94 protein-coding genes, 1 tRNA gene and 2 rRNA genes (2 of these 97 running past the window's edge) are annotated in these 115,343 nt (G+C 65.3%); 54 read left to right on the forward strand and 43 right to left on the reverse strand.

Annotated elements, in window-relative coordinates; genetic code table 11:
- From J3A66_RS17405 to J3A66_RS17425, 5 genes are all read left to right on the forward strand, one after another.
- Nucleotides 1-2,048, forward strand: a 23S ribosomal RNA gene (locus J3A66_RS17405) (it extends 749 nt beyond the left edge of the window).
- A gap of 183 nt (nucleotides 2,049-2,231) precedes the next feature.
- Nucleotides 2,232-2,346, forward strand: a 5S ribosomal RNA gene (rrf, locus tag J3A66_RS17410).
- A gap of 82 nt (nucleotides 2,347-2,428) precedes the next feature.
- A tRNA-Met gene (locus J3A66_RS17415) sits at nucleotides 2,429-2,505 on the forward strand.
- An 886-nt stretch (nucleotides 2,506-3,391) separates the two neighbouring features.
- Nucleotides 3,392-4,501: a hypothetical protein gene (locus J3A66_RS19365; RefSeq protein WP_245336859.1), complete on the forward strand. Its 1,110-nt coding sequence runs from the start codon at nucleotides 3,392-3,394 to the stop codon at nucleotides 4,499-4,501.
- A gap of 6 nt (nucleotides 4,502-4,507) precedes the next feature.
- Nucleotides 4,508-4,792: a hypothetical protein gene (locus J3A66_RS17425; RefSeq protein ID WP_192142124.1), complete on the forward strand. Its 285-nt coding sequence runs from the start codon at nucleotides 4,508-4,510 to the stop codon at nucleotides 4,790-4,792.
- Nucleotides 4,793-4,843: 51 nt separating this feature from the next.
- Here J3A66_RS17425 and J3A66_RS17430 read toward each other — a convergent pair whose 3' ends face one another.
- Nucleotides 4,844-5,056 (reverse strand): hypothetical protein, encoded by a 213-nt coding sequence (locus J3A66_RS17430; RefSeq protein WP_192142126.1) that lies wholly within the window; start codon nucleotides 5,054-5,056, stop codon nucleotides 4,844-4,846.
- 280 nt (nucleotides 5,057-5,336) lie between these two features.
- Here J3A66_RS17430 and J3A66_RS17435 point away from each other — a divergent pair, with 280 nt between their 5' ends.
- Nucleotides 5,337-5,840 (forward strand): YcxB family protein, encoded by a 504-nt coding sequence (locus tag J3A66_RS17435; RefSeq protein ID WP_209570208.1) that lies wholly within the window; start codon nucleotides 5,337-5,339, stop codon nucleotides 5,838-5,840.
- A 263-nt stretch (nucleotides 5,841-6,103) separates the two neighbouring features.
- Here J3A66_RS17435 and J3A66_RS17440 read toward each other — a convergent pair whose 3' ends face one another.
- Nucleotides 6,104-6,769, reverse strand: a complete 666-nt coding sequence (locus J3A66_RS17440) for a hypothetical protein (RefSeq protein ID WP_245336860.1) — start codon at nucleotides 6,767-6,769, stop codon at nucleotides 6,104-6,106.
- A 481-nt stretch (nucleotides 6,770-7,250) separates the two neighbouring features.
- Between J3A66_RS17440 and J3A66_RS17445 the strand changes: the two genes are divergently transcribed.
- The 6 genes from J3A66_RS17445 to J3A66_RS17470 all read left to right on the forward strand — a co-directional run bounded on the left by J3A66_RS17445 (nucleotide 7,251) and on the right by J3A66_RS17470 (nucleotide 13,081).
- Nucleotides 7,251-8,078: a DUF5694 domain-containing protein gene (locus J3A66_RS17445; protein ID WP_209570210.1), complete on the forward strand. Its 828-nt coding sequence runs from the start codon at nucleotides 7,251-7,253 to the stop codon at nucleotides 8,076-8,078.
- An 823-nt stretch (nucleotides 8,079-8,901) separates the two neighbouring features.
- Nucleotides 8,902-9,627 (forward strand): YafY family protein, encoded by a 726-nt coding sequence (locus J3A66_RS17450; RefSeq protein WP_192142133.1) that lies wholly within the window; start codon nucleotides 8,902-8,904, stop codon nucleotides 9,625-9,627.
- 109 nt (nucleotides 9,628-9,736) lie between these two features.
- Nucleotides 9,737-10,126 carry a VOC family protein gene (locus J3A66_RS17455; RefSeq protein WP_209570212.1) on the forward strand — a complete coding sequence of 130 codons (390 nt, stop codon included), beginning with the start codon at nucleotides 9,737-9,739 and terminating at the stop codon, nucleotides 10,124-10,126.
- Between the two features lie 206 nt (nucleotides 10,127-10,332).
- Entirely contained in the window at nucleotides 10,333-11,160 is an 828-nt protein-coding gene (locus tag J3A66_RS17460; RefSeq protein ID WP_209570564.1) for an alpha/beta hydrolase, read from the forward strand.
- Nucleotides 11,161-11,254: 94 nt separating this feature from the next.
- Nucleotides 11,255-11,917, forward strand: coding sequence for an HD domain-containing protein (locus J3A66_RS17465; protein WP_209570214.1), 663 nt, complete (start codon nucleotides 11,255-11,257; stop codon nucleotides 11,915-11,917).
- A gap of 93 nt (nucleotides 11,918-12,010) precedes the next feature.
- Nucleotides 12,011-13,081 carry a glycosyltransferase family 4 protein gene (locus tag J3A66_RS17470; protein WP_209570216.1) on the forward strand — a complete coding sequence of 357 codons (1,071 nt, stop codon included), beginning with the start codon at nucleotides 12,011-12,013 and terminating at the stop codon, nucleotides 13,079-13,081.
- Between the two features lie 803 nt (nucleotides 13,082-13,884).
- Here the strand turns inward: J3A66_RS17470 and J3A66_RS17475 are convergent.
- The 6 genes from J3A66_RS17475 to J3A66_RS17500 form a co-directional block, all read right to left on the reverse strand.
- The gene (locus tag J3A66_RS17475; protein ID WP_209570218.1) at nucleotides 13,885-15,342 is read right to left on the reverse strand and encodes a serine hydrolase domain-containing protein; all 1,458 of its coding nucleotides are present in this window, start codon (nucleotides 15,340-15,342) and stop codon (nucleotides 13,885-13,887) included.
- Between the two features lie 416 nt (nucleotides 15,343-15,758).
- The gene (locus J3A66_RS17480; protein ID WP_192142143.1) at nucleotides 15,759-16,565 is read right to left on the reverse strand and encodes a hypothetical protein; all 807 of its coding nucleotides are present in this window, start codon (nucleotides 16,563-16,565) and stop codon (nucleotides 15,759-15,761) included.
- A gap of 458 nt (nucleotides 16,566-17,023) precedes the next feature.
- Nucleotides 17,024-18,190: a hypothetical protein gene (locus J3A66_RS17485; RefSeq protein WP_209570220.1), complete on the reverse strand. Its 1,167-nt coding sequence runs from the start codon at nucleotides 18,188-18,190 to the stop codon at nucleotides 17,024-17,026.
- A 289-nt stretch (nucleotides 18,191-18,479) separates the two neighbouring features.
- Nucleotides 18,480-18,800, reverse strand: a complete 321-nt coding sequence (locus J3A66_RS17490) for a recombinase family protein (RefSeq protein WP_245336861.1) — start codon at nucleotides 18,798-18,800, stop codon at nucleotides 18,480-18,482.
- 274 nt (nucleotides 18,801-19,074) lie between these two features.
- The gene (locus tag J3A66_RS17495; RefSeq protein ID WP_209570222.1) at nucleotides 19,075-19,365 is read right to left on the reverse strand and encodes a hypothetical protein; all 291 of its coding nucleotides are present in this window, start codon (nucleotides 19,363-19,365) and stop codon (nucleotides 19,075-19,077) included.
- Between the two features lie 867 nt (nucleotides 19,366-20,232).
- Nucleotides 20,233-20,478 carry a hypothetical protein gene (locus J3A66_RS17500; protein ID WP_209570224.1) on the reverse strand — a complete coding sequence of 82 codons (246 nt, stop codon included), beginning with the start codon at nucleotides 20,476-20,478 and terminating at the stop codon, nucleotides 20,233-20,235.
- Nucleotides 20,479-20,697: 219 nt separating this feature from the next.
- Here J3A66_RS17500 and J3A66_RS17505 point away from each other — a divergent pair, with 219 nt between their 5' ends.
- From J3A66_RS17505 to J3A66_RS17520, 4 genes are read left to right on the forward strand one after another with little or no spacing between them, the layout of a single operon-like run.
- Nucleotides 20,698-21,192, forward strand: a complete 495-nt coding sequence (locus J3A66_RS17505) for a periplasmic heavy metal sensor (RefSeq protein ID WP_209570226.1) — start codon at nucleotides 20,698-20,700, stop codon at nucleotides 21,190-21,192.
- Entirely contained in the window at nucleotides 21,189-21,527 is a 339-nt protein-coding gene (locus J3A66_RS17510; RefSeq protein WP_209570227.1) for a UrcA family protein, read from the forward strand. The genes J3A66_RS17505 and J3A66_RS17510 overlap by 4 nt, the downstream gene beginning before the upstream one ends.
- Nucleotides 21,528-21,567: 40 nt before the next feature.
- Nucleotides 21,568-22,344, forward strand: a complete 777-nt coding sequence (locus J3A66_RS17515) for a response regulator transcription factor (protein ID WP_243845904.1) — start codon at nucleotides 21,568-21,570, stop codon at nucleotides 22,342-22,344.
- The gene (locus J3A66_RS17520) at nucleotides 22,337-23,359 is read left to right on the forward strand and encodes a HAMP domain-containing sensor histidine kinase (protein ID WP_209570228.1); all 1,023 of its coding nucleotides are present in this window, start codon (nucleotides 22,337-22,339) and stop codon (nucleotides 23,357-23,359) included. The genes J3A66_RS17515 and J3A66_RS17520 overlap by 8 nt, the downstream gene beginning before the upstream one ends.
- A gap of 100 nt (nucleotides 23,360-23,459) precedes the next feature.
- Here J3A66_RS17520 and J3A66_RS17525 read toward each other — a convergent pair whose 3' ends face one another.
- From J3A66_RS17525 to J3A66_RS17535, 3 genes are all read right to left on the reverse strand, one after another.
- The gene (locus tag J3A66_RS17525; RefSeq protein WP_209570229.1) at nucleotides 23,460-24,272 is read right to left on the reverse strand and encodes an NIPSNAP family protein; all 813 of its coding nucleotides are present in this window, start codon (nucleotides 24,270-24,272) and stop codon (nucleotides 23,460-23,462) included.
- A 351-nt stretch (nucleotides 24,273-24,623) separates the two neighbouring features.
- Nucleotides 24,624-25,955: a Gfo/Idh/MocA family oxidoreductase gene (locus J3A66_RS17530; RefSeq protein ID WP_209570230.1), complete on the reverse strand. Its 1,332-nt coding sequence runs from the start codon at nucleotides 25,953-25,955 to the stop codon at nucleotides 24,624-24,626.
- Between the two features lie 510 nt (nucleotides 25,956-26,465).
- On the reverse strand, nucleotides 26,466-28,748 hold the full coding sequence (locus J3A66_RS17535) for a TonB-dependent receptor (RefSeq protein WP_245336862.1): 2,283 nt from the start codon (nucleotides 28,746-28,748) through the stop codon (nucleotides 26,466-26,468).
- A gap of 252 nt (nucleotides 28,749-29,000) precedes the next feature.
- On the opposite strand from J3A66_RS17535, the gene J3A66_RS17540 reads away from it, so the two are divergent.
- Nucleotides 29,001-29,894: a Gfo/Idh/MocA family oxidoreductase gene (locus tag J3A66_RS17540; protein ID WP_209570231.1), complete on the forward strand. Its 894-nt coding sequence runs from the start codon at nucleotides 29,001-29,003 to the stop codon at nucleotides 29,892-29,894.
- 136 nt (nucleotides 29,895-30,030) lie between these two features.
- Here J3A66_RS17540 and J3A66_RS17545 read toward each other — a convergent pair whose 3' ends face one another.
- A complete protein-coding gene (locus tag J3A66_RS17545) occupies nucleotides 30,031-30,468 on the reverse strand; it encodes a DUF938 domain-containing protein (RefSeq protein WP_348634090.1) in 438 nt (145 codons plus the stop codon).
- 158 nt (nucleotides 30,469-30,626) lie between these two features.
- Here J3A66_RS17545 and J3A66_RS17550 point away from each other — a divergent pair, with 158 nt between their 5' ends.
- From J3A66_RS17550 to J3A66_RS17560, 3 genes are all read left to right on the forward strand, one after another.
- The gene (locus J3A66_RS17550) at nucleotides 30,627-31,367 is read left to right on the forward strand and encodes a hypothetical protein (RefSeq protein WP_209570233.1); all 741 of its coding nucleotides are present in this window, start codon (nucleotides 30,627-30,629) and stop codon (nucleotides 31,365-31,367) included.
- Between the two features lie 405 nt (nucleotides 31,368-31,772).
- The gene (locus J3A66_RS17555) at nucleotides 31,773-32,870 is read left to right on the forward strand and encodes an AraC family transcriptional regulator (protein WP_209570234.1); all 1,098 of its coding nucleotides are present in this window, start codon (nucleotides 31,773-31,775) and stop codon (nucleotides 32,868-32,870) included.
- Between the two features lie 82 nt (nucleotides 32,871-32,952).
- On the forward strand, nucleotides 32,953-34,419 hold the full coding sequence (locus tag J3A66_RS17560; protein ID WP_209570235.1) for a S41 family peptidase: 1,467 nt from the start codon (nucleotides 32,953-32,955) through the stop codon (nucleotides 34,417-34,419).
- An 869-nt stretch (nucleotides 34,420-35,288) separates the two neighbouring features.
- Here J3A66_RS17560 and J3A66_RS17565 read toward each other — a convergent pair.
- Nucleotides 35,289-37,091, reverse strand: coding sequence for a sensor domain-containing diguanylate cyclase (locus J3A66_RS17565; RefSeq protein WP_209570236.1), 1,803 nt, complete (start codon nucleotides 37,089-37,091; stop codon nucleotides 35,289-35,291).
- A 663-nt stretch (nucleotides 37,092-37,754) separates the two neighbouring features.
- Complete coding sequence (locus J3A66_RS17570; protein WP_209570237.1) at nucleotides 37,755-39,680, reverse strand: alpha/beta fold hydrolase; 1,926 nt, start codon at nucleotides 39,678-39,680, stop codon at nucleotides 37,755-37,757.
- Nucleotides 39,681-40,272: 592 nt separating this feature from the next.
- On the opposite strand from J3A66_RS17570, the gene J3A66_RS17575 reads away from it, so the two are divergent.
- The 3 genes from J3A66_RS17575 (at nucleotide 40,273) to J3A66_RS17585 (ending at nucleotide 42,074) form a co-directional block, all read left to right on the forward strand.
- A complete protein-coding gene (locus J3A66_RS17575) occupies nucleotides 40,273-40,845 on the forward strand; it encodes a hypothetical protein (protein ID WP_209570238.1) in 573 nt (190 codons plus the stop codon).
- A 161-nt stretch (nucleotides 40,846-41,006) separates the two neighbouring features.
- On the forward strand, nucleotides 41,007-41,525 hold the full coding sequence (locus tag J3A66_RS17580) for a general stress protein (protein ID WP_052149332.1): 519 nt from the start codon (nucleotides 41,007-41,009) through the stop codon (nucleotides 41,523-41,525).
- A gap of 186 nt (nucleotides 41,526-41,711) precedes the next feature.
- Nucleotides 41,712-42,074 carry a hypothetical protein gene (locus tag J3A66_RS17585; RefSeq protein WP_209570239.1) on the forward strand — a complete coding sequence of 121 codons (363 nt, stop codon included), beginning with the start codon at nucleotides 41,712-41,714 and terminating at the stop codon, nucleotides 42,072-42,074.
- An 83-nt stretch (nucleotides 42,075-42,157) separates the two neighbouring features.
- Here the strand turns inward: J3A66_RS17585 and J3A66_RS17590 are convergent, their stop codons facing one another.
- On the reverse strand, nucleotides 42,158-42,967 hold the full coding sequence (locus J3A66_RS17590) for a transglutaminase-like domain-containing protein (protein ID WP_209570240.1): 810 nt from the start codon (nucleotides 42,965-42,967) through the stop codon (nucleotides 42,158-42,160).
- 224 nt (nucleotides 42,968-43,191) lie between these two features.
- Between J3A66_RS17590 and J3A66_RS17595 the strand changes: the two genes are divergently transcribed.
- On the forward strand, nucleotides 43,192-43,707 hold the full coding sequence (locus J3A66_RS17595) for a ferritin-like domain-containing protein (RefSeq protein WP_209570241.1): 516 nt from the start codon (nucleotides 43,192-43,194) through the stop codon (nucleotides 43,705-43,707).
- A gap of 62 nt (nucleotides 43,708-43,769) precedes the next feature.
- On the forward strand, nucleotides 43,770-44,036 hold the full coding sequence (locus J3A66_RS17600; RefSeq protein ID WP_031439200.1) for a hypothetical protein: 267 nt from the start codon (nucleotides 43,770-43,772) through the stop codon (nucleotides 44,034-44,036).
- A gap of 98 nt (nucleotides 44,037-44,134) precedes the next feature.
- Here J3A66_RS17600 and J3A66_RS17605 read toward each other — a convergent pair whose 3' ends face one another.
- From J3A66_RS17605 to J3A66_RS17630, 6 genes are all read right to left on the reverse strand, one after another.
- Complete coding sequence (locus J3A66_RS17605; protein WP_209570242.1) at nucleotides 44,135-44,692, reverse strand: hypothetical protein; 558 nt, start codon at nucleotides 44,690-44,692, stop codon at nucleotides 44,135-44,137.
- Nucleotides 44,693-44,806: 114 nt separating this feature from the next.
- Nucleotides 44,807-46,732 (reverse strand): alpha-L-fucosidase, encoded by a 1,926-nt coding sequence (locus J3A66_RS17610; protein WP_209570243.1) that lies wholly within the window; start codon nucleotides 46,730-46,732, stop codon nucleotides 44,807-44,809.
- Nucleotides 46,733-46,755: 23 nt separating this feature from the next.
- Entirely contained in the window at nucleotides 46,756-49,317 is a 2,562-nt protein-coding gene (locus tag J3A66_RS17615; protein WP_209570244.1) for a glycoside hydrolase family 95 protein, read from the reverse strand.
- A 57-nt stretch (nucleotides 49,318-49,374) separates the two neighbouring features.
- Complete coding sequence (locus tag J3A66_RS17620; RefSeq protein WP_209570245.1) at nucleotides 49,375-52,593, reverse strand: TonB-dependent receptor; 3,219 nt, start codon at nucleotides 52,591-52,593, stop codon at nucleotides 49,375-49,377.
- A 139-nt stretch (nucleotides 52,594-52,732) separates the two neighbouring features.
- Nucleotides 52,733-53,755, reverse strand: coding sequence for a FecR domain-containing protein (locus J3A66_RS17625; protein WP_209570246.1), 1,023 nt, complete (start codon nucleotides 53,753-53,755; stop codon nucleotides 52,733-52,735).
- The gene (locus tag J3A66_RS17630) at nucleotides 53,755-54,282 is read right to left on the reverse strand and encodes a sigma-70 family RNA polymerase sigma factor (RefSeq protein WP_197984740.1); all 528 of its coding nucleotides are present in this window, start codon (nucleotides 54,280-54,282) and stop codon (nucleotides 53,755-53,757) included. The genes J3A66_RS17625 and J3A66_RS17630 overlap by 1 nt, the downstream gene beginning before the upstream one ends.
- 217 nt (nucleotides 54,283-54,499) lie before the next feature.
- Here J3A66_RS17630 and J3A66_RS17635 point away from each other — a divergent pair, with 217 nt between their 5' ends.
- The 3 genes from J3A66_RS17635 (at nucleotide 54,500) to rsgA (ending at nucleotide 56,919) form a co-directional block, all read left to right on the forward strand.
- The gene (locus tag J3A66_RS17635) at nucleotides 54,500-55,036 is read left to right on the forward strand and encodes a DUF3833 family protein (protein ID WP_052149385.1); all 537 of its coding nucleotides are present in this window, start codon (nucleotides 54,500-54,502) and stop codon (nucleotides 55,034-55,036) included.
- A complete protein-coding gene (locus tag J3A66_RS17640; protein WP_209570247.1) occupies nucleotides 55,033-55,725 on the forward strand; it encodes a VIT family protein in 693 nt (230 codons plus the stop codon). Before J3A66_RS17635 ends, J3A66_RS17640 begins: the two co-directional genes overlap by 4 nt.
- Nucleotides 55,726-55,920: 195 nt before the next feature.
- A complete protein-coding gene (gene rsgA / locus J3A66_RS17645; protein WP_209570248.1) occupies nucleotides 55,921-56,919 on the forward strand; it encodes a ribosome small subunit-dependent GTPase A in 999 nt (332 codons plus the stop codon).
- On the opposite strand, the gene J3A66_RS17650 is transcribed toward rsgA, so the two are convergent.
- The gene (locus tag J3A66_RS17650) at nucleotides 56,916-59,270 is read right to left on the reverse strand and encodes a GH92 family glycosyl hydrolase (protein ID WP_245336863.1); all 2,355 of its coding nucleotides are present in this window, start codon (nucleotides 59,268-59,270) and stop codon (nucleotides 56,916-56,918) included. The two genes, rsgA and J3A66_RS17650, sit on opposite strands and share 4 nt — an antisense overlap.
- A 403-nt stretch (nucleotides 59,271-59,673) precedes the next feature.
- On the opposite strand from J3A66_RS17650, the gene J3A66_RS17655 reads away from it, so the two are divergent.
- The 5 genes from J3A66_RS17655 (at nucleotide 59,674) to J3A66_RS17675 (ending at nucleotide 70,078) form a co-directional block, all read left to right on the forward strand.
- Nucleotides 59,674-62,757, forward strand: a complete 3,084-nt coding sequence (locus tag J3A66_RS17655) for a TonB-dependent receptor (protein ID WP_209570249.1) — start codon at nucleotides 59,674-59,676, stop codon at nucleotides 62,755-62,757.
- Between the two features lie 29 nt (nucleotides 62,758-62,786).
- Nucleotides 62,787-63,917, forward strand: a complete 1,131-nt coding sequence (locus tag J3A66_RS17660; RefSeq protein ID WP_348634074.1) for a glycoside hydrolase family 43 protein — start codon at nucleotides 62,787-62,789, stop codon at nucleotides 63,915-63,917.
- Nucleotides 63,918-63,985: 68 nt separating this feature from the next.
- On the forward strand, nucleotides 63,986-66,271 hold the full coding sequence (locus J3A66_RS17665) for a GH92 family glycosyl hydrolase (RefSeq protein ID WP_348634091.1): 2,286 nt from the start codon (nucleotides 63,986-63,988) through the stop codon (nucleotides 66,269-66,271).
- A complete protein-coding gene (locus J3A66_RS17670; protein WP_245336864.1) occupies nucleotides 66,268-67,713 on the forward strand; it encodes a glycoside hydrolase family 125 protein in 1,446 nt (481 codons plus the stop codon). The genes J3A66_RS17665 and J3A66_RS17670 overlap by 4 nt, the downstream gene beginning before the upstream one ends.
- 22 nt (nucleotides 67,714-67,735) lie before the next feature.
- Nucleotides 67,736-70,078, forward strand: a complete 2,343-nt coding sequence (locus tag J3A66_RS17675; protein WP_209570252.1) for a GH92 family glycosyl hydrolase — start codon at nucleotides 67,736-67,738, stop codon at nucleotides 70,076-70,078.
- A 47-nt stretch (nucleotides 70,079-70,125) separates the two neighbouring features.
- On the opposite strand, the gene J3A66_RS17680 is transcribed toward J3A66_RS17675, so the two are convergent.
- Together J3A66_RS17680 and J3A66_RS17685 are read right to left on the reverse strand one after the other, a co-directional pair.
- Entirely contained in the window at nucleotides 70,126-70,917 is a 792-nt protein-coding gene (locus J3A66_RS17680) for a DUF2189 domain-containing protein (protein WP_209570253.1), read from the reverse strand.
- A gap of 37 nt (nucleotides 70,918-70,954) precedes the next feature.
- A complete protein-coding gene (locus J3A66_RS17685) occupies nucleotides 70,955-71,449 on the reverse strand; it encodes a TspO/MBR family protein (protein ID WP_209570254.1) in 495 nt (164 codons plus the stop codon).
- 47 nt (nucleotides 71,450-71,496) lie between these two features.
- Here J3A66_RS17685 and J3A66_RS17690 point away from each other — a divergent pair, with 47 nt between their 5' ends.
- From J3A66_RS17690 to J3A66_RS17705, 4 genes are read left to right on the forward strand one after another with little or no spacing between them, the layout of a single operon-like run.
- Nucleotides 71,497-72,462, forward strand: a complete 966-nt coding sequence (locus J3A66_RS17690) for an ATP-binding protein (RefSeq protein ID WP_209570255.1) — start codon at nucleotides 71,497-71,499, stop codon at nucleotides 72,460-72,462.
- Nucleotides 72,459-74,156, forward strand: coding sequence for a magnesium chelatase subunit D (locus tag J3A66_RS17695; protein WP_348634075.1), 1,698 nt, complete (start codon nucleotides 72,459-72,461; stop codon nucleotides 74,154-74,156). The genes J3A66_RS17690 and J3A66_RS17695 overlap by 4 nt, the downstream gene beginning before the upstream one ends.
- Nucleotides 74,153-75,052, forward strand: a complete 900-nt coding sequence (bchO, locus tag J3A66_RS17700; protein WP_209570256.1) for an alpha/beta fold hydrolase BchO — start codon at nucleotides 74,153-74,155, stop codon at nucleotides 75,050-75,052. Before J3A66_RS17695 ends, bchO begins: the two co-directional genes overlap by 4 nt.
- Nucleotides 75,049-75,246 carry a hypothetical protein gene (locus J3A66_RS17705; protein ID WP_209570257.1) on the forward strand — a complete coding sequence of 66 codons (198 nt, stop codon included), beginning with the start codon at nucleotides 75,049-75,051 and terminating at the stop codon, nucleotides 75,244-75,246. The genes bchO and J3A66_RS17705 overlap by 4 nt, the downstream gene beginning before the upstream one ends.
- Here J3A66_RS17705 and J3A66_RS17710 read toward each other — a convergent pair.
- Both J3A66_RS17710 and crtD read right to left on the reverse strand, forming a co-directional pair.
- Nucleotides 75,193-76,125: a hydratase gene (locus J3A66_RS17710; protein ID WP_348634092.1), complete on the reverse strand. Its 933-nt coding sequence runs from the start codon at nucleotides 76,123-76,125 to the stop codon at nucleotides 75,193-75,195. The two genes, J3A66_RS17705 and J3A66_RS17710, sit on opposite strands and share 54 nt — an antisense overlap.
- Nucleotides 76,026-77,600, reverse strand: a complete 1,575-nt coding sequence (crtD, locus tag J3A66_RS17715; protein WP_348634076.1) for a 1-hydroxycarotenoid 3,4-desaturase CrtD — start codon at nucleotides 77,598-77,600, stop codon at nucleotides 76,026-76,028. The genes J3A66_RS17710 and crtD overlap by 100 nt, the downstream gene beginning before the upstream one ends.
- A 51-nt stretch (nucleotides 77,601-77,651) precedes the next feature.
- On the opposite strand from crtD, the gene J3A66_RS17720 reads away from it, so the two are divergent.
- The 11 genes from J3A66_RS17720 (at nucleotide 77,652) to J3A66_RS17770 (ending at nucleotide 88,770) form a co-directional block, all read left to right on the forward strand.
- Nucleotides 77,652-78,776 carry a methyltransferase gene (locus J3A66_RS17720; RefSeq protein WP_209570260.1) on the forward strand — a complete coding sequence of 375 codons (1,125 nt, stop codon included), beginning with the start codon at nucleotides 77,652-77,654 and terminating at the stop codon, nucleotides 78,774-78,776.
- 87 nt (nucleotides 78,777-78,863) lie between these two features.
- Nucleotides 78,864-79,790: a chlorophyll synthesis pathway protein BchC gene (gene bchC, locus J3A66_RS17725; protein ID WP_031439809.1), complete on the forward strand. Its 927-nt coding sequence runs from the start codon at nucleotides 78,864-78,866 to the stop codon at nucleotides 79,788-79,790.
- Entirely contained in the window at nucleotides 79,787-80,770 is a 984-nt protein-coding gene (locus J3A66_RS17730) for a chlorophyllide a reductase iron protein subunit X (RefSeq protein ID WP_031439810.1), read from the forward strand. Before bchC ends, J3A66_RS17730 begins: the two co-directional genes overlap by 4 nt.
- A 91-nt stretch (nucleotides 80,771-80,861) precedes the next feature.
- A complete protein-coding gene (gene bchY, locus J3A66_RS17735) occupies nucleotides 80,862-82,364 on the forward strand; it encodes a chlorophyllide a reductase subunit Y (RefSeq protein ID WP_209570261.1) in 1,503 nt (500 codons plus the stop codon).
- Entirely contained in the window at nucleotides 82,361-83,806 is a 1,446-nt protein-coding gene (bchZ, locus tag J3A66_RS17740) for a chlorophyllide a reductase subunit Z (RefSeq protein ID WP_209570262.1), read from the forward strand. The genes bchY and bchZ overlap by 4 nt, the downstream gene beginning before the upstream one ends.
- Nucleotides 83,807-83,942: 136 nt before the next feature.
- Nucleotides 83,943-84,107, forward strand: a complete 165-nt coding sequence (gene pufB, locus J3A66_RS17745; RefSeq protein WP_081874172.1) for a light-harvesting antenna LH1, beta subunit — start codon at nucleotides 83,943-83,945, stop codon at nucleotides 84,105-84,107.
- A 41-nt stretch (nucleotides 84,108-84,148) separates the two neighbouring features.
- Nucleotides 84,149-84,319, forward strand: coding sequence for a light-harvesting antenna LH1, alpha subunit (gene pufA / locus J3A66_RS17750; protein ID WP_081874173.1), 171 nt, complete (start codon nucleotides 84,149-84,151; stop codon nucleotides 84,317-84,319).
- Nucleotides 84,320-84,473: 154 nt separating this feature from the next.
- Nucleotides 84,474-85,298, forward strand: coding sequence for a photosynthetic reaction center subunit L (pufL, locus tag J3A66_RS17755; protein ID WP_031439813.1), 825 nt, complete (start codon nucleotides 84,474-84,476; stop codon nucleotides 85,296-85,298).
- Between the two features lie 13 nt (nucleotides 85,299-85,311).
- Nucleotides 85,312-86,286 (forward strand): photosynthetic reaction center subunit M, encoded by a 975-nt coding sequence (pufM, locus tag J3A66_RS17760; protein WP_209570263.1) that lies wholly within the window; start codon nucleotides 85,312-85,314, stop codon nucleotides 86,284-86,286.
- Nucleotides 86,283-87,401: a photosynthetic reaction center cytochrome PufC gene (pufC, locus tag J3A66_RS17765; protein ID WP_245336867.1), complete on the forward strand. Its 1,119-nt coding sequence runs from the start codon at nucleotides 86,283-86,285 to the stop codon at nucleotides 87,399-87,401. Before pufM ends, pufC begins: the two co-directional genes overlap by 4 nt.
- A 58-nt stretch (nucleotides 87,402-87,459) precedes the next feature.
- Nucleotides 87,460-88,770, forward strand: coding sequence for a DUF3422 domain-containing protein (locus J3A66_RS17770; RefSeq protein ID WP_209570264.1), 1,311 nt, complete (start codon nucleotides 87,460-87,462; stop codon nucleotides 88,768-88,770).
- Between the two features lie 63 nt (nucleotides 88,771-88,833).
- On the opposite strand, the gene hemA is transcribed toward J3A66_RS17770, so the two are convergent.
- Genes hemA through bchF form a run of 14 tightly spaced genes read right to left on the reverse strand, consistent with a single transcriptional unit; the run spans nucleotide 88,834 to nucleotide 104,146 of the window.
- The gene (gene hemA / locus J3A66_RS17775) at nucleotides 88,834-90,054 is read right to left on the reverse strand and encodes a 5-aminolevulinate synthase (RefSeq protein WP_209570265.1); all 1,221 of its coding nucleotides are present in this window, start codon (nucleotides 90,052-90,054) and stop codon (nucleotides 88,834-88,836) included.
- Nucleotides 90,044-90,847: a putative photosynthetic complex assembly protein PuhE gene (gene puhE / locus J3A66_RS17780; protein ID WP_209570266.1), complete on the reverse strand. Its 804-nt coding sequence runs from the start codon at nucleotides 90,845-90,847 to the stop codon at nucleotides 90,044-90,046. Before puhE ends, hemA begins: the two co-directional genes overlap by 11 nt.
- The gene (gene acsF / locus J3A66_RS17785) at nucleotides 90,844-91,950 is read right to left on the reverse strand and encodes a magnesium-protoporphyrin IX monomethyl ester (oxidative) cyclase (protein ID WP_209570267.1); all 1,107 of its coding nucleotides are present in this window, start codon (nucleotides 91,948-91,950) and stop codon (nucleotides 90,844-90,846) included. The genes puhE and acsF overlap by 4 nt, the downstream gene beginning before the upstream one ends.
- Nucleotides 91,947-92,243 carry a hypothetical protein gene (locus J3A66_RS17790; protein WP_031439820.1) on the reverse strand — a complete coding sequence of 99 codons (297 nt, stop codon included), beginning with the start codon at nucleotides 92,241-92,243 and terminating at the stop codon, nucleotides 91,947-91,949. Before J3A66_RS17790 ends, acsF begins: the two co-directional genes overlap by 4 nt.
- A complete protein-coding gene (gene puhC, locus J3A66_RS17795; RefSeq protein WP_209570268.1) occupies nucleotides 92,240-92,722 on the reverse strand; it encodes a photosynthetic complex assembly protein PuhC in 483 nt (160 codons plus the stop codon). Before puhC ends, J3A66_RS17790 begins: the two co-directional genes overlap by 4 nt.
- Complete coding sequence (puhB, locus tag J3A66_RS19490) at nucleotides 92,719-93,375, reverse strand: photosynthetic complex putative assembly protein PuhB (protein ID WP_209570269.1); 657 nt, start codon at nucleotides 93,373-93,375, stop codon at nucleotides 92,719-92,721. The genes puhC and puhB overlap by 4 nt, the downstream gene beginning before the upstream one ends.
- The gene (gene puhA / locus J3A66_RS17805; RefSeq protein ID WP_209570270.1) at nucleotides 93,372-94,139 is read right to left on the reverse strand and encodes a photosynthetic reaction center subunit H; all 768 of its coding nucleotides are present in this window, start codon (nucleotides 94,137-94,139) and stop codon (nucleotides 93,372-93,374) included. The genes puhB and puhA overlap by 4 nt, the downstream gene beginning before the upstream one ends.
- A gap of 10 nt (nucleotides 94,140-94,149) precedes the next feature.
- Nucleotides 94,150-95,610, reverse strand: coding sequence for a BCD family MFS transporter (locus tag J3A66_RS17810; protein WP_209570271.1), 1,461 nt, complete (start codon nucleotides 95,608-95,610; stop codon nucleotides 94,150-94,152).
- The gene (gene bchM / locus J3A66_RS17815; protein WP_209570272.1) at nucleotides 95,607-96,305 is read right to left on the reverse strand and encodes a magnesium protoporphyrin IX methyltransferase; all 699 of its coding nucleotides are present in this window, start codon (nucleotides 96,303-96,305) and stop codon (nucleotides 95,607-95,609) included. The genes J3A66_RS17810 and bchM overlap by 4 nt, the downstream gene beginning before the upstream one ends.
- On the reverse strand, nucleotides 96,305-97,207 hold the full coding sequence (bchL, locus tag J3A66_RS17820) for a ferredoxin:protochlorophyllide reductase (ATP-dependent) iron-sulfur ATP-binding protein (RefSeq protein ID WP_031439826.1): 903 nt from the start codon (nucleotides 97,205-97,207) through the stop codon (nucleotides 96,305-96,307). The genes bchM and bchL overlap by 1 nt, the downstream gene beginning before the upstream one ends.
- 10 nt (nucleotides 97,208-97,217) lie before the next feature.
- The gene (locus tag J3A66_RS17825) at nucleotides 97,218-100,766 is read right to left on the reverse strand and encodes a magnesium chelatase subunit H (RefSeq protein ID WP_209570273.1); all 3,549 of its coding nucleotides are present in this window, start codon (nucleotides 100,764-100,766) and stop codon (nucleotides 97,218-97,220) included.
- Complete coding sequence (bchB, locus tag J3A66_RS17830; RefSeq protein ID WP_209570274.1) at nucleotides 100,756-102,309, reverse strand: ferredoxin:protochlorophyllide reductase (ATP-dependent) subunit B; 1,554 nt, start codon at nucleotides 102,307-102,309, stop codon at nucleotides 100,756-100,758. Before bchB ends, J3A66_RS17825 begins: the two co-directional genes overlap by 11 nt.
- Complete coding sequence (locus J3A66_RS17835; protein WP_209570275.1) at nucleotides 102,309-103,610, reverse strand: ferredoxin:protochlorophyllide reductase (ATP-dependent) subunit N; 1,302 nt, start codon at nucleotides 103,608-103,610, stop codon at nucleotides 102,309-102,311. Before J3A66_RS17835 ends, bchB begins: the two co-directional genes overlap by 1 nt.
- Entirely contained in the window at nucleotides 103,607-104,146 is a 540-nt protein-coding gene (gene bchF, locus J3A66_RS17840; protein WP_209570276.1) for a 2-vinyl bacteriochlorophyllide hydratase, read from the reverse strand. The genes J3A66_RS17835 and bchF overlap by 4 nt, the downstream gene beginning before the upstream one ends.
- A 223-nt stretch (nucleotides 104,147-104,369) precedes the next feature.
- Here bchF and J3A66_RS17845 point away from each other — a divergent pair, with 223 nt between their 5' ends.
- From J3A66_RS17845 to J3A66_RS17875, 6 genes are all read left to right on the forward strand, one after another.
- On the forward strand, nucleotides 104,370-105,275 hold the full coding sequence (locus J3A66_RS17845; protein ID WP_209570277.1) for a cobalamin B12-binding domain-containing protein: 906 nt from the start codon (nucleotides 104,370-104,372) through the stop codon (nucleotides 105,273-105,275).
- Nucleotides 105,276-105,305: 30 nt separating this feature from the next.
- The gene (ppsR, locus tag J3A66_RS17850) at nucleotides 105,306-106,736 is read left to right on the forward strand and encodes a transcriptional regulator PpsR (protein ID WP_209570278.1); all 1,431 of its coding nucleotides are present in this window, start codon (nucleotides 105,306-105,308) and stop codon (nucleotides 106,734-106,736) included.
- Nucleotides 106,737-106,806: 70 nt separating this feature from the next.
- Nucleotides 106,807-107,715 carry a chlorophyll synthase ChlG gene (gene chlG / locus J3A66_RS17855; protein WP_209570279.1) on the forward strand — a complete coding sequence of 303 codons (909 nt, stop codon included), beginning with the start codon at nucleotides 106,807-106,809 and terminating at the stop codon, nucleotides 107,713-107,715.
- Complete coding sequence (locus J3A66_RS19560; protein WP_348634077.1) at nucleotides 107,712-110,258, forward strand: geranylgeranyl diphosphate reductase; 2,547 nt, start codon at nucleotides 107,712-107,714, stop codon at nucleotides 110,256-110,258. Before chlG ends, J3A66_RS19560 begins: the two co-directional genes overlap by 4 nt.
- A 6-nt stretch (nucleotides 110,259-110,264) precedes the next feature.
- Entirely contained in the window at nucleotides 110,265-110,747 is a 483-nt protein-coding gene (locus tag J3A66_RS17870; RefSeq protein WP_031439272.1) for a TspO/MBR family protein, read from the forward strand.
- Between the two features lie 89 nt (nucleotides 110,748-110,836).
- Nucleotides 110,837-110,992: a hypothetical protein gene (locus J3A66_RS17875; protein WP_200874006.1), complete on the forward strand. Its 156-nt coding sequence runs from the start codon at nucleotides 110,837-110,839 to the stop codon at nucleotides 110,990-110,992.
- 159 nt (nucleotides 110,993-111,151) lie between these two features.
- Here J3A66_RS17875 and J3A66_RS17880 read toward each other — a convergent pair whose 3' ends face one another.
- The 3 genes from J3A66_RS17880 to J3A66_RS17890 all read right to left on the reverse strand — a co-directional run.
- The gene (locus J3A66_RS17880) at nucleotides 111,152-111,712 is read right to left on the reverse strand and encodes a cytochrome c family protein (RefSeq protein WP_209570280.1); all 561 of its coding nucleotides are present in this window, start codon (nucleotides 111,710-111,712) and stop codon (nucleotides 111,152-111,154) included.
- A gap of 226 nt (nucleotides 111,713-111,938) precedes the next feature.
- The gene (locus J3A66_RS17885; protein ID WP_209570281.1) at nucleotides 111,939-113,312 is read right to left on the reverse strand and encodes an MFS transporter; all 1,374 of its coding nucleotides are present in this window, start codon (nucleotides 113,310-113,312) and stop codon (nucleotides 111,939-111,941) included.
- Nucleotides 113,290-115,343, reverse strand: the 3' portion of a protein-coding gene (locus J3A66_RS17890; RefSeq protein WP_209570282.1) for a glycoside hydrolase domain-containing protein. The gene runs 22 nt beyond the window's last position; 2,054 of the gene's 2,076 nt are visible here — the last part of the coding sequence; its start codon lies beyond the right edge, outside the window — the gene reads right to left on this strand; the stop codon is at nucleotides 113,290-113,292. Before J3A66_RS17890 ends, J3A66_RS17885 begins: the two co-directional genes overlap by 23 nt.

Raw genomic sequence — 115,343 nt, forward strand, 5'->3', positions numbered from 1 at the left:
ACATGCACTGGAGGTCCGAACCGATTAACGTTGAAAAGTTACCGGATGAGTTGTGTTTAGGGGTGAAAGGCCAATCAAGCCGGGAAATAGCTGGTTCTCCGCGAAAACTATTGAGGTAGTGCCTCGCACGAACACCTTAGGGGGTAGAGCACTGGATGGGCTAGGGGGTCGCGAGATCTACCAAACCTAACCAAACTCCGAATACCTAAGAGTGATATGCGGGAGACAGACGGCGGGTGCTAAGGTCCGTCGTCAAAAGGGAAACAGCCCTGACCTACAGCTAAGGCCCCCAAATCGTATCTAAGTGGGAAAGCATGTGGGACTTCCAAAACAACCAGGAGGTTGGCTTAGAAGCAGCCATCCTTTAAAGAAAGCGTAACAGCTCACTGGTCTAAACAAGAGGTCCTGCGGCGAAGATGTAACGGGGCTCAAGATACGTGCCGAAGCTTAGGGTGTGCCACTTATGTGGTACGCGGTAGCGGAGCGTTCCGTAAGCCTGTGAAGCGATCTGGTAATGGGTCGTGGAGGTATCGGAAGTGCGAATGCAGACATGAGTAGCGATAAAGAGGGTGAGATGCCCTCTCGCCGAAAGACCAAGGGTTCCTGCGCAAGGCTAATCCGCGCAGGGTGAGCCGGCCCCTAAGACGAGCCCGAAGGGGGTAGTCGATGGGAACCACGTTAATATTCGTGGGCCTGGTGGTGTGTGACGGATCATGTGTGTTGTCATCCCTTATCGGATTGGGATGGCTTCGAAATGGTTCCAGGAAATAGCCCCACCGTATAGACCGTACCCGAAACCGACACAGGTGGTCAGGTAGAGTATACCAAGGCGCTTGAGAGAAGTGTCCTGAAGGAACTCGGCAAATTGCCTCCGTACCTTCGGAAGAAGGAGGCCCTCACTATGCGCAAGCACTTTGAGGGGGCACAGGCCAGGGGGTAGCGACTGTTTAGCAAAAACACAGGGCTCTGCTAAGTCGGCTTCAAGACGACGTATAGGGCCTGACGCCTGCCCGGTGCCTGAAGGTTAAGTGGAGGGGTGCAAGCTCTGAAATGAAGCCCAGGTAAACGGCGGCCGTAACTATAACGGTCCTAAGGTAGCGAAATTCCTTGTCGGGTAAGTTCCGACCTGCACGAATGGCGTAACGACTTCCCCACTGTCTCCAGGACATGCTCAGCGAAATTGAATTCTCCGTGAAGATGCGGAGTACCCGCGGTTAGACGGAAAGACCCCGTGCACCTTTACTGCAGCTTCAGAGTGGCATTAGGAAGAAACTGTGTAGCATAGGTGGGAGGCTTTGAAGCATCGGCGCCAGCTGATGTGGAGCCATAGGTGAAATACCACCCTGTTTGTTTCTGATGTCTAACCTCGTTCCGTAAGCCGGAACAGGGACCCTCTGTGGCGGGTAGTTTGACTGGGGCGGTCGCCTCCTAAAGAGTAACGGAGGCGCGCAATGGTGGGCTCAGGACGGTCGGAAACCGTCTGTTAGAGTGCAATGGCATAAGCCCGCCTGACTGCGAGACTGACAAGTCGAGCAGAGACGAAAGTCGGTCATAGTGATCCGGTGGTCCCTCGTGGAAGGGCCATCGCTCAACGGATAAAAGGTACGCCGGGGATAACAGGCTGATAACCCCCAAGAGCTCATATCGACGGGGTTGTTTGGCACCTCGATGTCGGCTCATCACATCCTGGGGCTGGAGCAGGTCCCAAGGGTTTGGCTGTTCGCCAATTAAAGTGGTACGTGAGCTGGGTTCAGAACGTCGCGAGACAGTTTGGTCCCTATCTGCCGTGGGCGTCGAAATTTGAGAGGAGTTGACCCTAGTACGAGAGGACCGGGTTGAACATACCTCTGGTGTACCAGTCGTTCTGCCAAGAGCGCAGCTGGGTAGCTATGTATGGACGGGATAACCGCTGAAAGCATCTAAGCGGGAAGCCTCCCTCGAGATAAGATTTCATAGAGCCGTCGGAGACCACGACGTTGATAGATCGGATGTAGAAGTGCGGTAACGCATGGAGCTAACCGATACTAATTGCTCTATTCGCGCTTGAGAGTCTCACACCATCAATGACAACACTGGGTAACCCAGCGTCAGAGACGGTGCGGATGATTAAGACGACGCCAGATCGCCAATCCCCTCGCCGTCGAGGGATTGGTCACCACAATACAAACCTTGCACGGTATCGATTTTAAAACCCAGATATCACAGTGACGTATGTCGCACCGGCTCCATTGCCTGGTGGCTATAGCGTCGGTGTCCCACCCGATCCCATTCCGAACTCGGCCGTGAAACCCGCCTGCGCCAATGGTACTATCGCTCAAGCGATGGAAGAGTAGGTCGTCGCCAGGCATTGAAGCCCGTGCGACATGCATCACACGATATCAAAACCCATTCACAATCTCATCTACCCTTACGTCCCTAACCGGACCGTCGCGGGGTGGAGCAGCCCGGTAGCTCGTCAGGCTCATAACCTGAAGGTCACAGGTTCAAATCCTGTCCCCGCAACCATCTTCATTTGCAACGCCTTTGAGGGAATCCCCGCGGAGGCTTTTTGCGTTTCTGGCTCAGCGCACAGCGACAGCATCGACGCCAGCTCGCCGCGTAAGTCGATGGCGAGATCTCCGTCTTTCGGAGTCAGCACCTCAGCCTCGATGAGCGCGCGCAACCGTTCGAACGCCTGCGCCTTCAGCGCGTCGTCCTCGAAGGCAGCGGTGAGCTGTTCGACCTTCTCGCGGTACAAGCGGCCCAGGTCCGGGTTAAGCAGCTCGGGTTCCGGGGAAACCATCTGTGCGGTCTCCTGTTCGGTAAGTTCCAGTTCGGCGAGCAGGGCCTTGCGTCGCTCGGTCCATATCCTCATCTCGTCGACGAACACCGTCGCGTCCACGCCTTTGAGGATAGCCGCCTTGGCGTACCCGAGCTGGTGATCGAGATTGGCCAGTTCGGCTTCCCGCTCGGGGCGGGCGCTGACCGTTTCCGCCGTCAGTCGACGGGTCTCTGCCTCATATTCCAAGAGGAACGCTGCAACCACGTCGTCACGTAGCATCTCGCTCGACAAGCCCGCCAGCACGCGTGCGTCGAGTTCGTCCTGGCGGATCGTCAGCCGGTTGTTGCACCAGGTGGGGCCCTTCTTGGCGGCGCCCTGGCAGCCGAACCGGGTCTTGCCAGATTTCGCATAGCTCGCACCGCAGCTGCCGCCGGTCATCTTGCCGGTCAGCAGATATCGCGGGCGCTGTTGCGCGAAGAAGGGCAGGCCAGCCATCTCGGTACGCTGTTTCGGCCCGCGCGATAGCGTAGCCTGGCGGAATTTGACCCGATCCCATAGCTCGATGGGCACGATGCCGAGGGCCGGGGACTCGACGTCATCGGATCGTTTGTCCTCCGTGTTGACAAAGGCATGGCGTTTGCCCGTTTCCGGGTTCTTGCGATACGTCTGTTTGCCGTACGGCCGTCGGCCGACATACAGCGGGTTGTTGAGGATGCCGGTGCCGCGTGCGGCATTGCCGGTCAGCGTGTTCGGCGTCCAGGCCGCGGCCTTGCCGAGCGGATGTCTGCTGGCTTTGCCGCTACGCGGGGGAGGTACGCCGTCGGCATTGAGGCGCCGCGTGATGGCGATGGGCGACAGGCCGGCCGCATAGTCCTCGAAGATCCGGACCACCACCGCGGCCTCGGCGGGCACGATCTGCTGCAGGCCGCGGATGCGTTCGCCATTGCCGTCGTGCTCGATGCGCTTCTCATAGCCGTACGCAGAACCACCGGGGTTCTTTCCCATCGCGTGACGACGCACCAGCGCATCGCGGGTCTTGTCGCTGGTGGCGCTCAGCTGCTCGGCGTTGATCGTACCGATCATGCCGATGTGCAGCGGCGTGACTATGCCTTCCTTGCGCGTCGCCAGGACTATGCCGCGAAAGTTGAGAAGGTCGAACAGCGTCGCGATATCGGCCTGACTGCGCGACAGCCGGTGCATGGCGTCGGCGTAGACGATGTCGACGCCGCCTGCGGCAACGGCCGCCAGCAGCGCCTTCATACCGGGGCGGTGCATCGTAGCCGCCGACTCCGCTGCGTCTGTGAAGCACAACACCTCATGCCAGCCCGCACGCGCGACCTCACGCCGACACATCATCAGCTGCGTCTCGATCGACTGCACGTCCTGTTTGTCCGTCGAATACCGCGCATATATCGCACACCGCTTCATCTTTCCTCCATTCGTGCTTCCTGCATTCGCAAGGAAGGTCGTCATGATGGTCGCTTACCCGATTTCAGGGCGACCTGTTTTTTCGGTGACGTCTGCTGCCGCGCCAGCAGACGCGCGAGGTCCAGCGCGAGATCGTGGAGCGGGGAGGGCGGCTGCGACGGCATCCACGCCATCTGGGGCGCGCGGCGTCACTCCGACTCCGACCTTCCCACATGGTTGCCAGGCCGCATCGCTAAAGCTGGTATTGGCCGGTCTGTCGCTGCTCATATTGGTGGAAAACGGACATACAGCCGCAAGCGGACAGGCTTATGATGCCTTATGAGGCTTATTGATCATTCCACGGCCGAGGCAGATCTCGTTCGCATGCTGCTTTCTCGCAACGGCAGCAGAACGTGTATCACTACCGTTGATGGCGAGCCCATGAGGGTGCGGCGGGTTGAGATCGCCGATCTTCCCTCTGCGGTTGAGTGGGATCACTACGCGACAGTCGGAGGCGTTGGCTTGAGCGCTGACGCCGGAAAATACTCCTTCTTTTCAACCGAAATTGGCACGGTCGAGGATAGCGACAGCGGTGCCATCATCTACGCTCGGGCAGCACAATAAGCAGCTTCCGTGCCGGTTACGGGGATCATCGCGAACGTCCTAAATTGGGCGTCAGCAGACAAAGCCGTCGCGCCAGTGATCCTCGTCTATCGGATAGGGATCGATTGTGAAGCCAGCGGGGTGGTCACAATACCCCGGCGCTTGCCGCAGCCTTTTCGCCGCCGCCTCCGCTCGGGACGGCGAACTATAAACGCCGATCAGCTTGGCGTCGTCGCCGTGCTCATCGTCAGAGCGGACGTGGTGCAAGACATAAGCGGTTTCCATGGCCGCAGTTTACGCGCCGATCCGGATGGGCGCTAGCGTGCGGGTCAGGACCTGGCTGGAACGTCCGCTATTGGGCGACTGCGGACCAGCCGCTTTCAGGGTCCGCCTTGCTGATCGCGATTGTCGCGACCTGGTGGCAAGCGGACGTTGTCATGAAGCGACTTTGATGCAAATTTAGGTCGACGTGGCAAACGGCTTATCGCGTTCGCTGCAGAGCCGCGTTGGGGAGAGCAGGGTGGAAACTACGGGCGTTTTGGCTGCCGGGGAAAGCTCCGCCGCAATGGCCTATATCAAGGCTCGGCGAGGCTTGTCGCCACGACAGACCATGTTAATCCTCGTAATCTGGATGTGCGCCTTAGGCGTCTCGGTGGGGGCATGGACGTCCGGTTCATGGCTGGTCGCCGTGTTGCCGGTGGAATTCGCCATCGTCGGTCTCATGGTAGGAGGGCTCATAGTCCGCCTCGCGTCGGCGCCTTTAATGCGCAGAGCGCTCACCGAGCGGGGTCAGACCTACGAACAGCAACTCACCCTCCGGCTCACGCCCGAAGCCATAGTCTATGATTTGGCAGACCTTACAACGATTGCGCGCTGGTCCTGCGTCACGGACCTCTATCTGACGCGGAAATATTGGGTGTTCCTAGTTCAGAGCAGCGCGATGGTGCTGCCGCGTCGCTTCTTCGCTACTCGCGAGCACGAGCGAAATTTCATCGCCCAAGCCATGTCTCTGATGCCCTCAGCCGCACAAGACCGCAGCCCAGACGCAGCCAAAGTTCTGAAGACTTGATACGAGCCGTTCGATGACCGCTATTGGGCGCTTGCGGACTGGCAGCTTTCCCGCCCGATAGCTGCCGGTCGGCTTTTAGGCACGATGGACGCCCACGAAGGGTCTGAACGGCAATAGGTGGTGGTTAGCAGACTGTCCGCTTCTCCCCCTCGCGAGCTTGAAGCAGACGGGCCGCTCAAATCTCCTATCGGGGCGAGATCGCGTTCAGGATTGCCTGTTCCACTGGAGAATAGTTTCCGTCGAGCCGACATAGGGAGATGGGCTCACGCGGCATCAGGGGCGGTTGAGCCATGAATCGCGGTTCTGTTCCACGATGCTGTTGCGCGGCGTGCACGAGAAACGGGTGGCCCAGATATACCGTGCCAGCCTTGCCCACAGCTAATGCTTCCCGCCGATTCGCCGACCCGGCAAACCCATCGGCGGCGCTCGCGAAGGGTCAGGCCAGCCTCGCCTGCCGGCGCGAGTTGCCTTGCAACGTCGGCATGCGAGCCGAGACGAATACGGGTTGGGGCATCATCGACACCAACGTCCGAAAATAGGAACAGCATCAGCAGAGTTCGTCCCTTGCTGCTTATATTGGCGCGCCACTCCATAAAGTCGGGGTGTTCGTCCCCGAAACTGACGTCAATGTGCCAGCCATCGTCGCCGGGTGAGCCCTCGGAGGGGAAGCGGACCGGAAAGGTTCCAAGGCGGTCACGAGGAAACCAGCGGCCAGTGCCGACAAGCTGATCGAACGCCGTGCGCAGCTTTGGCGTATTCGCTGCCTCCTGGAACGGAGCTTGACTGAACTGGTTTAGGCGCACGACCGGTCGGGTCCATGATGAACGATCATCTGGGTCGCAACCGGTGGCTTCCCACAGGATCGCGCGGGCCTGCTCTGCGATATGCTCGCTAAAGGCCTCATCGATACGGACCAAGCCGTCGCGCATGAAAGAGGTGATATCATCTGCGCTAAGCACAGGATCTGAATGTTTTCACATAACTTCTCACAAAAAGGCGTGGGTCATCGGGCAGCGAAAGCCGCCAAGTGAGCCGAAACCGGCCCGCTTAAATGAGCGGGAAGGCGCACGCGCGATTGAGAGTGATGAACTTCATGTACTCGACATAATATGATGAGCGCTTAGGCAACACGAATGGCGGCTTCCAGGAAGTCGGGAAATCAAGCCGTATGTCAAAGATTGGGCGCAAGCGGAATGGCCGTTTCTGGTGGAAAGCGGACCTTCCGTTTTGGAAGCCGGACCCCAGGAAACCGGCCGAACGGGTATCCCGGATGCATCAGTGTTTTGCATCGCCGGATCCCGCGGTTTGCTGCAGTTCTTCGGCTGATGCGCAATCCATGAGTTTTGCATCAATCGCCGTTGCACCTTGTGTATTGCTGATATAGCACAGCGATGCACGAGAAGACTTGCCATGTTGGTCCGCTGGCTTCTTACCACCATGCTATCTTCGGCAACTGCGACATCGGCCCAGCCGTACCTACTAGTGTTAGGAGTCCCGCATTTCGCGAACCATCACCGCGATATTGTGAACGCCAATGTAGAGGACGTGCTCACGCCCGCGCGGCAGCGCGAGATAGAGCGACTGGTTACCGCACTGGCGGCAACACGACCGAACCATGTCGCGGTTGAGTGGTCCACCACCAAACAAGCTTCCCTCGACGAGCGCTACGCCGCCTATCGCGCTGGCCGATACGTCCTCAGTTCCGACGAGGTAGACCAGATAGGATTGCGACTTGCCGTGATGTTGAACCTACCTCGGGTTGATGCAGTCAACTGGCTGGAAGAGGCGCCAGGCACGGACGACGACTATGATTTCGGCAAATGGCTTACCGCGCACGGCCGGTCCGACGAGTTAGCCAAGCTCACCGCCGACGGACAGCAACGCACAGATGCGCGGGACGCGCTGAACCGCTGCCGACCAATCGCAGACTGGCTGCGCGACCTAAATTCGCCGGCATATGTCGCATGGGACGACAGCCTTTACTTTCGTATTGCGAATTTTGGCGACGCTGTGAACAATCCCGGCGCAGCGTGGGTCGGTGCGTGGCATGCGCGTAATCTCCGGATCGCTGGTAACCTACGGCGCATCGCAGGTGAACCGGGCGATCGCACAGTTGCGGTGTTCGGGGCGGGCCATGCAGACCTATTGCGACGCTACGGGACCGGTATGGGCTTTGAGGTCGCTAATACAAATGCTGCGTTGCCCCCACCCACTCGCTCGCGCTGCTTGGCCAAGTAGGGATTGGTGGGACTTAATTTATAGAACACGAACCTGAACGAGGACAGTGATGCCGTTCAAAGATCTTAATGGGCCCGCTACACGTGCGACGACTCAAAGGGCGCTCGGGAAAGAGATCGCTCAACGTCTACGGAATTTGCTGCGTCGACGCCCACGTCGTCCCGATGATGACGGGTTATTGCTCGTCTCACCTCCACCCGGCCCTCAACCTATGCCGCTCGCTGGTGCAGCTGAGATTGAAAATGATTGATCTTTACCCAAGCCGGCTGATGCAAAACTTTTGATTTTCGCATCACGAACGGCGGCTTTCGGGATCGGCGGGACAAGCCTCGAATGACCGACTTTGGTCGTTAGCGGTCATTCGTTGATCCGGCTCGCTGAATGTCGGACATTGGTGGACTTCTGCCTGACCTCCTTCGGTTAGGCAGAAGCGATAACTGCCGTTCATCAACGGAGACGGGGTGGTGGCTAGCGAACAGAACCGGTCGTACATGTTAGTATGGGCTGACGTCCGGCCGTGCCGAAGACGGCCAATCAGGTTGCACGCAGGAGGCCATCGGCGGCATGGTCGCTTCATGACGTTCATGCTAATCAGGAGCGACCCCGAAAGCGGGCAACTGTTCAAAGCCATGCAGTGACCAGAGTCGACACTTTCGAGCGCCGTTAGGTGGTGCCGGTCAACCTTCGCTTCGAACCGCATTGCGTACCCCGATTGCGAAGGCAGTATCCGCGGCTCGACGCTCCTGCCGCATTCTGTCACGAGCCGTCTTTATCCATCATGATTGTCTCGGCATTCTCGAGCACAATGAAGGGGGCTGCGATCTTGGCGAGAACCGGCCGACTCTTCGAACTGTTGCAAATTCTTCGTAGCAAGAAACAGCCCGTCACCGCGCTGTCTCTTTCGCAGGAAATGGGGGTATCGGAACGTACCCTCTATCGTGATCTTGCAGAGCTTACCGCTCAAGGAGCCCCAATATTTGGCGAGGCGGGCGTCGGATATGTCCTGCGAGAAGGGATGTTTCTCCCGCCGCTCATGTTCAGCAACGAAGAGACCGAGGCGGTGGTGCTCGGTCTGAAGTATGTGAATCAATTCGGCGACGAAGTGCTGAAGGCGGCGGCGCGCGATGCAGCGGCCAAGATCGCGTCCGTGCTCTCGGTCGCTGCGCGGGAGACGCTGCAAGAGCCGATTTCGCTGCCAGGGCCGGTTGGTCCGGCATTTCCCGAGAATCTCGTGGATTATGCCGTGCTTCGGTCGAGCATCGACAAGCGGCTGAAACTGCGCATCGCCTATCGCGACGCACAGGGTGCGGAGAGCAATCGGATCGTCTGGCCGATCGCGCTGGGGTTCATGCAGGAAGCGCGCGTCGTCGTGGCCTGGTGCGAAACACGCCAGGCCTTTCGCACCTTCCGCACCGATCGCATCTCCGCGGCCGAGCCGTTGCAGGAACGCTATCCGGAACGCCGCAATGCCCTGCTGCGCAGGTGGCGAAGCCAGATCGATGACGATGCCGCACGCCAATTCGCCGACGGTGGCGATGATAGTCACTGATAGCTGAATTCTTGGAAAGCAGCGCCCCGCGCACGTCGCTCCTGACACAATCTGTCAGGGGGTGCGACTATCTGGAGGTCACCCGATACCGCTTCCGGAGTGACCCGCGATGATTGACCATGTGATCCTGACCGTTTCCAGTTTCGAACGGTCCGTGCCGTTCTACGAGGCAGCACTGAAGCCGCTCGGCCTCACCGATGTGACCGATTTCCCAGCCCAGGAAGGCCACCCGCAGCTGAAGGGTTTCGGCACCAACGGATCGTGGTTCCTGTGGCTGAAGGAGGGCGCGGCGCAGCCGGACGCCGTGCACGTCGGCCTGGTCGCCTCCAGTCAGGACAAAGTCCGCGCATTCCACGCTGCCGCCGTCGCGGCGGGTGCTGGGGTGAGGACGGCGCCGGGCCCGCAGCTCCACTATTTCCCCGGCTATTTCGCCACCTGGATCCTCGATCCGGACGGCCACGACATCGAAGTCGTCAACAAGACCGGTCAGGTCGAATAGCCGTGACCAAACCGCGCTAGCGCGCGCTCGACCAAGGGGGGGCACCCATGACAATCTCTGAAGCCAACACGAACGGCCTGACCTTTGCGGTGCCGACGCGGCGCGCGCTTCTCGTCGGTGGCGCGGTTGCCGCCGGCGTGGCGCTCGCCGCTTCGAGTGACGGCGCCGTTCGCCGCGCAACCCTGAACACTGACGGAGAAAAGACGATGGGCACGATTACGGTCAAGGACGGCACGAGCATCTTCTACAAGAGCTGGGGCGAGGGGCAGCCAATCATGTTCCATCACGGCTGGCCGTTGAGCGGCGACGATTGGGACACGCAGATGATGTTCTTCGCGGCTGAGGGCTTCCGCGTCGTCGCGCACGACCGTCGTGGCCACGGTCGGTCGAGCCCCAGCGCGACCGGCAATGACATGGATAGCTATGCCGCCGATGTTGCCGCGGTCGCCGCGCAGCTAGGCCTGGAGAACGCGGTCCATGTTGGTCATTCGACCGGCGGCGGCGAAGTGGCGCGCTATGTTGCGCGATACGGCGGCAACGGTCGCGTGGCGAAGGCGGTGCTGATCGGCGCGATCCCGCCGGTGCTGATGAAGACCGCGGCCAATCCCGACGGCGTCCCGGCCGCGGTGATCGACGGCATCCGTGCCGCGGTCGCGGGCAATCGCGCGCAATTCTACCGCGATTTTCCGAGCGGCCCTTTCTATGGCTACAACCGGCCTGGCGCGGTGCCGTCGCAGGCGGTGATCGACAACTGGTTCCGCCAGGGAATGACGGGCGACATCAAGGCGCAGTATGACTGCATCACCGCCTTCTCGGAAACCGACTTCACCGCCGACCTGAAAGCGATCGAGCAGCCTGTGCTGGTGCTGCACGGCGAGGACGACCAGATCGCGCCGATCGCCGGCACTGCGGCACGCGCGGTCAAACTGCTGCGCCGTGGCACGCTCAAGAGCTATCCGGGCTATCCGCATGGCATGGCGACGACGCACGCCGACGTCATCAACGCCGATATTCTGGCGTTCATCCGGCAGTGAGCTTTGGCGGCGGGCGGGAGTCGTATCCCGCCCGCTTTCCGACGACCGTCCTTTCCACCACGGCGCCGCCTCTTGCGCGCGCGGGAGACCTGTCATGTCCACCGTCATCACCCTGTCGCACGGGCAATTGCGCGAGCGCTTCGCCGAGCTTGCCGAGACCCCGGCCATCCTCAAGGCGTTCGACTTTGCCCGCGCGCGCATGTCCCCGGTCCTGTTCAACCACGCCACACGTTCCTGGATCTTCGCGGCCAAGATCGGTGCGCGGCGCGCCGAACCCTTCGATGCGGAGATCGTGGCGGTCACGACCCTGCTGCACGACATGGGTTTCACGCCGCACGGCGAGGGCCCGCATCGCTTCGAGGTCAACGGCGCCAACCTCGCTCGCGCCTTCGTCCGCGACCTGGGGTTCGACGATCGCCGTGCGCAATTGGTGTGGGACGGCATCGCGCTGCACGCCACCCACTCGATCAGCCTGTTCAAGGAGACCGAGGTTGCGCTGTCGTCGCGCGGGATCGGCGTCGATTTCGGCACCGCCGATTACGCGATACTTGGCCCGACCGAGATCGCCGCGGTCGTCTCGGCGGTCCCACGGCTCGACATGAAACGCGCCTTCGCCGCTTGCGCGCTGCATCTGGCAGAAACCAAACCGGAAACCACTTACGACACCTTTATCCGCGATTTCGGAGAGCGGTACGTGCCGGGCTATGCTGCGCCCTCCTGGGTCGATGCCATAGCCGCAGGTCCCTACGCTGAGTGATGCGAGCCCCTCGCCTTGGACTGTGCTCGGAATCGCAGTTCAGATCAGAATTTGTCAGGGCGCTCGCTTATCAAAATTATATACTTAGTTACAATGCTTGATGGGTTTGGAGCTGCGCTGCCAATTGCGGAGGTTGTAAAGGCAATGCAAGACTTAGGTCATATTGTCGAGGTGGTAGCGGTCATTGGTAAAGGCATTGCGGCTTGCAATCGGCTTAGCGAAGCTGGCATCCGTTACCGTTTCATCGGTGACCGGTTACATCAGCATGCTAAGCCAATGCGTGGACTGCTCAGTCTGTGCCGGCAGGAAAAGCCTGACGTGATCTGGACTTCCATGATCCAAGCTACTGTTTACGGGAAAATTGCCGGCGTAATCACGGGAACACCAGTTGTCGCCTGGCAGCACAACGCTTTTTTGAAACCGTCTAATCGACGTATTCTACGTGTTACAAAACGGTTTACGAAGCGGTGGGTCGCGGACTCAACGGCCGCTGCTGACTTTGCGGTATCGTCGCTGAGCCTGGAGCCAAGAGACGTTGACATATGGCCACTGTTCTACGCTGATTCTGAGCAACCTCGCGCTAGAATGTGGGACGGGAACGGTATATTTCGTTTTGGGAGCCTGGGACGGCTCCATAAGAATAAGAGGTACGACGTATTAATCGAAGCGTTGGCGATATTGTCTGAGCGCTATCCCGAGGTGGCATCGCGAGTCTCATTCGAAATTGCCGGCAATGGAAAACAACGAGCTTCGCTAGAAAAGCTGGCGAAGGACCGTGGCGTCGCCAACATGAAATTCTCCGGGTATCGTAGCGACCCATTTGAATTCCTTGCACAGTTGCACGGCTACATTCAGCCCTCGCGAAACGAGGGACTTTGCATAGCTGCCCACGAAGCGATGCACGCTGGACTGCCGGTTCTTACTACGCCCGTCGGTGAACTAAAAAATAGTGTTATCCCCGATAAGACGGGTTGGATAGCCGAGAAAAATAATCCTAGCTCGCTTGCTGAGCGCATATTCGAGATATTCAGCAATCCGGAAAAGGCCGCACGGATAGGAAGCGCTGCGCATGATTTTGTGGCTGAAAGGTTTAGCTACCAAAACTTTCTGATTAGAGGGGAGCAGGCCCTGGAGAATGTACGCACCTCGTTAAGTCTAGACTAGAATTATTGTCATATTCCCCTACCCCCCCGAGGGAGCTGCGGGTCTACATTATCGATAAGGGCACATGTTGGCCTGTCACCATCTACACTCGAGCGTATCAAGCCACTGACCTACATTATTGAACGAATACAGCGTTCGGGTAGCAGCCCGAGCTACGGCGAGATCGGGTGGGCATTGTGTCCTGGGGCTTAAAATCGCGTGCGCGTTTGTTGGTCGACCAGCCGGCTGTGCTGGGCGTGATCGAACTACCGTCCGCATCGCGCCGTGGCCTTCGTATCGCGATCGGTAGCGCTGCCGTGAGATGACCGATGACGCCTTCGGCTAGAAGGGGCGGCAATATCATCGTGTCTTGCTGAGCGAACGTCCGCAATAAGTAAGCGCGCTGGCGGCCGGGAATGGCAAGGAATGGGCGTGAGCGGCCGGGCAGCTTTTGGCCTGCACCCTGTCGAAAAACACAACCTTTCCGACAAAGCTACTGAGCAGCGGCAGGGACCTCGGGGTAAAGCAAGAACTCTGGTGATCTGCAGGGTGTCGGAAAACGGTAAGTTTGCGGCACTCCGGAATGGTCGGAGTGCTTGGTACGCTGTCCGAAATCACCTGTTTGTCGCATAGTCGTGATTACGACCGGGTTTTCCGCACACCCAAACGATGAATGACGATAAATGGTGGTCAACGGACCGGCTGCTTTCGGGAGGGCGGGTAGCGATAGCCGACCTTAGGCAGCTGCCGCCCTTCCCAAAAAGGGGCGGATTTCGGGAATGTCCGGGTTGACTGGAATCAGACGCTCCTTGCGGTTCGGCGGCTTAATTAGCGGGCAAGCGGTGCGCCGTAAAATTAGAGATGCTTTTGGCAGTGCCGGGATCGCGGTTGGCCAGTACGACGATCGTGTAGCCGTTCTGCAAGAAGTGGAATAACGAACCGCTCATGCCGGGTGCTCCGCCACCGTGACCAATATACGGGCCGATCCCTGCCACTGATCCACCGAAATCAAAATGGGTAAAATGCCCGCCGCTAGTTTTCAATCCACCGTCTTTTAACCTCTGAAACGTTTCACGTCGCAGTAGCTGGTAGGAAGTCAGACCGTTAACAAACCTATTGAAATCACCTACTGTCGAATAGCCTCCTCCAGCGGACGTACCACTGAACGGAAGGGTATCATCCGCTCGCGAGATTTTAGTACCAGACCCCATATAACTCATGGCCCGACGAGGTAAGATTGAACGCTCAGGATCATTACCCGTCGACGTCATTCCGGCTGGCGCGAATACATATCGTCGGGTGTAGTCATCGTAGCTCAGCCCAGAAACGGTCTCAACGATTCGGCCCAGCAGGATGAAGCCATAGTTGCTATACGAGGAGCGACTGCCGGGATCGAACTCTAATGCACGCGAACCATACAGCGCGACGTAATCCTTCAGATTGCGCAGTGAACCTTTTCGTCTATCAAATTCCGGCCCAAAGATGTCACCGGTTCCGCCCGTGTGTGTAAGGAGGTGAGCAACAGTGACCTTCGTGGCAACGTTCCGGTTTAGATAACCGGTCAAGTAGCGACCAATGGGAGCATCCAAGTCAATCTTATTGTCTTGAACCAGTTGCATTATGGCTACGGCCGTGAACATCTTACCCATCGAACCGAAGCGGAACTGCGTATCGAGAGTGTTTGGTTTGTGGTTCGTTTTATCCGCTAAACCATACGCCATTTGAAAAAGTATGCGTCCCGAATGAGAAATCAGCACTGCGCCCGAAAAATGGTCTTTAGCCGCTTTGCCGCCCACACGCTCTTCCACAGCTTTGACAAGCATACGAGACGTGAGCGGTTCTGGTCTCACGTAGCCAAGTGGTGCTTCGTCAGTTAGAAATACGCCGACGAATTCAGGGTTTTCCGAGATAGTTGCATTAATTCTGAACTGTGTAACTGCGAATGAATCTGCGTTCTTATCAAAGACCCAATTGTATAGGTTGTTGCTATCAACGGACTTTACACCGCAGAGTTGAAGGTTGCCGAGAAAACTCCTCATTTCCAACCACTCGGCCGGGCCGCCAGGAATCTTTGGTCCTCGATCATTGATTAAGGCGATGTAATCGGCGTCATTCGCCGTTTTAGAAGCTTGGAACCAAGCTTCAGACATCCGTAGCGCGGAAACAATTGAGGGAGGTTGAGTTCCAGCAGTCGGTTCAACTCCGTTGCAGATTGGCAACGACGAAGATGGCTCCGAAGGGCTCGTAGAAGCTAACATCATCGCGAGAATAGGAAGGAGCATCCACCAGCCTTTTTGTTGTGGTTGGGTGTATCCTGATTGGTTTGAAGCTTCTGTGCCAGCGATTCTGACGATCGACGATCTATTGATCGGCCGGTTTTAGCGATAGCGGTCGAGCCGGCTTTCCCGAAAGCGAACGTAGATCGGGGAGTCTCGCCGCCTCGATCGCGCTGACGAACGCCTGCGGGTTTCGCTTTCCCAAAATCTGTTCCCAATTTCTCTTTCCCGAAATAGCCAATCGGAGACGGAGAAACGGGAAAGATCGCGCTGAACGAATGGCCGTTATTATTGGGCGCCCGGATCGCCAGCCTGAACGTCCGGGTTTGGGCGAAAGTCGAATGCCCGGAATCGGCGGGAAGCGGCCCGGCCCCTTGCAGAAGGACCGAGACGTTAGGGGAGCAACCTGACGGTCAAGACCGTCATGAAGGGTCGGCGCGCTCGACTAGCGCACCCCACCTACGACGGCCCCATCGACGCCACAACAGGAATACAAGCGCTAGCACGAGGAATGGCGGCCCAAGTCCGGCTACGACCCAGAGCAGAGCGGCGAGCGTCAGGCCGATCGAGCCCAGCGCGGTATCGCCGGCATCGCGGAACCGGTCGATCAACCCCGTTCCCCGGCCGGTCCGATACGCGAAGGTCATCGGCGTGTTGGCCAGGCTCTCGCGCTGCGTCGCCGCTTGGGCCGCGGCGGCACGAACGGGTTCTGCAAGCGCCGCCTGCTGACGGAGAAGTTCGGTGCGCTCGCGTGGCGAGAGGTCAAGGCGGGCGAGTTCCCGCATGATGCGCGCACGGTCGCTGTCCAGATCGGCCTGTTGAAGGGTCGTGACGGCCGCCTCGGAGGCAACGTCGGTACCGCTGATGTCGGCGCCGGTTAGTGTCGCGCCCATGCTCTCGGCACGCTTGACGCCGTCGCGGCCAAAGGTCCGGGCGATCGACGCCGCGACCTTGACCGCCAAGCTGGCGTTCACGTCGCCTTGGCGGTCAACGCTATAACGTAACCCTGTTATGCGACAGCGCGCGGTACCGAGGCTTTCGCACGCGCGGGCATGGTCCTCCTGCAGATCCCCTATGCGCGTCGAGGGCAAGACCAAGGAATAGCTGTAGTCGAATGCCACGCCAGCGATCGCGTTGCCGGCGACGTCGGGCTCACCTGCGCTGCCCTCCGGGGCGCGGCTGCATCCGGCGAGCACGATCAGGGCAATGCCCGTAACAAGCAGCTTCATCGGTGCGCTCTCCCTGCAATTTCAATCACCATCGGATGCATGGGGATTTGCGTCAAGCATTGTTCTATCAAGTTAAGGCGCTCTGAAACCGATAACCTTGGCAGGGGCTCACGCTTGAGGACGTCTTGGCGACGCGTTGTTCGTGCTAGCGGCTGAGGCTGCCGAGCATGCTTGTCAGACGTCGGATCGCAGTCGGTCGACTTCGGAGTGAGTGGGTCGGCCCAGGAGCCTCAGAACGGCACGACTTGGTGGATTGCGGACCTTCGAACGGCCGTCGGCCGCTGCTACCAGAGGATATGGTCAGTAATCACGTCGAGCCTGACAAGGAAGCCTAGCGCCGCGCCAACGCAAAGAAGGGCCACGTATAGGGGGCGGTCCCGGCTAAGGGCAAAATGACACCCTAAGCCGAATGGTAGGCCGGTCGAGCCCGTCTAGACACGTGAATGGATCCGTCGCTGTCATGGTTGGTTGACGAAACGGACCGGCCCCCGGGGGGCAATTAGCATGGCGGGGGGCGATCCGGCGCGGACGACAAACTGATCTAGCGGAACCGCATCGGTAGGTGCGGTTGCAGCAAAAACTTGGACGAGCCGGTGTCCATCGGTTGGAATAAGCGTCTTGGGAATGGACAACGGTTCGCCACCAAGATCGCCTAACCAGGAAGGACGGCCATAGCGATAGGTGCGTCGAGGGTGGACGACTTGCAGGTCAACCGCCCCGGCATATTGCCCGAGCACCAACGGCCGGTCGCCCTCGAACAGGATACCGTCGCTATTTTTCACGCGCGCGGCTGCCATATAATAAGACTGGCGAGTAGAGGCTTGCACCTCGGTCACGGTGGTCTGGTCGATTGTCAGCGGGTTAATGCCGGTCATTCGCTTTAGCCGTGCGGCCATCCACTCGATCTTGCCACCGTTATCTTCATCAAGCGCTGCCTCGGCAACGTGGCTGTGGCCTACATAGATCAGAAGCTTGGCTGTAGGCAGGCGCCGGTGGATTGCGGTTAGATTATCCGCCTCGGCCTGTTCTCGCGCTTCGATGCTTTGGCGTCGTGGGAGACGTCCCTTGGGCCGCTGTAGGCTGTTCTGTTCATATGACACCGGCTCGTAACCGATAGCGAGTGCGTTGCGCAGAAACGCGGCATATACCGGGTCACGGGTATAGAAGCCGGTGCTGATCCGGACGAAGCGATCGTTGGCGAGCCGTTCCACAAGGGTCGGCTTACCAGCATAAGGGGGTTCGTTGTCGAACGTCTCCGCCGCAAGCACCGAATAGCCCAACGGGCGCAGCGCCTGCGCGACCCGCCAGGCAAAGGCACGATCGCGCGGGTGGCTATGCGCTTCATTGAGGATCACGATGCCCGTGTCTCGCGCGCGGCGAACAATCTCCGCGATCGCGTCACGCCCGACTGAACCCGCGATTGCCTTGTCCCAATCGGTGTCAGCGGGTCTAGGCGGCCGAGACTTGTCGAGCGTTGCCAGATCAAGCTCGTTGGTGACCGCCGAGCTGACCTGCTCCCACATCTGGAACGCGTATTCGTCAGTAGCTTTACCGTCCGTATCGAACGCGGCAGCGGCGAGTTTGTCGGTTGCTTCTAAATAGCGACCATTGTCGTACGCAGCCATTGCAGTAACCACCGGGCCACCGGGCTGGGGCACTTGCGCCCAAAGCGGCGTAGCAAAGACGATTGCCAGCCCTATAGCCACTCTCATTCGGCTGCTCCTCATAATCCCGATGCCGAAGATGGATCGTCTTCCAACGCACGTCTAGTCGGCATCAGTTTGTCTCGACCGGCCCCTGCTCGAAGCCCCTGCTGATAGGTCAATCAAAGGACTCCTTTGGCCAAGCTTCGGGTCAGTTCAAAGAGCGAGAAGTGTCTTAATGCCGCTCTCAATGATATCCGGAGGGTACCGCTTATTCCGCCGTTTCGATATCGGGAGCCGTCTCCATCCGCGCCCGCCCGACGATCGCAGCGACGGCGTTCTTGCTGAGACTGAGATCGCGGGCGATCCAGCGATAACCGCGGCTCTCGGGAATGAGCGCCAGCACCTTGGGTGCCAAGCGATCGGACTTAGGGCGGTAGCCAACCTGCCACCCAAGCTTCCGGCCCCGCGCCCGTGCCGCGGCGAGTCCCGAGCGAACTCGCTCGCTCAGCATGTCGCGCTTGAACTGCGCGATGCCAGCCAGCATCGTTGCCATCATCCGGCCGTGCGGCGTATCGACCTCGAAGGTCATGCCGCACATCGCGACTACCGACAGGCAGCCCGACAGCGGGTTGGGCGCACATTCTGTTCACCGGCGAATACCTCTGGCCCAAGAGCACCACCGCTTAGGGTGTCATTTCGCCCCTAGCCAAACCGATCCCGTATACGGTGATGGCTCGTGTTCGGCTTCGACGGTCGGTCTGGTAGCTCATGTCTGATCGCTTCGTAGCAGCATCTGCGTAAAGGTGGACGATCAAACCGATGTCCGCGATTGGTGGAAAGCTGCCGTCCACACCCTCTGCCGCTTAGACGCCACCACCCCAAAACATTAAAACAGGAAAAATCAGGAACGCGACTAAACCCACTGTAAATGGATAGAGATCATAAAACCAGCGTGCCTTACGGGAAAGGACGACTGCTCCCATTAAAAAAAGGAGCGCCAGCACCGGCACGCCAGCATATAAGATCATTTGACCGGAAGCTGGATAGCCGGGAACATGCTGCGCTTTAATATCGCACAAGCCGCCGATGCCCGCATACAATAGGTAGCCCCATAACGAAATTACTAGGGCAGTAGGCAGGTCGGTCCATCGCATGCACCACTGTCTCGTAACGATTGAATGACTGCAAGTGGGCGTGAGCGGCCGGGCAGCTTTTACCCCACGCCCTGTCGGAAAACACATGATTGTCGTCAGGCGGAAGGTCAGGCGCCCAGGATTGCCCAAGCCTACGCGTGGCACATGCGACAAACCCTGTCGCTTCGTTCGACTGTGCGGAAACCAAAATCTTGAGGTTTTCCGTCACCTACCAAAAGGGCGGGAAGTCACGCCTATCGTCAATCCGGATGTACCCTGATTGAGCACGTGGTTTGGAACAAAAATCCCGTTCAAGTAGGGTCGGCAACCGCGAGATTGAACACATTAGAGATGTGTCTGCCGTACCCGCGTGAATCGCTTGCTCAGCCTATACATTTGGAGGGCAATCACGAGATACGTAGTCGATGCACCAGCGGCGGTACGCTGGTGATGCCTGTCGCGGTGAACGCGCTTCTAAATGCTGCTGCGGGAGCAGGCTTGCGGAAGATGCGCAGCACCTAGTCCAATCGATTCAGTACCAGCGGATGATCCACGCGCTGACTCAAAGTCCCACGTTATGCTACGGCACCGGCGAAGCTGCTAACTATGCCAGTATTATGAGTCGGCCTAAAGTGATGATGGCGTACATTATAAATTGAGCCGAAAATGGCGTCAGCAACGACCGTGGGTTAACAAATCAAAGTGGCTGCACGTCCCCGCAACCAAATCCTACGACAACCCCGAAGCCAAAGCTTTGGGGTTGTCGTCGTTATTATGCCAGCGCGTAGTGCGAATATTAAGACCAACTCGCCCCATAGCTAAGATGGTGGAATCAGGTCTGGTCAAAGCCGGAGCGCTGGAACGTGCCTGCCCAAATTTGGCATTCGTTCACCGTGGTCGATGCGACGCCGTAGCGATGCTCGACAGATCGATTGTCGGATCGATCGGCACGTCGGGATCCTTCCGTTCCGAATACCAGGCAACGAGCTGGGCCGCGTGAGGGCGGAGCACGACCGTGAAGCGGACCATCTTCTCCATCTTCGCAAGGCCGATCTGCCGGTCGAGATTCGCGAGTCCGACTTCACGATCCGGGCGGATGCTGACCGTCTCGGTCTCCAGGCGCTGCGTCTCCACCTCATACCCTGCAAGGAATGCCGCGACGATATCGTCGCATATGGGTCGAGCCCAAAGAAGAGCTACAGGGCGGTCAGTGAGTTCGATAAAGGTGTGTCGCCACCAATTGGCCGACGTTTGCAAAACTTTACTCGGTACACATCTTGAAGCCAAGGCGCGCTGCCATTGCAGACCGGCCAACGAATAGTTCGTCGGCTGAATTGGATGGAGCGCTGTGCAATGAACCGATATTTTCAACGACGCCGGACGGTTGCCGGGCTGCTGGCCGTCGTGGCCGGGACCGCAGCGATCGCCGGTGCTGGCCTAGCCTCGGCGGTACCGCCCCTACACGGGCCGCCTGGCCATTCGGCAACAGCGGATCCTGCGATCAACGACGCGCACTTCAACAAAATGCTAACGCAACTTCTGCCTAACGGCACACCCAAGCAAAGGGCCCAGCTGAAGCTAATCGCCAATTCGGTCCATACCGATCTGGATGCCTTTCACGCAGAGTTCCTGACCGCGCACCAACGTACATACATCCTGCTGTTGCAGCCGTCGATCGATCGCGCCGGGTTGGAGCCATTGCGTGTCAAGCAGGTGCAGCAGGCGGACCGGGCCTCGCGGCGGATCGTCCAAGGGCTGGCCGACGCGGCCGAGGTGCTGACACCATCACAGCGCGTCCGATTGGCTGCTCATCTCAAAGCGGTCCATCACAAGGGAGCAGGGCTGTGAGCCCCTTTTTGGTTGGCATATGCATACTGGCCGTCTCAGGCGACGCCGCGCCGCTGACGTCGCCGTCAAGCCAGACCCTGATAGAACGCGTCAGCGTTGCCGATCTCGATCTACGCGGCGAAGCCGGCCGGGCAACCCTTCAGAGGCGCATCCATGGAGCAGCGCGTCGGGTATGCGCCACCCAGGGTGTTTTGCCATTGGCGATGAACCTGAGCGAGATGCGCTGTACTCGAACTGCCATAGCCCGTGCTTCGGCTCAACTTGACCAGATTGCTGCCGCCCATGCGGCAGAAGCGGTCGAGATCGCGGCATTCGTGGTCGACACAGGTCGCTGACGGCACGCGATCGTCGGACCTGGCCTACAGGCTTTGTGCATTGAGCGAAGCCTGTATGGTCTGCTGGACGTCCCTGCATCATCTTCCGAAGGCTAAGGCCATCATTCAGCATATCCTGATGATTGAAGACGATTGCCGCCTGGCGGCGATGGTGAAGACCTATCTGGCCCAGCACGGCTATCACATCGCGCACGCCACGACCGGCGAGGAGGGCCTAGCCGCGTTGCACGACCACGAGCGTGCGGGGTTCGCCGCCGTGCTGCTCGACCTGATGCTCCCCGACAGCGACGGGCTCGACATCTGCCGGCGCATCCGCGCACTGCCGTCGCCCGCAGGCGCGGTGCCGATCGTGATGCTCACGGCAAAAGGTGACCCGATCGACCGCATAATCGGCCTAGAGTTGGGCGCTGACGACTATCTCCCCAAACCATTCGAGCCCCGCGAGCTGCTGGCCAGGCTGCGCGCCGTGCTGCGCCGACCGGCCCTGGCGGCGGCGGACAGCCTGCCGCGGTTGCGGTTCGGGCGGCTGGAGATTGACCGCGATGCGCGCGTGGCACAGCTGGGCGGGCAGGGTTGCCCGCTGACCGCTTATCAGTTCGAACTGCTCGTGGTGCTCGCCGAGCGCGCCGGTCGCGTGCTGTCGCGCGACCAGCTGATTGACGCGTTGAGGGGCGGAAGCCACGAGCCATTCGACCGATCGATTGACGTTCATATCGGACGCCTGCGTGCCGCAATCGAAGACGATCCCAGGCAGCCTCGGCGCATCATCACAGTACGCGGATCGGGCTACGTGTTCGCACGGGTGCAGGATGGCTGAGCCTGACGTGCTGGACGGTGACAGCGGCCGACCCCGCCTGATGCAGCGCCTGTATTGGCGGATCTATCTCGCATTGCTGGCGAGCCTAACCGCGGCGGCAACTCTCTTTGGATTGGCGCACCTCCGCTACGGCGCGGCGCCGGCGGCCATGCAGGGCTTCCATGGCCATCTCGCCATGCTGGCGCTACTGCTGGCGATTGCGGTGGTCGTGGCGGTCGCTGCATTACCCGTCGTTCGCCGGCTCACCCGCCGGCTTGAGCGGCTCCAGGCCAGCGTCGATGCCTGGGGAACGGGCGATCTGTCGAGCCGGGTTGCCGTCGAGGGGCGCGACGAAATTGCGCGGCTGGCAATGAGATTCAACCAATCGGCCGGGCGGATCGAAGCGTTGATGAGCGCGCAGCGGATCCTGCTAGCCAATGCCTCCCACGAACTGCGATCGCCGCTTGCGCGTATCCGCATGGCGATCGAGTTGCTGTCCGAGGCACCGTCCGTCGCAGTACGTGCGGAGCTAGCGCGCAATGTGATGGAGCTCGACCAGCTGGTCGAGGAGGTTTTGCTCGCAAGCCGGCTCGACGGGATGTCAAAGCGTGAGCACCGGCCAACCGTTTTGGACCTGACCGCGCTCGTTGCCGAAGAATGTGCGCGGGCTACCGCGCAGTTCACTGGAGAGCGAGTAGAGATCTGCGGCGATGCGATCCTCCTCCGGCGGATGCTCCGCAATCTCCTCGACAACGCGCAACGTTACGGCGGAGGGACGGCGATCCTCGTCATGCTGACAGCCTCTGCAACGGAGATCGCGCTTGAGGTCCACGATGGTGGCGCAGGCGTCCCGCCGAGCGAGTGTGAGGCCATCTTCGCGCCGTTCTACAGAGCACGGGGCGCGAACGAGGGTGATGGCGGACATGGCCTCGGTCTCAGCCTCGTCCGTCAGATTGCACGCCAACACGGAGGTGAGGTGCGCTGCATCGCAGCCGAGGCGGTTGGTGGTCGGTTCAGGGTGGCATTGCCGAGATGAACAGCTCTGCCGCAATGCCGCCCGAAAAGCGGCCGGGAATCTAAACGAACGGACGACCGAAGTTTGGGGAGCACATAGGGCGCGAACGCCCGCTTGTCGGTCAAATCTGCGAAAACGACGCCGGACTTAGGATCTGGTTATCTATCCCGATGGTGATTTCGCGGTCGGTAAGCCCTGGCGTCGAGATAAGCCGGCGCCAAGCGGGATCCGACCCGAAGGTACGCCAGTTTCGTTCACGGGTCGCAAGGTCGGGAAACGTCAGCAGGTAGGTCAGGCTCGGCAGGCGAGCTCCGGTAAGGTCCTGGGCGAAAAAGACCGGCGTTAGGCCAGTCCGACGGAATATCTCGATCTCACCGCCCGTGTCGAACATCCCGATCTTGGTCATTCCTGCCGCTTCGCTATGGCTGAAATACGTCCTGAGTTCGAATATGCGGGGCGTGTTGCTGCTCGAGGCGTCGGTCAACTCGAGACGAAGAAAGTGAGGGAAGGCGCGCATCAGCTTCACCTCGAATGACGTGTATGGCGGCGCGTCTGGCGTCGCCTTCAAAAACGACCCGGCAGCCGTGGTGTAGCTCGGATCGGCGGAAAGCCTGCCGGGCAAAGCCACGAAATCCTCGATCGAGGGATAGGGGACGAGAACATGGACGCTTGGACTTGCGGACCCGATCGCCACCGTAAATACCCCCACCGGCCCGCAACCCGCGCGTCGTGCTGCTGGTATAAAGGCGTTCCTCAGATATGCGTCCAGACGCTCCTTCATGGGGCCGTTTACCAGCCGATAGGTCCGCAGCTCGTAGATCTCCAGCTTTGCTGCCGCTTCGCGGGGCTGAGCCTCAGCCTCGCCAGTTGCAAGCGCCACGCCGCCCATAGCGGCACCTGCGAGCAACGAACGTCGATCAATTGGATATGCCATGATGCCCTCGCAAAGCCGTCCGGGCCAGTCGAGCGCAAGCCGCAACCGTCGTCAATCCGCGATGTCTGCCCGCTGATGATTGACCTGCGCCGACTTCGCGGCATTCCTGCGTCAAATGTGCCAGCTGGGTGGCGTCAACTGGTTCAGCGCCTTGATATAGAGATAGATACTGACAGCGCTTAATCATCGAAAGTAGCTGTCCAGCTAACATGTAAGTGCGACCAAAGTTGGGGATCTGGGACTGGTTACCGAATGGCCGACCTCGGTCATCCCATGGCAGCGATTGGCAAGAGCCGCTGTCGAGCGCGCGGCGCAGCGGTTCCACCTTGTCGGCATAGGCGGCCAGCCGGCTTATGTAGCTGGCAGCCGATAGGGTGCACGGTAGCGGGGCGTGATTAGTCCGTTCGCTTCTGCGTCATCCCTGAACTGACCTGTTACAGCATCCCAATTCACCTTGCGGCCTGTGCGCAACGCGATGTTTCCCATCTGGCACACGATCGCGGTGTTGGACGCCGCCTCAATCGTACACGCTGGCGTGCGCGCGCGATCTTTAACGCAGGCAATGAAGTCGGCTGTGTGCCGGTCGAGCCCCTCGTCCTTGGCTTTCGTGACCGGGATCTCCCGAGTCATGGCTTTGCCATCGCTTGTTTCTGGCGTGACACGCCACTGGCCACGATCGACGACAAGGGTGCCGGTCTCGCCGACGAAGGCGACGCCGTGGTCGCGGCCGCCATAGGGGCCTTGACTGATGCCGACCGCATGCTCCCATTCAACGGAATAGTCGCCAAAGTCGTAGATGGCGGTCTGCGTGTCCGGGGTTTCCATCGCAGAGCCCGGATAGCCATAGGCGCCGCCAAGCGCGCTGACCGAACGAGGTGCCTCGGCCTTCATGCCCAACAGCGCGATGTCCATCAGATGGACGCCCCAGTCGGTCATCAGGCCGCCCGCATAGTCCCAGTACCAGCGCCAGCTGAAGTGGAAGCGATTGGGATTGAAGGGGCGCAGCGGTGCGGGGCCCAGCCAGCTATCATAATCGACGCCGGCGGGTGGGGCCTGATCCGATTGGGGAACGACGCGCTTCATCCATCCCATGTACGCCCAAGCCTTGACCTTTCGGACCCGACCGATGCCGCCGGACTGAACATGCGCGATTGCGTCTGCCCAATGCTGGTTGCTGCGTTGCCACTGACCAACCTGAACCACACGATTGTGACGCTGTTTGGCGGCGACCATGGCACGGCATTCGGCAATGGAGTTTCCGAGCGGCTTTTCGCAATATGCGTCCTTGCCCGCGGACATGGCATCGACCAGCTGAAGTGCGTGCCAATGGTCGGGCGTAGCAATGATCACCGCGTCTATCGACTTGTCGTCCAGCATCCGACGATAGTCGTCGTAGAGCTTCGGCGTGCGGCCTGAGACCTTCTTCAATTCGGCACCGCGTGCCGCAAGGACCGTAGCGTCGACGTCGCACAGGGCTACGGGCGCCACGTCGGCCCGCTTGCACATGGCCGATAGATCCGACCAGCCCATGCCCTTGCAACCTATCAGACCCACCTGGACCTTGTCGTTCGCCGACACCCGGCCGCGGCGCTGGGCAAAGGCCTGGCTAAGCGGCACCACGGTAGCAGCTGAGGCTGCGAGGCCGCCAACCAAGAGGGCGCGGCGGTCGAAGCTGGTGGTCATGTTGGTCCTCCCCAATCTGTCCTGACCGCATTGGTAGCGCCCAACCGCCCCTTCGCAAGACTACAGACGCAAAGGGAGTGCGCCGCAAAACGCAGTTCCAGCTCCTGAGAAGGGTCATCCAGACGAAAAGCAGCGTTCGGTCGGCCATGACCAAGAGCGTCACGCATCGTCGAAGTAACGATCCGAATGATAGAGCAGTGCTCACCCTCTTCGATGGCAGTTGGGCACCCGCAAGATCTGATGCATGTTGGCTTGGTCGATGAGAATGATACCCTTCCTGACGAAGCCGCGCCTGCGTTGGCGCTCCTCGCCCACGCCGACACCGACCGTGCTACCTGTAATGACGTGCTCTAAGCCATCTCCGTCTGGCTGGCGGCCGTTGCCGGTGGTTCGACGGCAGCGTTGGATCAGGCCGCCGCGCTTGCGACGGCCCTTGTCGAGGAGTTCGAGGTCGCGACGCTCACTTTCACACCAGGATTGCGCGCAAGGTGCCCAGTTCGGCGTCTTAACTTAAAACGCGACCTTGAACTGGCCGCCGATGATCCGCGGCTCGTTGATCATCCCCGTCAGGTTGTTGAAATCGATCGCGCTGATGCTGCGATACTGGTTGGTGATGTTGCGTACGAACGCGCCGACCTCATACCCCTGCGGCGATTTATAGCCGACCTTGAGCCCGCCTTCGAGCGAAGACTTGCCGGTGAACTCCACCGCTTCATACAGGAAGAAGTTTATACGGCTGCGATACACCCAGTCGGTATAGGCATAGACCTCGCCGCCATTGGCGAGCGGGATGCCGTAGCGCGCGGTCCAGTTTGCGATCCAGCGTGGCGCCTGCGGCAGGTCGTTGCCGTCGATCATCGCAAACCCGTTCACGATCGGATCGAGCACGGTGCAGGTCGCGCAGACCCCCACGCCGATCGAGCGATCGCGGATCTCGGTGAAATTGTAGCTGCCGCTTGCGGTCAGCGACAATTCGGGCACTGGCCGTGCCTCGAACTCGCCCTCGACGCCGTAGCCGATCGCCTTGTCCGCGCTGATCAGACGGGCCGAGTTGCTGCTGCCGCCGACCGCGGTAATCTGCAGGTCCTTGGTGCTGTACCAATAGGCGTCGATCGAGAAGTTCACCTTCCGGTCGAGCAGCGTCCCCTTGAAGCCGCTCTCGCCCGAGAAGGTCGTCTGCTTCGGTGCGGTGCTCTGGACGCTGCCGAACGTCACGCGGTCCTGGATCGCCGGCCCCTGATAGCCGGTCGCAAGCCGCGAATACACGTTGATCGCGGGGGTCAGCTCATAGGTCGCGCTCGCGTCCCAGGTCACGTTCGAGCCACGGACGACCGCACGCGCGGGCAGTGTGTCGCTGATCCCGGTCCCGGGGATCGGTGCGGTCACGAGGTCGTTGCGATAGTCGTGGGAATAGCGGACGCCCGCGCGCAACGTCAGCAACTCGGTCGGCTTCGCCTCGATCGATGCAAACGCACCGTAATTCTCGTTGCGATTGTCGTGGAAGATGTCCTGCGTCAGGTCGGTCGCACGCGATCCGGTACCGCCGAACGCATAGTCATATTGATGATAGCGCAGCGTCTGGTAGAAATAATACAGCCCGCCCTGCAAGCGGATGCCGTTCATGTCCTCGCTGGCGTAGCGCAGTTCCTGGCTGAACTCCTTGGGCTTGGTGAGGCCGCCGGTGTTCGACGGGAACAGCCCGACGCCGATCGCGCCGATCGTGCCGCCCGTGAACGGGTAGCTGTTGCCGCCGTCGACGTCGCCGGTGCTCTCGACCTTGGCCTGTTCATAGCCGGTGACCGAATAGAAGGTGCCGATGCCGTCGAGGTGATAGTCGAGCCGCAGGTTCGTGCCCCATTGCGTCAGGCTCTGGCTGGTATAGCCGTCGAGCGTGACGTGCTTCGGGTCGAAGCCGGTGTTGAAATCGTTGGTGCCGGGTTTGAACAGCCCGGCGCGGAAAATGCGCGGCGAGCCCGTGAGATCACGGACGTGGACGTTCAGCAAGGCGTTGAAGTCACTGCTGGTATAGCCGAGCTGGAAGCGGCCGGCGACATCGCGATACCCTTCGAGCTTGCGATCGGCATTGCCCGTCGTGGAATCGTTGGTGACCCAATCGTCGCGCGACTGGATCAGGCCCGATGCACGGAATGCGAAGCCGTTGCCGATCGGCAGGTTCAGCGCCGCCTCGCCGTTGATCGTGTTGTAGGTCGCCCAGGATCCGGTCGCATAGCCCGAGGCCTTGTCCGGATCCGGCTTGGCGGAATTGATCTTCACGACGCCGGCTGGCGTGTTGCGCCCGAACAGCGTGCCCTGCGGCCCGCGCAGCACTTCGACGCTTTGCAGGTCGAACACCGGGAAGGATTTCAGCATCGGATTTTCGAGTGCGACGTCGTCATACACCACCGACACCGGCTGTGCGGCGTTCGGATCGAAATCGGTATTGCCGAGCCCGCGGATGTAGAAACGCGGGAAGGTGCGGCCGAACGAGGATTCCACCTGAAGGCTCGGCGTGCGACCGGCGAGGAACCGGATATCGAGGCCGCTCGAGTTGAGCACGTCGAGTTTCTCACCGCTGATCGCGGTGACCGCGAGCGGCACGTCCTTCGACGATTCCCGACGGCGGGTCGCCGTGACGACGATGTCGCCGACGCCCTGTTCGCCGGCCGGATCGCCGACGGCTTGCCCCGTCGGCGCCTGGTCCTGCGCGACGGCGGGTGTGGCACAGACGAATAACGGCGCGCTGGCGGCCAGCAGCCGGGCGATGGCAGACGTACGAACGGGCAAGCGAATCATGGATGGTCCCCCCTTGGGCTTCGAACATCCTCCTGCGTCGATCCGTGTGACCCGGATCCGACCCCGACCGGTAACATCACTGCAACGTGCGGCAAGAGACACGATCGACGGCGATGCATTTTTGCTGCGCACCGCGACATCTTTGCCCCAGTTGCGGTCACAGTCATCCCCGACGATTGGTTGCGGGGAGCGCAATCGTGAAGCTATTGCGGCCCGGCAGACGCGGCGATCGTGCCGGACCGGGGAATAGATATGCGCGTGCTTCTCATCGGGCTGGGTGACATCGCTCGCAAAGCATATCTTCCGGTTCTGTCGACGCGAGCTGATCTCGACATTCACCTGGCGACGCGCGATGCGGGCGTCCTCGACGAGGTCGGCCGCTCGTTTCGTATCGGGCATCGGCACACCAGCGCTGCAGATGCGCTTTCCACCACATCGTTCGACGCCGCCTTCGTCCACGCGTCGACGCAGGCACACGGCGAGCTCGTCAGGCTGCTTATCGAGAGAGGCGTCCCGACCTTCGTCGACAAGCCGCTCGCCGATAATCTCGGCGAGGTCGAAGCGCTTGTTGCCTTGGCCACGGACCGTGTCGTTCCGCTCATGGTCGGCTTCAACCGGCGGTTTGCGCCAGACTATGTCGCATTGCGAGGCATCGACGCGAACCTCATCACCCTCGAAAAGCACCGGTACCGGCAACCCAACGAACCGCGGAAGGTCGTCTTCGATGACTTCATCCATGTCGTCGATACGCTGCTGTTCCTGGCCCCAGGACCGGTCCGCCGACGCAACATCGAAACCCATGTCGTCGACGGCATGCTCCATACGATCACCCTCACGCTGGCAGGCGACGGGTTCACCGCCATCGGCACGATGCATCGTAAGAGTGGGCTCGACGAGGAACGCCTGGACCTCATTGGTGGCGGGGCCCGTCATACCGTGCTGAACCTCGCTGATCGCGTCGAGACGAGCGGGACACAGCGCTTACATCGACGAGGCGATTGGGTCTCGGTAGGACAGCAGCGCGGCTTTGCGGCAATGTGCGACGACTTCCTGCTTGCGGCGCGTGAGCGAAGGCCGGTCGATGCAGCCGCTATTCTCGCTACGCATGAAATTTGCGAGGCCATCGTCCGTCACGCGGAGGCGTGAAGTCTCGGACAGGCGTTCCGTGATTCGAAGGCGTCGGCGCACAGCCCGCACCGCACCGACAAGGTCGCCCCCACTTCATGTACGCCAGTGCCGACAACCGCCTAAATGGCGGCATGCAGTGGCTTAGCCGGAAACTTCATTGAATGAGTGTCCGCAGCTCGGCGGGGGGAATGCCCTGCAACGTCAGCTTGTGGGTCGTAGGGCAAAAAAGGTCGTGCCTGGCGGCAGTCCCTCGGACTGCCATGGGCCAGGTCTGAAGCGAATTGCGTTGCAGAACAACCCAAGGGATATTCGCCGGCATTTGGACGACGCGAGTCAGCGTGGACCCGTCAGCTGCTACGATCACCGTCACGCCGTCGCGTAAGCCCCAGAGCGAGTTGCGTGTCTTCAGGGAAGCCTCGAACGTTTCGTGGGACGGCCCGGTCGGCTGATCTGCACGGTGAAAGGGGGCGTGCAGGAACAATGGATCGCCCGCTCGCAACAGGCGGGCCGCCGCAGCGAGCAGCTCGAGCGTCGTCGACCACAGGCTGATATAGACCATGTTGATGCAGGATATCGGCGCCGCGCTTGCGATCGCTCAGCCTGCAACGGCAGTGTCGAGGCCGAGTGGCGGTCGGACATTGTCTACCTCGGAGCATCACGCAACGATCGAGGTGCGGGCGGCGGCATCCGATCGCTTGGTCGCCATCGGCGTCACAATCCTGCAACAATATCATACTAATCTAATGGGGTATGGAACCGAACAGCCCCGCGCATATGGCGCGAAGGATTCTCATTGGGAGGATCGAGACCCTGAGCATCGGCCAGCCCGGTGCAGCCCTCAGCTTCGAAGGGAGGCTGGCCGCAGAGAACGGATGGACCGGGTCGTTTGCAGACCGGGTCGCGACGGAATATCGTCGCTTCCTTGCGCTGGTCGCGATCAGCGATGAGCAGCTTACGCCGTCGGACGCAGTTGATCAGGCGTGGCATCTGCATCTGGCCTATACTCGCGATTATTGGCACGGCCTCTGCCGCGATATCGTCGCGCGCGATATTCATCACGAGCCGACATCGGGTGGCCCCGAGCAATGCGAGCACTATCGTAACCGCTACGCGCATACGCTCAATTTATACCGAGACACCTTCGGTGCTGCGCCGCCCGAAGATGTTTGGCCCGATCCCACCGAACGATTCTCGGGAAATTTCCAGCGGATCGACCGGACCAGAAAGGTACTTCTGGGCGCGGAAGAGACGACGTTGGTCGGGTTCAGTTGCGCAGGCTTGGTTGTCCTGATCGTTCAAGATATGGTGGCGCTGGTTGCCGTTTTCCTGCTTGCCGTTGCGATCGTCACATGGATCCAAGGTGCGCGACTAAAGGCCGGCAGAGCTGGTCGTCGTTTCGATCTGAACTTCGACGGTGGCGCTTGCGGGTCAGACGGATGCGGTAGCGGCGATGGCGGGTGCGGCGGGGGATGCGGCGGGGGGTGCTCATGACCCACCCCGTCTTGCAACGGGCGACGAGGAGGGGCACACCGCCGCCAAGCGAGACATGGGCGTCGACGGCGGTGCACGCCAGCAACAACCCGAATACTGTAAAGCTGTTCGCACGACCTTTACTCAGGAGTGGGGCCCGCGGGATTTGCCGCCACGCACACTGCGTCCTGACATTCGCGCACGAGCGGCAGAGGTGAAAGGACGTCCGCTTTCGGCCTGCTCAAAGACACTGCTGCGGGAGTGGCTCTGGGTCTTTGCGATGCCGTCTTTCGAGCGGGAGTGAGCTGCAAGTTTCCAGCTGTGCAAGCGCTGAGGGGGTGCTCGAATGCGCGTAGGTGAGGCGACTGGCCTCCCTCCGAAATGTGATCTCTAGCTTTGGGTGTCGATGAAGCTACGCTGACCGTCATGGATCTGGTTTTTGGCTGGCGCACGGCTGTCCTCACGGTGGCAGCGGCAATTTTGCTTCCGCTGGCGGTCGGCTTGTCGGCGTCGTTTCACAACCGGCTGTCCGCGCGCGCGCTTGCTGCGCTGCTGATCGTCATGACCGGCGTCTTCGTGCCCTGGCTGATCGGGTTCGCCGGCTTTTATGATCGCTGGTGGTGGCTGACCTTCGCGCCCTTCTCGAACGCGCTGCTGGTCCCGCCGCTCCTCTATCTTCACGCTTATGCTCTAGTCACCGGCCGCTGGTCGCCCGCGGTCGGGCGGCATCTGCTTCCGGGCGCGATCCAGTTCGCCTATCAGACTGCCGCGTTCCTCCTGCCGACGCCACTGAAGCGTCACTGGGCGGATCTTGCTTTCACGACCGGCAATGCGATCGTCGCATCGCTGCTCGCGATCAGCTTCGTCGTCTATGGCGCGTGGACGATCCGGCTGTTGCACGACTACCGCGACGCTCTGTCGCAAAAGCGCAGCGACGACGCCCGGTTCGCGACGGCGTGGCTCAGCCGCACCGCCGTCGCCTATCCGCTGCTGGCGATCGTCTGGGCGGGCTGGCTGCTGGTCGATGCGGTGACGCCGCTCGGCTATAGGGGACTGATGCCGCTCTACGCCGCGATCGCGGGGTTCGCATTGTATCTCGGGATTGCAGGATGGCGGTATCTCGCGTTGCCGTTTCCGGCGCTCGACGCACTGGAGCATCCGGAGGGGCGATCACCCGCCGTTCGAAACTGGCAGGCGCAAGGGGAGGAATGGGCGACGCGGATCCGCGATAACGGGTGGTATCGCGACGACGCGCTGACGCTGCGGCGGCTGGCGAGCCTGCTTGGGACCAACGAGACCTATGTGTCGCGCGCACCCAATGAGGGGCTGGGCGTCGGCTTTTCGGACTTCGTCAACAGTCTGCGCTGCGAGGATGTGGCCGCGGCACTGGCGGCGGACGATTCCCGGCCGGTCTTGGCGATCGCGCTCGACGCCGGCTTCGCGTCGAAGGCGAGCTTCAACCGCGCCTTCCAGCGGCGCTATGGTCGCTCGCCGAGTGCGTATCGGGCGTCTCACAAACGATAAACCGCATGGCATGGGCGATGATGAGGCGACGCGTACGCGCTCAGCCATGCTTGAACGGGGTATCCACAACGTCGGAGCTGACATGATCGCATCGCCACCGTCCCGCCGCGCCGTGCTCGGTGGCCTCGGCGCCACCTTTGCCGCCTCGCCGCTGCTCGCCCGGACCTCATCCAGTCCGACGCTCCTCCGCGCCGCGGCGATGCGCGAGGACGTCGCGTTACTGCGCAGGGCATATACCGAGCTCCACCCCGGCATCCACCGTTACAATACGCCCCGGGAGATCGATGCCCGCTTCGCAGCGCTGGACCAGGCGGCGGCCATCCCCATGACGCTACGGGCGTTCTACCTCACGCTGTCGCGCTTTCTCGCGACCGTGCGCTGCGGCCATAGCTATGCCAATTTCTACAACCAGCGACGCGAGATCGCCGTCGCGTTGTTCGAAGCACCGGATCGGTTGCCGTTCAACTTCCTCTGGATCGGCGATGCGATGGTCGTCACGGCCGATCCATTCGCCACGGGGATCTCGCCGGGAAGCCGCATCCTGGCGGTCAACGGCCGATCCGCGAGCGCCATTCTCGCCGCGCTCATGCCGCTCGCGCGTGCGGATGGGCACAATGATGCCAAGCGTCGCCGCCTTCTCTCGGTCCAGGGCGACGACCGCTACGAGACCTTCGACATCTTCTTCTCGATGCTGTTCGGGCAGGAGCGCTATCAGCTGACGGTGGAAGACCCCTCCGGACGGCGACGTATCGCGACCGTTGCCGGCGTCTCGCTCGCGCAGCGCCGTACCACCGCGCACGCCGGCGTCGATGCGAGCGGCGACACGCCGGTCTGGACGATCGAGCGGCGCGGCGACGCCGCGCTTCTGTCGATGCCGAGCTGGGGTCTCTACGACAGTAAGTGGGATTGGCGCGGCTGGCTCGATCAGGCGGTCGACCGGCTGGTCGCCGAGCGGGTGCCGCGATTGGTCGTCGATCTGCGTGCGAACGAGGGGGGGCTCGACTGCGGTAACGCGCTCGCCGAACGGTTGGTGAACCGCGAGACGCCGTTCGAGGAGGTCCAGAGGCTCGTCCGCTACCGCACCGTGCCCGAGGACCTGCAGCCTGTGCTCGACACGTGGGACCGCAGTTTCGACCATCTGGGAGAGAATGCGACCAGGATCAGCGACCGGTTCCTCCGGCTCGATGCGCAAGGCGACCGGGTGGACCCGATCAGACCGCGCGGTACACGCTATGAGGGCGACGTGCGCGTTCTGATCGGCCCGCAAAACAGTTCGGCGACGTTCCAGTTCGCCGATTTCGTCCGCCGTAATCGCTTGGCAACGCTGATCGGTGAGACGACCGGCGGCAACCGGCGCGGGATCAACGGTGGCTGCTTCTACTTCGTGCGACTGCCTGCGACCGGGCTGGAAGCCGACCTGCCGCTGATCGGCCGGTTTCCGACGACCCCGCAACCCGACCGGGGTGTTAAGCCGGACATAGCAATCCCGATCACGCGGGCAGACATCGGAAAGGGCACGGATGGCCAGCTGATCCGCGCACTTGCGTGACGAATGGCGACGGCTCCGAGCGCCTGCGTCCGAGATGAACGAACGACCGGTGTTGGTAAGCCGGAACCACTGCGAATGTCCGGGTCTGGGGCACCGCTGTCGTAGTCGTCGCGAGGTCGACCAAGATAGAGGTCTTAGCTACCTTCATCAGCATGATTGCGAGATCCGATCAGACCGCCGATCTCTGCCTCGATCAGGACAGGACCGAACTCATCACCGAGGTGCTGAATGACGCCGCGCTAACTTACCGTGAGGGTGCCTTGCTGTGCTTCCGACGGACGGGCCGGGCGTTCCGATCGGGGAGAGACGCAAGCTCAAGCCGTTTCTAGAAGTCGCTGGACCAATTAGTGGGATAGCCGCCACCGCATTCGTACCCGACGCGCGTCCTAACCATGACGCTGAGAACTCGCTCACGGCTGAAATGGTCAGCCGGGTCGAAGGCGCAACGGAGCAAGCTCCAGCTTCAAATCCGGGCGGCTCTGGCAGGCAAGCGCGCGATTTTGTTTGACGTAATAAACAGTTTTCAATTTATGCAGCCGGAACTGGTCCGGCTGCTCGCTACGAGGGTGAGCAGTCACCTACCAGCATGCGCCATGAAAACCGAGAAGCGGTCAAACTTAGAACATGAATTAGCAGCGATTTGTGGGAAGCGGGTAGGCCGATCTGAGTGTCATCTATTGGGTCTTACCACCTGCAAAGCGGACCGGTAGCTAGCGCCCAGTGCCGGACGTTCAGAGTGGCTATACGGGCAACCCATAACGGCCATTCGTTAAGCGCCATCTCTCCCGTTTCTTGTCGCCGACAGGCCATTCGCGAATGCGCAATTGAGACAGACATTGGAAGTACGGCTGCGTCTACGGACGACTTCGCTAGGCTGCCAGCCGCATCCTGTTGCGGCCCTCGTTCTTTGCGAGATACAGCGCATCATCGGCTCGCCTCAGCAGCGCGTCGCACGTCTCCCCAGGCGCCATTTCAGCCACGCCAATGCTCACCGTGACGCCCGGCGTACCGCTGTCCGTTCCGATCGCATGACGCACCCGTTCGGCGACCTTGCTTGCCGCATCCGCTGCGGCATCCGGTAACACGATCACGAATTCTTCGCCGCCGAAGCGGCCGATCGTATCGCCGCTGCGCAGTTCCGCAGCAGCGCCTGCAGCCACCCTCTTTAGCACCTCGTCGCCTGTTTGATGCCCGTAGGTGTCATTGATGCGCTTGAAGTGATCAATATCGAACATCGCGACGGACATTGGGTGCCCGGTTTCGCGGGCGAGCAGCAACGTCTGCTCAAGAACGAAGCTGGTACGGCGCCGGTTTGCAATTCCGGTAAGCTGGTCCGTCTCGGCCAGAATTATCGCGTTGCGGGCGGCAGTCTCAGCACGAATGCGGGCCCGTTCCATCTCGGCTTCGTGCGCAACCTGGGTCGTTATGTCCTGGATAATGCCGAACAGGCCAACCGACTCATTGACGCCGTTTCGGTCAATCTCACCCTTCGAAAACACATGGCGTACCTCCCCGTCGGGGCGGACGATGCGAGCGGTGAATTCGAAACCTACGCAGTGTTCGAGGGAGCGCCCGATATGTGCCGAAACCGCATCCCTATCGTCAGGGTGATAGGCGTCTATCGCGGTGTCGAGTGACGGCGGAACGCGGTTCTCCACACCGTGAATGCGAAAGACTTCGTCCGACCATGTTATAAGCTGGGTCAACAAATCCAGGTGCCAATGACCCACGTGCGCCGCACCTTCGGCAAGCTCGAGCAACCGCAGCTTGTTCGCGTTGCTATCGATCAGCTGTTGTCTAGTCGCAAGCAAGGCGGCAATCGGCAGGGCAGCCGCGAACAGGGCCAGCAGATAGAATTGCAGAAAGATGCTACGTGCATACGCCTGACCATCAGCGATTGCCTGCGGATCAGAGCCGAAAATATGGGCCAATGAGCTGGCCGTGGCAACGATCAGCACACTTCCGGCGGCGCCAAACGGACCCATTCGCAACGCTGCCAGAAGGACTGCAAGCATCGGCAGGAAAAGCAGCGAGTAGTTGACCTGAGAGAAAGCGATTATCGACACGCTGGCCACGAGCAGAAATATCGCGATGGCTTGCGGGGCTGCTGCCAGGCCATCGCGAAACCTTTTGCGATAGAAGGCTCGGCCCGAGATCAGGATGAGCGGGGCAACGATTAGAATTCCCAGCAGATCAGTCGTGAACCACGAAAGCCAGAAGCTGATCCCGACAGCCGTTGTCGCGCAGGCGGCGATCGTCGCGCTCAACGCTGCCGCGGCCGCTGCGGCGATGCAGAACCAGACCAAGCCCTTTGGATCGGTGAATGAATCACGACGCCGCGTTCGGTTTCGTAAAAGCCATGCCGCAAATCCGGACTCGGACACGTTAGCGAGCGTGAAACCGATCGAAAGCAGGACGCCATTCCCGCCGCCGAGGTTGGCAGCGAGACTGGCCATTGCTGCGGCGCCTATGTGCCACACGATGCGATTCCGAGGTTCGACCAGTAAGGCTGCGAACAGAATGCCGCTGGGCGGCCACAGCATCGCGATCCCGTCAGCACCGCGGGTAAGGTAGAGGGACGCGAAGGCCGCCAGATAGTAACCAACGCCTGTGGCGATCGGTAGCGCTGCAAAACGTGTGAGCTCGGTTACACGGTGGGCTATTCGGTTCATGCGCAAAATGTAGGAGGCGACGGTTAACGGATCATAAGGACTGGTGTATTTTCAATCGGTTGTGAAGCCTGCTCCAAATTTGGCTCCATCGCCGATAGCGAGGTTCGGCCGGCGCCATGCGAAACAGAGCAGGCCGTCTGATCTGCGCACCCGCCCTTGGGGATGCCTACGCGGCGTTATGTGAAGATTGCGGCGCAGAACCCGCCCGCCGCGGATCTTCAGCGCCTCAAGCTGATCCAGGGCAGCGTGGGTTTGGCAAAGCGGGGCCACGACGGCCTCCAGCTTGTTTGCCCGAAATCTAGACAGCACGCTTGGGGCGGCGGTGCTAGGCACCGTGCCCAATGCCAGCCTCGCTCGCGGACACGCTGGGGCGCTGCAACAGATTTAGCAGATGCTCGTGGACCAGGGGTCGGCGGCAAGCGCAGTGACGAGCCGGGCAGGGCAAGCGCACGGCTAGCCCCTGACGTTCCAAGGCATCCTTATGATCGCAGGCGTCACGCTGGCGTTCTCGGTGTTCGTACGGCAAGCGACGAAGGAGCACGTGGCGCCAACCTAAACCGATGTCTGAGCGCAAGCAGCTGAAGCAGCGGCATCAAAGTCTGCCTGTGGGTCAACATCGCAAAGGCGCGCGGCAAATTCCGCCCAGGCCTATTCCCCCCAACGCTACCGCTCAAACAGACGCCTCAAGAATACGGTTTCCACCTCGCGCCGCAGATCGTTGTTCGGCTTTTTCAGAAAGCCGTGCCCTTCGTCGGCGAACACCACATACCAAGTGTCGTTGCCGTTTGCGCGCAGGCGCGCCACGATCTGGTCCGATTCTGATTGGGGCACACGCGGGTCATTGGCGCCCTGCATCACCAGCATCGGCTTTGTGATCCGCGCGACATTCGTGAACGGTGACACCCGCGTTAGTACCGCGCGCATCGCCGGATCGCGCTCGTCGCCATATTCTGCGCGGCGATTGTCGCGACGATAGGCCTCGGTGTTCTGGAGGAACGTGTTCCAGTTGCTGATCCCGTAGCGCTCGACCCCGCCGACCAGCCGGTCCGAATAATCCGTCATGACGGCAAGGCTCATATAGCCGCCATAGGACTGACCATAAACCGCGACACGACCTGCATCGAGGCCCGGCTGCGTGTCGATCCAGTCGAGCAGGGCGCCGATATCCTTTACCGAGTCCTCGCGCTTCACGCCATTGTCGAGGTTGAGGTAGCGCTTGCCATAGCCGTCGCTGCCGCGGACGTTGGGAAGGATCACCGTCGCCTTCAACACATCGGCAAAATATTGCGCGCCATAGTTCCAGATCGGGCGCGTCTGCGCCTCCGGGCCCCCATGGATGTCGATAATTACCGGCGTCCGCGTGCCTGCCGGCAAGCCCTTGGGCCGATAGACGAAAGCCGGGACAGACAGGCCGTCGAAGGACTTGAAGCGTACGAGCTCGGGCTCGGCAAGCGTGGCGGGATCGAGTTCGCCCAGCTCCGACACGGTCCAGCGTGTCAGGCCGCCTCCGGTCACGCCCCAGCTCCAGACGTCACCGGCAGAAGTGGCCGAGGTCAGGCCAATCGCCAGATTCCTGCCGTCGGGCGAAAATCTGAGCGCGGTCAGGACACCGCGCGGCAGCACCGGCTGCGGTAGCGCGCGGCGGGTGACCCGATCCTGCACCACCACGCGCGAGAAGCCGTCCTCGTTCACGGAATAGGCGAGCACGCGCCCGTCATCCGTCAGGTCAAAGCTCTCGACGTCCCATTTCAGGTCCGGCGTCAGGACCGTCTGCGCGCCGCTGGCGATATCGATCTCGACCAGTCGGCGCGTGTCGCTGCCGGAATCGGAGATGGCGATCAGCTTTCGTCCGCCCGGCAGATAGCGTGGGTCGGCATAGACGGCAGCGTCAGCCTTCGGCGCGATGCGGCCCGCCTTGCCAGTCTTGAGATCCAGCTCGAACAACTGGTCCTCACGGTTGGAAAGGCTGCGCACAAATATCAACCGTGCGGAGTCGGGCGCGATATCGGCGGGCGCCACCGCGCCGTCGGACTGGTAAAGCGAGCGCGGGTTGCCGCCCGCCTTTGGGTCGACCCCCAGGATTGCATAACCGGCGCTTCCCTTGGTCGCCCGCGCCCATGCCATCAGCGCGCCATCCTTGCTGAAAACCGGCGACTGGTTGCGGGTGCCGGCTTCGGTCACCGGCGTGGCTACACCGGTGAGGCCGCGCGTATAAAGTTGAAACCACTCGTCCCCGCCCGTGTCGTGCGTCATCACGAAACGATCGCTGCGGGGGATCGTCGTCGCGGCGGCAATCGGCTCGGCACCAAACGTGATCTGTGTGCGTGCGCCACCAGGGGTTGCGACGTGATGCAATTGCTGCGTCGCGCCAAAGCGCGTGGCGATCAGCATCGAGCCGTCCGGCAGCCAATCCTCGAATTGCGCCGCCCGGCTATTCTGATAGCGCTGCACCGCCTCGCGCACCTCAACGGGGATACTGGGCACGCCAGAGAGCGTGGCGCTGCCGACCTGCTGCGTCGGCACGGTCTGCGCTGCGGTTCCGGTAGCGAGCGCGAACAGCGCGACGGTGGCGACGAGAGGCTTGATCATTCGGCGGTTGTCGGTCGCCGGGCACCGTTAGGTCAAGGGCGGGTACAGCGGGTCCTCCGAATTGCTAGCGGGCTCGCGTGATCGACATCGTGATTTATCGCGCCGATGCCATCCTCAGCCGATCGGCGAACATCTCGCGTCCATCGCAGGGAGTGTGATTCACGTCTCAACAGTAAAACGCTCGGTGATCGCAAGCTTCGTCTATAACTTGAGCCCAAAAAATGATCTTTATGGCAGTTCCAGCCGCTTCTCGACGCAAGCCGATACAGTTACCTGCTAACTTCAATATCGATGGAATGCGTAGCCATGGCCTCGCTTCTCCTCAATATATCTAGGACGCCCATGCTGCTTGAAGCAATGTGACCCAATGCAAGCTTTGACGGCAGAACCACGCTTAAGACGAGGCACATTAACGTGCCGCCTTCGCTTACCGCTTAGGAGTGTCCAGGCGGGTCGTGACCGGACCGACGATGGCGCGAATAGCCGAGCGAGACTCAATGTTCGGTAAGCCTGGAGGTGGGCATTGGCGTCGGTACCGGATGGGCGACCGGTGCCAACTTCTATTTCAGCACATAGCGCGGTATCATTCTGCATGGCTCGTGCGCAAAAGCTGAAGGTTTACAGGACGGTCGCTGGCTTCAATGATGCCTATGTCGCTGCAACGAGTCAGAAGGCTGCCCTCGAGGCTTGGGGCAGCGAGCGAGACCTGTTCGCGCGAGGCATAGCTGAGCTCGTCACAGACCCCGCGCTGACCGCAGAGCCTTTGGCCTCGCCAGGCGTTGTCGTGAAGCATTCTCGGGGCACGACTGCGGAGCAGATCAAGGCAATGCCGTCCCCCGAACCGCGGACAGCGCGGCGAGATGTTTCGGGTCGTCCCGAAGAGCCCAAACAGCCGCAAAAACCGAAGCCTGCACCGAAACCGAAACCGAAGCCGAGCAGCGCGAAGCTCGAGGCGGCGGAAGCTGCGCTTGAAACGGTGACGGCCGACTACGACGGCAGGATGAAGGGGTTGGCGGACCGGGAGGCCAAGCTGGCCCGCGATCGACGTGAGCTTGAAGAGCAACACCGCGCAGACGTCGGCGCGGCAGAGGCTGCAGTCGAAGCCGAGCGTCAACGATATGACGCCGCGATGCGACAATGGCGAAAGGGAAAAAGCGACACTTAAGTTGCAGCTGCCTACGGGCATGGTCTATCCCGCTCACAGCGTCCTGTGTCGCGACGCTGCTATTCATGGTTACCGCTTCGCTAACCCTCAATATCCGGAACGATCATCCTTCGACACGGCTTCTAGATCCGTGAGCAACCGAACTGTCGACAGGAATCATCATGAGCACGACCCTCGTATCAGCCGTTTTCGACAATCACGCCGATGCAGAGCGCGCCGTTTCAGAGCTGCGCGCTGCGGGCATTAGCGACAGCGCGATTTCGGTCGTGGCGCAGCACAATGGCAAGAACACGACCACAGACGGCAACGGCGACACGCAGGAGTTTGTCGGCAAGGTCGCAGCCGGCGCTGGTATCGGGACCCTGCTCGGTATCGCGGCGCTCGCAATACCCGGCGTCGGCCCTCTCGTTGCAGCGGGCGCGATCGCGTCGGCAGCGATCCCCGGTGCAGCCGTCGTCGGTGCGGCGCTCGGTGGCGCCGTCGGGGGGCTGGAAAAAGTCATGACGGACCATGGCGTCAGCCGGGTCGATGCCAGCTATTATGAGGGGCGCATCAACGAAGGTGGCGTATTCGTGTCGGTCGATACAGCCGGGGCAGGGGTCGCTCCCGAGGATGCAGCCGATGTGCTGTATCGCTCCGGCGGTCACACATCGACGCGTGCCAAGGTCGCGTCGGCGTAATCCGCTCTGCTTTGCTGGCTCTAAAAAGCGGGGCGTTCCGAAGGGGGCGCCCCGTCTCGGCATTGGACAGCATCGAAGGCGAGCATCGCGGTGCCTGAGCCGAAGCCGTGTGCGCATCCCGCCATTTGCCAATGTGACCAGGCCCGCTACAGGCCGCCCCGCAATGGCGCATGTCAGGACCTCATGATGATCAGTACACCCCGCTCGATCGACGACCGCATCGCAGAGGTGGCCACGCACGGGGACGCGGCCTGGTTCGACAATAATCCTGATCGACGCATCCGGATACGCCAAGCCGTTGCAGGGGAGTTCGCCGAAAATATCGGACAGCCGCCTGTCGGAATGCGGTGGTTCGTACTCGTCCTCGAGGCGCAGCCCGGTGCTCGTCTTCGTCAGCCCATTGCCTTGTCGATCGGGTTTGACATCAGCGGTTTGGACGATGGCGCGCTGTTCAGTCTGTTCAAACAGGCGTCCCCTGTGGAAGCACGAGATCTGCTGAGCAAGCTCCGCGCGGCGAAGCTACCAGGGATCACGAAGCCGGCGAGCTAATGGTATCCCAGAGCTCGACGATCTTCTCGCGGGCAGAGGCCTTCCCAAGGAGCGCTTGGGGTAGAGCCGGTCCACCGCGACGTTCACGAGGGCGTCGGCCGGGGAAGGGCATCGAGCGCTGCCGATACCTGCAGGCGCAAATCGTCGTCCCGGGAAATCTCGAGCATCGCGCTGAGGCTGTTGCGGGCGCCGGCAACATCTCCCGCGACCAGCTGAAGTCTGGCTCGCTCCCACCAACCATGGGCGTGCGTGGGCGCCACGATCGTCATGCGATCGTACACGACTAGCGCGCGCGCGGTATGGCCGGCCTGCTCGGCACGGGTCGCCTGGTTGAGCAGCAGTCGAACAAGCGCCGATCGGTTCGACAGGGGCAGCATACCGTCGGAAAACCGCGTCTGGCCCGTCATCTGCTCCAACAAGGCTTTCACCTGTTCGGGGGCGACGATGCGACCGTCATTGAAGGGATCGATGATCAGCGCATCCGGTGCGTCGCCAAGGCGGACCAGGACGTGACCGGGGGTGTTGAGCGGCATCGCCGACCATCCAAGGCGTCGGGCCATTGCCACATAGAGGATCGACAGACTGATCGGCAGACCGAGCCGTCGATCGACGACAGCGATCAGGTCCGCGTTCTGGGGATCGTCGTAGTGCGTGCGGTCGCCGGAGAATCCGAATTCGTCGACCATCACGCTGCTCAAGGTCTGGGCCTGAGCGACTCTCCCTGCTGCGTCGCCGTCCGCAGCGCGCAGGGCCAATTCTATGCCAGTGAGCTCGTCGATATAGTCGTCTAGATCGATACCGGGATGATCGAGCGCTGCGAGTTCCAGGGCGGCCAGATCGAGCTCGATCTCCCCGTCTTCCATGAGCCCGAGATGAAGAATGCTATTGGTCATGCGACGTTAGATGGGGGCTGTTCCGATCGTTCCTATGCCCGACTTGACTGCCGGCATGATCAGCCGAGCGACAACCGGATCGGCGTCGAGGATGAACACGCCGCCACCGATCGGACTGGCGTGAAGGCTGCGCTGAACCGAACGAAACTTACCCCGGAGCCGGCGCGTTGCGGCCGTGCCGGAGCAGTCTGCTTCGCAGCCATTTGCTTAGCGAGGATACTATCATGGGCCTGTTTTCCAAGGACATCGTGACGTTCGACGACCTGTTCCTGCACCAGTTGCAGGATGTGTATTACGCGGAAAACCAGATCACCAAGGCGCTGCCGAAGATGGTGGCCAAGGCAACGGCGCCAGCCCTGAAGCAGGGTTTCGAAACCCATTTGCGTGAGACGGAAGGGCAGATCACGCGCCTCGAGCGGATCTTTGACCTGCTGGGCGAGAAGGCGAAGGCCGTGACCTGCCCGGCGATCGACGGCATCATCAAAGAGGCCAACGAAGTCGCCGGCGAGATCGAGGACAAAGCCGTTCTGGATGCCGCGCTGATCGCGTCGGCACAGGCTGTCGAGCATTACGAGATCACGCGCTATGGTACGCTGATCGCTTGGGCGAACCAGCTCGGCCGCGCCAATATTGCCGCGATCCTGAAAGAAACGCTCGATGAGGAATATGCGACCGACGACAAGTTGACCGCGATGGCAACGTCGAGCGTGAACGTCAAAGCGGAAGCGGTCACCGCATAAGCGTTTCGGTGTCGGGGGGCCAATGCCCCCCGACCATATCTAGTCCATGAAAGGCACGTTCGATGGCTGATGATATCGCGTTCACGCTTCCCGAAGCCTTGCGTGCGCAAAAACACATGCGTGATGCACTGGGCCTGGGTGAGGAACGGTTCCCGGTCCCCGCCTTCATCAACATGGTAAGCGACGAGATCGAGCAGCTGCGCAACGCCGGGAAGACCAATGGCGAAATCGCCGCGCTTGTTGAAGAGTCGAGCGGTCATGCCCTCACCGAAGCGGATATCGCGCGCTATTATACGCCGGCCGAAGACCGGCGTTCCAACGAGCACTGAAACTGCCCCGACCAGCTCGGGAATTGTGCCTCTTGTTGAGGGCAGGGGACACAGATTTGCTGTCCTGAACAAGACCGTCACTTCCAGCGTCGAGCGTCCTACCGGTCCTGATACTGTGATCTACGCGTGGGTGGGTGATCATGAGCGCCGGCGATGCGGCCCATCTCAGGGCGATACGCCATAGGCTGCGAACTCGTCGGCGGGTGCGCTTCGCGGTGAACATGCCGCCCTTTAACGTGACACGGCGGCGATATTCGATGCCCGCGACTGTTCTGGCGATATCGTTCTTGCGGCAACAGGATCGTTTCCACCGTGCGCGTATGCAGTGGATAGGGGACGGCGTACGGCGCATCACGGTCGCGCCCGGCGTCGCGGGTGAAATCAGCACGATAGCCGATCGCCATCCCGCCGGTTGGATACCAGTCTGAGGTCCAGTTCATGCGCGCGTTACCCGTCATCGAAAGGCGTCGCTCGCCCGTCTTCGGATCGAAGCTGCCGGCGGTCGAATCGACATCGACAAAGTCGGATTCGCTCTTCCAATAGTCTCGCAACGCCCGGTCGCGCGCATCGCCGACCAGCCAGTGCTGGTGATCATGGCGAAGATGATCAGGTCGCACCCCTTGCCGGAACTGGTATCCGATGGGAGGCAGGCTCAAGACCTATCCGGGCTATCCGCATGACACGCCGACGTCATCAACGCCGACATGCTGGCGTTCATCCGCGGATGAGCGACGGGCGCAGGCGGGATACGTATCGCGCCTGCCGGCCCTCTACCGAAACAGGTCGATGCCGGCGATGGCCATATGCGTCCTGGGGGATGCAAGACCGATGAAGGTCATGCGGACGTAGACGGCGTCAACCTTCGTGTCGAAGACGATGCGTTGCGGCGAGAGCGCGTTGGCGATGTTCGAGAACTCGTCGGCGGCGGCCTTGGCCCATGTCTTCCCGTCGAGGCTTGTCTCGACAAGGAACCGTTTCGGTGGCGCGGTATCCGTCATCACCGCGCGCGAGGGCGTCAGGATGAAGCCAGCCAAGTGCTGAGGCGTGGTCAATTTGAATGTGACGGTCGGCCGATCCGCAGTCGACGCGACCGGAACCTGCCAGACTGTGTTCGAATCATTGTCGAGCACGGCGGCCGCCGTCTGTCCCGATGCCGAGACGATCGATATCTCGGAGGGCTGCAGCACATCGCGGCTACGCGCGGCGGGCAGCGCCACCGCGATCGGCGCGATCTGGCGGAACAGCGCGATCTCGCTGATCGCCGGACACGCCTGTGCGGCGACGATCCGCAGGCGCAGCCGTCGTGCGACGACGGGCGCGGGCAGGCGGACGACACGCTGTGCGGCGATGCACGTGCCCGATGCGATCTCCGACCACCCCTTGCCGCGATCGACGTCGATCGCAAAGCGGTCGACGCGGACACCCAGCGGCAGGAACTCCCGGATCCGGACGAGATCGAAGCTGCGGCCGGGCGGAAGGTCGAGGACAAGGGTCGGCGTATGGACGGCGTCGGGGCTCGACCAATAGCTTGCGGGATTGCGATCGAGCACATTGGCCGCCGCAAAGCCCGGCCCGCGAACGTGATCGGCCGACGCGAGCGCGCCGGTCGCACGATTGTCCGCGAACGTCGCGCGCTGCGCGGTACCAAATGACTGCAGAATGGCGACGTCGGGATCGGCCAGACGCCCGCGCCGGTCGGGTGGCAGATTCAGGATCAGATTGGTGCCGCGCGCGATCGATTCGTCGAACAATTGCAGCATCCGCTTGGGATCCTTGACCTTAGCGTCCTCGTCGGCGTGGTAGAACCAGCCCGGGCGGATCGAGGTGTTGGTTTCGGCGGGCCACCATAAGGGGCCGTTGCGAAGACCGGCATTGCCGTCCGCCTGACTCGGTTTGCGGTTGGCCATAGTCGGCCAGCACGGATCGCCGGCGACACCATCCTCGTTGCCGACCCACCGCACGTCGGACCCCAGCGGTTCGAAGGTGCAGGCCATGGGCTGATGCTGATGCACCAGGGCGAAGATCGACGGCCAGTTATAATAGGTCTCGGAGTCGATCTTCCGTGTCTCGCGGGCGCCGCCATAATAGCCGTCGCCGCCGTTGGCGCCGTCGAACCAGAACTCAAACAGCTGGCCGTAGCGCGTACAAAGTTCGACGATCTGTTTGCGGTAATAGTCGAGATAGCCGGGGCGGCCATATTCGGCGTGATTGCGGTCCCAGGGTGACAGATAAAGGCCGAAGTCTAGGCCGGCGCGCCTAGCCGCTTGCTCGAATTCGCGGACCACATCGCCTTTACCATCACGAAACGGGCTGTTCCTGACGCAATGCTCGGTCAGCATCGTCGGCCACAGACAGAATCCGTCATGATGCTTGGCGGTAAGCACGATCCCGCGCAGGCCGCCGGCCTTGGCCGCTCCGACGATCTGATCCGCCGAGAAGTCGGTTGGTGCGAACAATTTGGGGTCTTCGTCGCCATAACCCCATTCGCGATCGGTGAAGGTGTTGATCGAAAAATGGACAAAGGCATATTGCTCGCGCGCGTGCCAGGCGAGCTGGCGCGGGGAGGGGGTTGCTCCCCAGGACGCGGGTGAAGTTCCGGGCGATGGCTTGCGCGCCCAGCCGCTCGAGGACGCTGTCGATGCCAGGCCGGAGGCGAGCCCCGAGGCAAGCATAGCGCGGCGGGTGATGATCGACATGGGGACTCCTGGAACGTTTCGGGTCATGTGGCATCGCTCTCGCGCGGCGTGCTGGTGGCGGCGCCCGGAGCGGTTCTGCGTAGCGCGACGTCGTAGCGTCGGCCCTTCACAGTCTCGAACGTGATAGACTGTGCATCCTGCTCGAACCGGACGATCGTCCCCCGGTGAACAATCTTGAGCGGTTCGAACCCTGACGGCAATCGGACCGAAAGGCGCGTGTCGCCGGCAATTACCGTCGCGTCGACATGGCCATCGCTCCACGCGATCGCAACCTCGTGACCGCCCCGCGCGCGGAGCCCGACGACGCGACCGCTGGTCCATTGCGGGGGGACCGCAGGCAGCAGCGCGATCTCGGTTTCGCGGCTCTGTAGCAGCATCTCCGCGATCGCCGCGGTGATGCCCAGATTGCCATCGATCTGGAACACGGGCCGTGGCTTTGCCGGATGCGTGTCGAGCAGGTTCGCTGCGACGCTGTTGGCGATGAACGCGGAAAGCGATCGCCCGGCCTGCGCGCCGTCTCCCAGCCGGGCCCAGACCGCGGTCGCCCAGGCACGGCTCCAGCCCGTGCTGGCACCGCCATGTGCCTCGCGGCGTGCGATCGACGTGCGCGCAGCCCGGGCGAGCGCGGGCGTCCGGACGGGGTCGATCGCATCGCCGGGATAGAGCGGATAGAGATGCGAGATGTGTCGGTGGCCCGGGTCCTGCTCGGCGAAGTCGGTCGCCCATTCCTGAAGTTGGCCATATTGGCCGGTGCGGTAGGGCTCGAGTTGCTTCAGCAACCCGGCGAGGCGCACTGTGAGCCCGTCGACATCACCGATTACTGCCATGGCCGCGATGCAGTTCGTGAACAGTTCGCGGATCAGCGCGAGGTCCATCGTGCAGCCTGCCGATATTGCGGCGGACTTGCCGGTCGCGGTCAGAAACAGGTTCTCAGGCGAGATCGACGGGGCGGTCGTGAGATGGCCGCTTCGCGGATCGCGAACCAGCCAGGCTGCACAGAATTCGGCGCAGCCCCGCATCAATGCAAAGCCGCGCGTCTTGAGGAAGTCGCGATCGCCGCTGAAGCGGTAATGATCCCAGACGTGCTGTACTAGCCATGGGCCCGCCATTGGCCAGTTCGCCCAATTCGGATCGCCGACGCCCGCGCCGACGGGGTTGCTCATCGCCCACAAATCGCTGTTATGATGCACACACCAGCCCGGCATTCCGTAGAATTGCCGCGCGGTGCGCGCGCCGGTGACCGCGAGCCGCTCGATGTGATCGATCAGCGGAAAATGGCAGTCTGCGAGATTGCAGGTCTCGGCGGCCCAATAGTTCATCTGGAGATTGATGTTGGTGGTGTAGTTCGAGCTCCAGGGTGGGCGCACCGCGGCATTCCACACGCCCTGAAGATTGGCGGGCATCGTATCGGCACGGGAACTGGCGATGAGGAGATAGCGGCCGAGCTGGAACAGGCGTTCGGCACGGGGTGTATCGCCGTCCCCGATCGTGCCGTTGAGTTCGAGCGAGGCGCGGCGGTAGAGCGCCTGATGATCGCTGACGTGACGCTTAACTAGTGTCGTATAGTCATGACGTCTGGCAGCCGCGAGATCGCGTTCGGCCAAGGCGCGGACTGCCGTGATCGGTGTGTCGGGCGCGAGGTCGAAGCGGCGAAACCCTGTGGCGGCGGCGATGCGGACGATCGCGGTTGTGGCGCCGCGGATGTGCAGCGCGCCCTCCGACGCGGTGATTGCGCCGCCATCGGTTTCGACCGACAGGATCGTCGCGAACGCCATGCCCCGACCAGGGCTATCCGAATATCGAATGGGATCGGGGACATCGCGGTAATCGGGCTCGCTCTGCGTGGGCGCCTTGCCGAGCAGGGTGATCTGGTTGCTGCCTGATTGTGCGGTAGCCGTCGCCGTCGCGCGCAGCTTGCTCGTCAGCATCAGGCGGCAATTGATCATGCCGCGTCGATCCGCGGTAAGCCGCAGCACGATCACGCCATCGGGGTGCGAGGCGAACAGGTCGCGGCCGAAGCCTGTCCCGCCAGAGCGATACGTGACGGATGCAACCGCGCGATCGAGGTCGAGCATCCGGCGATAGTCCTGCGGGGCTTCGCGATGGTCCATCTCGAGGTGGAGATCCGCCATCGGTGCATAGCTCGCACTGAACGGCCCCTGGAGAGCATGGCTCAGTTGATCGGCACTGATCGGATCATCGGCGAACACGGCGCGGCGAACTGCAGCGAGTGCGTCCCGGTTGCGAGGATCGGCATGGTCTCGATCGACGCCCGCCTGCCCGGGGTTGACGTCGGGCTGGCCGCTCCACAATGTATCGTGATTGAGCGACAATATGTCGCGTACGACCCCGCCGCCCATCATCGCGGCGAGCCGGCCGTTACCCACGGGGTGCCCGAGCAGCCACTCGCTCGCGGGCTCGGTCGCCGCAATCTGGTGGCGCTCGTCCGCACCGGGGGCGCTGGCTTCGGCGGCGCTCAGCCCCGTGAAGAGCCCGGCGAACATGGAACCGGTCCCTGCTGCCATGACGCGGCGACGTGATACGCTGGCGAATGCGTCGGCGACGCCCGGTGGTTGACCCGTCATGCTTTCCCTTCCCGCATGGCGGCGCGTCCGGTGGCGCCGCCATGCCCGGCTACGGCCCTAGAAATCCAGGGTCGCCCCGATGTTGATAGACCGGCCGAGCGCATCATAGACCGACGGCGAGGTGTTGACGCGCTCCGCCGCCTCGAGCGGGGGGCTGGGGCGGACCGGTGCCGCCCGGTTGAGGACGTTGTTGACGACCAGTCGCAGCGTCAGCGCCCGCGATACGGTGACGCTGCCGCTCAGGTCGAACACGTCATAGGCCGGCAGATACTTATACGCATCCGGCACGTTCGGATCGTCCTCGCCGAAGATCGGATTTCCATCGAGGCGCGAGTTCTTCAGCCCCGAATTATGCCTCCAGTTGACCGAGACCAGCGCCTGGGTCTGCGCAGCTTCGGGCGAGCTGAGCGTAAAGCGGAAATTGTGCTGATACCGGCGATAGCCCTGCCCGGCATAGGGCCCGAACAGTCCGACCACGTTGAAGTCGGTGTCGGGGAGGCCGAGATCACCGCCCTTGGCGGTCTGCAGCGTCGCGACATAGCTGGTGGAGAACCGCGCCCAGTTGCCCATCCGCGTGTCGTAATTGGCGGAGAAGTTGAACCCGCGGGCATTCGTTCGGCCAAGGTTGCTGTATCCCTGGTTGATATAGCCCGTTGCTGCTCCGGCGTTGCTGAATAGCGTCCCGTCGGCGTTGCGCTTGAGCTGTCCGCAGAAGAAATCATAGCCGGTGTTCGCGCAGGTCTGCAGGAAGTCGATCGCGCGGTAATAGCCGATGCCGTTCTGGATCTCGATGCTGTAGTAATCGGCGGTCGCGGAAAAACCGCGCAACATGCGGGGCGTCAGGACGAGGCCGTAGGTGTAGGTGTGCGCGACTTCGGGCGTCACCAGACCTTCGGAACCGTTGCGGACAGTGCACAGGAAATCCGGACATTGCTGGATCGCGCCATATTGTGCGGCGGTCACGCCGGTGCTTGTACAAACCTCGCGGCTGGCAACGGGGCTCGTCCCTGCGCACGGATCGCCCAGCGTGTTCGTGTCTAGGACGCCGTAACTGGCGTTGGCGTTCGACGAGAGTTCGTAGATGCTCGGTGCGCGGGTTGCCTTGTTGTAGCTCGCCCGGAACAGCAGGTCCTCGATCGGCCGCCAGCTGCCATCGATCTTGTACGTCGACCGCACCCGTTCGACCCCGGAATATTTCGATCCACGGATCGCGGCGCCGATACTCAGGTCGCGGATCAGGGGGCGGTCGCTGACCAGCGGCACGTTGACCTCACCGTAGAGGTCGACCGCGTTGTTGGACAATGTCGAGGGCGTCGACCCGAACGCAGCTTGGTAGGCGGCGTCGGGGCGGGAACGATAGCCGCTCGACCGATATTCCCCGCCAACCGCGATGTTGATGCCCTTGGTCGAAAACGGGCTTCTGATGCCATATTCGCCGAGGTCGCCGGTGACGTTGGCATTGCCCACCCATTGTTCATACCGCTCGCGGAACACGCCGCCGCCTTGCGCGAACGACAGATAGTCGACGGCCGCGGCGCTGGGCCCGTTGGTGGAGAAAATGTCGAGCGGGACGCAGCTCGGGTCGGATTCGCTGACCACCGCGGCGCAGGTCGGCGTGCCGTTGACGTCGACCACCTGCAGTGCGGTGGCGACCTTGGCGGGGTCGATGCGGCCGAGCTGTTGCTGGCGGTAGAGCGTGGTCGAATAAACGCCGCCTACGTCATAATGCCATGCGCTGCCCAGATCGCCGCGAAACCCCGCCACCGCGCGATAGATCTCGTTGGACGACAGCGTCGATTGCGCGTCGGTAAAGCGGTAGCGGACATCGGTGCGGACGTTCGTTGCCGTCCCCGCGGCAGTACCGCACAACGCGCCTGCCTGCTGCTGCGATAGAAGCGGGTTGTCGCAGTTGATGTCATAGGGGATCGAGCCGGGCTGGATCGTGGCGGGATCCGACTGGCTCCGCGACTCGGACCTCAGATAGAGCCCGTTTGCATAGAGCTGCAGCGCGGGCGAAACCTCGTAATTGAGGAAGACGGCGCCGTTGTATCGCTTGTTCTCGCGCTGGAAATAGAAGCTGTCGTTGTAGTTGTAGCCGTTGGCCCCCGTGAACGGGACGAATTCGCGACCGCCACCCGCCGCGTTCGTGAGGACGGAGCCATTCTGCGCCGGCCCGGACAGCGCCTGGAAATAGCCAGCCGGCGTTGCCGAGGACGGTGAGGCGCAGACGACCGACTGCGCCGACAAGGTGATCGGGCAGACGGAAAACGACCGCGACGATGCGAGGACCGGCTCGACCTGGCTATAGGCCCCGAAGAGCGAGATGTTGCCGCGGCCGCCGGCGAAATTTTTCCCCATGCTGATATTGGCGTCGAACCGGCCGCCATCATTGGCCATGCCGCTGGGCACGGCGAAGCCTGCGGCACGCGCGGCCTGCGCGGCGATGTTGTCGCGATTGTCGGCGTTGTAGAAGCCGTAATTGACGTTCGCGTTGACGCCCTCGAAATCCTTGCGGAGGATGAAGTTCACGACGCCGCCGATAGCGTCCGAGCCATAGACGGCAGAGGCGCCGCCGGTCAGCAGATCGACGCGCTCGATCAGTCCAACCGGCACGACGGACGCATCGATCCCTTCGGTGACACCGATCCGCTGACCATCGATCAGCGTGAGCGTCCGGTTCGTCCCGAGGCCGTGAAAATCGAACTGCTGGCGCCCGTTGCCGTTCGATAAATTGGTGTCGTTGTTCTTGATCGCCGGAACGCGGTTCAGCACCTCCTGGACGCTGAAGGCTGCCTGCAGCTTGATGTCCGCCTGGCTGACGCTGGTCACCGGCGCGGTTTCGACGAGATTTTTCGACCGGATGCGCGAGCCCGTCACGACGATGTCGCCACCAGGCGGCGTCGGACCCGTCGTGTCGTCATGTTCCGTGTCGGGCTGGTTCGCCGGGCGTTGCGGCAAAACCTGTGATTGAGACCCCGTCATTGCCACGCGCGTCAGCGCGGCGGGGCGTGCGATCACATAGACGCCCTGTCCCGTTCGCGACGTGACGAGACCACTGCCCTGCAGGAGTCGGTCGATCGCCACGTCCGGCGTCATCGAACCGCTGATCGTCGGGGATACGCGGTCGGCGAGGAGGGTCTCGTCGAACACCATCTGCACGTGCATCTGGCGGCCGAGCGACCGCAGCGCCGGGCCGAGTGGCTGTGCCTTGATGTCGACCCGAACCACCCGCTGCGCCTGCGCCGGAGAGACCGCCATGACCGTCGCGATTGCCACGCAGCTTACGCCGAGAATTCGTCGGTCCCTTAACATCATCGATCGCCCCTCTTCCTCTGTTATACTTTTGTGACGTGCGAGGGTGTCGAACACTCACTTCATTACGAAAATTATCTTATAATTTCGTTTTATCTCGGTTTCAGCGACTGCGGCTCAAGCGGATCGTCTCGCCGTTAACAGCGGCATCAACCGGGAAGGTTGTGGCAATTGCGTCGGCAAAGGCATCGACGTCGCCATTGTTGAAGACCCCGCTGACGCGAATGTCCGCGGCACCCGGATCAACGATGATCCGGCGGCGCTGGGCATAGCGGTTCATGCGTTCGGCGGCGGCGACGAGTGTCTCCGACGTAAAACTCACCTGCTCCGCGCCCCAGCCGTCGTTTCCGATCGATGAGCTCACGGATCCGACGAACCCCGATACCGGCAGGCCGATCTCATGCCCCGGGGTCAGCGCGCGCTCTGCGGTCAGCCGGTGCCCACCCAGCCGGACGACCTCGTTCATCTGCCCTTGGGGGGTATCACGCAACACCGCGACCCGACCCTCGAACAGCGCGACCCGGACTTCGCGGCTGAGCCTTTCAACCGAAAACTCGGTCCCGGTCGCGATCACCACGTTTCGCCCGCTGCGTACGGCGAACGGGCGCAGCGGATCCTTTGCGACCTTGAAGCGCGCGCGGCCCTTCTCAAGGACGATGTCGCGGCGTTGCGGGCTGAAAGCGACCGTGACCATGCTGTCGGCGTCGAGCGACAGACGCGAGCCATCGGCCAGCGCGATGACGCGCCGTTCGCCAATCGCGGTGCGATATTCGTCGCGGCCGCCGTGGCGCCACGCCAGCGAGCCCAGCGACAGCGCAAGCAGCAGCACAGCCGCGATCGCCCAAGCCACAGGTCGGGACACCATCGGCGTCCGGAGCCAGCGACGCTGCCCCGCGCGATGTACGGCACCGAGCGCTTCGCGGCGTAGCGCGAGCATCTCGGGAGCGTCGGCATTTTCCTCAACCGCGTCCCAGGCGGCAAGCGCTGCGCCCAGATGCTCGCCTCGGCGGGGGGCATCGGCCAACCACGCGTGCAGGTCGGTGCGCTCCTTCGGGGACAAGGGCCCGTCGGACAACCGCAGGCACCAGTCGATGACGGTGTCCGCATCGGATTGCGGCGCGGTCATTACGAGTCTCCCATGGCGGCAAGCAGCGCACGCATTGCATTGGCGATATGCTTCTCGACCGCGCTCACGGAAATGCCGAACGCATCGGCGATCGCCTTACGCTGCATGCCCTCCAACCGGTAGAGAATGAAAATCTGGCGAGTCCGGTCAGGCAGTCCGCCCAGCGTACGCGCCACGCACCCGACGCTCTGCCGCGCGGACAGCAACCGCTCGGCGTCGATCGGATCGACGCCGAGGTCAGCATCGGTCGCTCGTGATTGCTGATATCGGTACCTGGTCGCATCACGTCGATATTGATCGCGCAACAGGTTGGCGGCTGCCTGGAAGATATAGCCTTCGGGATTGTCGGTGGCCGGCCCCCTCATCGTCGCCATGCGGATGAAAAGATCCTGGATCAGATCTTCCGCCTGCACGGGATCACTGAGACGACGGACGAAGAACGCCATGAGCGCCGGCCGCATGCGTTCCATGACCGCCGAAAGATCGCGTCCCGGCATCGCGCCGGCCGGAGGCCTATGCTTCATCATGCTAGATAGACGGGCAGGCGCGCAATGTGCACAGTTTAAACGAGCGCTTTGGTCGGTGGGGTTCGTCAGGCAAATCCACGATCAGCAGCGCGTACCGCGGGCGGGGTGGGTAGATACATATTGCCAGCTCGGCGAGAACGGCCGAACGCAACGTCCTGGCGCGAGAGCTCGAACGCGGACTGAGAGCCCTGCGGCGCATGCGACGACGAGGATGGCGATGAAGCAGAGGATGATCCCGGTTCCCCGTCTGACGACTTTCGTTGCAGTGCCGCTTGCGTTGCTGCCGTGCGCCTGCGCGGGTGGGCCGAGCACCGCGTCGATCGCCGCGCAACCGGCCTTTGTCGCCGAACGGTTCTTCGCCGGGCGGCTGGACGGCACGGGCGTGCTCAAGATCGCATTTCGGGCGCCGGTCCGGACGCATGTCGCGAGCGTCGGTCGCGTCGCTCCCGACGGCACCTTGATCCTGGATCAGCATATCGAGCAGCAGGGCAAGCCGCCGCGCGATCGGCAATGGCGGATCGTTCCGCTCGGGCACGGGCGCTACACGGGCACGCTGACTGACGCGTCCGGACCGGTGACGGGCGAGGCGGTCGGCAATCGCCTGCATCTGGCCTTTCGTATGCGCGGCGGCATGATGGTCGATCAGTGGCTGACGCTGTCGCCCGATGCCCGGGTCGCGCAGAATCGGCTGATCGTCCGCAAGCTCGGCATGACGGTGGCGACACTCGGCGAAACCATCAGGATACTGCCATGAGCGCGCATAGCGAACGTCATCTTGTATCGCGGAGCGGCTGGCTTCGTGCCGCGGTGCTCGGCGCAAATGACGGGATGGTGTCGACCGCGAGCCTGATCGCGGGCGTTGCCGCATCGGGCGCAACGACCGGCGCCGTGTTCGTGGCCGGCGCGGCGGCGATGGTCGCGGGGGCAATGTCGATGGCCGCGGGCGAATATGTGTCGGTCAGTTCGCAGGCCGACAGCGAGGCTGCCGATCTGGCGCGCGAGCACGGCGAACTCGCAAGCGACTGGATGCATGAGCATGACGAGCTCGCGCAGATCTACGTGGCGCGCGGTCTCGATGCGACGATCGCGAGCGAGGTCGCGCGGCAATTGATGGCGCATGATGCGCTCGGCGCGCATGCCCGTGACGAACTCGGCATCTCCGAAATCGTCATGGCCCGCCCGCTCCAGGCGGCATTCGCGTCCGCTGTCAGCTTCGTCGTCGGCGCGATACCGCCGCTGCTGGTGGCCATCCTGACGCCTGCGCCACACCGGCTGCTAGCGGTGACGGCAGCGACTCTGGTCTTCCTCGCGCTGCTGGGCATTGTCGGGGCGCGAACAGGCGGCGCAAGCCCGTGGCGGCCGGCGCTTCGCGTCCTGTTCTGGGGTGCGGCGGCGATGGCCGCGACGGCCGCGATCGGGCATCTTGTGGGTCGCGCGGTCTGATACCTGGCCCCAATCCGGGTGCGGATTTCCGCGGCTCGCCTGAATGCGAGCGCGGCGGCTTTGACATACGAGGCCGAATAGCAGCGTTTTTGATCGTGGGTGCGACTGGTAACCGCCTCCTATCGGCGTATACGACCGGATCGTAGACGGGAGGGCCGGGGATCGGCCCGCAAGGAAAGATGCTGCTGCACCCTTATGGATTCCGCTGATCAGACCCTGGAACAGCTTGGCTGGGACGCACATTTCGAGAGCCAGGTCTCGGCCGCCGAAGCCGCCTATTGTCACCCCGCCCGGGTCATGGCCGTCCACCGCGGCCAGATTGCCGTGGCAGGGTCGGGCTGGGCCGGCGATCTGTCGCCCTATATCGCTGGTGCCACGCCGTCGGACGATCACCCGACCGTCGGCGACTGGCTGCTGACCAGCGCGGACAGGGCGCAGGCGCTGCGTGTGCTCGGTCGAAAGAACCTGTTCAAGCGCCGTGCGCCGGGTGATCCGCGTGGTGAGCAGATGATCGCCGCGAATGTCGACACGGTCTTCCTCGTCGCGTCGTGCAACCAGGATTTCAGCGTTGCGCGGCTGGAGCGCTATCTCGTGCTGGCACGCGAGGTCGGGGTCGATGCGGTCGTGATCCTCACCAAGATCGACCTGACGGACGCGCCCGAGACCTATGTGGACGCGGCTCGCGCGATCGAGCCCGGGCTGATCGTCGAGACCGTCGACGGCCGAGATCCGGCCGACGTGGCGCGGCTCGCCGCCTGGTGCGGTATCGGCAAGACCGTCGCCTTTCTGGGGTCGTCGGGCGTCGGCAAGTCGACGCTCGTCAACACGTTGCGCGGGTCCGCAAGCATCGCGACCCAGGCGATCCGTGAGCATGACGGGACGGGGCGGCATACGACCACGGTGCGCCAGATGCATCGCCTCGATCAGGGCGGCTGGCTGCTCGATTTGCCGGGCATGCGCGAATTACAATTGTCCGACGCGGCCGCGGGCATCGCTGAAGTGTTCGACGACTTTACCCTCGCCGCGCAGGATTGCCGGTTTTCGAACTGCGCGCATGGCGGAGAGCCGGGCTGTGCGGTGCGCGCGGCGATCGACGCAGGCATTTTGACGCCCGAACGCTTTGCGCGCTGGCGTGCGCTGGAAGCGGGCGAGACCGCCGCCACCGCACGCACGTCCCGACGGCGCCCCCGCTAGCGCCGCGTCGGGGGGCTTGAAGCCGCGGTCGAGGTCGAAAACGGGCGTGACGATGCGCTTTTCCCCCATTGCCGGTTCGGCCGGGCGCTCATCACGAACCGCAATTCGCCGCCCTGCCGGATCTCGTCGTCGCGAAGATAGGTGCGGGTGAGGGGCCGGCCGTTCAGGGTGACGGACTGGACGTAGCGATTGGCGGTCGAGAAATTGTCCGTGCTGATCACGAACTGCTTGCCGCCGGGCAACATCAGTGTCGCTTTGGGCAGGAAGGGGCGGCCGATGACATATTCGTTCGCGCCGGGCGCAACCGGGTAGAAGCCTAGCGCGGTGAACACGAGCCAGGCGGACATCTGTCCGAGATCGTCGTTGCCGCTCAATCCCGCCGGCGTGTCGGCATATTGGCTGGCGACGATCTGCCCCAGCCGCTCCTGCGTCCGCCAGGGCGCCCCGGCATAGCTGTAGAGATAGGCGACATGATGGCTCGGCTCGTTGCCGTGGATATACTGGCCGATCAGCCCGGCGATGTCCTCCGCGTGGCTGTAGTCGATCTTCGACAGGTCGAAATCGAACATCGCGTCGAGCTTCCGGATCGTCCTGGCGTCGCCGCCCAGCAGGCGGAAGAGCCCCGCCTGATCCTGCGGCACGAACCAGCTATATTGCCACGCATTTCCCTCGGTATAGTCGGAGCCGTAGTTGATTGCGGTCGGGTCGAAGGGGGTGCGGAACTGGCCGTCGGTCTTGCGCGCGCGGAGCCAGCCCGACGACGCGTCGAAGCTGTTGCGCCAGTTGCCCGCCCGCTTCTCGAAGCGCGCGGCGATGTCCGACCGGCCGAGTTTTCGCGCCATTCGCGCGATCGTCCAGTCGTCATAGGCATATTCGACGGTCTTGGAGGCGGCTTCGGGTTCCTTGTCGATCGGCACATAGCCCCGCGCGATATACTCGCCGAGACCGCCATAGCTGGCATGGTCGGCGCTCGCGACCATCGCGTCCAGCGCCGCATTGGCATCGAAGCCGCCAGTCCCCTTCATATAGGCATCGGCGATGACGGGGACGGCGTGATAGCCGATCATCGTCCACGTCTCGCGCCCGGCGAACTGCCAGACCGGGAGGATGCCGTCGGGGCTGTGCGACTGGCTGGCGAGCAGCGAGCGGACGATGTCGGTGTTCGTCCTCTCCGGCTGGATCAGCGTGAGCAGCGGGTGTTCCGCGCGGAACGTGTCCCAGAGCGAGAAGGTCGATCGGACCGTGAAATCGGTCGCCTGGTGGATCTGGTCGTCGGGCCCGCGATAGCGGCCGTCGCGGTCGCTCCAGATGCTGGGCGCGAGCAGGCTGTGGTAGAGGGCGGTGGCGAAGATGCGGCGCATCGGTGCCTCGGCCTCGAACGTGACGGCGCCGAGCGCGGTGTCCCAGGCAGCCTGCGTCTGCGCATGGATATCGTCGAAGCCGCCCGCTTCACCGTCGAGATTGGCGAGCGCGCCGGCTTCGTCGACGCCTGAGATCCCGACCTTCACTTCGAGCGGTTTGGTCAGGACGCCGAAATCGAGACGGGCCTCGAGCGCCTGACCAAGCTTTTCCGCGAGCGCGTCGCTGTCGCGGCCCGGCCCCTGGAACCCCTTGTAGGGAATGGCGGTCTCTCGGTTGACGAGCGCGTGGCCGGTCAGGGGGGCGGAGAAGCGCATCGCGAAGAAGAGCTTGCGGCCGGGTGCCCATCCGCGGGTTTCGCGAAAGCCGGTCAGGACGCCGTCGCCGCGCAGGTGCAGCCCCGACCACAGGATCTTGCCGGGGTAATTGTAGAGTGACGAGCGGAGGTCGAGAACGAGATGCGCCGCCTTGCCCGCGGGAAAGCTGTAGCGGTGCACGCCGACCCGCGAGCCGGCCGTCATTTCGGCGCGGATGGCGCGATCGGCGAGCGTGACGGCGTAATAGCCGGGCTTCGCGCTTTCGGTGGCGTGTGAGAAGCGCGATCGATAGCCGGGGGCGGCGGGCGTGCCCGGGTCCATCGGCACGTCGTCGCCGGCGACCGGCATCACCAGGACGTCGCCGAGATCCGAATGGCCGGCGCCGGAGAAATGGGTGTGGCTGAAGCCGACGATCGTCGGGTCGTCGTAGCGATAGCCCGCGGCGTGCGGATAGCAGTCGCGGAGGACGCAGGAGGTGTCGGTGTCGGGCGAGAGCTGCACCATACCGAACGGGGCGACGGCGCCGGGGAAGGTATGCCCCTCGCCACCGGTGCCGATCAGCGGATCGACCGAGTCGCTCGGTCGCGGCGCGGTCTGGGCGAGGGCGGGGGCGGGGCACACGGCGAGCAGGGCGAGCGCCGATCCGGCGAGGCAGAGACGCTTGAGCATTGGCATGGCGGTCACCCGGTCTGGGAGGGGAAGGGGCTCCGGAGTCTGGGACCGGAGCGGCAAGGCCGGGTGCTGATACCGGCCAAGTTGAAGACGACAGCATTCAGTTTGCGGGGCGATTTGGCAAGACGGCGCACCGCCGGTCGAGCGGTCAGCAGATTTGGTGCCGGTTCGGCCAAGTTCCGAGCCGCGGCGAATGTTGCGAATGTTGAGTCCGAAACGGCATAAATCTGCTCCGCATAATCCATTTGACAATTTACTTTTATAATTGGCAAATAGGCAAGCAAAGACGACGTACCGTGACGATCCGATGAACCGGACGTCCCACCCGAATACGGGGGCAGGCACGCGATCGGCAGGGAGACGTGAGGGGGCAAGGACGTCCCGCACGCCGAAAAGGGGAAGTCTGATGAGCGCAACCACGACAATATATGCCGTTCCGTCGCACCGCCGCCGCGCGCTGCGGCTTCTGCTCGCGGGCGCAAGCCTGAGCGCGGCACTGGCCGGGACGGCGCGCGCGCAGGAGGTGGCGCCGCCATTGCCCGCAGCCGCCACGACACCGCAGACCGGCGGCGAAACCGTAACGCCCGACGCGGTAACGCCCGCATCGACGGCGACCGCGCCCTCGGGCCAGACGGCGGACACCGCGTCGGCCGTCGCGGGTGAGCAGGATATCGTCGTCACCGGCTATCGCCGCTCGATCGAGAAGAGCCTGAACCAGAAGCGCGAAGCCAACGCGTTCGTCGACGTCATCACCGCCGAGGATATCGGCAAGTTCCCCGACAAGAACGTCGCCGACGCGCTGCAGCGCGTGCCGGGCGTGGTCATCACGCGCGACGGCGGCGAAGGCGCGCGGGTCAGCATCCGCGGGCTCCAGTCCGACCTGACGCTGACGCTGCTCAACGGCAACTTCCTGGCCGGCGCGGACAGCGGCGATCCACAGCGGTCGTTCAACTATGTCCTGCTGCCATCGAGCTTCATCGCCAGCACCGAGGTCTACAAGTCGCCCGAGGCACGGCTGGAAGAAGGCGGTGTCGGCGGCACGATCATCCTCAACACGCGCAAGCCGTTCGACGTCCCGGCCTGGTCGGGCTTCGTCTCGACCGAGGGCACCTATTCGGACACCACCGAGAAGTTCGAGCCGCAGCTCGGCGGCCAGCTGTCGTGGAAGAACGAGGACGAGACGTTCGGCCTGCTCGTCGGCGGCGTGTGGCAGAAGCGGACCAACCGCGAACTGCGCAGCAGCTCGGAAAGCTGGCTGTGGTGGAGCGACCGAGACGCGCAGGGCAATGTCCTGACGCCCGCGACCGACGTCAACGGCAAGCCCTTCGCCAATGACGACGCGATCTCCTATTGGCCGGGGCAGGGCACGACCGCGCGCGACGGCACGCATTATTCGGGCTATTGGGCGCCGCAGTCGGTCAATGCGCAGGTGTTCGACCAGGAACGCGAACGCTATGGCATCCAGGCGACCGCGCAGTTCCGTCCGTTTGAGAACGTCACGGTCACCTCGAACTATTTCCGCTTCGGCTATAGCAGCGACTATACTGCCAATAACCTGAAGATCCCCGAATGGGGCTATAACGACTTCTTCACCGGCGCGACGCTCGACAAGAGCGGGACGATCTTCCAGTCGGCCAATTTCGCGGTCCCGGCGGCGGGGACGGGCTGTCTGGCGCGTGCGACCCCGTGCACGATGGAAACGCCGCAGATCGGCGGCACCTACAGCCGCGAGAAGCAGGTCTCGAACACGTTCGAAACCGAAGTGAAGTACAGCCAGGACCGGTTCGACGCGGTGCTGAAACTCGGCAAGACCAAGTCGAGCGGCGGCCCGTCGACGCGGTTCAGCGTCGCCTCCAAGCCGCGGCTGACGATCCCCGGCCAGGAGCAGAACGGCAACCTGGTCAGCAACTGGGACATTTCGAACGGCATCGCCGATTTCACCTTCTCGCCCGAATTGCAGCAGAACATCCGCAACGGCATCGCGCAGATCGACGTCGGTTCGACCAATTCGAGCTTCACGAACAGCGACCTAGCGCAGCGGTATCTCCAGCTCGACCTGACGCGCCGGTTCGACGGGTTCCTGAAGTCGGTGCAGATCGGCGGCAAATGGCGTGACCTGAGCATCCACCGCGAGACGGGCCGTAACGAATGGTATGCCGATGCGGCCAGCGAGCTGCGCTATCAGGATACCGCGGCAGGCGCGGTCGCACGGCCGGAATTCTTCTATGAAAATCCGATCGGCAACATCAACGGCGGGTTCAACGCCAACGTCGTGCCGGGGATCAATTTCGACAAGTATCTGAGCTATCTGAACGCGACCTATGGCGACGCGGTCCGCGTCAACGAGCGCGACTTCGTCTATGATCTGGGTGAGCGCGTGTTCGCGGGGTATGCGCAGGCGAACTTCGGCACCGGTGGCCTGCGCGGGAATATTGGCGTTCGCATGGCCAATACGCGTCAGTCGGGCAACACGTCCGACCGGCTCCAGTATCTGAACGACTATTGCGTCAACGGGCCGAACGGGTCGTTCGATCCGAACCGCCCGCTGGGCGCGGACGGCAATTGCCAGGTCCTGCCGCTGAGCGTCCGCGAGACGATCGTCAACACGCGCGCCGACCAGACCAAGACCTACACCGACTGGCTGCCGAGCTTCAACATCTCGTACGAGATCACCCCGGACCTGCTCGTCCGCGGTGCGGTCGCCAAGGTCATCTCACGGCCGTCCTTCGCCAATCTCGGGTCCGAGCGATCGCTGACCTATCGCTCGCCCGAATATGCGTTCGACCGCGGCCAGTTCGGCGAGTTCGAGGGCTGGTCGGGCAGCGGTGGCAATTCGGAGCTCAACCCGTTCTCGGCATGGCAGTATGACGCCGGCATCGAATGGTATTTCCATCGCGGATCGGTGCTGGGCGCGACGCTGTTCCGCAAGGACGTGTCCGATTTCGTCGTGCCGCTGGTGCTGAACGTCACGCGCGAGGTCGCAGGGGAGCAGGTGCTGATCCAGCCCTATTCGACCGTCGCGAACGGATCGAATGCGCGGTCGCAGGGTGTCGAGCTCTATGCGCAGCACACTTTGTCCTTCGGGCTGGGTGCGCAGGTCAACTTCACCTATAACGACACGTCGGTCGCCGACGTGACGCTCGACGGCCAGTCGGTCGGCTCGTCCGCGCTGGTCGGGAGCGCGAAGACGCAGATGAACGCCTCGGTCTTCTACGAGCATGGCAAGGTGCTGGTCCGCGCGTCATACAACCGTCGCGGCGAGGTCGTCGGCGGGCTGCAGTCGGGGCTGAACGTCTATACCAGCCCGTATGAACAGGTCGATCTCAACGCCGCCTATGCGCTGACCGACCGGCTCAACATCACCGCCTCGATCATCAACCTGACCAAGTCGGAAGAGAGCCAGCATCTCGGCAACGATACCAAGGATCGCTTCGTCTATCGGAATTACTTCGGGCGCCGTGCCTATGTCGGCGTGTCGTTCAACTTCTGATGGCGGGGCCAAAACCTTCCTCTCCCCTGGTGGCTCCTTCGCGGAGCCACCGTTTTTTTGATAGATATCCCCGCGTCCTGCGCCGGGCCCTGACGCTGGCGGGGCTGCTCGCCTGCGGAGCGGCGACCGCGTCCAACCCGATCGTGCCGGGCTGGTATGCCGATCCCGAGATCCGCGTGTTCGCGGGGCAATACTGGATCTACCCGACCTATTCCGACCATGCCGGAAAGCCCGTAGCGCCGAGCCGCTTCACGCCCGCGCAAAAGGCCGCCCGACTGCGCAAGACGGTCCGCCCGTCCTATGGCATGCAGACCTTCTTCGACGCGTTTTCGTCGCCCGACCTGGTGCACTGGACAAAGCATCGCCGCGTGTTCGACGTGCAGGATGCGGGCTGGGCCGCCTATGCGATCTGGGCGCCGTCGGTGCTCCAGGCGAACGGGCGCTATTACATGTTCTTCAGCGCGAACGACATCCAGAGCGATGGCGAGCTCGGCGGGATCGGTCTCGCGGTCAGCGCGACGCCGGGCGGTCCGTTCAGGGATGCGTTGGGCAAGCCGCTGGTCGGCGCGTTCCACAATGGTGCGCAGCCGATCGACCCGTTCGCGTTTCGGGATCGCGACGGGCAGGTCTATCTCTTCTATGGCGGGTGGAAGCATTGCAACGTCGTCCGGCTCAGCCCGGACCTCAAGCGCGTCCTGCCGTTTCCCGACGGGACGATGTTCAAGGAGATCACGCCCCCCGGCTATGTCGAGGGGTCGTTCATGATCGAACGTCGCGGGGTCTATTATCTGATGTGGTCGGAGGGCGGGTGGACCGGGCCGGACTATAGCGTCGCCTATGCGACTGCGCCGAGCCCGACCGGGCCGTTCACGCCGAAGGGCAAGATCCTGTCGCAGGACCTGCGCATCGCGCGCGGCGCGGGGCATCATTCGGTCGTCAACGTGCCCGGCACCGACGACTGGTACATCGCCTATCACCGGCGGCCGCTCGACACCGATCGCGGCGAACACCGGCAGATCGCGGTCGACCGCATGGTCTTTGCCGCCGACGGCTCGATCGAGCCCGTCGTCATGACCGATACAGGCGTCGCGCCGCGGCCGATCCGTGCCGGGTCAACCGCCGAAGGGCGTGACGAACATTCATCTGGGAGAGCGATGTGAGACACAGGGTAATCGCCGCATTGCGCGGCACGGTGGCGGCGGTCGCGTCGATCGCGCTCGTCGCACCGGTGCCGCTGTCGGCACAGGCTGCGGCCAGCGCCGAGGCGCAGCCGTCGGTCGACCTCGTCAACCCGCTGATGGGCACCGATTCCGACTATACGCTGTCGTACGGCAACACCTATCCCGCGGTCGCGGTGCCGTGGGGGATGAACTTCTGGACGCCGGTGACGGGCAAGCCCGGCAGCGGCTGGGGCTACACCTATGACGGCAACAAGATCAACGGCATCAAGCAGACGCACCAGCCCAGCCCGTGGATGAACGATTATGCCGCGTTCGCGCTGATGGCGACGACCGGCGCGCTGAAGGTCAAGGCGGACGAACGCGCCTCGTGGTACAGCCACAAGGCGGAGGAGAGCCGGCCCTATAGCTACAAGGTCTATCTCGCCGATTACGACGTGACCGCGGAGGTCGCACCGACCAACCGCGCCGCGCAGTTCCGCTTCACCTTCCCCGAAAGCGACGACGCGCACATCATCCTCGACGGCTATGCGGGCGGATCGATGGTGTCGGTCGACACGGCCAGGCGCCGGATCACCGGCTATGTCCGCAACAATCACGGCGGCGTGCCCGGCAATTTCCACAATTACTTCGTCGCCGAATTCGACCACGCCTTCACTGTCAGTCGGACCTGGGACGATAATGGCCAGATTGCCGCGACGCCGGTGCGCGAGGGCGATCATGTCGGCGCGGTCGTCAGCTTCAAGACGCGCAAGGGCGAGCAGGTCGGCGTCAAGGTCGCGTCGTCGTTCATCAGCCTCGACCAGGCCGAGCGCAATTTGCGCGGCGAGATCGGCGGCGATGGCTTCGAGCAGACCAAGGCCAAGGCAAAGGCGGTCTGGCAGCGCGAGTTCGACCGGATCGAGGTGAGCGATCCCGACATCGACAACCGGCGCACCTTCTACTCCGCGCTGTACCGCATGCTGCAGTTCCCGCGCATGTTCCACGAGGTCGATGCCAAGGGTCAGACGGTCCATTACAGTCCCTATGACGGCAAGGTGCATCCGGGCTTTCTCTATACCGACAACGGCTTCTGGGACACGTGGCGCGCGGTCTTCCCGTTCTTCGCGCTGATGTATCCCGAGCGCGACAGCGAGATCATGCAGGGGCTGGTCAACACCTACAAGGAGTCCGGCTGGCTGCCCGAATGGGCGAGCCCCGGCCACCGTGACGTGATGATCGGGTCGAACTCGGCGAACCTGATCGCCGATGCGTATCTGAACGGCGTGCGCGGGTTCGACGTCGAGACGCTGTACGAGGCGATGGTCAAGAACGCGACCACCTCGCAAGGGCGTCCGGTCGACAAGAAGGGCGAGGTCGTCGGCGCGGTCGGGCGCGAGGGCGTCGAATATTACAACCGGCTGGGCTATGTGCCCTATGACGTCGGCATCAACGAGAATGCCGCGCGCAGCCTTGAATATGCGACCGCCGATTTCTCGATCTCGCGGCTGGCGAGTGCGCTCGGCAAGACCGAGGATGCCAAGCTCTATGCCGCGCGGGCGCAGAATTACCGCAAGCTCTACGACACGCAGAGCGGGTGGATGCGCGGGCGCAACCAGGACGGTAGTTGGTCGACCCCCTTCAACCCGTATAAATGGGGCGACGCGTTCACCGAGGGCAATGCGCTGCATTACAGCTGGTCGGTGATGCAGGACGTGCAGGGGCTCGCCGACCTGATGGGGGGCAAGGACGCGTTCGTGAAGCGGCTCGATTCGGTGTTCACCACGCCGCCGATCTTCGACGACAGCTATTACGGGCAGACGATCCACGAGATCCGCGAGATGCAGATCGTCGACATGGGCCAATATGCGCATGGCAACCAGCCGATCCAGCACATGCCCTATCTCTATGACTGGGCGGGGGCGCCGTGGAAGACGCAATATCATGTCCGCGACGTGATGAAGAAGCTCTACGCGCCGACGCCCGACGGCTATCCGGGTGACGAGGATAACGGCCAGACCTCGGCCTGGTACGTGTTCTCCGCGCTCGGCTTCTATCCGGTCACGCCCGCGGTCGGCCAATATGCGGTCGGCAGCCCCCTGTTTCGCAGCGTCAAACTGACGATGCCGGGGGGCAAGAGGCTGACGATCGAGGCGGCGAACAACGGGCCGGGCAATGTCTATATCCAGTCGGCGAGCTTCAACGGCACGGCGCACGACAAGCCCTGGCTGACGCGCGAGGCGCTGCAGAAGGGGGGCACGTTGCGTTTCGTGATGGGGGCGACGCCGAACCGCAAATGGGGGGCGGCGAGCAGTGCTGCGCCCTTCTCGATGAGCGCGCCGGTGGCCAAGCCATGAGCGGCGCGCGCTTCACCCCCCGCCGCCGCGACGTCATGACCGGCGCGGCGGCGCTCGCACTGACGACCGCGCTGCCCGGTGGGGCGGTCGCCGCGCCGCTGGCGAGCAGGCGACCGCCGCGTGGCGAGCGTCGTTTCGTCAGCGCCGCGGTCGAGGCCGAGATCGTGCGGGTGAAGGCGAAGATCGCCGACCCCGAGCTCGCCTGGCTGTTCGAGAATTGCTACCCCAACACGCTCGACACCACGGTCCGGCTGGGCATGGTCGACGGCAAGCCCGACGCGTTCGTCATCACCGGCGATATCGAGGCGCTGTGGCTGCGCGACAGCTCGGCGCAGATGCAGACCTATGTCCATCTCGCGCCCAAGGACGCAGGTCTGCGCCGCGTCTTTGTCGGGCTGATCGCACGGCAGGCGCGCTGCATCCTGATCGACCCCTATGCCAACGCATTCATGGACGACCCGACCGCAAAATCGAACCTGGGCGCGCGGACCGACCAGACCGAGATGAAACCCGGCGTCGCCGAGCGGAAATGGGAGATCGACTCGCTCTGCTACCCGATGCGGCTCGCGCACGGCTACTGGACCGCGACGCGCGACAAGACGCCGTTCGACGACCTGTGGGCGCAGGCGATGGTCCGCGCGGTCGCGACCTTCCGCGAACAGCAGCGCAAGGACGGCAAGGGCCCGTATCATTTCCAGCGGCTGAACGTCTCGCCGACCGAGACGCTGATGTTCGAAGGCTATGGCGCCCCGACGCGCAAGGTCGGGCTGATCCATTCGATGTTCCGCCCGTCGGACGATGCGTGCCTCTACCCCTTTCTGATCCCGTCAAACCTATTCGCGGTGTCGGCGCTGCGCATGCTGGCGACGGTCCAGCGCGAGGCGCGCGGCGACACGGCGGGCGCGGCGGACAGCGAGGCGCTCGCGACCGAGGTCGAGGTGGCGCTGCGCGCGCATGGCCGGATGCCCGACGGGCAGGGCGGCGAGGTCTGGGCCTATGAGGTCGACGGCTTCGGCAATGCGATCTTCATGGACGACGCCAATGTGCCGAGCCTGTCGGGCCTGCCGCTGCTCGGCGCGGCGGACCGCGCCGACCCGCTGTTCCGCCGCACCGCCGCGCTCGCCTGGAGCGATCGCAACCCCTATTTCTTTGCGGGCAAGGCCGCGCAGGGGATCGGTGGGCCACATATCGGCCTCGACATGATCTGGCCGATGTCGATCGTCACGCATGCGATGAACAGCGATGACGATGCCGTCATCCGCCAGTGCCTGACATGGCTGAAGACGACGCATGGCGGCACGGGCTTCATGCACGAATCCTTTCACAAGGATGATCCGACGAAATTCACGCGCAGCTGGTTCGCCTGGGCGAACGGGCTGTTCGGCGAGCTGATCCTCGACCTCGAGCGCCGCAAGCCCGGCTTGCTCGCCGCGCGCTACTGACATGGACCCACGGGAGAGACACATGACCACCGCCAACCGCCGCCAGGTGCTTGCCACCACCGGGCTTGCCGGCCTTGCGGGCGTGCTGCCCGCCGCCGCTGCCACCGCGCAGGGCCAGCGCCCGACCGCGGGCAAGCCCGATCTGTTCATCGGCACGGGTGGTCACGGCCACACCTATCCCGGGCCATCGCTGCCGTTCGGGATGGTCCAGCTCGGCCCCGACACCGACAACAGCCGCTGGGACGCGTGCTCGGGCTATCACCAGGATGACGGCTCGATCATGGGGTTCAGCCACACGCATCTGTCGGGGACGGGGATCGGCGACATGCTCGACGTGCTCGTCGTGCCGACGCGCGGGCCGCTCAAGCTGAAACCCGGTGCGCTCGACAAGCCGCAGGACGGCTATCGCCAGCGCTTCTCCGACGAACTGGCAGAGCCCGGCTATTACCGTGTGAAGCTCGAATCGGGTGTGCTTGCCGAGCTGACCGTGACCGAGCGGACGGGGCATCACCGCTACACCTTCCCGCAAGGCGCGGGGCACATCCTGATCGACTTCGCGCACATGATCCTCGACGTCTGGGACAAGGGTGTGCTGATCGACGAGGCGTCGCTGGCGCTGTCGCCCGACGGCATGCTGACCGGCAGCCGCCGCGTCCACCGCTGGGCGAAGGGTCGGCGGATCCATTTCGCGATGCAGCTGTCGCGCCGCCCCGACCGTGTCGAGTTCTTCGGCGACGACGACACACCGGCACCCGCGGGCGCGAAGGCGATCACCGGCAACCGGCTGAAGGTCGCGTTGTTCTTCGACCAGGCGGGCGGCGAACCGATCCTGATCAAGACGGGCATCTCCGCGGTCGACGTCGCGGGTGCCAAGGCCGCGCTGGCGGGCGAGGCCCCGGGCTGGCAGTTCGACAGCGTGCGCCGGTCGGCGGCGCGGACCTGGCAGACGCAGCTCGACTGTATCCGTGTCGAGGGCGGCACGTCCGATCAGCGCACGATCATGGCGAGCGCACTGTATCATACGTTCCTGTCGCCGACTCTCTTCACCGACCGTGATGGCCGCTATGTCGGGCTCGACCGCAACGTGCACACAGCGGCGGCGGGCGACACCGCGTACAGCACCTATTCGCTGTGGGACACGTATCGCGCGCTGCACCCGCTGCTCAATCTGGTCCAGCCCGACAAGGCCGCGCAGTTCACGCGCGATCTGGTCCGCCAGACGATCCAGAGCCCGGCGGGCTCGCCGGTCTGGCCGCTCCAGGGTGTCGAAACCGCCTGCATGATCGGCTGGCATTCGGTGTCGGTGCTGGCCGAGGCGTGCGTGAAGGGCGTTAAGGCCGATTATGCCGCCGCGTGGCCGCAGATCCGGCGCCGCGCGTTCGACCGCAGCTTCCCCGATCTGGAGAGCACGCTGGGCCGCGGCTATTATTACGACCTCGGCTACATCCCCGCCGACAAGGTCTGGGAATCGGTCAGCCGGACTCAGGAATATGCGTATGACGACTGGGCGATGGCGGTGCTCGCGGACGCGGCGGGCGCCTCCGCCGACGCGCAGGCGTTGCGCAAGCGCAGCCTCAACTACCGCAACGTCATCGATCCGAAGATCGGCTTCGCGCGGCCGCGCTTTGCGGACGGGACATGGTGGGCGGACTATGATCCGATCCAGCTTGGCCACAACCCCGACAAGCACCGCGATTATACCGAGGCGAATGGCTGGCAGGCGACGTTCCTCAACCAGCACGACATCTATGGGTTGATCGACCTGTTCGGCGGCGATGCCGGGTTCGTGAAGAAGCTCGAAGCGCTGTTCGCGGCGCCGTCGACCCTGCCCAAGAACGCGCCGCCCGACATTTCGGGGCTGGTCGGCCAATATGCGCATGGCAACGAACCCGACCAGCATGCCGCGTACATGTATGCCTATGCCGGTGCGCCGTGGAAGACGCAGGCGATGGTCCGGCGCCTGTGCACCGAGATGTACAAGGCCGATCCCGACGGCGTGATCGGCAATGACGATTGCGGGCAGACGAGCGCGTGGTTCATCTTCTCCGCGCTCGGCCTCTACCCGGTCGATCCGGTCAGCGCGGTCTATGTGTTCGGCTCGCCGTTGTTCGATGCCGCGGAGGTTGCGCTGGGCGGCGGCAAGACGCTCAGGATCACCGCGTCGGGCAATGGTCCGCAGGCGCCCTATGTCCAGTCGGTGCGGTGGAACGGCAAGCCCTGGACGAAGAACTGGATCGGGCATGCGGATCTTGCCCGGGGCGGCGAGCTCGCCTTCGTGATGGGGGACAAGCCGTCACGCTTCGGCACCGCCAAGGCGGATCGTCCGCCGTCGTACCACCCCGGACCGCGCCCGACGCGGGCTTGAAGGCGACCGCGCCGCGCCAAGTGAACCGGGCGCGGCGCGGGGGTGCGTCAGCGGACGACCAGACGCGTATAGAGGTGCCAGGTCGCATAGCCGAGCCAGGGCAGCACCACCGCCAGCCCGATCGCGAGCGGGATCAGCCCGAGGACCAGCAGCCCGGCGACGCGCGCACCCCAGCCGAACACCGCGCGCGGGTTGCGCCGCGCCGCCGCGAGCGAGGTGCGCAGCGCGAGGCCCGCATCGACCGGCTGATCGACGACCATCGGGAACGCGACCAGCGCGAAGACCAGCGTGACGATCGCGAAGGGTGCGCCTGCCAGATTGCCGAGCAGGATCAGCGTCCACCCCTCCTGCGTGGTGAACAGCCGGCCCGCGACGTCGCCGATCCGCAGCGGTGCGGTCGCACCGAACGTCAGGTCATAGACCGCATAGGCCGTTGCCAGCCATCCGACCATCAGCGCGGCGAGCCCGGCGGTGAGGATCGCGAGCGGCAGGCGGCTGCGCCCGTTGAGCGGATCGAGGAAATGCCACCAGCTCGAGTCGCGCCCCTCTTCGCGGCGGCGCGCGAGTTCGTAGAAGCCCGAGGCGGCGGCGGGGCCGAGGATCGAGAGCCCTGCGACCAGCGGGAAGAACAGCGGGAGCAGCGGCGCGTTGTACGTCACCACCGCGGCGACGAGGCAGACGATCGGGTAGAGCAGGCCGATCACGATCAGGTCGCCGCGCTTGGCGAGAAAATCCTTCCACCCCTCGGCGAGGGCCCAGCGCAGGTCGGCGGTGCCGATCTCGCGGATCTCGGGGATGGCGGGTGCTGGCGCGATGAAGCTGTGCGGATGGGTGGCCATGATCTGCTCTCCGTTCAGGGGGTGGCGTATATCCTCGTCATGCGGGGTATCGTTGGGCGGCGTGACCGAACGGCCGGTTCAGCCGCACGATCGCCCAGTTGAGCCAGGCCGCAAAGCTGACCCACAAGAGATAGGGCGTGATCAACAGGCTCGCGAAGCGGTCGAGGGGCCACAGCCCGACGACCAGCGCGACCAGCGACGCCCAGAGAAACACGACCTCGATCAGCGCCCAGTCGGGGCGCCGGGCGCGGAAGAAGAGCGGGCTCCACAGCAGATGGAAGACCGCGTTGACCGCAAACAGCGTCACCACCTCCGCGCGCGTCGCGGCGTCGGGCGCGGCGGTCCAGGCGATCGACGCGGACCAGGCGGCCAGGCCGAGGATGATTGTCCAGGCGGGACCGAACAGCCAGTTCGGCGGCTGCAACCGCGGCTTGCGCAGCGTGCGGTACCAGGGGCCGATCGGCGTCATCAGTCCCCCGACGACGCAGAGCGCGATGGCGGCACTGCCGCTCACGACAATCGGGTTAAGCATTACATTGTCCATCTTGCCGAGTGTCCAATGCGTGTTACACCTTTGGCATGCGCGTGTCTTTCCCCTTTTCGGCGATCGTCGGTCAGGACGAGATGAAACGCGCGCTGCTGATCGCTGCGGTCGATGCGCGGATCGGCGGGGTGATGGTGTTCGGCGATCGCGGCACGGGCAAGTCGACCGCGGTGCGCGCGCTCGCCGCGCTGCTGCCGCCGGTTCGGGCCGACCAGGCGGGGTATCAGGACGGAACGCCGCGCAGCGGGCAGGTGCCGGTGCCGTTCGTCGACCTGCCGCTCGGCGCGACCGAGGACCGGGTGGTCGGCGCGCTCGATCTCGAACGCGCGCTGGGCGCGGGGATCAAGGCGTTCGAGCCGGGGCTGCTCGCGCGGGCCAATGGCGGTTTCCTGTATATCGACGAGGTCAATCTGCTCGAGGATCACATCGTCGACCTGCTGCTCGATGTCGCCGCGTCGGGCGAGAATGTCGTCGAGCGCGAGGGGCTGAGCGTCCGCCACCCGGCGCGCTTCGTGCTGGTCGGCAGCGGTAACGCCGAAGAGGGCGAATTGCGGCCGCAGCTGCTCGACCGGTTCGGGCTGTCGGTCGAGGTTCGCACCCCGCAGGATCTGGACCAGCGCGTCGAGATCCTGAAGCGCTGCGATGCGTTCGAACGGTCGCCGGCGGCGTTTGTCGAGCACTGGGCGGCCGACGAGCGCGCGACGCTGGCGGCGATCGCGCGGGGGCGGGCGGGGTTGCCGATGGTCGCGCTGCCCGACGCGGTGCTCGCCTTCGCGTCGCGGCTGTGCATCGCGGTGGGGGCTGACGGGTTGCGCGGCGAACTGACGCTGATGCGGGCGGCGCGGGCGCTCGCGGCGCTCGAGGCGGTGTCGGAGGTGACACAGGCGCATGTCGCGACGATCGCGCCGATGGCGCTGCGCCACCGGTTGCGGCGCAACGTGCTCGACGAGACCGGGTCGACCGCGCGGATCCTGCGTGCGCTGGAGGAGGTGGCGGGGTGACCGGGCGGGCAGCGGGGGCGCCGGATCCGCTGGCCGATGCGCTGATCGCGGCGCGGCTCTGTGCTGCCGATCCCGGGCTTGGCGGCATCGCGCTGCGCGGCGGCGGCGAGCTGCGCGATGCGGTGATCGCGGCGCTGCGGTCGCATCTGCCGCCCGATGCGCCGCTGCGGCGGGTGCCGGTTCATGTCGATGACGACCGGCTGTTCGGCGGGCTGGATCTGGTCGCGACGCTGGCCCAGGGGCGGGCGGTGCAGCGCGCGGGGCTGTTCGTCGAGGCGGATCGCGGGGTGCTGGTGCTGGCGATGGCGGACCGGCTGTCCGATGCGGTTGCGGGGCGGATCGTCGCGGCGATGGACGGCGGCGGCGACGGACGATGCCTGGTCGTGGCGCTCGACGACGGGGACGGTCCCGACGAAGGTCCGCCCGCGGCGCTGCTCGAACGGCTCGCGTTTCGCATCGACCTGCACGACGCGAAGCCCGTGGCGGCGATGCAGGGCGATGCTCGGTTCGAGGACGCGGGGACGCCGCAGACGCCCGACGCGGTCCTTGCAACGCTGGTCGCGACGGCGGCCGCGCTCGGGATCGAGACCGCGCGTGCGCCGCTGTTCGCGTTGCGTGCGGCGCGGGCTGCGGCGCGGTGTGCGGGGCGCGATGCGATCGGCGACGAGGATCTGATGCTCGCCGCGCGGCTGGTGCTTGCGCCGCGTGCGACTCGTCTGCCGGCCGAGCAACCCGACGATGCGCCGCCGCCCGAGCCGCAGCCGCCTGACGCGCCGCCGCCGGACGCGGGGGATCGCGACCAGCAAGAAGCCAAAACCCGGCCGCTCGACGACGTCGTGCTGGACGCCGCGCTCGCGGCGCTGCCGAAGGATGTGCTGGCGCAGATCGCGGCGGGGGGCGTACGGCGCGGGCGGACGCGCGCGTCGCGCGGTGCGGGTGAGCGGCGGCGATCGCCGGCGCGCGGTCGGCCCGTCGGGGTGCGGCCGGGCGTACCGGGCGGGGGGCAGCGCCTGAGCCTGATCGACACGCTGCGCGCGGCGGCGCCGTGGCAGCGGCTGCGGCGCACGGCGGACACCGCGTCGCGGGTGCTGGTCCGCCGCGACGACCTGCGGATCCGCCGGTTCGAGACGCGCGCCGAATCGGTCACGATCTTCGTCGTCGACGCGTCGGGATCGGCGGCGCTGTCGCGGCTCGCGGAGGCGAAGGGCGCGGTCGAGCTGCTGCTCGCCGATTCCTATGTGCAGCGCGCGCAGGTCGCGCTCATCGCGTTCCGGGGCAGCGGCGCGACCGTGCTGCTCCCGCCGACCCGGTCGCTGGCACGCGCGCGGCGGTCGCTCGCCGAGCTGCCGGGCGGCGGTGGCACGCCACTTGCGGCCGGACTGCGCGCCGCGATCGACGTCGCCGATGTGGCACGCGCGCGCGGCCAGACGCCGTTCGTCGTCCTGCTGACCGACGGGCGCGCGAACATCGCCGCGGATGGGCGGGCGGTGCGCAGCGTCGCCGCCGCGGATGCGAGCGCTGCCGCCGCCGCGCTCTGCCGTGCGGGAATCGCTGCGGCATTCCTCGACATCTCCGCACGGCCGGGACCGGACGGGGCGGCGCTCGCCGCGGCGATGCAGGCGCGCTATCTGCCGCTGCCGCGCGCGGATGCGACGCGGATGCACGCGGCAGTCCGCGCGGTGCAGCCCGCATGAGCGCGCCGCGCTGGAGCGTCGAGGGACGCGACTGGCCCAATCGCGCCACCAGCCGGTTCGTCGCGGCCGGCGGCCTGCGCTGGCATGTCCAGACCTTCGCGCCCGAGGCGCCCGAGGCCCGCGACGCGCCTGCGACGATCCTGCTGCTCCACGGCACCGGCGCGGCGACGCATAGCTGGCGGACGCTCGCGCCGTTGCTCGGCCAGCACTACCACGTCGTCGCGGTCGACCTGCCCGGGCATGGCTTCACCACCGGCCGCCCGGTCGGCGGCCTGTCGATCGCGGGAATGGCGGGCGCGGTCGCGACGTTGCTCGGCACGCTGCAGGTCACGCCGCAGGTGATCATCGGCCATTCGGCGGGGGCGGCGATCGCGGCGCGGCTGGCGATCGACGGCAGGGCGTCCCCCGCGGCGATCATCGGGTTAAGTGCGGCGCTGCTGCCCTTTCCGGGGTTGGCCGCGACACTGTTCCCGACGATGGCGCGCGCGCTGTTCGTCAACCCGATCGCGCCGCATCTGTTCGCGCGGATCGCCCGCACCCCGGGCGAGACGGGTCGGTTCCTGTACCGGTCGACCGGATCGCGGATCGATGACGCGGGCGTGGCCTGCTATGCGGCATTGCTCGGCACGTCGTCGCAGTGCGCGGGCGCGATCGGCATGATGGCGGCCTGGGATCTGGTCGGATTGCGGCGGGATCTGGCGCGGTTGAAGACGCCGGTGCTGCTCGTGCATGGCGACGCCGACCGGGCGATCCCGTTGTCGAACGCGCGCGAGGCGGCGGCGGCGGTCGGTGACGGGCGGCTTGAGACGCTGCACGGGCTCGGCCATCTCGCGCATGAGGAACGCCCCGAACAGGTCGCGGCGATCGTCCGACCGTTCATGGAGGCCCGTATATGACCGGCATTCTCGGCCTGCTCGACCTGATGATCGCGGGCGCGCCGGTCATCATCTTCTGCGTGTGGCAGCTCGTCTCGGTCAATCGGGCGATTGCGAAGGACCGGACCGCGAAGGACCGGTCGCCGCCGCCGGACGTCGCGTCACCAGAAGGCGCGGGGCATCCGGTAGGGGAGCATCGACTGGACGATCGGTGATCGAAAGCGGCCGAGCGCGAGGCTTTCGTGCACGGCGCGCACCTCCTCGCCGAACAGCCGCGTGGCGAGCGCGGAACGGGCATAGAAGGGGGCATCGATCCACGTCTTCACCACGCGGGGGCGATGTCCCGCATCGGCCCGCGTCGCGCGCTTGATGAGCCAGCCGGTCCGGGGCAAGGCCGCCGGGGCGGGCTGGACGACGTCGTGCCACCGGCCCTGCGCATCGAATTTGAGCGCGAGGTCGAACGGCGTGCCGTCGCGGCGTCGCCCTTCGTACAGCACCGCGACGTCGCTTTTGAGATGCGCGCGCGACCAGTGCCAGTCGTCGAACCCTGCCTCGAGCGGTTCGTCCCCGAAGTTCGAATCGAAATAGCCGGGGCCCGACCAGCGGACGCCGGGATGCGTCATCGCGACCTCGACCTGCGCGCGCGGTGCGACCGGATGCCAGCGATGCCGCCCGCCCGGATCGAGCGCGAAGGCGGTGGTGCCGATCATCGCGGGGCTGACGCGGATCGTGCCGCGCACAGGGTAGGGCAGCGGCGCGGATCGCTCGCAGATCTCGATCACCAGCGTGTCGCCGTCCCAGCTGAGGCTGCTCGGGCCCACCATGAAATGATCGGTGCCCCGGTCGACGCGGTGCGCGGGACGTTCGGTCATCGCCCAGGCGCTGCCGCGCGGGCCGGTCAGCGCGACGTTGATCGCGCAGTGGTTTTCGGGGTTCGCGCGGCCGCTGAGCTTGTAATAGGGCGAGAAGACGCTGCCGATGAAGGCGATGATCGTCAGCCCATGGGCGCCGTCCGCGCTGGTCGCGTCGACATACCACCAGGCATAGCCCTGGGCATCGACACGAACGTCGAAGCGTGGTCCCTGAGCAGGCAGTCGACGGCTAGCCGGCCGGAAAGCGCCGCCATCGGGACGCCCGCGCCGGGGTGGGTGCTCCCGCCCGCGCAATAGAGCCCAGGGATCCGTGTCCGGCTGCCCTGCCGGCGGAAGGACGCCGCCCACCCGTGCGAGGCCCGTCCATAAAGGGCTCCACCCGTCGAGGGACACAGCGCCTCGAACGCGTGCGGCGTCGTCATGACGGTCGAGGGCGCCAGATCGAGCGAAAGTCCCGCCTGCGAAACGCCCTCCAGCATGCGCCTCGTCCATGTCGCGATCTCCTCCTGGCTGGTGTCCGGGCCGTCGCCGGTGGGCGGCGCGTTGACGATGATCTGCACGCGTTCGGGGCGGGCCGGGGCGGGCGCGCCGCGGCGGTCGTCGTCGCCGCTGTCGCTGCGATCCTGCGCACAGACATAGACGCTGGGCCGGGCGGCGGCGCGACCGGCCGACAGCGCGGCGAATTCGGCCGGATAGTCGTCCGAGAAGAAGACGGTGTGGCGGGCGAGCGGAAAGCCCGCGGCGTGCGCGTGTCCGGTCCAGACCATCGCGCTGAGCGATCGGTGCGTGGCGGGGACGGGGGCGACCGCGTGACGGACCGCGGCGCCGAACCGGCCGACGGCGATCGCGGCGGGATCGGCGTTGCAGATCACCGCCGACGCGGCGATGCGCTCGCCATCCTCGAACATGACCCCGGCGGCGCGGCCGTGCTCCACGAGGATCGCGCGGACCGGCGCGCGGTAGCGGAAGCGGACGCCGTTCTGCCGGCCAAGCGCCTCCAATGCGAGCGCGAGCCGATACATGCCGCCGTCGATCAGCCACACGCCGCTCGCCTCGACATGCGCGATCAGCATCAGCGTCGCCGGGCACTGCATCGGCGACGCCCCGCAATAGGTCGCATAGCGCGCGAAGAGCTGGCGCAGGCGCGGATCCGCGAAATAGCCGCCGAGCGCGTGCCACAGCGAGGTATAGGGGCGCAGCGTGCAGTAATCGCCAAGGCCGCGCAGGCCCATCCGCCAGCCCAGCGTCAGCGGCCCCGGGCGTGTCGCGTGGAGAAAGGGCCGGTCGAGCGCGGTGAACAGCCGTTTCGCCTCGGCCCGGAACGCGCGATAGCCGCGGGCATCGGCCGCGCCGGCGAAAGCGCCGATCGCGTCCTCGCTCGCGGCGGGATCGGCGAACAGGTCGAGGCGGGCGGGACCCCAGGCATGGCGGGCGAGCAGCGCGGCGGGGCGCATCGTCACGTGCCGGTCGAGCGTGTCGCCGCATGCCGCGAAGACATCCTCCATGACCGATCGCAGCGTGAACACCGTCGGCCCCGCATCGATCGCGTCGCCGTCGACCGCGATCGTGCGCAGCTTGCCGCCCGGGCCGGGCTGCGCCTCGACGACCGTCACGGTGCGGCCCTGCGCGGCGAGCAGCGCGGCGCTGACCAGCCCGCCGACCCCCGCCCCGATCACCACCACGCCCGCATCCGCCACCGGCATCCTCCAATTGACGCGATGCTAACACCTGTCCACAAATATGGACACATGAAAACGTATCATCATCTTTTCGCCCGGGTGCGGGAGCGGTGGCTGGACTGTCGCAACCGCCTGCTCGCCGATCCGCGCGTCCAGCACGCGGCGCAGCGCTTTCCGCTCAGCCGGCCGATCGCGCGTCGCCGCGCGGGCGCGCTGTTCGATCTGGTCGCAGGGTTCACCTATTCGCAGATCCTTGCCGCCTGCGTCGAAACCGGGCTGCTGGCACTGCTGGCCCGCGGCCCGGCGGACGCGCAGACGATCGCGGCGCAGCTCGACCTGCCGGTGGCGGGCGCCGAACGGCTGTTGCGCGGGGCGGCGGCGCTGCGGCTCGTCGAGCCGTGCGGGGCGGACTGGGCGCTTGGCAGCGACGGCGCGGCGCTGCTCGGCAATCCTGGGATCACCGCGATGATCGCGCATCACCGTCTGCTCTATGCCGATCTGGCCGATCCCGTCGCGCTGCTGCGGCGTGGGGGCGGGGGCGGGGCGGTGTCGGATCACTGGCATTATGCCGAGTCGGCGGGGCAGGGCGATGCCGCCGCGGTCTCTGCCTATTCGACGTTGATGGCGGCCTCGCAACCGATGGTCGCAAGCCAGACACTCGCGGCCTATCGGTTCGACCGGCATCGTCGCGTGCTTGACGTCGGCGGTGGCGAGGGGGCGTTTCTCTGCGCGCTCGGGGCGCGGTTCGCGACGCCCGGTCTCGGGCTGTTCGACCTGCCCGCGGTGACCGAGCGCGCGCGCGGGCGGTTCGACTCGGCGGGGCTGGGGACGCGCGCGACGCTGCACGGCGGCGATTTTCTCGCGGATCCGCTCCCCGAGGGCTATGATCTGATCACGCTGGTGCGCGTCCTGCATGATCATGACGACGCGGTGGCGCTGACGTTGCTGCGTCGTATCCATGCCGCGCTGCCCCCCGGCGGGACTTTGCTGATCGCCGAACCGATGGCGCAGACGCCCGGTGCGGAGCGGTCCGGCGATGCGTATTTCGGCTTCTACCTGCTCGCCATGGGCACCGGGCGACCGCGCAGTGTCGCGGAGATCCGCGCGATGCTGCACGCCGCTGGCTTCGGCCAGGTCCGCACCCGGCGCACCGCGCTGCCGCTCATCGCCTGTGTGATCACCGCGACACGATAATGTGTCCAATCAAGTTGACAACCTTATCTGTCTAGAGCAGATTACGGCCATGATCTGATGGAGGACGGAGCGGTGGGCAACGGACGTATGGACGCACTGGCGGTCATACTGGAAGCGCCGGAAAGGCTTGCGCTCCGCACGCTGTCGCTCACGCCGATGGGCGATGCCGATCTGTGCGTCGAGATCGACTGGAGCGGGATCAGCACCGGCACCGAACGGCTGCTGTGGAGCGGTCGGATGCCCGAATTTCCCGGTATGGGCTATCCGCTGGTCCCGGGATATGAATCGGTCGGGCGGATCGTCGATGCCGGTGTCGATGCGCGCGCGCGGATCGGCGAATATGTCTTCGTCCCCGGCGCCAATTGCTATCGCCAGGCGCGCGGCTTGTTCGGAGGGGCAGCCCGGCGCGTGATCCTGCCCGGTGCGCGCGCGGTGCCGATCGATGCGACTCTCGGGCGCAACGGCGTGCTGCTCGCACTCGCCGCCACCGCGCACCACGCGATCGCGGTCGGCGGCGCGCCCGACCTGATCGTCGGTCACGGCATATTAGGACAGCTGATCGCGCGGATCGCGGTCGCCTCGGGGGCGGGTGCGCCGACGGTGTGGGAGGTCCAGCCGGCGCGTCGGATCGGGTCCGGCTACCGCGTGATCGACCCGGCCGACGACGAGCGCTGCGACTATCGCACGATCTGCGACGCGAGCGGGACCGCCGATATCCTCGACCTCGCCTTCGCGCGGCTCGGCAAGGGCGGCGAGGTGGTGCTGGCCGGCTTCTACGATCGGCTGTACTTCGCCTTCCCGCCGGCATTCCTGCGCGAGGCGCGGATGCGGGTCGCGGCCGAATTCACCCCTGCGGACATCGCCGCGGTGCTCGCGCTGATCGAGACCGGGCTGCTCGAGCTCGACGGCCTGATCAGCCACACCAGACCGGCCGGCGAGGCGATGGACGCCTATCCGCAGGCCTTCACCGACCCCGATTGCGTCAAGATGGTCCTCGACTGGAGAGCGCTATGAGCATGTTCGATCCCGGACCCCTGCGCGGCGAGGCCGAACAGGAGCCGGATCCGGTCCCGACCGGCCCGGTCACCAAGGACACGCAGATCATCGCGATCTACGGCAAGGGCGGCAGCGGCAAGTCGTTCGCGCTGGCGAACCTCAGCTACATGATGGCGCAGCAGGGCAAGCGCGTGCTGCTGATCGGCTGCGATCCCAAGAGCGATACCACCTCACTGCTGTTCGGCGGCAAGTCGACCCCGACGATCATCGAGACCAGCTCGCGCAAGAAGCTCGCGGGCGAGGAGATCGGGATCGAGGACGTCTGCTTCCAGCGCGACGGGGTGTTCGCGATGGAACTGGGCGGCCCGGAGGTCGGGCGCGGCTGCGGCGGGCGCGGGATCATCCACGGGTTCGAGACGCTCGAGAAACTCGGGTTCCACGAATGGGGCTTCGACTATGTCCTGCTCGACTTCCTGGGCGACGTGGTGTGCGGCGGCTTCGGCCTGCCGATCGCGCGCGACATGTGCCAGAAGGTGATCGTCGTCGCGTCGAACGACCTGCAGTCGCTCTATGTCGCGAACAACGTCTGCAAGGCGGTCGAATATTTCCGCAAGATGGGCGGCAATGTCGGCGTCGCGGGGATGATCCTCAACAAGGACGACGGCACGGGCGAGGCGCAGGCGTTCGCCGCCGCGGTCGGCATCCCGGTGCTGACCGCGATCCCCGCGAACGAGGACATCCGCAAGAAGAGCGCGAACTACCAGATCATCGGCAAGCCCGGCGGGCAATGGGCGAGCCTGTTCGAGGAGCTTGCGGTCAATGTCGCCGAAGCCCCGCCGCTGCGTCCGACACCGCTCGACCAGGACGGGTTGCTCGGGCTGTTCTCGGCGGATGTGACGGGCGCGGATTATGCGCTGAAGCCTGCGAGCCAGGCGGACATGCGCGGGGTGGCCTATGTGGCCAAGCCGACGCTCGAGGTCGTGTACGATGCCGTCTGAGCTGGGCCTTGATCCTTCTGCTTCGAAGCCCCTCCCCTTCAGGGGAGGGGTTGGGGGTGGGGCCGTGCCCGACCGAGTGCGGGACGTAATTATGAACGTCCCCACCCCCAGCCCCTCCCCTGAAGGGGAGGGGAGCAGTTGCGCCAGCGGCACTACCCTGCGCGAAGCCGCAGAGCTCGCGGGAAAATCCGACATCCTCGCGCGCTACGACGCCGACTACCCAAAAGGCCCGCACGACCAGCCGCAATCCATGTGCCCAGCCTTCGGATCGCTCCGCGTTGGCCTTCGCATGCGCCGCACCGCGACCGTCCTCTCGGGTTCGGCGTGCTGCGTCTACGGCCTGACCTTCACCTCGCATTTCTACGGTGCGAAACGCAGCGTCGGCTATGTGCCCTTCTCGTCCGAGACGCTGGTGACCGGCAAATTGTTCGAGGACATCCGCGACGCGGTCCACCAGCTCGCCGATCCGGCTTTGTACGACACGATCATCGTGACCAATCTCTGCGTGCCGACCGCGTCGGGCGTGCCGCTGCAATTGCTCCCCGACCAGATCAATGGCGTGCGGATCATCGGGATCGACGTTCCCGGTTTCGGCGTGCCGACGCATGCCGAGGCGAAGGACGTGCTGGCGGGGGCGATGCTCGCCTATGCGCGCAAGGAGGCCGAGAGCGGCCCCGTCGCCGCGCCAAAGCAACGACCGGACCGGCCGAGCGTGACTCTCCTTGGCGAGATGTTCCCCGCTGACCCGCCAGGAATCGGGCTATTGCTCGAACCGCTGGGGCTTGCGGCCGGCCCGGTCGTCCCGATCCGCGAATGGCGCGAGCTCTATGCGGCGCTCGATTGCGCGGTGGTGGCCGCAATACACCCCTTCTACACCGCCAGCGTGCGCGAATTTGAGGCAGCGGGGCGGACGGTGGTCGGCTCGGCGCCGGTCGGCGCGGACGGCACCGCGGCGTGGCTCGACGCGATCGGCGCGGCGTGCGGGATCGCGCAGGACAAGGTCGATGCCGCGAAGAACCGCTTCCTCCCCGCGATCCAGGGCGCACTCGCCGCGCGGCCGATCGCCGGGCGGATCACCGTGTCGGGCTATGAAGGCTCCGAACTGCTCGTCGCGCGGCTGCTGATCGAAAGCGGCGCGGACGTGCCCTATGTCGGCACCGCCTGCCCGCGCACGCCCTGGTCCGAACCCGATCGCGACTGGCTGGTGAGCCGCGGCGTGCAGGTCCAGTATCGCGCCAGCCTCGAACAGGATCTTGCCGCGGTCGACGCGTTCGGCCCCGATCTCGCGATCGGCACCACGCCGGTGGTGCAGCACGCCAAGCAGAAGGCGATCCCGGCGCTGTATTTCACCAACCTTATCTCGGCGCGGCCGCTGATGGGGCCGGCGGGGGCGGGGAGCCTTGCGCTGGTCGTCAACGCGGCGCTTGCCAACCAGGCGCGGTTCGACCGGATGACCGCGTTCTTCGACGGTGTCGGCACGGGCGCGACCGCAGGTGTGTGGGAAGACACGCCGGTCGACCGGCCCGAATTCAAGGCGAAATACGCCGCCAAACGCATCGCTGCGGCGAAGGCCGAAGAAAGCGTCGGGGTATGACCCTCATCCTCGATCATGACCGCGCGGGCGGCTATTGGGGGGCGGTCTATGCCTTCACCGCGATCAAGGGATTGCAGGTGATCATCGACGGGCCGGTGGGGTGCGAGAATCTCCCGGTCACCTCGGTGCTCCATTATACAGACGCGCTGCCGCCGCACGAACTGCCGATCGTCGTCACGGGCCTTGGCGAACAGGAGCTCGGGCGCGACGGCACCGAAGGCGCGATGAAGCGCGCCTGGGCGACGCTCGACCCGGACCTGCCCGCGGTGGTGGTGACAGGGTCGATCGCCGAGATGATCGGCGGCGGCGTCACGCCCGAGGGCACCAACATCCAGCGCTTCCTGCCGCGCACGATCGACGAGGATCAATGGCAGTCGGGCGACCGCGCGTTGACCTGGCTGTGGACGCAGTTCGGCCCGAAGAAAGTGCCCGCGCCGCGTCCGCTCAAGGACGGCGAGCGCCCCAGGGTCAACATCATCGGGCCGATGTACGGCAGCTTCAACATGCCCTCCGATCTCGCCGAGATCCGCCGCCTGATCGAGGGGATCGGCGCGACTGTGGGCATGGTCTTCCCGCTCGGCAGCCATCTCGCCGATGTCCGCAAGCTCGCCGACGCACAGGTCAATGTCTGCCTGTACCGCGAGTTCGGACGCGGGCTGTGCGAGATGCTCGAGCGCCCGTATCTGCAGGCGCCGATCGGGCTGGAGAGCACGACGCTGTTCCTCCGCAAACTCGGCGAGTTGCTCGGGCTCGATCCCGAGCCGTTCATCGCGCGCGAGAAGCACACGACGATCAAGCCGCTCTGGGATCTCTGGCGCTCGGTCACGCAGGATTTCTTCGGCACCGCGAGCTTCGGCATCGTCGCGACCGAAACCTATGCGCGGGGTATTCGCAACTTCCTCGAAACCGACATGGGACTGCCGTGCCATTTCGCGTTCGCGCGCTCGGCGGGGGGCAAGCCCGACAATCAGGCGGTGATCGACGCGATCCGCACGAATCCGCCGCTGATCGTGTTCGGCAGCTTCAACGAGCGGATGTACATGGCCGAGGCCGGCGCGCGGGGCGTCTATATCCCGGCGAGCTTCCCCGGCGCGGTGATCCGCCGGCACACCGGTACGCCGTTCATGGGCTATGCCGGCGCGACCTATCTGATCCAGGAAGTGTGCAACGCGCTGTTCGACGCGCTTTTCCACATCCTTCCGCTCGCGGGGCAGCTCGATCAGGTCGAGGCGACGCCGGCGCGGATCGAGCGCGACGTGGCCTGGGACGACGATGCCAAGGCCGCGCTCGACGCGGTGATCGAGCGCGAACCGGTGCTGGTGCGGATCTCCGCCGCCAAGCGCATCCGCGACGCGGCCGAACGCGGCGCGCGCCGCGCGGGCGAAGCGTCGATCGGCACGGACCGCCTCGCGCACGCAATCACCGAAAGCCGCGGGCGATGACCCCGGCACTGCCTTTCCCGTCCGGCCCGACCGGTGCCGATGCGGGTGACCCCTTCCTCGCGGGCATCCGGTCCGCGTGGATCCAGGGAGCGCGATTCACGCTCCCCTTCTCCTCGGGAACAACGGAGACGTCATCATGAGCGACCTGAGAGACAAGGACGAGAGGATGGGGCTTGGCACCTACCTCACGCCCGAAGAGGCCAAGGAATTTCACAAGCTGTTCATCACCAGCTTCCTGATCTTCACCGTCGTCGCGGTCATCGCGCATTTCCTGGTGTGGAACTGGCGCCCCTGGTTTTGAGCCGCACGCCCTAATCGCAAACCAATGAGAGGAACCACGTCATGTGGAGAATCTGGCTGATCTTCGATCCGCGGCGTTCGCTCGTCGCTCTGTTCACGTTCCTGCTGGTGCTGGCATTGCTGATCCACTTCATCCTGCTCAGCACCGATCGCTTCAACTGGCTCGATGGCCCGCACAAAGCGCCCGCCGTCACCGCGCCCGCGGGCAGTTGATGCGACGATCGGCGGTTGCGGAGGACGGGGGCAGACCGAACCCGTCCTCCCATACCCCCTGGCTCCACCGCAGTCCCGACCCCGGCTGATCGGCACGGGGTGATGGGACGGCGTGACGGGATGCCGTGACGAAACGGGGAAACGGAGACGTGCCATGGCGCTGTTGAGCTTCGAGCGAAAATACCGGGTGCGCGGCGGGACGCTGCTTGGCGGCGACCTGTTCGACTTCTGGGTCGGGCCCTTTTACGTCGGGTTCTTCGGCGTCACGACCGCGATCTCCGCGCTGCTCGGCACGTTGCTGATCTTCTACGCCGCCTCGCTCGGGCCGAGCTGGAATCCCTGGCTGATCAGCATCGCGCCGCCCGACATCGCCTATGGTCTGGGGCTGGCGCCGTTGCGCGAGGGCGGGTTCTGGCAGGTCATCACGATCTGCGCGATCGTGGCCTTCGTGTCCTGGGCGCTGCGCGAGGTCGAGATCTGCAACAAGCTCGGCATGGGCTATCACGTGCCCTTTGCCTATGGCTTTGCGATCTTCGCCTATGTCTCGCTGGTCGTCGTCCGGCCGTGGCTGCTCGGTGCGTGGGGCTTCGGCTTTCCGTACGGGATCTTCAGCCATCTCGATTGGGTGTCGAACACCGGCTACCAATATCTCCACTTCCACTACAATCCGGCGCACATGCTCGCGGTGAGCTTCTTCTTCACGACCGGGGGCGCGCTGGCGTTCCACGGCGCGCTGGTGCTGTCCGCGGTCAACCCGGCGGAGGGCGAACCGGTCAAGTCGCCGGAATATGAGGACGCGTTCTTCCGCGACACGATCGGTTATTCGATCGGGACGCTCGGCATCCACCGGCTGGGCCTGTTCCTTGCGCTGTCAGCAGGGTTCTGGAGCGCGATCTGCATCATCATCTCGGGGCCGCTCTGGACGCGCGGCTGGCCCGAATGGTGGACGTGGTGGCTCAACCTGCCGATCTGGTCCTGAAGGGGGTATGGCGATGGCGCGCTATCAGAACATGTTCACCCAGGTGCAGCTGCGCGGCCCGCTCGAGGCGGGACCGCGGCTCCCCCCGGGCAGCTTCCCGCGGGTCGGCACGGGGACCTATAATTACTGGATGGGCAAGCTCGGTGCGGCCCAGATCGGTCCGATCTATCTCGGCAGGCTGGGCCTCGCCTCGCTGATCTGTGCGTTCCTGTCGTTCGAGATCATCGGGCTGAACATGGCCGCCAGCGTCAACTGGGATCCGGTCCAGTTCGCGCGCCAGCTGCCCTGGCTCGCGCTCGAGCCGCCCGGCCCGCAATGGGGGTTCAAGCTGCTGATGCCGCTTTCCGAGGGCGGCTGGTGGCAGATGGCGGGCTTCTTCATGAGCGCGTCGCTGATCCTGTGGTTCGTGCGGACGTACCTACGCGCGCGCGCGCTCGGCATGGGGACGCATGTCGCCTGGGCGTTCGCGGCGGGAATCCTGCTGATCCTGACACTCGGCTTCATCCGGCCGATGCTGATGGGCAGCTGGGCGGAGGCGGTGCCGTTCGGTATCTTCCCGCATCTCGATTGGACCGCCGCCTTTTCGATCCGCTACGGCAATTTGTTCTACAACCCGTTCCACTGCCTCTCGATCGCATTCCTCTATGGCTCGACGATGCTGTTCGCGATGCACGGCGCGACGGTGCTGGCGATCGGCCGCTATGGCGGCGAACGCGAGATCGAGCAGATCACCGACCGCGGCACCGCGTTCGAGCGTGGCGCGCTGTTCTGGCGCTGGACGATGGGGTTCAACGCAACCGCCGAGTCGATTCATCGCTGGGCCTGGTGGTTCGCGGTGCTCACCCCGCTGACGGGCGCGATCGGGATCCTGCTGACCGGGACCGTGGTCGACAACTGGTATCTCTGGGCGGTGCTGCACGGCTATGCGCCGGGTTATCCGGACACCGGCGTCGTCGATCCCGCCTTGCTCCCGGGAGGTGTACGATGACCGCATTACCCACCAAGACGCCCACCAAGACGCCCACCAAGACAATGGTACTCGGCGTGGCGCTCGTCCTGCTCGGGGGGTGCGAGATCGGCCCCAAGACAGCCACGCAGACGGGCTATCGCGGCGCCGGACTGAACCAGATCATCAACCCCAAGCTGATCGCGGCGGCCAGTGTGATACCCGAAGCGCCCTATCCGTTGCCGCCCGAGGGCGGTCCCACGGCGGGCGAGAGCTATGAGAATGTGAAGGTGCTCGCCGGGCTGGGCCGCGAACGGTTCGATCATCTGATGGCCGAGATGACCCAGTGGGTCGCGCCGCCCGAACAGGGGTGCAATTACTGCCACAACCCGGAAAACATGGCGTCGGACGAGAAATACACCAAGATCGTCGCGCGCCGGATGCTGCAGATGACTCAGGCGATCAACGGTCGCTGGGCGAGCCATGTCAAGCAGACCGGGGTGACCTGTTACACCTGCCATCGCGGCAATGCGGTGCCCGCGTATAAATGGGCGATCGCCGAGGGGACCCCCGAGCCCGGCAAGGTGCTGGGCAACCGGCATGGCCAGAACGCGCCGAACCCGAATGTCGGCTATGCGTCGCTGCCCTATGATCCGTTTGCCGAATATCTCGGCGGCCGGGCGCAGATCCGGGTCGCCAGCAGCAGCGCGTTCCCGAACGCCAACCACATCGTCTCGATCAAGGCGGCGGAGAAATCCTATGGGCTGATGATGCATGTCAGCGGCGCGCTGGGGGTCAATTGCACCTATTGCCACAACAGCCAGTCGTTCCGTTCGTGGAACCTCAGCAGTGCGCAGCGGGGCACGGCCTATTACGGTATCCGCATGGTCCGCGACATCAACCAGACCTACATCACACCGCTGCAACCGATCTTCCCGGCCAGTCGCAAGGGGCCGCATGGCGATCCCTACAAGGTGAACTGCACCACCTGTCACCAGGGCATCAACAAGCCGCTGGGCGGGGTCAGCATGATCGACCAGGCGCCGATCCTGAGGGGCGCGTTGATCGCCCGCGCGGTGCCCGAGGGTGGACCGGGCGCCGGCGTCGCGGTGCCGGCCGCCTTTTCCCGGCCGGCGGCGATGACGGACGCAAAGTGATGCGATCCGCGCCGCCGGGGGCGCGGATCCCACTGCTATCGGCCGGGCGGGCCTGACGATGCACAATCACCCGTTGCGCGCCGCGCTGGCCGAGGAGATGCATCTTCGGCGACTGCCGCGCTTCGCCGCGCCGTGCCGGCTGGTGCAGATCGTGACCGTGCTCGAGGAGGCGGTGGCGGACGCGGCACGCGCGCATATCGCGACGCTGGCCGAGCAGAGCCGCGAGATCGTCCCCGTCGCGGGGAAATACGGCGTGCTGGGCCTGGGGCCGGTGACACTGGTGTGGGAGCGCCATACGGAATTCGCGACCTACACGCTGTTGCGCGGCGGTGCGGGCGAGGCCGAGGCTGGGGCAGAAGCCGGGGCCGGGGCCGCCGCCGGCACGCCGTCGCGATACGCGCCGTCGCTGTTCGATCCCGGCCCGTTCGAGCCCGCGCTGTCGGCGATATTCAAGGACCTGCCCGGTGCGATCATCCGGGCGACGCAGATCGCGCTGGTGCCGCGCACGGCGGGCGATCCGACGCCCGACGATCTCGAACGCTGGTTCGCGTCGGAAGCGACGATCCTGTGCGATGTCGCGGACGGCGCAGGGCGGATCGTGTCTGATTTCCGGCTCAACCCCGACGGCTATGGCCGGCTGCTCGTGCTCGACCGAGGCCTCGAGCGGGACGAACCCGCGCAACTCGTCATGCGCCTTCAGGAACTGGGCAATTACCGGAACATGGCGCTGCTCGGCCTGCCGCTGGCGCAGCGCCTGACGCCGAGCGTTTCGGACCTGGAATCGCGTCTGGCGCATCTGACCCAGGCGGTCTCCGAACGGACATCCGAAGACGACCGGCTGCTCGACGAGCTGACCTACCTGTCCGCCCGGCTTGCCCGGCTCGTCGCCGAGACACGCTATCGGATGAGTGCGACGCGCGCCTATGCGCAATTGAGCACCGACCGTCTCGCCAGCCTGCGGATCGGCGGGGTGCGCGGCTATCAGACACTGGGCGATTTTACCGAACGGCGGCTGGTGCCGGCGGTCCGGACCTGCGATTCCTTCTCGGCCCGGCTCGAGGATCTGTCGCAGCGCGCGGCCTGGACGAGCGAGCTGCTGCGGACGCGGATCGACATCGCGCTCAGCAAGCAGAATCGCGACCTCCTTTTGTCGATGGACCGTCGCGCGACGGTGCAGCTGCGGCTGCAACAGACGGTCGAGGGGCTCTCCGTCGTCGCGATCAGCTATTATCTGGTGTCGCTCATCGGCTATCTGCTGACGGCCATTCCGGGCGTCCATCATGACGTCGCCACCGCAGCGGCGGTGCCCGTGGTGATCGCGCTTGTCGCGCTGGGGCGCTGGCGGATGCACAAACACCTGGCGGCGTGACGCCCGCCGGCACCGGAGGCGGTCCCGTGCCGTCGGCGCCCCTTAGACGCCGACGGCACCGGGTCAGGCCGCCATCGCCCGCCGCGCCAGCGCGCATTGCGACCATATCTCGCTGAGCGCGGTCACCAGCGTGTCGATATCCGCATCGCTATGCACCGGCGACGGCGTCAGCCTGAGCCGTTCCGTGCCGACGGGGACGGTCGGGTAGTTGATCGGCTGGACGTAGATGCCGTGATGTTCGAGCAGCCAGTCGCTGATCCGTTTGCACTTGTGCGCATCGCCGACCATCACCGGGATGATATGGCTTGGATTGTCGACCGTGGGAATCCCGGCCGCATCGAGCCGGCGGCGCACGGTCGCGACGCGATCGCGGTGCCGCGCACGCTCGACCTGGCTCACCTTGAGGTGGCGGATGCTCGCGGTCGCGCCCGCGGCGAGCGCGGGGGGGAGGGCGGTGGTGAAGATGAAGCCGCTAGCGAAGCTGCGGACGAAATCGCACAGCGCCGCCGACGCCGCGATATAGCCGCCCATCACGCCAAAGGCCTTCCCGAGCGTACCCTCGATCACCGTGACGCGGTCCATAAGCCCCTCGCGCTCGGCGACGCCGCCGCCACGCGGACCGTAGAGACCGACCCCGTGCACCTCGTCGAGATAGGACAAGGCGCCATGCGCCTCGCACACATCGAGCAGCTCGGCGATCGGCGCGATGTCGCCGTCCATCGAATAGACGCTTTCAAAGGCGACGATCTTGGGCCGCGACGGATCGAGTTGCGACAGTCGGCGATCGAGATCCTCAGGGTCGTTGTGCGTGAAGACCTGCACCTCGGCGCGGCTGTGGCGGATGCCCTCAATCATCGACGCATGGTTGAGCGCGTCGGACAGGATGACACAACCGGGCAGCCGCGCGCCGAGCGTGCCCAGCGCGGCCCAGTTCGAGACATAGCCCGAGGTGAAGAGCAACGCCGCCTCCTTGGCGTGAAGATCGGCCAGTTCGGCCTCGAGCAGCACATGGCTGTGCGTCGTCCCCGAGATGTTGCGCGTCCCGCCCGCGCCCGCGCCGCACCGGTCGATCGTCGCATGCATCGCCTCGAGCACCGCGGGATGCTGGCCCATGCCGAGATAATCGTTCGAGCACCACACCGTCACCGGTCGCCGGGTCCGGCGGATGACCTGTTCGGCGGCGGGAAAGGCGCCCGCGGTGCGCTCGAGCTCGGCAAACACCCGGTAGCGCCCATCGTCGCGGAGCGCCGCGAGTTCGCCTTCGAAAAATGCCTCATAATCCATGCGATCGTCCCCGTCCGTCGGTGATGGCGGCCTGTGCCGCTCGTGTGGAGGAAGCGGCCCAGCGCCAGAGGCGCGCATCGCGCATCGGCAGGACCAGAAACAGATGCTCGACGAGCCCGAGAACCGCCAGCCCCGCGAGCAGCGTACCCGCGGCCGCAGCGCCGCTGCCGGCGGGGGCGGCCTCTGCGACCGTCCAGGCCCAGGCGGCGGTTGCGCCACTGGCGAGGATCGAGACCGGGAACAGCGCGTTCAGCCGGCGCTTGCGAAAATAGCTTTTGAGATAAGCCAGATGCGCGGGAAACACCTCGTCGCTGAGATTGGGCACGCCCAGATACAGGTTGAACTTGGCGGATAGCCGCAACACGAACAGCAGCAGGAAGGTGAGCGGCGCGGCCTGGTTCGGTCCGCCCCAGCTGACCGCGAAGAGCAGGATCGCGGTCGCGGCGATCGCGAGCTCGTGATGGATCACGGTGGCGGTCGCGGCGCGGAAGCGGGGCCAGCCGGTCGCGTCGGGCGGACATTCGGTCCGACGCGGACCCGCGACCGCCCCCATGAGGAAGCTCATTTCGTGCCACCCCCAGATCAGGATCGCCGCCGCGAACCCGGTATAGGCGGCACCGGCGCTCGCCTCGTTGGCGATCGACCCGACCAGCGCGACCGCGGCGATCGCGACCAGGCCGGCTAGCGTCAGGCTGGTGCGGAACGTCGCCGCCGGGCGGCTGTCGAGCCAGACCACGGCGGCCGTCCCGATAAACCACATCAGCAGCGCGAAAAGCAGCGGGGGGATGCTCACCACGCCGGGACCAGCCGCACCGTCGCGGGCGCGGTGTTGCGCTTGACCGGCGTGAGATACAGCCAGGCAAAGCTGACGGCGGCGGTCGCGGTCAGGCCGAGGCGCTGGATCCCCCCGACCACCCCGCCGCGCGCCTTGGCCGCGTCGATCGCCCCCGCAATCCGCCGCATCCGCTCGAGCCCGGCGCGGAAGCGCGGGCTGTCGGTGTCGAGCACGACGGGGAACACCTGCCGCGTGATCGCCGAGCAGATCGCGAAGACGCGCATGTCATAGTCGGTCGGGTCGATCCCCAGCGCCTTGTGGAAGGCGGGCCGGTTGTGATCGCGCACGTACATGGTCGCATAGACCGCGACGAGGAAGAAGCGGATCCACCATTGGTTGACGCCGCGCAGCAGCTTCGGATCGGTGCGCATCAGGATCGCAAAGGCATCGCCGTGGCGGAACTCGTCATTGCACCAAAGTTCGAACCAGTCGAAGATCGGGTGGAAGCGCAGTTCGGGATGCTGGGCGAGGTGGCGGTAGATGGTGATGTAGCGCGAATAGCCGATCTTCTCGCTGAGATAGGTCGCGTAGAAGATGAATTTCGGCCGGAAATAGGTGTATTTCTTCGTCCGCGTCAGGAAGCCGAGATCGACGCCGATGCCTGCATCCTTGAGCGTGTCGTTGATGAAGCCGGCATGGCGGCTCTCGTCGCGGCTCATCAACTTGAACAGCTGTTTGACGTCGGGGTTGGTCACGCGCTTGGCGATCTCGGCATAGAGGATGCAGCCGGAGAATTCGGCGGTCAGCGAACTGACGAGGAAATCGGTAAATTCTTCGCGCAGCCCGTCGGGGAGGCTTTCGATCACGCCGTCGAATGCGGCGGTGCGCTTGAAGTGCAGGCGGTTGGGGTCGCTCGCCATCTCGCCGATCAGCGCATCCCATTCGCCGCGCACCGCCGAGACGTCGATCCGGTCCATCGCCGCGAAATCCGTGGTGTAGAAGCGGGGCGACAGGACGGTGTCCGCGCGGGCGATCGCGAGTGTATCGGGCAGGGGCGTATCGGGCAGGGGGGCGAACGCCGCGTCGAGCGGTGCGGGGGCGAGGGTGGTGATCCTGTTCATGCTATCGTCCGATCCGAAAAGCTGACCTCGTATAATTCCGTCATCGCGAAATGGCCGGCGAACTGCGTCCAGAGCCGCCCGGCCAGACCCGCGCGTTCGACCGTTGCGATCCGGTCGACCACGCAGCGCTCGCCGAAACCGACCCGGATCGGTGCGCCGTGCACGCGGACCCGGTCGCCGGGCCCGATCGCGACATCGCCCGCCAGCACGACATGCGCGCAAAGGAACGCGTCGCTATGCTCGATCTCGACGCGGCAGGGCGTGTCGAACCGGGTGGACCGCAGCAGCGTCATGTCCCGGGCGCCTGTGCGGGCAACAGCGCGGCAAAGGTCGCGCGGTTGGTCGGGCCGAAGGCGCTGAGCTCGATCGTCCGGCCCGTCGCGGTGTCGGTCAGCGACAATTCGCCGTCGCGCCAGAGCGTCAGCGTGAAGGGGGGGCGGTCGTTGATCCCGCGCGCGCGCCGGTCGCGCGCCAATCCGCGCATCACGCCGCGGACGAACCCGGTCTTCTGCCCCGCCGCAATCACCGCCACGGTCCCGCCGCGCGCATTGCCGATCACCACCGAGCCATCGGCGCGGTCGACGAAGCGCAGGTCGCGCGACGCGAGGGGGAGGATCTTCGCCTGTTCGCGCATCAGGACGGGCGACGCCACCGGGGCGATGTTCGCGATCCGGACGATGCTCGTGGCCGCGAGCGTGAAGGCCAGCAATGCGCCGGCACCGATGAGCGTGGTGCGCGGGACGAGGTCCGGATGGCGATGCGTGCCGCTCATGCCGCCTGCGCCTTGGCGAAGACGCTGTCGACAGAAGCATTTTGGGTTGTCTCGGAAGCCGCCAACTGCCCTGTCGGGTGCACCGTCAGGCAGGTCCGGGCGATCAGCGCGGCGACGGTCGCGGCATCGGGCACCGCACGCAGCATCGGCCGGGGCGTGACGATCCGCCAGGGTCGGGCGTGCGGCCACAAGGCGAGATAGCCGAGCTTGTAGCGGCCGGTGACCGTCAGCGGCATGTCGCCCGTCCCGTCGGCGCGCTCCGCGAGATCGACCGCGCCGATCAGCGCCAGCGGCAGGTTGATGCATTTGGGCAGCGCCATGCCGATCCGCAGCACCACACGCCGGGTGGTCAGCGTATAGAGCGTCGTCCGCGCCGCGCCCCAGGCGAGCAGGTGGAGCAGTGCGACCCCCAGCAGCCCGACGATCGCGGTCATCGCCGCTCCGACGAGGTCCCGCGGTCCGTCGATCCCCTGCCGTCCGGCCTCCGCCAGCGCCCACAGCGTCAGCACCGCAAAATAGGCCGCGACCAGCCGGGTGTGGAAGGCGGTGCGCGCGAGCACCCGCCAGTCGGGTGATCCCTGCCACAGGATCCGCTCACCCGGCGGTGGCACCCCGGGAAGGCCGGGGATCGGTTCGACGTCATGCTCGGTCACAGCAGCGGCTCCTGACGTGCGGGCGTGGCATAGAGATAGCCGCCACCGAAATAGGCCTGGACCCGCTCCTCCTCGTAGAGCGTGATCCGGTCGGCGGCCTCGATCGGCGGCACGTCGGCGAACTGGCTGGCGAGCAGCGCGTCGATGACGACGCGGCGGCGGCGGCGATCGACCTTGGCCATCATCATCGGCGCGAGCACCGCGCGGTCGCCGACCGACACCTGCATGTAGCGGATCAGCCGGTCGGCGCGGTCGATCCACAGATCGTCGATCGTCCCGGCGATCTCGCCATCCGCGCCCAGCATCGGCCATCCCAGCAGGTCGGGATCGCCGACCGCGACCGCATAGTCCGACGCCACGCTGAGCGGGACGATCCGCGGATGCCCCTCCATGTCGAGATCGGGATGCCGCGCGCGCTCGGCCCAGGCGGCGGGACCGATGCCGTCGACAAGCGGGTTGCCGGTCGGCGCATAGGGCGCGCCCGCAAACCGGTCGGTGCGCCGCGCGGCGATGTCGACGGGCTCGCGCCCCTGGGTCGGCGCCGTGACGCGGCCGCGACCGAAGGGCAGCAGGAACGACTTGGTCGAGGCGGTGTGCAGCGGGCCGCCGACCGTATCGAGCCGGCCGGTCAGTTCGTCCTCGAGCGGATAGCCCTCGCGACGGTCCTCGCGGCGCAGGTAGAAGACGAGCACGAGGAAGAACAAGGCGAACGCCCAGAGGACCAGGAGCGCGACGTCGATGCCGGATGTCAGATGCGGGTTCATGATCGTCCCTTCAGACCGGAAATTCGCTGAGACCGAAACGCGGCACCGGCCGCTCGCCGACCGCGTCGACGATCGCGCCCCGGCCACGCACGAGCGGGCCGAGCGCGACGAGCGTGCCGAGCAACAAGAGGATCTCGACGCCGTAAACCGCGGCATAGCCGGTGACCCGGGTCGCCAGCGTCGGGCCGTACGCCCCCGCCATCGCTGCCGCCGAGACGAGGTCGCGCAGGACTGCACCGAGTGCGATCGCGACGCCGGCGCTGCTCGCCTGCACCGCGCCCCAGGCCCCCAGCGCGAGCCCGGTGCGTCCGTCGAGTGGCCCCGCGTCGGCGATCGCCATCGCGGCGGTCAGTGTGCCCACCGAGAACAGTCCGCCGCCAAAGCCGATCAGCGCCGCGCCGGTGCCGAGCAACGCGACCGACGACAGCGCGCCGGCGAAGATCACGCACAGGAACGCGGTGACGCCCAGCACGCCGCCAAAGCCCGCCAGCTGATGCGGATCGTCGCCCTCGCCGAGGCGTCTGGCGGCGAGTGCGAACCCGCCCAGCATGCCGAGCGCCCAGAGCGCGGTCAGCGCGGTGGTCGCACCGACCATCATGCCGAGCACCTGCCCGCCATAGGGTTCGAGCAGCACGTCCTGCATGCTGAACGCCGCCGCGCCCAGACCGACCGCGACGAGCAGCCGCAGCGTGCGCGGGCGAGCGATGAAGATCGCCCAGATCGCGCCAAAGTTCGGGCGATCGGGCCGGGGCACGACCGGGCGAGGCCCCCGCGCTTCCTGTTTCCACATCGCGACCAGATTGAGGACGACGGTCAGCACCGCTGCGCCCTGGATCAGCTGGACCAGCTTGGTCGGGGTGAAATCGGCAAGCAGCCGGCCGATCACGATCGCGCTGACCATCATGCCGAGGACCAGCATGACATAGAGCAGCGCGACGACACGCGGCCGCGCATCGTCGGGGGCGAGATCGGTCGCGAGCGCCAGCCCCGCGGTCTGTGTGGTGTGCATCCCCGCGCCGACCATCAGGAAGCCGAACGCCGCGCCGATCTGTCCGAAGATCGCGGGGCCCGTGCCGCCACCGGTCATGACCAGCAGCGCGAAGGGCAGGATCGCTAGGCCGCCGAACTGGAGCAGCGTTCCGAACCACAGATAGGGCACGCGCTTCCATCCGAGCAGCGAGGCATGGTGATCCGACCGGAACCCGATCAGCGCGCGCAGCGGCGCAAACAGCAGCGGCAGCGAGACCATCGCCGCGACGAGGCTGGTCGACATGCCGAGCTCGACGATCATGACCCGGTTGAGCGTGCCCGTCAGCAGCACCGCGGTCATCCCGACCGACAGCTGGAACAGCGACAGCCGCAGCAGGCGGCCGAGCGGCAGATCGTCGGTCGCGGCGTCGGCGAACGGCAGGAACCGGGTGCCGAGCCGCGCCCAGAACGCGCCGGTCTTCAAGGCGACCAGCCGGTTCATGCGGCGACCATCTCCAGCGCGTGGCTGGTGTAGAAACCGCTGGCGACGCGCGCGTCGCGCCCGATCCGCGCATGGCCGACACTCGCGTGCAGCTGCGCGCGCAGGACGCGTTCGCGAACCGGCTCGATCGCCGGCGCACGGTCCCCGCGGGGAAAGAGCGTGCCGATCGCGTGCATCACGACCAGCGGCCGGGTCGACGGCGCGAAGGTGAACAGCATCGAACCGCGCGTGCGTCGGGTCAGCGTCTCCACCAGCTCGACGAGGTCGGTGCTGCGGTAATGGATCAGCGAATCCATCGCGACGACATGATCGAACATGCCGAGCGCAGGGTCGCGCATGTCGCCGACGCGCCAGTCGATCGCGAGCCCGGCCGGCGACCGCTCGCGCGCGACCTCGACAAGGCTGGCGGCGAGATCGATCGCGACGACCGCCGCGCCGCGCCGCGCCGCCTCGACCGCCAGCGCGCCCGTGCCGCAGCCCGCGTCGAGCAGCCGCAGTCCGGTCATGTCCGCGGGCAGCCAGGACAGCAAGGTCTCGCGCATCCGGTTGCGGCCGGCGCGGACCGTGGCGCGAATGCCGCTGACCGGCGCATCGGACGTCAGTCGCGCCCAGGTTTGCGACGCGGTGCGGTCGAAATAGGTTTCGAGCCGGTTGCGGCGCGCGGCATAGCCGGTGGAGGGAACCAGGCTGGCCATCATTCGAATCCCAGGAATTCGAAGATGTCGCGATCCTTCATCGGCATTGCGTCGAGCGCATCGCAACCCGACCAGAGCAGCGCGGCGAGGCGCTTATATTCGTCGCACGCGGCCGCGACCTCGGGCGTCTGCTCCATTTCGAACAGCGTGCATTTCTTGAGGCGGCTGCGCCGGATCGCATCGAGATCGGGGAAATGCGCGAGACGCTTCAGCCCGGTCGCGGCATTGTAGCGGTCGATCTCGTCGGTCGCGGCGGACCGGTTGGCGATCACGCCCGCCATCCGCACCTCGTAATTCTTTGCCTTGGCCTGGATCGCGGCGGCGATGCGGTTCATCGCGAAGATGCTGTCGAAGTCGTTCGACGCGACCACCACCGCGCGCTCGGCATGCTGCAGCGGGGCGGCGAACCCGCCGCACACGACGTCGCCGAGCACGTCGAACAGCACGACATCGGTCTCCTCGAGCAGATGATGCTGTTTCAGCAGCTTGACGGTCTGGCCGACGACATAGCCGCCGCATCCGGTGCCCGCGGGCGGGCCCCCGGCCTCGACGCACATCACGCCGTTATAGCCTTCGAACATGTAATCCTCGGGGCGGAGTTCCTCGGCGTGGAACTCGACCGTCTCGAGCACGTCGATCACCGTCGGCATGAGCTTCTTGGTCAGCGTGAAGGTGCTGTCGTGCTTGGGATCGCAGCCGATCTGCAGCACGCGCTTGCCCAGCAGCGAAAACGCCGCGGACAGGTTGGACGAGGTCGTCGATTTGCCGATCCCGCCCTTGCCGTAGATCGCGAACACTTTCGCGGAGCCGATCCGGTCGGCGGGGTCGAGCCGGACCTGGACGCTGCCCGCGCCATCGGGGCGGGATGCAACGGGGCGGGTAGGGGGATCGAGCAGGGCCATGATATCGTCCTTATGCCGCGACCGCGGTGATACCCTCGAGGCGATCCTCGAGGTCGTCGCTTGCCGCGTGGAGTGCGGCCAGTGTTGCTGCGTCGGGCGACCAGAAATGCCGGTCGCTCGCTTCGATCAGGCGGTTGGCGACGCGCGCCGACGCCTTGGGGTTCAGCGTCGCCAGCCGTTCGCGCATCGCGTCGTCGAGCACATAGGTCTCGCTGATCCGCTGATAGACCCAAGGGCTGACGTCTCCGGTCGTAGCCGACCAGCCGAGCGTGTTGGTGACGTGCGCCTCGATATTGCGGACGCCTTCGAAGCCATGCTTGAGCATCGCTTCATACCAGAGCGGATTGAGCATCCGGGTGCGCGTCTCGAGCTCGACCTGTTCGGACAGCGTCCGGACCTTGGTCGCGCCCTGCGTGGCATCGACGATATAGACCGGGGCCGCGCTGCCACGTGCGCGCGTGATCGAGCGGCTGATCCCGCCGAGCGCATCGACATAATGGTCGATATCGGTGACGCCGAGTTCGACCGAGTCGAGATTCTGATAGGCGAGGTCGACACCCGCGAGCGCGGCCTTGAACAGATCGGCCTGGCGCGCGGGGGTGCCGGTGCGGCCATAGGCATAGCCCTTTTGCCGTTCGAACACCTCGGCAATCTCGTCGGGATCGCTCCACGCACCATCGTCGATCAGCAGGTTGACGTTCGCGCCATAGGCGCCCTCGGCATTGGAGAAGACACGCAGCGCCGCGGTTTCGAGGTCGCAGCCGGTCCGCTCGGCGTAGGCCAGCGCGTGCCGGCGCACCGCGTTGCGGTCGAGCGGTTCGTCCGCGGTCGCGGCGAGCCATGCGGCCTCCGCGATCATCCGCGTCTGGAGCGGCAGCAGGTCGCGGAAGATCCCCGACAGCGTGACGATCACGTCGATCCTGGGGCGACCGAGCTCGTCGAGCGCGATCAGTTCGGCGCCCGCGAGCCGGCCATAGCCGTCGAACCGCGGGCGTGCGCCGATCAGCGCGAGCACCTGCGCGATCTGAGTCCCCTCCGATTTGAGATTGTCCGTTCCCCAGAGCACCATGGCGAGCGTCTCGGGGAAGGCCGCGCCGCTCGCGGTGTGGCGCGCGATCACCTCGTCGGCCTGTGCAAGGCCCTGCGCCATCGCGAAGCTGCCGGGGATCCGGAACGGATCGAAGCCGTGGATATTGCGCCCGGTCGGCAGGGCCTTGGGGTTGCGCAGCACGTCGCCGCCGGGCGCCGGGCGGACGAACCCCGCATCGAGCGCATGGATCAGTGCACCGAGTTCGGGATTGTCGGACGAGAGCGACGGATCGGCACCCGCGGCGATCATCTGCGCGCGCATCGCCTCGGGCAGCGGCTGGCCGAGCACATGCAGGCCGTAGGGGATCAGCTCGCGTTCGACTTCGTAGAGATTGGCTGACAAGGCATCGAGGTCGCTTGCGTCGAGATCGAGCGCGGCCGCCGACGCGACGATCATCGGATCAAGCAGGTCGCGCTCCGCGTCCGACGGCGACGAGCGCCACCGCTCGAGCAACACCTTGAGTTCGGTCATGCCCTTGTAAAGCCCCGCTTCCGCGAGCGGCGGCGTCAGATAGCTGATCAGGGTCGCACCCGAGCGGCGCTTGGCGATCAGCCCTTCGGACGGATTGTTCGCGGCATAGAGATAGAGGTTGGGCAGGTCGCCGATCAGCCGTTCGGGCCAGCAATCGCCGCTCAGCCCCGCCTGCTTGCCGGGCATGAATTCGAGCGCGCCGTGCGTGCCGAAATGCAGGACCGCATCCGCGGCGAAATCCTCGCGCAGCCAGCGGTAGAAGGCGCTGAACGCGTGGGTGGGGGTGAAGCGGCCCTCGAACAGCAGCCGCATCGGATCGCCCTCATAGCCGAAGGCGGGCTGGATCCCGACGAACACCTGCCCGAACTGCGCGCCGAGGACGTGGATCGACGCGCCGTCGCTCTGCTGGCGGCCGGGGGCGGGGCCCCATTGCGCCTCGATCGCGGCCAGATGCGGCTCGCGCCGGACATGGTCGTCGGCGGGGATGCGCGCATGGACATTGGCATCGGCACCGTAGCGCGCGGCATTGCCGTGGAGCACCGCCTCGCGCAGCGCGTCGACATCGGCGGGAACCTCCACCGCATAGCCCGCGGCCGCGAGTGCCGTGAGTGTCGCGTGGAGCGACTCCCAGACGGCGAGATGCGCCGCGGTGCCCGTCGCGCCGGCATTGGGCGGGAAGTTGAAGAGCACGACTGCGAGCCTGCGTCCGCGCCGTTCGGACCGGCGCAGGTCGACCAGCCGTGCGACCTTGCCCGCCAGCGCCTCGGCGCGGTCGGGGCAGGAGCGCATCTCGCGCGTCAGCCCGGATTCGGTGAAGGTGCAGCGGCGTGCGCACCCGGTGCAGGCGCCCGATCCGTCTGCGCGACCGCCGAACACGCTGGGGACGACCGCACCGTCGAGTTCGGGGATCGCCACCATCATCGTCGCCTCGAGCGGCAACAGCCCCTGACGCCCCGCGCCCCATTGCTGGAGCGACTGGAATTCGAGCGGATGCGCCGCGACATAGGGCACGTCGAGCGTGGCGAGGATCGCCTCCGCCGCCTCGGCGTCGTTATAGGCGGGGCCGCCGACCAGGCTGAACCCGGTGAGCGAGACGACCGCATCGACGATCGGCACGCCGTCGCGCATGAAGAAGCGCTCGATCGCGGGGCGCGAGTCGAGCCCGCTGGCAAAGGCGGGGATCACGCGCAGCCCGCGCGCCTCGAATGCGGCGATCGCGCCGTCATAATGACCGGTGTCGCGGCCGAGCAGGTATGAGCGCAGCATCAGCACCCCGACCGTGCCGCGCGAGCCTCCGTGAACAGGCAGCGCGTCCGCCCGGTCGGCGATCCGGCCCGGTATCGCCGGGTGATAGACGCCGACCTCGGGATAATCGTGCGGCGCGGCGGCGCGGACCGCGTGGCCCGCATAGCGGCTGGCGAGCGCCTGGATCATGCCGACGACATTATCGTCGCTGCCCGCCAGCCAATATTGCAGCGTCAGGAAATAGGCGCGGACGTCCTGCGCGGTGCCGGGAATGAACCGCAGTATCTTGGGCAGCCGGCGCAGCATCCGCATCTGTCCCGCCCCCGACGACGCGCCGGGCTTGGCCGATCCGCGCAGCCGTTTGAGCAGCGCGAGCGGACCGCTGGCCGGCTTGTCCATGCGATAGTCGCCGAGCCTGGTCAGCCGGACGATCTCGCTGCCCGACATCAGCCCGACCATCGCGGCGCAGGCCTCGCGGCGCGCGGTCAGCGCGGGGAGGACCGCGCGGATATGGTCGTCGAGGAACAGCATCGTCGCGATGACGATGTCGGCGCGGCCGATATCGGCGATGCAGCGATCGAGCGACCCGGTGCCGCGATCCCAGTCGGCCGCGGCGTGGAAGCCGATCGTGATCCCGCTATCGTCCGCGGCGAACCGTGCGGCCGCGCGTTCGGCGGCACCCGACAGATGGTTGTCGAGCGTGACGATCACGACATGCAGCGGGACCGGGCGGCGGATGGCGCTATCGGGCATAATGGGCCTTCGCATCATAGAGCGTGTCGATCGTGATCGTTGCGACGTCGCGCTCGGCGGCGAACCGTTCGGTGTTGCGACGCGCCTTGCCGCGGACGAAGAAGGGGATCTTGAGCAGCTCGCGCTCGGCATCGGCGGACCAGACACGCGCGGCCCTGGCGTCAGGGGCGGGGCGGGGCGCGACCTCGGGCGATACCGGCTGCGGCGCTGTCTCGGGCGCCACCGGGAGGGGCGCAAGATGGCTCGCGCCGGCCATGTCGCTGAACTCGAAATCGTCGCGGAACATCGTCAGCAGATGTTCCTCCAGCCCCATGACGAGCGGATGGACCCAGGTGTCGAACAGCACGTTCGCGCCCTCGAACCCCATCTGCGGCGAATAGCGTGCGGGGAAATCCTGGACATGGACGGGGGCAGAGATCACTGCGCACGGGATCCGGAGCCGCTTGGCGATATGCCGTTCCATCTGCGTGCCGAGCACCAGTTCGGGCTGCAGCGCCTGGATCGCCTCCTCGACGACCAGATAGTCGTCGGTGATCAGCGGCGTGACGCCGTAGAGCGCCGCGGCGGTACGAAGGTCGCGCGCGAATTCGCGGTTGTAGCAGCCGAGCCCGACGACCTCGAACCCCAGTTCGTCGCGCGCGACGCGGGCGGCGGCGATCGCATGCGTCGCATCGCCGAAGATGAAGACGCGCTTGCCCGTCAGATAGGTCGAGTCGACCGAGCGGCTCCACCAGGGCAGATGGCCGGGATTGCACCCGCCCGCCGGATCGATCCCGGTCAGCGCCGCCAGCTCGGCGATGAAGTCGCGCGTCGCGCCGTGGCCGATCGGCACGGTGGTGACGACGGGCTGGCCGTGTTCGCGCGCGAGCCAGCGGCAGGCGGTGTCGGCGATCTCGGGATAGAGGCAGATGTTGAAATCGGCGTCGGGCAGCCGGGCAATGTCCGCGGTGGTCGCGCCGAGCGGCGCCACGACGTTCACCGCGATCCCCAGCGCATCGAGGATGCGACGGACTTCGATCACGTCGTCGCGGTGGCGAAAGCCGAGCGCGGTCGGGCCGAGGATGTTGGCGATCGGACGTGCGTTTGCCCGGTTGGGCACGGGGCTGGCCGCGAGGGTCCGGACGAGCTGGTAGAAGGTCTCCGCAGCGCCCCAATTCTCCTTGCGCTGATAGCTGGGCAGTTCGAGCGCCACGACCGGGCAGGGCAGGTCCATCGCCGCGACCAGCCCGGCGGGATCGTCCTGGATCAGTTCGGCGGTGCACGAGGCGCCGACCAGCATCGCACCCGGGGTGAAGCGCGCATAGGCATCGCGCGCCGCGGTCTGGAACAGGGCCGCGGTATCCTTGCCGAGGTCGCGCGCCTGGAAGGTCGTGTAGGTGACCGGCGGGCGCTTGCCGCGCCGCTCGATCATCGTGAACAGCAGGTCGGCATAGGTGTCGCCCTGCGGCGCGTGGAGGACATAATGCACGTCCTCCATCGCGGTCGCGATCCGCATCGCGCCGACATGGGGTGGTCCCTCATAGGTCCAGACGGTCAGCTGCATCACACCCTCAGCAGGTCACGCCGCCGCAGCGGTCGCGCAAAGAGGTCGGCGAGGTCGCCCGCCTGGTCGAAGCCATGGACGGGCGAGAAGACCAGCTCGATCGCCCATTTCGTCGTCAGCCCCTCGGCCTCGAGCGGGTTGGCAAGACCGAGGCCGCAGACGGTGAGGTCGGGGCGGTCCGCACGCAGGCGGTCGAGCTGACGATCGACATCCTGCCCCTCGCTGAGCCGCGTCGCGGCGGGGAGCAGTGCGAGTTCGCGCGCGAGGTGGCGGCGGTGAAGATAGGGCGTGCCGACCTCGACCGGGATCATGCCGAGCTCGGTCGCGAGAAAGCGCGCGAGCGGGATTTCGAGCTGGGAATCGGGGAGGAAGCTGATCCGCCGTCCCTCGAGCAGCGGACGTGCATGCGCGAGCGCGCGCTTGGCGCGTTCGCGGCCAGGCGCGATCGTGCGCCGGAACTGCATCGCGTCGACGTCGAACGCCTGGGCGGCGGCGTGCAGCCAGTCGGTCGTGCCCTCGGCACCGAACGGGAACAGCGCGTCGAGTCGGGTCGCGCCGCGATCCTCGAGTGCGCGCGCCGTCTCGCCGAGAAACGGCTGGGCAAGCAGGAAGCGCGTATTGGGCCCGACCGGCGGCATCGCCCCCGCGCGCCGTGCGGGCAGGCTGTGGACCGGGCCGATGCCGAGCGCGTCGAACAGCCGGAGGAACTGGTCCTCGACGACATCGGGCAGCGCGCCGACGATCATCAGGCTCGGTTTCGCCGATGCGTCGGCGGCGAGGCCGGGCACCAGCGCCGCGAGGCACGCATCCTCGCCCTCGGTGAAGGTCGTCTCGATCCCGCTGCCCGAATAATTGAGGATCCGGGTCGTGCCGCCATGCTTGACCGACAGCCGGGCCGCGGCGCGCGAGAGGTCGAGCTTGATCACCTCCGACGGGCAGGAGCCGACGAGGAACAGCAGCTTTATGTCGGGCCGGCGCAACAGCATCTGGTCGACGATGCGGTCGAGCTCGTCGTTGCAGTCCGCCATCCCCGCGAGATCGCGCTCCTCGATGATCGCGGTGGCGAAGCGCGGCTCGGCAAAGACCATCACGCCTGCCGCCGATTGCAGCAGATGCGCGCAGGTCCGCGAGCCGACGACGAGGAAGAACGCGTCCTGGATCTTGCGGTGCAGCCAGATGATCCCGGTGAGCCCGCAGAACACCTCGCGCTGGCCGCGTTCGCGCAGCACGGGCGCGGCGTCGCATCCGGTCCGGCCAAGCTGCGGGGCGGTGGGCAGGGGGGTGGAAAGCGGGGCGGTCATGACGCGACCATGCCCGCCGGAGAACGCTGCAACCGCGCGGCCCGCAGCTTGATCAGGAACTGTGCGGCATTGACGACGTAGCTCGCATAGGCCGTGAGCGCGAGCCACATACGTCCCGCCTCGCTGCCAAAGTCGCGGGCGAGCGCGACGAGATAGGCGGTGTGCAGCGCGAGCACGAGCATGCTCACCATGTCCTCCCAGAAGAAGGCGGGGGCGAACAGCCATTGGCCGAACACCTGCTTCTCCCAGATCGCGCCGGTGATCATGATCGCGTAGAGCGCGCCCGTCTTGACCACGATCGATATCGTCGCGGCGACCACGCCGTCGCCCGTCGCGAGATAGCGCAGGACCAGCGTCAGGCTGACGAGGAAGATCAGGAACTGGATCGGGGCGAGCACCCCCTGGACCAGCGTCCAGCCCGACGAGTCGCGGCGCTCGCGCTGGTCCGGCGTGTAGAGCGGGGCGGCTGCCCGGCGGGCGCCCGGGACGGCCGTGCCGCCCTGCCGATCTGCCGGAGAAAGGTCGTTCGCTCGCATCGCGCCCCGCCTGCCCAAGTTCCGATCGGACCTTACGCCCGCCCCTCAAAAAGTGTCAAGTTATTTGGACGTCCATAATCTGGAACAGGTTGTGCGGTGCAGCAAAACCGTCCGGTTGTCAGTCAATTGCAAGTGGGATATGCTGCGAGTCGCCGCTAATCTGCCAAATGCAGGTCCCGGTCTGTAGTTGTTGGCGTGTCGACCAGGCTGGGGAGAGCCGGTAATGGCAGCGGTTACTCACTATTCGCGCGGTTTCCGGTGGAGCACCGGGTCGTTCGCACGTCGGGACTGGAGCGATGGCCGCCGAGATCTTGGTCCGGGGCCGCGTCGCGATGACGGGGACTATGATCGCCCTTTGTCGGCGCTGATCGAATGCGAGATCATTCCGCGGCTGATGGCGGCACATGCCAGTGCGGCGATGCCCTCCGCCGAGGTCGGGACGGATGGCCCGATCGACAGCGTCGAGGTGGGCATCTTCGCGCCGCTGGTGATGCAGGTCGATGCCGACCGCCTGCTTGCGCATATCGAGACGATCCTCGACCGCGGTGTCTCGGTCGAGACGGTCATGGTCGATCTGCTCGCGCCCGCCGCGCGTCTGCTCGGCGAATATTGGGATGATGATCGCTGCGACTTCGTCGATGTCACGATGGGGTTGTGGCGGCTGCAGGAAGTCGTGCACGAGATTGCCGGTCGCATGCCCAGCATCCGGACAGATCCGGGCGACCGGCATCGGGCATTATTCGCGTCGTTACAGGGCGATCATCACAGTTTCGGGACGATCGTCCTCGACGAGGTCTTTCGGCATGGCGGCTGGCTGACGGACCGGATCAACGACGCGGAAACGCCCGTGTTGCTGGATGCCGCGACGGCGGACTGGTTCGATATGATCGGATTGACGATCAGTTGCGACTGCCATATCGCCGGACTTGTATCGATCATTGCTGCGTTGCGAAGGGTTTCGCGAAATCCTCGTGTCTGCATCATGGTCGGCGGTGCGATTTTCAATGCAGACCCGGATCTCGCCACCAAAGTCGGCGCCGATGGTACCGCGTCCGATGCGAAACTCGCGCTGAAACTGGCCGGCGATCTTCTCCGCGAAAGCGCATGGGGGACCACGGCGTGTAATTGATTGCTGCAGATTGGAGCGCGACGCTCGTCGATGGACAAGACTATCGCCTCTTCCCCGCATCTGGCCTTCGCCCGCCCCGACGCCGCGCCCGGGGCCCTGAGCGCGCGCGTGGCCGCGTCGCTGCTCGCGGCCGTGGGCGACGTCGCCTTCATCCTCGCCGCCGATGGGCGGATCCTCGACGTTGCGGTGTCGCAGGGTGATCTTGCCAATCACGGTTTTGCCGGCTGGGTCGGCGAACGCTGGATGGACACGATGACGGTCGAAAGCCGTCCCAAGGCGGCCGAGATGCTCGCGGCGGCGGGCCGCCCCGAACCCGCGCGCTGGCGACAGGTGACGCATCCCGCGGCGGGTGGCGACGTGCCGGTCCGCTATCTGGTGATGTCGCTGGGCACTCCCGATCGGCTCGTCGCGATCGGCCGCGACCTGCGCGGCGCGGCGGCGACGCAGCAGCGGCTGCTCCAGACGCAACAGGCGCTGGAGCGCGACTATATCCGCCTGCGCCAGGCCGAGACGCGGTACCGGATGCTGTTCGACATGGCGTCCGATGCGATCCTGGTCGTCGATGCCGGCTCGCGCCGTATCCGCGAGGCGAATCCGGCGGCGCTGCGGCTGCTCGATGCCGCCTCCGATACGCTGGTTGGTGCACCGGTCAGCACGATCGTCGACCCGCATGATCGCGACGACCTGGTCGCGCATCTCGGTGCGGCGGAGGCGGCGGACGATGTCGCACCGGTCGCGCTGCGGCTGAACGATCGCGCGGTCGACGTGCGGATCGATGCGAAGCTGTTCCGTCAGGCGCGCAGCCCGTCGCTGATCGTCCGGATCGAGGCGGTCGAGCCGGTCGTCGGTGCGCGCCGGCATGAGGCGACGCTGGGCGACGTGGTCGAGCGCATGCCCGATTCGTTCGTGCTGGTCGATCGCGACTTGGTGGTGCTGACCGCGAACGCCGCCTTTGTCGAGCTGACCGAAATGCCGTCGATCGAGCGGCTGATCGGCGCGCGGCTGGGCGCGTGGCTGGGCCGGCCGGGCATCGATCTCGAGCTGATCGTCGCGCAGCTGCGCGAACATGGCTCGGTCCGCAACGTCGCGACGATCCTGCGCGGCGCGGCGGGTGCGCAGGCCGAGATCGAGGTGTCCGGCGTGGTCGCGCCGATGGGTGGCAGCGAGTGTTTCGGCTTCACCATCCGCCATGTCGGACGTCGCCTGCGCCAGGTGCCGCTGGTCGCGCACGACACGCCGCGATCGGTCGAGCAGCTGACCGAGCTGGTCGGCCGCATGTCGCTCAAGGAGATCGTGCGCGAGAGCACCGATTTGATCGAGCGGCTCTGCATCGAGGCGGCGCTGGCCTATACGTCGGACAACCGCGCGTCCGCGGCGGAAGTGCTCGGCGTGAGTCGCCAGAGCCTCTATTCGAAGCTGCACCGGCACGGCCTCGGCAATCTCGTGTCGGGCGACGGCTGACCGGCCGGTTGTCGATGATTGGTGTCAACATATATTGACAGCTAAGACTGTCTGATCATAGTTTCGCGACATGGATCGCCTGTCCGCTTCCCGTGTCGCGATGCCGCCGCCCGCGGCGCGCGACGTGCTGGAACTGCTTAAGCCGGTCACCTGGTTTCCACCGATCTGGGCGTTCCTGTGCGGGGTCGTGTCGTCGGGCGTTCCGCTGGGCGATCGCTGGCCGTTTCTGCTGGGAGGTGTCCTGCTGACGGGGCCGCTGGTCTGCGGGACGAGCCAAGCCGTCAATGACTGGTTCGACCGCCATGTCGATGCGATCAACGAGCCGCTGCGGCCGATCCCGTCGGGGCGGATCGCCGGCAGCTGGGGCGTGTGGATCGCGATCGCGGGCAGCCTGATCTCGGCGGCGGTCGGGGCGGCGATGGGGCCGCTGGTGTTCGCGGCGACCGGCGTCGCGCTGGCCTGCGCCTGGGCCTATAGCGCGCCGCCATTCCGGTTCAAGGCGAGTGGGATCTGGGGGCCCGCGGTGGTCGCGCTTACCTATGAGGGGCTGACCTGGTTTACCGGCGCGGCGGCGATGACGGGCGGCTGGCCCGACGCTGCGGTGCTGGTGATACTCGGCCTCTACACCGCCGGCGCGCACGGCATCATGACGCTCAACGATTTCAAGGCGGTCGAGGGCGACCGGATGATGGGGTTGCGCTCGCTGCCGGTCGTGCTGGGAGTGAATCGCGCCGCCCGGCTGGCCTGTATCGTCATGGCGGTCCCGCAGGTCGCGGTGATCGGCCTGCTGGCGTTGTGGGGGCACGCGCTTGTCGCGCTGCTGGTTGCGACGTTGCTGGCGGGGCAATTGGCGCTGATGGTGCGGCTGCTGCGCGATCCGCTCAAGAACACGCCGTGGTATAATGCGACCGGCACGACGCTCTATGTCCTCGGGATGCTGGCGTCGGCGTTCGGGCTCGGCGGGGTGGCGGGGTTGTGAGCGGGGTCCCGCTCGGCTGGCTCGGTATCGTGCGGCTCGGGCTAGTGCAGAGCGCGATCGGTGCGATCGTGATGCTGGCGACGTCGTTGCTCAACCGCGTGATGGTGGTCGAATATGCGCTGCCCGCGGCGCTCCCCGCGGGTCTGGTCGCCTGGCATTATGCGGTCCAGCTGTCACGACCGGTCTGGGGGCATGGTTCGGATCGCGGTGCGCGGCGGACACCCTGGATCATAGGGGGCATGGCGGTGCTCGCGCTTGGCGCCTTGCTCGCGGTCGGTGCGCTGCCGCTGCTCGCCGCACGCGCGCCCGGGGGGCTGGTGCTGGCGATTGCCGCGTTTGCGATGATCGGCATGGGCGTGGGCGCGGCGGGCACCTCGCTGCTGGCGTTGCTCGCGACCCGAGTCGCGCCCGAGCGGCGCGCGGCGGCGGCGGCGATCACCTGGATCATGATGGTCGCGGGGATCGCGGTGACGGCGGGGATAGCGGGTGCGCTGCTCGAACCCTTTTCCGCAGCGCGGCTGACCCGGGTCGCGGCCGGCGTCGCGGGGTGCGCCTTCGCGCTGGCGGTGGTGGCGCTTCTCGGCGTCGAGGGGGCTGTACCGTCCTGGGGGCTCACCATGCCGGTCGACGCGTCCCGGCGGGGGGAGCGATCGGCTACGCTGATGACGGCGTTGCGGACGATCTGGGCCGACGGCGAGGCGCGCCGCTTCACGCTCTTCGTCTTCGTCTCGATGCTGGCCTATGCGATGCAGGACCTGATCCTCGAGCCGTTCGCCGGGCTGGTGTTCGGGCTCGCGCCGGGGGCCTCGACGCAGCTGTCCGGGGTGCAGCACTCGGGTGTGCTCGTCGGGATGATCGTCGCGGGGGTCGGCGGCGGGGCGTTTGGCGGCGGGCGGGGTGAAGGCGGGGAGACGCGCGGGCTGCGCTGGTGGATCGGTGGCGGGTGTCTCGGGTCGGCGGCGGCGCTGGCGGGGCTCGCGCTGGCGGCGCGGATCGGGCCGGGCTGGCCGCTGACCGCCAATGTCGCGCTACTCGGCCTGGCCAATGGCGTCTTTGCGGTCGCGGCGATCGGCGCGATGATCGCGCTCGCGGGACGCGGGCAGGCAGAGGGGCGAGATCAGGCGGGACTCCGCATGGGCGTGTGGGGCGCGGCACAGGCGATCGCCTTCGGGCTTGGCGGGCTGCTCGGCGCGACGGGCGTCGATCTCGGGCGGAGCCGGATCGACTCGCCCGCCACCGTCTTCACCCTGGTCTTCCTGGCCGAGGCGCTGGTCTTCGTCGTTGCCGCAGCGCTGGCGATGCGCAGGCCTGGTCGCCGGCAGGACATGACGCCAGTCGCGCGCGCGCGCGGCGGCGGCATGACGACCTATGACTGCGTCGTCGTCGGCGGCGGTCCGGCCGGGGCGACCGCCGCTGCCGAACTGGCGCAGGCGGGGCGATCGGTGCTGCTGCTCGATCGCGCGGGCCGGATCAAGCCGTGCGGCGGCGCCATCCCGCCGCGGCTGATCCGTGATTTCGCGATTCCCGATCATCTGATCGTCGGGCGGGCGCGAACCGCGCGGATGATCGCGCCGTCGCGGCGTGCGGTCGACATGCCGGTCGATCCGAGCGGCGCGGGCGGCTATGTCGGCATGGTCGACCGCGACACGTTCGACGAGTGGCTGCGCGACCGCGCTGCCAAACAGGGCGCTGAGCGGCGCACCGGGCGGTTCGAGGCGATCGTCCGCGACGGCGATGGTGGCGCACAGGTCCGCTATACCGATGGCGAGGGCGATCATCGCGTCCGCGCGCGGTGCGTGATCGGTGCGGACGGCGCCCGGTCGCGCGTCGCCGAGGCGGTGTTCGACGATGCGGTGCGCACCCCGTGCGTCTTCGCCTATCACGAGGTGATCCGTACGCCGCAACCCGGCACCGCGGCGTTCGACCGCACCCGGTGCGACGTCTTCTATCAGGCCGAATTTTCGCCCGATTTCTACGGCTGGCTGTTCCCGCACGGCGACACCGCGAGCATCGGCGTCGGCAGCGCGCACAAGGGGCATGGTTTGCGTGACGCGACCAGCCGGTTGCGCGTGCGGCTCGGGCTCGAAACGTGCGTGACGCTGCGTCGCGAGGGCGCGCCAATCCCGCTCCGCCCGTTGCGGCGATGGGATAATGGCCGCGACGTGCTGGTAATCGGCGATGCCGCGGGGGCGGTCGCGCCGGCCTCGGGCGAGGGGCTCTATTACGCGATGCTGTCCGCGCGGTTCGCCGCCGAGGCGGTCGATACCTTCCTCGCCAGCGGAGACCCCAAGGCGCTCGGCGCGGCGCGGCGGCGGTTCATGCGCGCGCATGGGCTGGTGTTCCGCATCCTCGCGATCATGCAGCATTTCTGGTACCGCGACGATCGCCGCCGCGAACGCTTCGTGGCGATGTGCGCCGACCGCGACGTCCAGCATCTGACCTGGCACGCCTATATGAACAAGCGGCTGATCTATGCGCGGCCGCTCGCCTATGCGCGGATCTTCGCCAAGGACATGCGGCATCTGCTGCAGACTGCGAGCTGATGCGCGATGGATAGGGTCTGGATCTTTCCGGTGTGCATCGCGGCGTTGCTCGCGACATTGGTGGCACTGGTGGGCGCGACAATCATCGACACCGGATCCTGGTATGCCAGTCTGCTCAAGCCGCATTGGGCACCGCCCGACGCCGCCTATGGGCTGGCCTGGACCGCGATCTACAGCTGTACGGCCCTGGCGGGCGTCACGGGATGGCGGGCGATTGCGGGGTGGCGCGAGCGCGAATGGCTGCTCGGCCTGTTCGCGGGCAATGGGTTTCTCAACATCCTGTGGAGCCTGGTTTTCTTCCGCCTGCAGCGGCCCGACTGGGCGGTCGCGGAGATGGTCGTGCTCTGGCTGTCGATCCTGGTGCTGATCGTCATCCTGGCCCGGCATTCGCGGCCTGCGGCAGCGCTGTTGCTGCCCTATCTGCTGTGGGTGGCGTTCGCGGGTTACCTCAATCTGTCGATCGTCCAGCTCAACGGACCATTTTCCTGACCTGGCTATTCGCTAGCGGGCACGCGGTCGATATCGTGCTGTGGGTAATCGCCCTCGAACTTCTCTGGCTGCGACGGCAGGGGTGGAGCATGGCGACTGCGGCACTCCGGCTGGCGCCGGGCATGCTGATGCTGGTCGCGCTGCGCGCCGCGCTGACCGGGCTCGACTGGCCTTGGGTCGCGGTGCCGCTCATCGTCTCGCTTCCGGTCCATCTCGCCGATCTGGCAAGGACGGCGCGAGGCTGAATGTCGATCATGCCAGGATGCAGGACCGGGCCTGGCGTTTCACACCCTGCTCTGCGGCGACCGGACCATGGTCGCGCGGTCAAGCGAAGCTGCGACCGATCCCGCCCGGTCCCGCAACAGGCAGGAGCGGGACCGGTGGGGCAGGATCGGCGGTTCTGCTCAGCCGCCGGCTTGCAGATAGGCGATCACGTCCGCGCGCTTCTGCGGATCGGGGATGCCCGGGAACGCCATCTTGGTACCCGGAACGACGCGCTGCGGCTTTTCGAGATACTGGAACAGCTTTTCGGGGGTCCAGGTGATCCCGCTATTCTTGTTGGCGGCGGAATAGGTGTAGCCGGCAACCGTTCCCGCGGCGCGGCCGACCACTTCGTGCAGCGAGGGGCCGATCTTGTTCACGCCGGCCTCGACCGCGTGACAGGTCTGGCAGGTGATGAACGCGGTCTTCCCCTTGGCGGCATCGCCCGTATAGCCGGCGAATTTGACGCCGCTGAGCGTATCGACATTGTCGGGAGCCGGCGCGGCGGCGGATGCGGTCGCCGCCGGCGCGGCAGCCTCAGCCGGAGCCGCGGCGTTCGCGGTAGCGGCCTCCGGCGCGGCGGCAGCGGTTTCGCCCGCGGCGGGCTCCTCGGCCGCCTTTTTCGAGCAGGCGGAGAGCGCCGTCGCCGAGAGCGCGACGCAAAGTGCGACATGTCCAAACCGAATCGTGGATGCTGATTTCATAATCCTGCTCCTCTCGACCAAGCGCCGGGTCCGCATGCCAGGCTGTACACTGTCTATTATTCTTCACAGTATCCGCCGTCCAACACTTTGTTTCAGTAACTGTAAGGAGCGGCCCCCGGAAAGGCGTCGGAGAGCGCGGGGATGCGCCGGAGATAGCGACCGCGAAATGCGCGGCATGGTTCGATATCGCGACGTGCCGGGCGATGTATGACAATGCGGCCGCCCGCTATCCGACGCTCGATCTGCTCACGCTGTTGGGCAGGCTGCGTGTTGCGGGGACGGCGGAACGTCCCGCACCGGTGTGGGACTGCAAGACAACCACCGCGATGCCGATGACCGCGCCCGCCACCGGCATCGCCCACGCCATGGCCAGCAGTTGTCCGCTGCCGGTCTCGCCGAGCGGTGCGGTGCCGGTCCAGCCGGCTAGCGCCAGGCCCTGACCGAACAGCGCACCGCCGACCCCGCCGCCCAGCTTCAGCGTGAGGAGCAGCAATGCGACCGGCACCGCCTCGAGCCGGACCCCGGTCCGGCGCTCGCCGTGATCGATCGCGTCGGCGAGCAACGCCCAGATCATCATCTGCACGCCGGCATTGCCCGCACCGAACAGCGCGATCCCCGCCATCATGCCGCGCGGTCCCGTCGCGAACACCGCCGATCCGACCGCGACGAGGATCAGCGCGACCGCAAGCATGCCGTGCTGGCTGGCACGTCGGCTCGCTCCGACCCAGACCGGCAGCATGACGAGTTGCGACAGCGCGAGCGTCGTGAGCGCGCGCGCGGTCCAGTCTGGGTCGTGGATCACGCCCTTGCCGATATAGGCGAAGGATCGCGCAAAGACCGGCAGCGTCAGCGCCTGTGCGAAGCCGAACACCAGCAGCGCATAGAACGGACGATTGCCGAGGATCCAGACCCGGAGCGGCGTTTGCGGCTTGGCCGGTGTTCGCAGCGGCGGTGGGGTGGCGGCGGGCCCTGATGCGGCGGCCAGCCACAAAGTCGCGACATAGGCGAGGGCGGCACAGGCCGTGGTGACGATAAGGCGATAACCGCCTGCAAGCGCGGGGTCGACAAAGGCGGGGGCGGACCCGGCGACCGCCAGCGCGCCGAGGCAGCTGAACATGTACCGCAAGGCCGACAGCGTCGTCGCGGCACCTTGCGGTCCGGTCATCCGCATCATCAGCGCATTATGCGCGACATCGCAGGTCGCATAGGCGGTGCGGAAGACCAGTACGAGGCTGATCGCCCAGGGAATTACGAAGGGCGGTTGGGGGGTGGGCAGGAGGAAGAGGATGGTGAAGGGGATGGTGACGACAGGGGCGGCGATGACGAGGAGGCGGCGGTAGAGCCCCGCGCGGTCGGTGGCGCGGTCGAGCAGGCGACCGAGCAGCGGGTTGCACAGCCCGTCCCAGACCAGCCCGAGCATCACGATCAGCCCGGCGGCGAGCGGCGATATCCCCCAATATTCGGTCAGCGTGAACATCAGGAAGACGTCCATCGTCGACGCAAGCAGGTTCTTGCCGAAATTGCCGCTCGCATAGCCGAGCATCCGCGCCGTGGCAGGCGGCGCGGCGGCGGCGGCGTTATCGGGGGTGGAGCATGCCATCGACCGCGACCCTAGCGCGGCTGTCTTGCAGTTGCGGGACATTTTGCGTGAGCGGCGCCTGTGTGGTGACGACCAGCGTGCCGCCGCGCATCAGATCGGCATGGTCGATCCGCGTCGTGGACAGCGCGCGTCCGTCCAGGGTTACCCGTTGTATGACGCCGTCCGCTGGTCCGTCGCGGCGGATGCTGAGCACGCGCCCCTTGCCGAGATCGAGACGGACCCGTTCGAACGCGGGCGTCGTCGGGACGTACCAGGGCTCTCCCGGTACCAGCGGATAGAGCCCGAGCGCCGCGAAGACGTACCAGGCGGTCAGGCCGCCCGCGTCATCATCCATCCCGTCGGCAAATCCCTGCGGTGCCAGCGCGAAGCTGCGACCGACGAACGGCACCGCCAGCTTGCCGCTGTTTGTATAGGGATGCGCGATCGGCCGGGTCAGGATCGTCCGGACGAGATCCGCGGTCGGCCGGGGCTCGCCCAGCGCGGCGAACATCCAGGGGACGTGGATGTCGGGCTCGTTCGTCATGTTGAACAGGCCCTGCCCGAAGAAGGTCTGGAGTTCGCCCAGCAGCCGCGCGCGCCCGACCGTCTGGGTGATCCAGCCGAGATCGAAGACCGGCGCCCAGCGATATTGCCACAGCGTGCCCTGATAGAGCCCGCGCGCCTTGACGACGTCGCCGTCCGCGCCGGGCGACTGGAACACCGATCGCCACATTGGGCGGTAGGACAGCGCCTTGGCGGTGAAGCGCGCGGCGAGATCGGTGCGGCCGAGATCGCGTGCGAGTTCGGCGGTCGCCCAGTCGTCATAGGCGGCCTCAATCTGTTCGTCGGGGGTGCCGCGCTTGAGCGTGGCGCTGTCCGCGACCATCCCGGCGAGCGCCGCGTCCGTGTCGAACGCGATCCCCTTGCGATGCATATCGAGCAGCGCGATCCCGGCATGTTCGGTGCGCACCGTCAGGAAGGGTTCGTCGCGGGTCGACCATTGCGGCTTGCCGCCGGCATAGAGCGTGACCAGCGAGGCGGCGATGTCGGCGCTGCGGTCGGGTTGGAGCAGCGCCAGCAGTGGCATCTGCGTGCGGTAATTGTCCCAGAGCGACCAGCTCGCATAGCGCGTCGTGCCCTTGGGGGAGACGGTGATGCGGCCGGTCTTGTCGCGGTGCCGGCCGTCCGGATCGTCGATCGCGACCGGGGTCTGCATGACGCGGTAGAGCGAGGTGTAGAACAGCGCGCGGCGGTCGCGTGGGCCGGTCGGTACCACCGGTCCGAGCACGCGGTTCCAGTCGGACCGGGTCGCCGCGGCGATGGTCGCGAACGGCCGGTCGCCGAGTTCGGTGTCGCGGGTCAGTGCCGCGCCGCCGCCGTCGACGCTCGACAGGCCGGTGCGGATCTCGATCCGGTCCCCCGCGCGGGCGACGAGGCGGAGCGTCGCCAGATCGCCAGCGCCGACACTTAGCCGGCGATGCACGAGGCGACCGTTGACCCGGATCCGGCTGGCGGTGTGGAGCCGATAGGCGCCCTGGTCGCAGACGGTGCCCGCGACGAGATCGGCACGCAGGTCGTCGCTGTCGAGGCGTGCCCAGTTGGCCGAGAGCCGTTTGGCATAGCTGCGTCGCGGGTCGATCCGCAGGTCGAGCGTGCCTGCGCGCGGTACGGTGAAGCGCAGCACGCCGCCGCCGCGCGTGGCGGTCGTCTCGGCAAGGATGCCGGCGTCGTAGCGGACGCTGTAGGTGCCGGCGCGGGCGCGTTCGCTGGTCTTGTCGACCTGTGCGGGAGCAGCGTCGCCGCCGGCATAGCGTAGCGCGATCATCAGGTCGCCGCCTGCACCGCCGCAGCCGACGCCGACGCCGCGCGTGTGCGAGAAGCCGAGCAGCGTCGTGGCCGCGTGATCATAGCCGGCGTGGTTGGCGGGGCTGGTGTCGGGGCCGAGCTGGACCATGCCGAACGGCGCGACCGCGGCGGGGGTGAGCTGGCCGAAATCGGCGAGTGTTCCGACGAAGGGGTCGACGAGATCGGCGGGGGTGTCCTGGGCGGATG

This window comes from Sphingomonas sp. PvP018, from assembly GCF_017876865.1.
Lineage (GTDB): Bacteria > Pseudomonadota > Alphaproteobacteria > Sphingomonadales > Sphingomonadaceae > Sphingomonas > Sphingomonas aerolata.

Excerpts from the sequence above, each read along its gene's own strand:
- J3A66_RS17530 (WP_209570230.1), bottom strand. The coding sequence starts at position 25,955 with ATGACCACCAGCTTCGACCGCCGCGCCCTCTTGGTTGGCGGCCTCGCA.
- J3A66_RS17575 (WP_209570238.1), top strand. The coding sequence starts at position 40,273 with ATGGCTCGTGCGCAAAAGCTGAAGGTTTACAGGACGGTCGCTGGCTTC.
- J3A66_RS17680 (WP_209570253.1), bottom strand. The coding sequence starts at position 70,917 with ATGGCCACCCATCCGCACAGCTTCATCGCGCCAGCACCCGCCATCCCC.
- J3A66_RS19365 (WP_245336859.1), top strand. The coding sequence starts at position 3,392 with ATGGCGTTTGCCCGTTTCCGGGTTCTTGCGATACGTCTGTTTGCCGTA.
- bchZ (WP_209570262.1), top strand. The coding sequence starts at position 82,361 with ATGACCCTCATCCTCGATCATGACCGCGCGGGCGGCTATTGGGGGGCG.
- pufC (WP_245336867.1), top strand. The coding sequence starts at position 86,283 with ATGACCGCATTACCCACCAAGACGCCCACCAAGACGCCCACCAAGACA.
- acsF (WP_209570267.1), bottom strand. The coding sequence starts at position 91,950 with ATGAACAGGATCACCACCCTCGCCCCCGCACCGCTCGACGCGGCGTTC.
- J3A66_RS17870 (WP_031439272.1), top strand. The coding sequence starts at position 110,265 with ATGGATAGGGTCTGGATCTTTCCGGTGTGCATCGCGGCGTTGCTCGCG.
- rsgA (WP_209570248.1), top strand. The coding sequence starts at position 55,921 with ATGGATTCCGCTGATCAGACCCTGGAACAGCTTGGCTGGGACGCACAT.
- J3A66_RS17835 (WP_209570275.1), bottom strand. The coding sequence starts at position 103,610 with ATGACCGCCCCGCTTTCCACCCCCCTGCCCACCGCCCCGCAGCTTGGC.
- J3A66_RS17430 (WP_192142126.1), bottom strand. The coding sequence starts at position 5,056 with ATGGAAACCGCTTATGTCTTGCACCACGTCCGCTCTGACGATGAGCAC.
- J3A66_RS17455 (WP_209570212.1), top strand. The coding sequence starts at position 9,737 with ATGATTGACCATGTGATCCTGACCGTTTCCAGTTTCGAACGGTCCGTG.
- J3A66_RS17630 (WP_197984740.1), bottom strand. The coding sequence starts at position 54,282 with ATGATGAAGCATAGGCCTCCGGCCGGCGCGATGCCGGGACGCGATCTT.
- J3A66_RS17535 (WP_245336862.1), bottom strand. The coding sequence starts at position 28,748 with ATGATTCGCTTGCCCGTTCGTACGTCTGCCATCGCCCGGCTGCTGGCC.
- J3A66_RS17445 (WP_209570210.1), top strand. The coding sequence starts at position 7,251 with ATGTTGGTCCGCTGGCTTCTTACCACCATGCTATCTTCGGCAACTGCG.
- J3A66_RS17730 (WP_031439810.1), top strand. The coding sequence starts at position 79,787 with ATGAGCATGTTCGATCCCGGACCCCTGCGCGGCGAGGCCGAACAGGAG.
- J3A66_RS17845 (WP_209570277.1), top strand. The coding sequence starts at position 104,370 with ATGGCAGCGGTTACTCACTATTCGCGCGGTTTCCGGTGGAGCACCGGG.
- bchC (WP_031439809.1), top strand. The coding sequence starts at position 78,864 with ATGGACGCACTGGCGGTCATACTGGAAGCGCCGGAAAGGCTTGCGCTC.
- J3A66_RS17640 (WP_209570247.1), top strand. The coding sequence starts at position 55,033 with ATGAGCGCGCATAGCGAACGTCATCTTGTATCGCGGAGCGGCTGGCTT.
- puhA (WP_209570270.1), bottom strand. The coding sequence starts at position 94,139 with ATGAACCCGCATCTGACATCCGGCATCGACGTCGCGCTCCTGGTCCTC.
- J3A66_RS17465 (WP_209570214.1), top strand. The coding sequence starts at position 11,255 with ATGTCCACCGTCATCACCCTGTCGCACGGGCAATTGCGCGAGCGCTTC.
- puhC (WP_209570268.1), bottom strand. The coding sequence starts at position 92,722 with ATGAGCGGCACGCATCGCCATCCGGACCTCGTCCCGCGCACCACGCTC.
- J3A66_RS17550 (WP_209570233.1), top strand. The coding sequence starts at position 30,627 with ATGGAACCGAACAGCCCCGCGCATATGGCGCGAAGGATTCTCATTGGG.
- J3A66_RS17560 (WP_209570235.1), top strand. The coding sequence starts at position 32,953 with ATGATCGCATCGCCACCGTCCCGCCGCGCCGTGCTCGGTGGCCTCGGC.
- J3A66_RS17690 (WP_209570255.1), top strand. The coding sequence starts at position 71,497 with ATGCGCGTGTCTTTCCCCTTTTCGGCGATCGTCGGTCAGGACGAGATG.
- J3A66_RS17615 (WP_209570244.1), bottom strand. The coding sequence starts at position 49,317 with ATGACGGGTCAACCACCGGGCGTCGCCGACGCATTCGCCAGCGTATCA.
- J3A66_RS17770 (WP_209570264.1), top strand. The coding sequence starts at position 87,460 with ATGCACAATCACCCGTTGCGCGCCGCGCTGGCCGAGGAGATGCATCTT.
- pufB (WP_081874172.1), top strand. The coding sequence starts at position 83,943 with ATGAGCGACCTGAGAGACAAGGACGAGAGGATGGGGCTTGGCACCTAC.
- J3A66_RS17555 (WP_209570234.1), top strand. The coding sequence starts at position 31,773 with ATGGATCTGGTTTTTGGCTGGCGCACGGCTGTCCTCACGGTGGCAGCG.
- pufL (WP_031439813.1), top strand. The coding sequence starts at position 84,474 with ATGGCGCTGTTGAGCTTCGAGCGAAAATACCGGGTGCGCGGCGGGACG.
- J3A66_RS17650 (WP_245336863.1), bottom strand. The coding sequence starts at position 59,270 with ATGCCAATGCTCAAGCGTCTCTGCCTCGCCGGATCGGCGCTCGCCCTG.
- J3A66_RS17425 (WP_192142124.1), top strand. The coding sequence starts at position 4,508 with ATGAGGCTTATTGATCATTCCACGGCCGAGGCAGATCTCGTTCGCATG.
- J3A66_RS17610 (WP_209570243.1), bottom strand. The coding sequence starts at position 46,732 with ATGTCGATCATCACCCGCCGCGCTATGCTTGCCTCGGGGCTCGCCTCC.
- J3A66_RS17600 (WP_031439200.1), top strand. The coding sequence starts at position 43,770 with ATGGCTGATGATATCGCGTTCACGCTTCCCGAAGCCTTGCGTGCGCAA.
- J3A66_RS17685 (WP_209570254.1), bottom strand. The coding sequence starts at position 71,449 with ATGCTTAACCCGATTGTCGTGAGCGGCAGTGCCGCCATCGCGCTCTGC.
- J3A66_RS17495 (WP_209570222.1), bottom strand. The coding sequence starts at position 19,365 with ATGCGATGGACCGACCTGCCTACTGCCCTAGTAATTTCGTTATGGGGC.
- J3A66_RS17875 (WP_200874006.1), top strand. The coding sequence starts at position 110,837 with ATGGCGACTGCGGCACTCCGGCTGGCGCCGGGCATGCTGATGCTGGTC.
- J3A66_RS17705 (WP_209570257.1), top strand. The coding sequence starts at position 75,049 with ATGACCGGCATTCTCGGCCTGCTCGACCTGATGATCGCGGGCGCGCCG.
- J3A66_RS17790 (WP_031439820.1), bottom strand. The coding sequence starts at position 92,243 with ATGACGCTGCTGCGGTCCACCCGGTTCGACACGCCCTGCCGCGTCGAG.
- J3A66_RS17540 (WP_209570231.1), top strand. The coding sequence starts at position 29,001 with ATGCGCGTGCTTCTCATCGGGCTGGGTGACATCGCTCGCAAAGCATAT.
- J3A66_RS17585 (WP_209570239.1), top strand. The coding sequence starts at position 41,712 with ATGATCAGTACACCCCGCTCGATCGACGACCGCATCGCAGAGGTGGCC.
- J3A66_RS17505 (WP_209570226.1), top strand. The coding sequence starts at position 20,698 with ATGAACCGATATTTTCAACGACGCCGGACGGTTGCCGGGCTGCTGGCC.
- pufA (WP_081874173.1), top strand. The coding sequence starts at position 84,149 with ATGTGGAGAATCTGGCTGATCTTCGATCCGCGGCGTTCGCTCGTCGCT.
- J3A66_RS17460 (WP_209570564.1), top strand. The coding sequence starts at position 10,333 with ATGGGCACGATTACGGTCAAGGACGGCACGAGCATCTTCTACAAGAGC.
- J3A66_RS17490 (WP_245336861.1), bottom strand. The coding sequence starts at position 18,800 with ATGACCTTCGAGGTCGATACGCCGCACGGCCGGATGATGGCAACGATG.
- J3A66_RS17440 (WP_245336860.1), bottom strand. The coding sequence starts at position 6,769 with ATGCGCGACGGCTTGGTCCGTATCGATGAGGCCTTTAGCGAGCATATC.
- J3A66_RS17570 (WP_209570237.1), bottom strand. The coding sequence starts at position 39,680 with ATGATCAAGCCTCTCGTCGCCACCGTCGCGCTGTTCGCGCTCGCTACC.
- J3A66_RS17655 (WP_209570249.1), top strand. The coding sequence starts at position 59,674 with ATGAGCGCAACCACGACAATATATGCCGTTCCGTCGCACCGCCGCCGC.
- J3A66_RS17435 (WP_209570208.1), top strand. The coding sequence starts at position 5,337 with ATGGCCTATATCAAGGCTCGGCGAGGCTTGTCGCCACGACAGACCATG.
- J3A66_RS17675 (WP_209570252.1), top strand. The coding sequence starts at position 67,736 with ATGACCACCGCCAACCGCCGCCAGGTGCTTGCCACCACCGGGCTTGCC.
- J3A66_RS17590 (WP_209570240.1), bottom strand. The coding sequence starts at position 42,967 with ATGACCAATAGCATTCTTCATCTCGGGCTCATGGAAGACGGGGAGATC.
- J3A66_RS17485 (WP_209570220.1), bottom strand. The coding sequence starts at position 18,190 with ATGGCTGCGTACGACAATGGTCGCTATTTAGAAGCAACCGACAAACTC.
- J3A66_RS17580 (WP_052149332.1), top strand. The coding sequence starts at position 41,007 with ATGAGCACGACCCTCGTATCAGCCGTTTTCGACAATCACGCCGATGCA.
- J3A66_RS17825 (WP_209570273.1), bottom strand. The coding sequence starts at position 100,766 with ATGCCCGATAGCGCCATCCGCCGCCCGGTCCCGCTGCATGTCGTGATC.
- bchB (WP_209570274.1), bottom strand. The coding sequence starts at position 102,309 with ATGCAGCTGACCGTCTGGACCTATGAGGGACCACCCCATGTCGGCGCG.
- J3A66_RS17720 (WP_209570260.1), top strand. The coding sequence starts at position 77,652 with ATGAAAACGTATCATCATCTTTTCGCCCGGGTGCGGGAGCGGTGGCTG.
- chlG (WP_209570279.1), top strand. The coding sequence starts at position 106,807 with ATGGATCGCCTGTCCGCTTCCCGTGTCGCGATGCCGCCGCCCGCGGCG.
- hemA (WP_209570265.1), bottom strand. The coding sequence starts at position 90,054 with ATGGATTATGAGGCATTTTTCGAAGGCGAACTCGCGGCGCTCCGCGAC.
- bchO (WP_209570256.1), top strand. The coding sequence starts at position 74,153 with ATGAGCGCGCCGCGCTGGAGCGTCGAGGGACGCGACTGGCCCAATCGC.
- J3A66_RS17635 (WP_052149385.1), top strand. The coding sequence starts at position 54,500 with ATGAAGCAGAGGATGATCCCGGTTCCCCGTCTGACGACTTTCGTTGCA.
- pufM (WP_209570263.1), top strand. The coding sequence starts at position 85,312 with ATGGCGCGCTATCAGAACATGTTCACCCAGGTGCAGCTGCGCGGCCCG.
- J3A66_RS17810 (WP_209570271.1), bottom strand. The coding sequence starts at position 95,610 with ATGAACCGGCTGGTCGCCTTGAAGACCGGCGCGTTCTGGGCGCGGCTC.
- J3A66_RS17480 (WP_192142143.1), bottom strand. The coding sequence starts at position 16,565 with ATGAAGCTGCTTGTTACGGGCATTGCCCTGATCGTGCTCGCCGGATGC.
- J3A66_RS17470 (WP_209570216.1), top strand. The coding sequence starts at position 12,011 with ATGCTTGATGGGTTTGGAGCTGCGCTGCCAATTGCGGAGGTTGTAAAG.
- bchM (WP_209570272.1), bottom strand. The coding sequence starts at position 96,305 with ATGGCCAGCCTGGTTCCCTCCACCGGCTATGCCGCGCGCCGCAACCGG.
- ppsR (WP_209570278.1), top strand. The coding sequence starts at position 105,306 with ATGGACAAGACTATCGCCTCTTCCCCGCATCTGGCCTTCGCCCGCCCC.
- J3A66_RS17885 (WP_209570281.1), bottom strand. The coding sequence starts at position 113,312 with ATGGCATGCTCCACCCCCGATAACGCCGCCGCCGCCGCGCCGCCTGCC.
- bchF (WP_209570276.1), bottom strand. The coding sequence starts at position 104,146 with ATGCGAGCGAACGACCTTTCTCCGGCAGATCGGCAGGGCGGCACGGCC.
- J3A66_RS17525 (WP_209570229.1), bottom strand. The coding sequence starts at position 24,272 with ATGGCATATCCAATTGATCGACGTTCGTTGCTCGCAGGTGCCGCTATG.
- bchL (WP_031439826.1), bottom strand. The coding sequence starts at position 97,207 with ATGGCCCTGCTCGATCCCCCTACCCGCCCCGTTGCATCCCGCCCCGAT.
- J3A66_RS17565 (WP_209570236.1), bottom strand. The coding sequence starts at position 37,091 with ATGAACCGAATAGCCCACCGTGTAACCGAGCTCACACGTTTTGCAGCG.
- J3A66_RS17880 (WP_209570280.1), bottom strand. The coding sequence starts at position 111,712 with ATGAAATCAGCATCCACGATTCGGTTTGGACATGTCGCACTTTGCGTC.
- J3A66_RS17670 (WP_245336864.1), top strand. The coding sequence starts at position 66,268 with ATGAGCGGCGCGCGCTTCACCCCCCGCCGCCGCGACGTCATGACCGGC.
- J3A66_RS17475 (WP_209570218.1), bottom strand. The coding sequence starts at position 15,342 with ATGCTCCTTCCTATTCTCGCGATGATGTTAGCTTCTACGAGCCCTTCG.
- J3A66_RS17595 (WP_209570241.1), top strand. The coding sequence starts at position 43,192 with ATGGGCCTGTTTTCCAAGGACATCGTGACGTTCGACGACCTGTTCCTG.
- J3A66_RS17520 (WP_209570228.1), top strand. The coding sequence starts at position 22,337 with ATGGCTGAGCCTGACGTGCTGGACGGTGACAGCGGCCGACCCCGCCTG.
- J3A66_RS17625 (WP_209570246.1), bottom strand. The coding sequence starts at position 53,755 with ATGACCGCGCCGCAATCCGATGCGGACACCGTCATCGACTGGTGCCTG.
- bchY (WP_209570261.1), top strand. The coding sequence starts at position 80,862 with ATGAACGTCCCCACCCCCAGCCCCTCCCCTGAAGGGGAGGGGAGCAGT.